Annotated in this window: 95 protein-coding genes, 6 tRNA genes and 1 pseudogene (1 of these 102 running past the window's edge); 63 read left to right on the top strand and 39 right to left on the bottom strand. The window is 37.7% G+C overall.

Annotation, left to right across the window (positions count from 1 at the left end; genetic code table 11):
• Nucleotides 1-1,641, top strand: partial view of a TonB-dependent receptor domain-containing protein gene (locus FN756_RS00500; protein ID WP_185955137.1) — the 3' portion only. It extends 837 nt beyond the left edge of the window; only the last 1,641 of its 2,478 coding nucleotides appear in the window; its start codon lies beyond the left edge, outside the window; it ends in the stop codon at nucleotides 1,639-1,641.
• A gap of 215 nt (nucleotides 1,642-1,856) precedes the next feature.
• Here the strand turns inward: FN756_RS00500 and FN756_RS00495 are convergent, their stop codons facing one another.
• Nucleotides 1,857-3,500, bottom strand: coding sequence for an ABC transporter substrate-binding protein (locus FN756_RS00495; RefSeq protein ID WP_142600556.1), 1,644 nt, complete (start codon nucleotides 3,498-3,500; stop codon nucleotides 1,857-1,859).
• 81 nt (nucleotides 3,501-3,581) lie between these two features.
• Here FN756_RS00495 and FN756_RS00490 point away from each other — a divergent pair, with 81 nt between their 5' ends.
• Nucleotides 3,582-4,088, top strand: a complete 507-nt coding sequence (locus tag FN756_RS00490; RefSeq protein WP_142600555.1) for a substrate-binding domain-containing protein — start codon at nucleotides 3,582-3,584, stop codon at nucleotides 4,086-4,088.
• Between the two features lie 71 nt (nucleotides 4,089-4,159).
• Here FN756_RS00490 and FN756_RS00485 read toward each other — a convergent pair whose 3' ends face one another.
• A complete protein-coding gene (locus FN756_RS00485; RefSeq protein WP_142600554.1) occupies nucleotides 4,160-4,681 on the bottom strand; it encodes an NADPH-dependent FMN reductase in 522 nt (173 codons plus the stop codon).
• 162 nt (nucleotides 4,682-4,843) lie between these two features.
• On the opposite strand from FN756_RS00485, the gene FN756_RS00480 reads away from it, so the two are divergent.
• The 5 genes from FN756_RS00480 to lepB all read left to right on the top strand — a co-directional run bounded on the left by FN756_RS00480 (nucleotide 4,844) and on the right by lepB (nucleotide 9,385).
• Complete coding sequence (locus FN756_RS00480; protein ID WP_142600553.1) at nucleotides 4,844-5,647, top strand: ParA family protein; 804 nt, start codon at nucleotides 4,844-4,846, stop codon at nucleotides 5,645-5,647.
• 129 nt (nucleotides 5,648-5,776) lie between these two features.
• Complete coding sequence (locus tag FN756_RS00475; protein ID WP_142600552.1) at nucleotides 5,777-6,682, top strand: ParB/RepB/Spo0J family partition protein; 906 nt, start codon at nucleotides 5,777-5,779, stop codon at nucleotides 6,680-6,682.
• Nucleotides 6,675-7,370, top strand: coding sequence for a DUF5683 domain-containing protein (locus FN756_RS00470; protein ID WP_142600550.1), 696 nt, complete (start codon nucleotides 6,675-6,677; stop codon nucleotides 7,368-7,370). The genes FN756_RS00475 and FN756_RS00470 overlap by 8 nt, the downstream gene beginning before the upstream one ends.
• 108 nt (nucleotides 7,371-7,478) lie before the next feature.
• Nucleotides 7,479-8,219: a 4-hydroxy-tetrahydrodipicolinate reductase gene (gene dapB / locus FN756_RS00465; protein WP_142600548.1), complete on the top strand. Its 741-nt coding sequence runs from the start codon at nucleotides 7,479-7,481 to the stop codon at nucleotides 8,217-8,219.
• 53 nt (nucleotides 8,220-8,272) lie between these two features.
• Nucleotides 8,273-9,385 carry a signal peptidase I gene (lepB, locus tag FN756_RS00460; RefSeq protein WP_142600546.1) on the top strand — a complete coding sequence of 371 codons (1,113 nt, stop codon included), beginning with the start codon at nucleotides 8,273-8,275 and terminating at the stop codon, nucleotides 9,383-9,385.
• 76 nt (nucleotides 9,386-9,461) lie between these two features.
• On the opposite strand, the gene FN756_RS00455 is transcribed toward lepB, so the two are convergent.
• From FN756_RS00455 to rpmB, 8 genes are all read right to left on the bottom strand, one after another.
• Nucleotides 9,462-10,334, bottom strand: a complete 873-nt coding sequence (locus FN756_RS00455) for a prephenate dehydrogenase (protein ID WP_142600544.1) — start codon at nucleotides 10,332-10,334, stop codon at nucleotides 9,462-9,464.
• A 54-nt stretch (nucleotides 10,335-10,388) separates the two neighbouring features.
• Nucleotides 10,389-11,492, bottom strand: a complete 1,104-nt coding sequence (locus FN756_RS00450) for an Ldh family oxidoreductase (protein ID WP_142600543.1) — start codon at nucleotides 11,490-11,492, stop codon at nucleotides 10,389-10,391.
• Between the two features lie 77 nt (nucleotides 11,493-11,569).
• On the bottom strand, nucleotides 11,570-13,153 hold the full coding sequence (gene bshC, locus FN756_RS00445) for a bacillithiol biosynthesis cysteine-adding enzyme BshC (protein ID WP_142600541.1): 1,584 nt from the start codon (nucleotides 13,151-13,153) through the stop codon (nucleotides 11,570-11,572).
• 158 nt (nucleotides 13,154-13,311) lie between these two features.
• Complete coding sequence (gene rimO / locus FN756_RS00440) at nucleotides 13,312-14,643, bottom strand: 30S ribosomal protein S12 methylthiotransferase RimO (RefSeq protein ID WP_142600539.1); 1,332 nt, start codon at nucleotides 14,641-14,643, stop codon at nucleotides 13,312-13,314.
• Between the two features lie 114 nt (nucleotides 14,644-14,757).
• Entirely contained in the window at nucleotides 14,758-15,732 is a 975-nt protein-coding gene (ftsY, locus tag FN756_RS00435) for a signal recognition particle-docking protein FtsY (RefSeq protein ID WP_142600538.1), read from the bottom strand.
• Nucleotides 15,733-15,878: 146 nt separating this feature from the next.
• Nucleotides 15,879-16,037: a DUF4295 domain-containing protein gene (locus tag FN756_RS00430; protein WP_142600536.1), complete on the bottom strand. Its 159-nt coding sequence runs from the start codon at nucleotides 16,035-16,037 to the stop codon at nucleotides 15,879-15,881.
• A gap of 78 nt (nucleotides 16,038-16,115) precedes the next feature.
• Entirely contained in the window at nucleotides 16,116-16,298 is a 183-nt protein-coding gene (gene rpmG, locus FN756_RS00425) for a 50S ribosomal protein L33 (protein WP_142600534.1), read from the bottom strand.
• A gap of 9 nt (nucleotides 16,299-16,307) precedes the next feature.
• Nucleotides 16,308-16,541 (bottom strand): 50S ribosomal protein L28, encoded by a 234-nt coding sequence (gene rpmB / locus FN756_RS00420; RefSeq protein ID WP_142600532.1) that lies wholly within the window; start codon nucleotides 16,539-16,541, stop codon nucleotides 16,308-16,310.
• 485 nt (nucleotides 16,542-17,026) lie between these two features.
• Here rpmB and acs point away from each other — a divergent pair, with 485 nt between their 5' ends.
• From acs to FN756_RS00390, 6 genes are all read left to right on the top strand, one after another.
• Complete coding sequence (acs, locus tag FN756_RS00415; RefSeq protein WP_142600530.1) at nucleotides 17,027-18,937, top strand: acetate--CoA ligase; 1,911 nt, start codon at nucleotides 17,027-17,029, stop codon at nucleotides 18,935-18,937.
• Nucleotides 18,938-19,144: 207 nt separating this feature from the next.
• Complete coding sequence (locus FN756_RS00410; protein WP_142600528.1) at nucleotides 19,145-19,297, top strand: lmo0937 family membrane protein; 153 nt, start codon at nucleotides 19,145-19,147, stop codon at nucleotides 19,295-19,297.
• A gap of 277 nt (nucleotides 19,298-19,574) precedes the next feature.
• Nucleotides 19,575-20,348 carry a 5'/3'-nucleotidase SurE gene (gene surE, locus FN756_RS00405; RefSeq protein ID WP_142600526.1) on the top strand — a complete coding sequence of 258 codons (774 nt, stop codon included), beginning with the start codon at nucleotides 19,575-19,577 and terminating at the stop codon, nucleotides 20,346-20,348.
• A gap of 8 nt (nucleotides 20,349-20,356) precedes the next feature.
• A complete protein-coding gene (locus tag FN756_RS00400) occupies nucleotides 20,357-20,647 on the top strand; it encodes a hypothetical protein (protein WP_142600524.1) in 291 nt (96 codons plus the stop codon).
• Nucleotides 20,648-20,697: 50 nt separating this feature from the next.
• Nucleotides 20,698-21,828 carry a lipid-A-disaccharide synthase gene (gene lpxB, locus FN756_RS00395; protein WP_142600523.1) on the top strand — a complete coding sequence of 377 codons (1,131 nt, stop codon included), beginning with the start codon at nucleotides 20,698-20,700 and terminating at the stop codon, nucleotides 21,826-21,828.
• A gap of 56 nt (nucleotides 21,829-21,884) precedes the next feature.
• Nucleotides 21,885-21,958, top strand: a tRNA-Ala gene (locus tag FN756_RS00390).
• 910 nt (nucleotides 21,959-22,868) lie between these two features.
• Here FN756_RS00390 and FN756_RS00385 read toward each other — a convergent pair.
• A complete protein-coding gene (locus FN756_RS00385; RefSeq protein WP_142600521.1) occupies nucleotides 22,869-23,279 on the bottom strand; it encodes a hypothetical protein in 411 nt (136 codons plus the stop codon).
• A 340-nt stretch (nucleotides 23,280-23,619) separates the two neighbouring features.
• Between FN756_RS00385 and FN756_RS00380 the strand changes: the two genes are divergently transcribed.
• The 10 genes from FN756_RS00380 to FN756_RS00335 all read left to right on the top strand — a co-directional run bounded on the left by FN756_RS00380 (nucleotide 23,620) and on the right by FN756_RS00335 (nucleotide 32,140).
• Entirely contained in the window at nucleotides 23,620-24,180 is a 561-nt protein-coding gene (locus FN756_RS00380; protein WP_142600519.1) for a helix-turn-helix domain-containing protein, read from the top strand.
• A 97-nt stretch (nucleotides 24,181-24,277) separates the two neighbouring features.
• Entirely contained in the window at nucleotides 24,278-24,475 is a 198-nt protein-coding gene (locus FN756_RS00375) for a CsbD family protein (RefSeq protein WP_142600518.1), read from the top strand.
• A gap of 442 nt (nucleotides 24,476-24,917) precedes the next feature.
• Nucleotides 24,918-26,171 carry a sensor histidine kinase gene (locus FN756_RS00370; protein WP_142600516.1) on the top strand — a complete coding sequence of 418 codons (1,254 nt, stop codon included), beginning with the start codon at nucleotides 24,918-24,920 and terminating at the stop codon, nucleotides 26,169-26,171.
• A gap of 86 nt (nucleotides 26,172-26,257) precedes the next feature.
• Complete coding sequence (locus FN756_RS00365; protein ID WP_142600515.1) at nucleotides 26,258-27,736, top strand: sensor histidine kinase; 1,479 nt, start codon at nucleotides 26,258-26,260, stop codon at nucleotides 27,734-27,736.
• Between the two features lie 8 nt (nucleotides 27,737-27,744).
• Nucleotides 27,745-28,149: a response regulator gene (locus FN756_RS00360; RefSeq protein ID WP_142600513.1), complete on the top strand. Its 405-nt coding sequence runs from the start codon at nucleotides 27,745-27,747 to the stop codon at nucleotides 28,147-28,149.
• Between the two features lie 16 nt (nucleotides 28,150-28,165).
• Nucleotides 28,166-28,738 (top strand): DUF4256 domain-containing protein, encoded by a 573-nt coding sequence (locus tag FN756_RS00355; protein ID WP_142600511.1) that lies wholly within the window; start codon nucleotides 28,166-28,168, stop codon nucleotides 28,736-28,738.
• Nucleotides 28,739-28,810: 72 nt separating this feature from the next.
• Nucleotides 28,811-29,545 carry a ThuA domain-containing protein gene (locus FN756_RS00350; RefSeq protein WP_142600509.1) on the top strand — a complete coding sequence of 245 codons (735 nt, stop codon included), beginning with the start codon at nucleotides 28,811-28,813 and terminating at the stop codon, nucleotides 29,543-29,545.
• 47 nt (nucleotides 29,546-29,592) lie between these two features.
• Complete coding sequence (locus tag FN756_RS00345; protein WP_142600507.1) at nucleotides 29,593-30,777, top strand: FAD-dependent monooxygenase; 1,185 nt, start codon at nucleotides 29,593-29,595, stop codon at nucleotides 30,775-30,777.
• Nucleotides 30,778-30,922: 145 nt separating this feature from the next.
• Nucleotides 30,923-31,510, top strand: a complete 588-nt coding sequence (locus FN756_RS00340; RefSeq protein ID WP_142600506.1) for a YdeI/OmpD-associated family protein — start codon at nucleotides 30,923-30,925, stop codon at nucleotides 31,508-31,510.
• Between the two features lie 81 nt (nucleotides 31,511-31,591).
• Nucleotides 31,592-32,140, top strand: a complete 549-nt coding sequence (locus FN756_RS00335) for a dihydrofolate reductase family protein (RefSeq protein ID WP_142600504.1) — start codon at nucleotides 31,592-31,594, stop codon at nucleotides 32,138-32,140.
• A gap of 251 nt (nucleotides 32,141-32,391) precedes the next feature.
• On the opposite strand, the gene FN756_RS00330 is transcribed toward FN756_RS00335, so the two are convergent.
• Nucleotides 32,392-32,667 (bottom strand): hypothetical protein, encoded by a 276-nt coding sequence (locus tag FN756_RS00330; protein ID WP_142600502.1) that lies wholly within the window; start codon nucleotides 32,665-32,667, stop codon nucleotides 32,392-32,394.
• Nucleotides 32,668-33,366: 699 nt separating this feature from the next.
• On the opposite strand from FN756_RS00330, the gene FN756_RS00325 reads away from it, so the two are divergent.
• From FN756_RS00325 to FN756_RS00315, 3 genes and pseudogenes are all read left to right on the top strand, one after another.
• On the top strand, nucleotides 33,367-34,560 hold the full coding sequence (locus tag FN756_RS00325) for an MFS transporter (protein ID WP_142600501.1): 1,194 nt from the start codon (nucleotides 33,367-33,369) through the stop codon (nucleotides 34,558-34,560).
• A gap of 356 nt (nucleotides 34,561-34,916) precedes the next feature.
• Nucleotides 34,917-35,150: pseudogene (locus FN756_RS14730) on the top strand (methyltransferase family protein); the annotation flags it as partial.
• Between the two features lie 254 nt (nucleotides 35,151-35,404).
• Complete coding sequence (locus FN756_RS00315) at nucleotides 35,405-36,463, top strand: hypothetical protein (protein ID WP_142600499.1); 1,059 nt, start codon at nucleotides 35,405-35,407, stop codon at nucleotides 36,461-36,463.
• 77 nt (nucleotides 36,464-36,540) lie between these two features.
• Here FN756_RS00315 and FN756_RS00310 read toward each other — a convergent pair whose 3' ends face one another.
• Complete coding sequence (locus FN756_RS00310; protein ID WP_142600498.1) at nucleotides 36,541-37,026, bottom strand: YybH family protein; 486 nt, start codon at nucleotides 37,024-37,026, stop codon at nucleotides 36,541-36,543.
• Between the two features lie 318 nt (nucleotides 37,027-37,344).
• Here FN756_RS00310 and FN756_RS00305 point away from each other — a divergent pair, with 318 nt between their 5' ends.
• From FN756_RS00305 to FN756_RS00290, 4 genes are all read left to right on the top strand, one after another.
• The gene (locus FN756_RS00305) at nucleotides 37,345-38,328 is read left to right on the top strand and encodes a CapA family protein (RefSeq protein WP_142600496.1); all 984 of its coding nucleotides are present in this window, start codon (nucleotides 37,345-37,347) and stop codon (nucleotides 38,326-38,328) included.
• Nucleotides 38,329-38,361: 33 nt separating this feature from the next.
• Nucleotides 38,362-38,847 (top strand): OsmC family protein, encoded by a 486-nt coding sequence (locus FN756_RS00300; protein WP_142600495.1) that lies wholly within the window; start codon nucleotides 38,362-38,364, stop codon nucleotides 38,845-38,847.
• A gap of 287 nt (nucleotides 38,848-39,134) precedes the next feature.
• Nucleotides 39,135-39,878 (top strand): Bax inhibitor-1/YccA family protein, encoded by a 744-nt coding sequence (locus tag FN756_RS00295; RefSeq protein ID WP_142600493.1) that lies wholly within the window; start codon nucleotides 39,135-39,137, stop codon nucleotides 39,876-39,878.
• An 80-nt stretch (nucleotides 39,879-39,958) separates the two neighbouring features.
• Nucleotides 39,959-41,740, top strand: a complete 1,782-nt coding sequence (locus FN756_RS00290) for a chloride channel protein (RefSeq protein WP_142600491.1) — start codon at nucleotides 39,959-39,961, stop codon at nucleotides 41,738-41,740.
• 73 nt (nucleotides 41,741-41,813) lie between these two features.
• Here FN756_RS00290 and FN756_RS00285 read toward each other — a convergent pair whose 3' ends face one another.
• The gene (locus FN756_RS00285; RefSeq protein WP_142600489.1) at nucleotides 41,814-42,299 is read right to left on the bottom strand and encodes a hypothetical protein; all 486 of its coding nucleotides are present in this window, start codon (nucleotides 42,297-42,299) and stop codon (nucleotides 41,814-41,816) included.
• A 299-nt stretch (nucleotides 42,300-42,598) separates the two neighbouring features.
• On the opposite strand from FN756_RS00285, the gene FN756_RS00280 reads away from it, so the two are divergent.
• The 4 genes from FN756_RS00280 to FN756_RS00265 all read left to right on the top strand — a co-directional run bounded on the left by FN756_RS00280 (nucleotide 42,599) and on the right by FN756_RS00265 (nucleotide 48,346).
• Nucleotides 42,599-44,467, top strand: a complete 1,869-nt coding sequence (locus FN756_RS00280; protein ID WP_142600487.1) for a DNA topoisomerase IV subunit B — start codon at nucleotides 42,599-42,601, stop codon at nucleotides 44,465-44,467.
• A 96-nt stretch (nucleotides 44,468-44,563) separates the two neighbouring features.
• Nucleotides 44,564-47,248, top strand: a complete 2,685-nt coding sequence (locus tag FN756_RS00275) for a DNA gyrase/topoisomerase IV subunit A (protein WP_142600486.1) — start codon at nucleotides 44,564-44,566, stop codon at nucleotides 47,246-47,248.
• 31 nt (nucleotides 47,249-47,279) lie between these two features.
• Nucleotides 47,280-48,002 carry a DUF4197 domain-containing protein gene (locus FN756_RS00270; protein ID WP_142600484.1) on the top strand — a complete coding sequence of 241 codons (723 nt, stop codon included), beginning with the start codon at nucleotides 47,280-47,282 and terminating at the stop codon, nucleotides 48,000-48,002.
• A gap of 86 nt (nucleotides 48,003-48,088) precedes the next feature.
• Nucleotides 48,089-48,346, top strand: coding sequence for a hypothetical protein (locus FN756_RS00265; protein WP_142600482.1), 258 nt, complete (start codon nucleotides 48,089-48,091; stop codon nucleotides 48,344-48,346).
• Between the two features lie 336 nt (nucleotides 48,347-48,682).
• On the opposite strand, the gene FN756_RS00260 is transcribed toward FN756_RS00265, so the two are convergent.
• The 4 genes from FN756_RS00260 to FN756_RS00245 form a co-directional block, all read right to left on the bottom strand.
• A complete protein-coding gene (locus FN756_RS00260) occupies nucleotides 48,683-49,726 on the bottom strand; it encodes a hypothetical protein (RefSeq protein ID WP_142600481.1) in 1,044 nt (347 codons plus the stop codon).
• Nucleotides 49,727-49,902: 176 nt separating this feature from the next.
• A complete protein-coding gene (locus FN756_RS00255; RefSeq protein WP_142600479.1) occupies nucleotides 49,903-50,784 on the bottom strand; it encodes a class I SAM-dependent methyltransferase in 882 nt (293 codons plus the stop codon).
• 2 nt (nucleotides 50,785-50,786) lie between these two features.
• Entirely contained in the window at nucleotides 50,787-51,545 is a 759-nt protein-coding gene (locus tag FN756_RS00250) for an ABC transporter ATP-binding protein (protein WP_142600477.1), read from the bottom strand.
• On the bottom strand, nucleotides 51,542-52,276 hold the full coding sequence (locus FN756_RS00245) for an MlaE family ABC transporter permease (RefSeq protein ID WP_142600475.1): 735 nt from the start codon (nucleotides 52,274-52,276) through the stop codon (nucleotides 51,542-51,544). Before FN756_RS00245 ends, FN756_RS00250 begins: the two co-directional genes overlap by 4 nt.
• 197 nt (nucleotides 52,277-52,473) lie before the next feature.
• Between FN756_RS00245 and FN756_RS00240 the strand changes: the two genes are divergently transcribed.
• From FN756_RS00240 to FN756_RS00185, 12 genes are all read left to right on the top strand, one after another.
• Nucleotides 52,474-53,175 carry an SDR family oxidoreductase gene (locus FN756_RS00240; protein ID WP_142600473.1) on the top strand — a complete coding sequence of 234 codons (702 nt, stop codon included), beginning with the start codon at nucleotides 52,474-52,476 and terminating at the stop codon, nucleotides 53,173-53,175.
• 62 nt (nucleotides 53,176-53,237) lie between these two features.
• A complete protein-coding gene (locus FN756_RS00235) occupies nucleotides 53,238-53,435 on the top strand; it encodes a PspC domain-containing protein (protein ID WP_142600471.1) in 198 nt (65 codons plus the stop codon).
• A gap of 88 nt (nucleotides 53,436-53,523) precedes the next feature.
• Nucleotides 53,524-55,533, top strand: coding sequence for a (E)-4-hydroxy-3-methylbut-2-enyl-diphosphate synthase (gene ispG, locus FN756_RS00230; RefSeq protein ID WP_142600469.1), 2,010 nt, complete (start codon nucleotides 53,524-53,526; stop codon nucleotides 55,531-55,533).
• Nucleotides 55,534-55,688: 155 nt separating this feature from the next.
• Nucleotides 55,689-56,915, top strand: a complete 1,227-nt coding sequence (hemA, locus tag FN756_RS00225) for a glutamyl-tRNA reductase (RefSeq protein ID WP_142600467.1) — start codon at nucleotides 55,689-55,691, stop codon at nucleotides 56,913-56,915.
• A gap of 25 nt (nucleotides 56,916-56,940) precedes the next feature.
• Nucleotides 56,941-58,524 carry a hydroxymethylbilane synthase gene (gene hemC / locus FN756_RS00220; RefSeq protein WP_142600466.1) on the top strand — a complete coding sequence of 528 codons (1,584 nt, stop codon included), beginning with the start codon at nucleotides 56,941-56,943 and terminating at the stop codon, nucleotides 58,522-58,524.
• A 74-nt stretch (nucleotides 58,525-58,598) separates the two neighbouring features.
• The gene (gene hemB / locus FN756_RS00215; protein ID WP_142600464.1) at nucleotides 58,599-59,567 is read left to right on the top strand and encodes a porphobilinogen synthase; all 969 of its coding nucleotides are present in this window, start codon (nucleotides 58,599-58,601) and stop codon (nucleotides 59,565-59,567) included.
• A 106-nt stretch (nucleotides 59,568-59,673) separates the two neighbouring features.
• Complete coding sequence (hemL, locus tag FN756_RS00210; protein ID WP_142600462.1) at nucleotides 59,674-61,035, top strand: glutamate-1-semialdehyde 2,1-aminomutase; 1,362 nt, start codon at nucleotides 59,674-59,676, stop codon at nucleotides 61,033-61,035.
• 60 nt (nucleotides 61,036-61,095) lie between these two features.
• Nucleotides 61,096-61,962: a sensor histidine kinase gene (locus FN756_RS00205; protein ID WP_142600460.1), complete on the top strand. Its 867-nt coding sequence runs from the start codon at nucleotides 61,096-61,098 to the stop codon at nucleotides 61,960-61,962.
• A 124-nt stretch (nucleotides 61,963-62,086) separates the two neighbouring features.
• Nucleotides 62,087-62,785, top strand: coding sequence for a response regulator transcription factor (locus FN756_RS00200; RefSeq protein ID WP_142600458.1), 699 nt, complete (start codon nucleotides 62,087-62,089; stop codon nucleotides 62,783-62,785).
• A 101-nt stretch (nucleotides 62,786-62,886) separates the two neighbouring features.
• Nucleotides 62,887-63,918, top strand: coding sequence for a uroporphyrinogen decarboxylase (gene hemE, locus FN756_RS00195; RefSeq protein ID WP_142600457.1), 1,032 nt, complete (start codon nucleotides 62,887-62,889; stop codon nucleotides 63,916-63,918).
• 86 nt (nucleotides 63,919-64,004) lie between these two features.
• On the top strand, nucleotides 64,005-65,366 hold the full coding sequence (gene hemG, locus FN756_RS00190) for a protoporphyrinogen oxidase (RefSeq protein WP_142600455.1): 1,362 nt from the start codon (nucleotides 64,005-64,007) through the stop codon (nucleotides 65,364-65,366).
• A 46-nt stretch (nucleotides 65,367-65,412) separates the two neighbouring features.
• The gene (locus FN756_RS00185) at nucleotides 65,413-66,543 is read left to right on the top strand and encodes a hypothetical protein (RefSeq protein WP_142600453.1); all 1,131 of its coding nucleotides are present in this window, start codon (nucleotides 65,413-65,415) and stop codon (nucleotides 66,541-66,543) included.
• A gap of 126 nt (nucleotides 66,544-66,669) precedes the next feature.
• On the opposite strand, the gene FN756_RS00180 is transcribed toward FN756_RS00185, so the two are convergent.
• On the bottom strand, nucleotides 66,670-68,967 hold the full coding sequence (locus FN756_RS00180) for a GH92 family glycosyl hydrolase (RefSeq protein ID WP_142600452.1): 2,298 nt from the start codon (nucleotides 68,965-68,967) through the stop codon (nucleotides 66,670-66,672).
• A 141-nt stretch (nucleotides 68,968-69,108) separates the two neighbouring features.
• Between FN756_RS00180 and FN756_RS00175 the strand changes: the two genes are divergently transcribed.
• The 4 genes from FN756_RS00175 (at nucleotide 69,109) to FN756_RS00160 (ending at nucleotide 72,425) form a co-directional block, all read left to right on the top strand.
• Entirely contained in the window at nucleotides 69,109-69,672 is a 564-nt protein-coding gene (locus FN756_RS00175; protein WP_142600450.1) for an RNA polymerase sigma factor, read from the top strand.
• Entirely contained in the window at nucleotides 69,653-70,405 is a 753-nt protein-coding gene (locus tag FN756_RS00170) for a hypothetical protein (RefSeq protein WP_142600448.1), read from the top strand. Before FN756_RS00175 ends, FN756_RS00170 begins: the two co-directional genes overlap by 20 nt.
• Nucleotides 70,406-70,427: 22 nt before the next feature.
• Nucleotides 70,428-71,255, top strand: coding sequence for an outer membrane beta-barrel protein (locus FN756_RS00165; protein ID WP_142600446.1), 828 nt, complete (start codon nucleotides 70,428-70,430; stop codon nucleotides 71,253-71,255).
• Between the two features lie 174 nt (nucleotides 71,256-71,429).
• Entirely contained in the window at nucleotides 71,430-72,425 is a 996-nt protein-coding gene (locus FN756_RS00160; RefSeq protein WP_142600445.1) for an ABC transporter ATP-binding protein, read from the top strand.
• 63 nt (nucleotides 72,426-72,488) lie between these two features.
• On the opposite strand, the gene atpC is transcribed toward FN756_RS00160, so the two are convergent.
• Both atpC and atpD read right to left on the bottom strand, forming a co-directional pair.
• Nucleotides 72,489-72,740 carry an ATP synthase F1 subunit epsilon gene (atpC, locus tag FN756_RS00155; protein WP_142600443.1) on the bottom strand — a complete coding sequence of 84 codons (252 nt, stop codon included), beginning with the start codon at nucleotides 72,738-72,740 and terminating at the stop codon, nucleotides 72,489-72,491.
• Nucleotides 72,741-72,830: 90 nt separating this feature from the next.
• Nucleotides 72,831-74,336, bottom strand: coding sequence for a F0F1 ATP synthase subunit beta (gene atpD, locus FN756_RS00150; protein WP_142600441.1), 1,506 nt, complete (start codon nucleotides 74,334-74,336; stop codon nucleotides 72,831-72,833).
• Nucleotides 74,337-74,578: 242 nt separating this feature from the next.
• Between atpD and FN756_RS00145 the strand changes: the two genes are divergently transcribed.
• The 4 genes from FN756_RS00145 to obgE all read left to right on the top strand — a co-directional run bounded on the left by FN756_RS00145 (nucleotide 74,579) and on the right by obgE (nucleotide 77,497).
• A complete protein-coding gene (locus FN756_RS00145) occupies nucleotides 74,579-75,505 on the top strand; it encodes an SDR family oxidoreductase (RefSeq protein ID WP_142600440.1) in 927 nt (308 codons plus the stop codon).
• Between the two features lie 168 nt (nucleotides 75,506-75,673).
• Nucleotides 75,674-75,747: transfer RNA gene (locus FN756_RS00140), tRNA-Arg, on the top strand.
• Nucleotides 75,748-75,811: 64 nt separating this feature from the next.
• Nucleotides 75,812-76,384: an adenylate kinase gene (locus FN756_RS00135; protein ID WP_142600438.1), complete on the top strand. Its 573-nt coding sequence runs from the start codon at nucleotides 75,812-75,814 to the stop codon at nucleotides 76,382-76,384.
• A 114-nt stretch (nucleotides 76,385-76,498) separates the two neighbouring features.
• Nucleotides 76,499-77,497, top strand: a complete 999-nt coding sequence (gene obgE / locus FN756_RS00130; protein WP_142600436.1) for a GTPase ObgE — start codon at nucleotides 76,499-76,501, stop codon at nucleotides 77,495-77,497.
• Between the two features lie 92 nt (nucleotides 77,498-77,589).
• On the opposite strand, the gene FN756_RS14725 is transcribed toward obgE, so the two are convergent.
• Entirely contained in the window at nucleotides 77,590-77,694 is a 105-nt protein-coding gene (locus FN756_RS14725) for a hypothetical protein (RefSeq protein WP_394344407.1), read from the bottom strand.
• A gap of 44 nt (nucleotides 77,695-77,738) precedes the next feature.
• Nucleotides 77,739-77,873 (bottom strand): hypothetical protein, encoded by a 135-nt coding sequence (locus FN756_RS14670; protein ID WP_262709381.1) that lies wholly within the window; start codon nucleotides 77,871-77,873, stop codon nucleotides 77,739-77,741.
• Between the two features lie 184 nt (nucleotides 77,874-78,057).
• Between FN756_RS14670 and FN756_RS00120 the strand changes: the two genes are divergently transcribed.
• Complete coding sequence (locus FN756_RS00120; RefSeq protein ID WP_142600435.1) at nucleotides 78,058-78,693, top strand: peroxiredoxin; 636 nt, start codon at nucleotides 78,058-78,060, stop codon at nucleotides 78,691-78,693.
• A gap of 54 nt (nucleotides 78,694-78,747) precedes the next feature.
• On the opposite strand, the gene FN756_RS00115 is transcribed toward FN756_RS00120, so the two are convergent.
• The 3 genes from FN756_RS00115 to FN756_RS00105 form a co-directional block, all read right to left on the bottom strand.
• Nucleotides 78,748-81,063 carry an alpha-amylase family protein gene (locus FN756_RS00115; protein WP_142600433.1) on the bottom strand — a complete coding sequence of 772 codons (2,316 nt, stop codon included), beginning with the start codon at nucleotides 81,061-81,063 and terminating at the stop codon, nucleotides 78,748-78,750.
• Between the two features lie 330 nt (nucleotides 81,064-81,393).
• Nucleotides 81,394-81,738 (bottom strand): hypothetical protein, encoded by a 345-nt coding sequence (locus FN756_RS00110; protein ID WP_142600431.1) that lies wholly within the window; start codon nucleotides 81,736-81,738, stop codon nucleotides 81,394-81,396.
• A gap of 207 nt (nucleotides 81,739-81,945) precedes the next feature.
• Nucleotides 81,946-83,817 carry a CocE/NonD family hydrolase gene (locus FN756_RS00105; protein ID WP_142600430.1) on the bottom strand — a complete coding sequence of 624 codons (1,872 nt, stop codon included), beginning with the start codon at nucleotides 83,815-83,817 and terminating at the stop codon, nucleotides 81,946-81,948.
• A 248-nt stretch (nucleotides 83,818-84,065) separates the two neighbouring features.
• Between FN756_RS00105 and FN756_RS00100 the strand changes: the two genes are divergently transcribed.
• On the top strand, nucleotides 84,066-86,708 hold the full coding sequence (locus FN756_RS00100; RefSeq protein ID WP_142600428.1) for an outer membrane beta-barrel family protein: 2,643 nt from the start codon (nucleotides 84,066-84,068) through the stop codon (nucleotides 86,706-86,708).
• A 73-nt stretch (nucleotides 86,709-86,781) separates the two neighbouring features.
• Here the strand turns inward: FN756_RS00100 and FN756_RS00095 are convergent, their stop codons facing one another.
• The 10 genes from FN756_RS00095 to FN756_RS00050 form a co-directional block, all read right to left on the bottom strand.
• Nucleotides 86,782-88,143 (bottom strand): TlpA family protein disulfide reductase, encoded by a 1,362-nt coding sequence (locus FN756_RS00095; protein ID WP_142600427.1) that lies wholly within the window; start codon nucleotides 88,141-88,143, stop codon nucleotides 86,782-86,784.
• Between the two features lie 331 nt (nucleotides 88,144-88,474).
• Nucleotides 88,475-90,631 (bottom strand): S46 family peptidase, encoded by a 2,157-nt coding sequence (locus FN756_RS00090; RefSeq protein ID WP_142600425.1) that lies wholly within the window; start codon nucleotides 90,629-90,631, stop codon nucleotides 88,475-88,477.
• A gap of 196 nt (nucleotides 90,632-90,827) precedes the next feature.
• On the bottom strand, nucleotides 90,828-91,952 hold the full coding sequence (locus tag FN756_RS00085; protein ID WP_142600424.1) for a TlpA disulfide reductase family protein: 1,125 nt from the start codon (nucleotides 91,950-91,952) through the stop codon (nucleotides 90,828-90,830).
• Nucleotides 91,953-92,042: 90 nt separating this feature from the next.
• Entirely contained in the window at nucleotides 92,043-93,641 is a 1,599-nt protein-coding gene (locus FN756_RS00080; protein WP_142600422.1) for a PKD-like family lipoprotein, read from the bottom strand.
• A gap of 32 nt (nucleotides 93,642-93,673) precedes the next feature.
• The gene (locus FN756_RS00075) at nucleotides 93,674-94,414 is read right to left on the bottom strand and encodes a DUF4843 domain-containing protein (RefSeq protein WP_185955136.1); all 741 of its coding nucleotides are present in this window, start codon (nucleotides 94,412-94,414) and stop codon (nucleotides 93,674-93,676) included.
• A 38-nt stretch (nucleotides 94,415-94,452) separates the two neighbouring features.
• Complete coding sequence (locus FN756_RS00070) at nucleotides 94,453-95,874, bottom strand: RagB/SusD family nutrient uptake outer membrane protein (protein WP_185955135.1); 1,422 nt, start codon at nucleotides 95,872-95,874, stop codon at nucleotides 94,453-94,455.
• A gap of 32 nt (nucleotides 95,875-95,906) precedes the next feature.
• Nucleotides 95,907-99,257: a SusC/RagA family TonB-linked outer membrane protein gene (locus FN756_RS00065; RefSeq protein WP_142600417.1), complete on the bottom strand. Its 3,351-nt coding sequence runs from the start codon at nucleotides 99,255-99,257 to the stop codon at nucleotides 95,907-95,909.
• A 109-nt stretch (nucleotides 99,258-99,366) separates the two neighbouring features.
• Nucleotides 99,367-100,488, bottom strand: coding sequence for a FecR family protein (locus FN756_RS00060; protein WP_142600416.1), 1,122 nt, complete (start codon nucleotides 100,486-100,488; stop codon nucleotides 99,367-99,369).
• Between the two features lie 91 nt (nucleotides 100,489-100,579).
• Entirely contained in the window at nucleotides 100,580-101,137 is a 558-nt protein-coding gene (locus FN756_RS00055; protein ID WP_142600415.1) for an RNA polymerase sigma factor, read from the bottom strand.
• A 461-nt stretch (nucleotides 101,138-101,598) separates the two neighbouring features.
• Nucleotides 101,599-101,670 (bottom strand) — tRNA-Glu (locus FN756_RS00050).
• A gap of 389 nt (nucleotides 101,671-102,059) precedes the next feature.
• Between FN756_RS00050 and FN756_RS00045 the strand changes: the two genes are divergently transcribed.
• The 5 genes from FN756_RS00045 (at nucleotide 102,060) to FN756_RS00030 (ending at nucleotide 112,185) form a co-directional block, all read left to right on the top strand.
• Entirely contained in the window at nucleotides 102,060-105,308 is a 3,249-nt protein-coding gene (locus tag FN756_RS00045) for a SusC/RagA family TonB-linked outer membrane protein (RefSeq protein ID WP_185955134.1), read from the top strand.
• Nucleotides 105,309-105,327: 19 nt separating this feature from the next.
• Nucleotides 105,328-107,043, top strand: coding sequence for a SusD/RagB family nutrient-binding outer membrane lipoprotein (locus tag FN756_RS00040; RefSeq protein ID WP_142600413.1), 1,716 nt, complete (start codon nucleotides 105,328-105,330; stop codon nucleotides 107,041-107,043).
• A gap of 178 nt (nucleotides 107,044-107,221) precedes the next feature.
• Nucleotides 107,222-107,344, top strand: coding sequence for a hypothetical protein (locus FN756_RS14665; protein ID WP_262709380.1), 123 nt, complete (start codon nucleotides 107,222-107,224; stop codon nucleotides 107,342-107,344).
• Nucleotides 107,332-110,565, top strand: coding sequence for a SusC/RagA family TonB-linked outer membrane protein (locus tag FN756_RS00035; RefSeq protein ID WP_142600412.1), 3,234 nt, complete (start codon nucleotides 107,332-107,334; stop codon nucleotides 110,563-110,565). The genes FN756_RS14665 and FN756_RS00035 overlap by 13 nt, the downstream gene beginning before the upstream one ends.
• Nucleotides 110,566-110,583: 18 nt before the next feature.
• Nucleotides 110,584-112,185, top strand: coding sequence for a SusD/RagB family nutrient-binding outer membrane lipoprotein (locus FN756_RS00030; RefSeq protein ID WP_142600411.1), 1,602 nt, complete (start codon nucleotides 110,584-110,586; stop codon nucleotides 112,183-112,185).
• Between the two features lie 162 nt (nucleotides 112,186-112,347).
• Here the strand turns inward: FN756_RS00030 and FN756_RS00025 are convergent.
• The 3 genes from FN756_RS00025 to FN756_RS00015 form a co-directional block, all read right to left on the bottom strand.
• Nucleotides 112,348-112,419: transfer RNA gene (locus tag FN756_RS00025), tRNA-Glu, on the bottom strand.
• 99 nt (nucleotides 112,420-112,518) lie between these two features.
• Nucleotides 112,519-112,590: transfer RNA gene (locus FN756_RS00020), tRNA-Glu, on the bottom strand.
• A gap of 60 nt (nucleotides 112,591-112,650) precedes the next feature.
• A tRNA-Glu gene (locus tag FN756_RS00015) sits at nucleotides 112,651-112,722 on the bottom strand.
• A 142-nt stretch (nucleotides 112,723-112,864) separates the two neighbouring features.
• Between FN756_RS00015 and gap the strand changes: the two genes are divergently transcribed.
• Nucleotides 112,865-113,860 (top strand): type I glyceraldehyde-3-phosphate dehydrogenase, encoded by a 996-nt coding sequence (gap, locus tag FN756_RS00010; RefSeq protein WP_185955165.1) that lies wholly within the window; start codon nucleotides 112,865-112,867, stop codon nucleotides 113,858-113,860.
• 110 nt (nucleotides 113,861-113,970) lie between these two features.
• On the top strand, nucleotides 113,971-115,158 hold the full coding sequence (locus tag FN756_RS00005) for a phosphoglycerate kinase (protein WP_142600409.1): 1,188 nt from the start codon (nucleotides 113,971-113,973) through the stop codon (nucleotides 115,156-115,158).
• Nucleotides 115,159-115,343 lie beyond the last annotated feature (185 nt).

Below are 115,343 nucleotides of genomic sequence, written 5' to 3'. Positions count from 1 at the left end.
TTTTATCCGCAAGATGGTTCGAAAACGTTTTTGAAAAATCAATTTTCAAACGATACAACGCGTATAACTAGTCAAAATGGCGTTAATTCGAGGGGAAGAAACGGAGGTAACATGAACTTTGGGGTGGATTATGACATCAATAAAACCAATTCACTGAGTAGTAGTGTTAAGGTTAACCGTAGGCTGTCAACTAACGATGCTTCATTACTTGCTTCTTATTCCACTAATTACGAAGGTTTGTTATCTCAGTCTTATAATAGTTCTACAAATAATAGTAACCGGGCGGGTTTGGATTGGTCTACTGATTATCGCAAAACGTTTAAAAAGCCTCAGCAGGAACTTAGTTTCAGTTTTCAATTAAGTAATGATGAAGACAATACAGACTTTAGTAATCATTTTTTAGGTATCTCCCAACCGCTCGATAGCACTATTCGTAGTTATAATGCAGGCAAAAGCCATGAAATTACTTTTCAGGGTGATTATGCTCAGCCCGTTTCTAACAAAATTCTGTTAGAAATAGGGGGTAAAACGATTTTACGTGATGCTACAAGTGATTACAGTTATGAATATAAACTTGCGGAGGGTGATTTTCTGCCGTTAAGTGGTTTTGCAAACGCATTTGATTATACTCAAAATGTATATGCCGGATACTCTGTTCTAGGATTTACATTTAATAAGGGTTATGCGCTGAAAATTGGAGGTCGTTTGGAACGTACTGAAATTAGAAGCAATTCGCAGTCAAGTATGATAAGCAACAATAGTAACAGCTACAATAACTTTATTCCAAGCTTAACTCTGGCTAAAAATTTCGCTGATTTTTCATCCTTGAAAGTTAGTTATACAAAACGTATTCAGCGCCCTAGTTTACGCTATTTGAATCCTTTTATTGACACAAGTGATCCTTTAAACAGTTCATTTGGTAATCCTAATCTTCTGCCGGAGAAAACCAATTCTTTCGAATTAGGGTATTCAAAGTTCTTTGGACGAACTTCACTAAATGCTTCAGTGTATTATCGTAATACCAGCGATGTAATTGAGAGTATTGTTGTGCCGTTGGATAGTATCAGATCTGCAATCTCTTATGCAAACATTTCAAAAAGTTCTTCAGTAGGAGTTAACCTTTTTGGTTCGGTTCAGGTAGGCCAAAAAGTTACCCTGCGCGGAAATGCGAATGTTTATACCTACAATGCGGCCGATTCAAGAGTGACCACTTTATATAGCAATACCAGTATATTATATAACATGAACTTGAATGCTTCCTGGAACTTACCTAAAGATTTTGTGGTTGAAATGTTCGGAATGTTTAACTCGCCTAAAAGAACTATTCAAGGTAAAAATCCTTCATTCTCAATGTTTAACGTAGGCTTTAAGAAAGATGTTTTGGGGAAACGCGGAAGTTTAGGTCTTAACTTATCCAATCCATTTAATAAGGATCGTGAATTTATAAGCAGCATTAGTGGAAACGGATTTAACCAATATAGTCAAACCTCGGTGCCATTTCGTTCATTGGGTGTGACCTTTAGTTACCAATTTGGTAAAATGGATTTCCGTCAGCAGCAGCAACGCAGTCGCTCTGTCGGTAAGAAAAAAGGTATTCAGAACGACGACCTTAAACAAGAAAGTGACGCACAAGGGCAATAATAAATGATTGCCCACAAGACTCTTCAGTGTAAGCTGTTAGATTAAAAAAGTCCCGGTTAAGTAATTCGCCGGGACTTTTTTCTGAAAATGTTTTGTTTTTAATAGGCCATCAAGAACCCGCTAATTTTACTTTAATGGCCGTTTGTGAGCTTACTGCTCATGCGGGTTTTGTATATAGGAAAATTCGGTGATGAGAATGTTATTAGTAATCCAAATTAATTCTTTTTTATTTTTTTTAGATTGAGAAGATTAAGAGGGTTGACCGTATAGCCGCTAATATTGTTCTGGTACATATTTACCAACTGATCATAAAATAAAATTATAACCGGCGATTCTTCCATTACCAGGTTATCCATTTGTTGGTATAATTTATAGCGCAATGAATCATTGGTTTCATAGTACGAGCGTTCAAACAGCTCGTCAAACTTTTTGCTTTTAAAACTGGTGTAATTTGGTCCTATTGGAACATAATTCTTTGAGTAAAATACGGAAAGATAATTCTCAGCATCCGGATAATCGGCAATCCATGAGCCTCTGAAAAAGTTCACCCCATTTTTAGATATCAGCTCACGCAGACTTGCGCCGGGTTGTAACTCTACCTTACAGCGAATGCCAACATTGTTGAGTTCTCCTTGAACAAACTCGATCAAATCACGATAGGAGTTAACGGTGTTTAGCGTAATTTCCGGTAGCCCTACCCCACCCGGATAACCCAGTTCAGCTAGTAGTTTTTTTGCCTTTTCAGGATTATAACTATACCCCTTGATTTTTTCTGCATCAAAACCAGGCATGCCTTTTGGTATAAAGCCCTGAGCAGAAGGTGTGCCTACTCCATTGCGCAGGTATTTTACCATTTTATTTCGATCAATAGCATAATTAATGGCCTGACGGAATTTTTTATACTTAAACGGACTGTTCTTTACAATGGCCATATTGCTATCCACCAACATTCCTAAGTATTCCGTATTTAAATAAGGCCCTTTGATTAACTGAAATTTGCCTTGATATTTTTCTTGTAACTTGCCGGTTTTTGTTAAAACATCATTTCTATAGCTTCCATCTAGGCTGTTAAAAAAGTCGATGTTGTGCTTTATAAATTCCATAAAAGCGGTTTGTTTGTCGGCTATGAATGATACTTTCACAGCATCGAGATAAGGCAGCCGGTCGTTCCCGTTTTTCTCCCAGTAATTTTCATTTTTCAGAAAGATCATGATTTCTCCTTCTTTCCAGTACTTGAACTTGAAAGGGCCGGTTCCGACCGGATGATTTCGGAACTCTTTGCCATAATGTTCTGTAACCTCATGCGGTACCACCGAACAGTACTGTGCTGTTAGCAGGCTGGGAAATGCAGGAAAAGGTTTTGTGAGCGTAATGCAAAATGTAGTGTCATTCAGTGCTTTGAATGCTGTGCTGTCTTTAATTTTATCATTAAAAATCCATGCACCTGATGAGGCTACTTTGCGGTCGATAAGGCGATTGAAGCTGTACACAAAATCATTGGCTACTACTTTTCGACCTTTTCCTCCCTGAAATAATTCATCGTCATGAAAATAAACATCATTTCGAAGTACAAATGTATATTGTAATCCGTCAGGTGAAATGGTATAGCTTTTCGCAATTGCTGGTACTGCAATAAGGCTGTCACTTAACTGCAATAAGCCATTAAATAATTGGTTGACACACCATATGTTCATCTGGTCGCGTGCGAAAGCCGGGTCAAGCGATTTTACGCCTTGGTCAAAATTTAGGTTAAAGACTTTTTTATTGGAGGTGTCTTCGGTGTGAGTACAAGCTGAGAGTAAAGCACAAAAAACTAAAAGTATGATGAAAGAATTTTTTTTTAATCTGAAAAGGATCATGCTGAAATAAATCTGTTAATTATATCTAAAATCTTCGCCCGCGTTTTACCTTTGCAAGATAATGTAAATATGACTTCAGTTATGCAAAATCTATCATATTTGTTGGGAGAAGATATTTCAGCCGATCAAAAAGAGGAGTTGGAAACCCGAATCGATATCATTCAACATAAATTAAAATACGTTACCGATAAACCTCTGGTTGCGATTGTTGAGCAATTGGAGCCATTGAAACTAGCCGGTTTAAATGCAGAAATGATTGACTTGGCAGGAGGCAAGCTGACTGAGGTTTCAGGGGAAACCACTTGGGAAGAACTGGCGCTTTCTGATCCTGAAATTGTGGTGATTGCATTGCCGGGTAAAACCATTGAACAGCACCTTGCTCTTATTGGAGATTTATTCTCCAATTCATATTTCATGAATTTGTATGCCACGAAAGGCGATAAAGTATACCTCGCTAATGGTACAACGTTTTACAACGCCAAAGGAGAAACTTTAGTTGATCACCTTGAATTGATGGCCGAAATTATAAATCCAAAACAATTTCATTTCGGATTCGAGGGTAGTGGTTGGGTGAAATTTAATATATAGAATTGATTCTACTGACTATTGTATGATTACACCGAATCAAATCGGTGTAATCATACTTATAATGGTGTAATCTAGAATTTTATAAACTTATCACACTGGTCATTCACAAATTTTATGGTGCTTTCGTCGGTAGGGTTGCCGTTTTCGTCTAAATCTTTTCCGATTGCCGGTATATGCAGTTTCGTTGACATTACCTGTAAACCAATGTAATGACAAATGCCGGTAAAGTGTTCAATGCCGCGAATGTTGCCATATTTTCCATCAGAAATCCCGACTAATGCAGCTTTTTTGTCTTTGAAACTCTCAGGGAATTTACAGCAATCAATAAAAAGTTTTAAGATTCCGGGAAAGCTTCCGTTGTATTCAGGGATGATAAATAAGAATTTTTGAGTAGCCGTAACCACATCTTGAATTTTTTGAAACTGTGGGCTACGTTTTCCGTATAAATCAGAAGAGATAAGCATCTCGGGAAGTTGTGTCAGGCAAAGAATATTGGCTTCCAATCCTTTTTCTGCCAGCAGTTTCTGGTAGTATTTGGCTAAAACGAGTGAATTGCTATCGTTACGATTAGTGCTTGATACGATGGTGGTCATATGATGATTTTTAGGGACTAACAGTTCGTTAATAATTTTGTTCAAAGAAGTTGTATCTTTAAGCGCTCTAAAAAGCTGGGCAAAGCTATGAAAAAATATAAATTGCCCCTCTGTTAGCCAACTCAATAGAATTAAACAGTTACAGACCAATATTTTAGATACATGAGTAAGATTATTGCGCTTGCCAATCAAAAGGGCGGAGTAGGAAAAACAACGTCGGCTATTAATTTAGCGGCTAGTTTAGCCGTTCTTGACTATAAAACCCTGCTTGTCGATGCTGATCCGCAGGCCAACAGTACTTCAGGTACCGGATTTGACCCTCGCAGCATCAAATCAAGCGTTTATGAATGTATCATCAATGATATTGACGCTAAGGATGCAATCATAAATACCTCCACCCCTAATTTGGATTTGCTGCCTGCTCATATTGACTTGGTTGGTGCCGAGATCGAGATGATTAACATGGACGAGCGCGAGTTCAGAATGAAAAAAGTATTGGAGGCCATTCGTGATCAATATGATTTCATTATTATCGATTGCTCACCTTCATTAGGTTTGATCACCATTAATGCGTTAACAGCAGCTGATTCTGTAATTGTTCCGGTTCAATGTGAGTATTTTGCATTGGAAGGTTTGGGTAAGTTATTGAATACAATCAAAATTGTTCAAACCCGTTTGAATACCAATCTTCAAATTGAAGGTATTTTGCTTACCATGTATGATGTACGTTTACGTTTGTCAAACCAGGTGGTAGAAGAGGTGAAAACCCATTTCCAGGATTTAGTATTTGACACTATCATTGCTCGTAATACCAAATTAAGTGAAGCGCCAAGTTTTGGAGTTTCGGCTATTATGCATGATGCAACCAGTAAAGGGGCGATTAACTACATTAATCTTGCTCGTGAGGTGCTCAAAAAAAATGGCTTAACCAAAGAAGTTGTAACGGAGCGCACTGCTGCCGTTTAAGAAGTACAGAAAATCGGGATCCTAATTCTTAAATCTGCAATGATATTTTTTCATTAAGGTTTAGGTGTTAGGATTTAGATATTTAAATAAGTTTAATAAAAACGGTATGGACCGTTAAATGTAAAGAGAATGAGTGTTATTAAAAAAAGTGCATTGGGGAAAGGGCTAGGAGCCTTATTGGCAGAGAATGATACCACTGTTTCAAAGCCTGAGTTGGTTGCCCCTCAACAAAAAGTTGAAACTGCAGCAATTGGCTCGGTGTCATTCATCCAGGTTGATCAAATAGAGGTAAACCCGTTTCAACCCCGTACTGATTTTGATGAATTGGCATTAGGTGAACTTGCTGAATCGATAAAATTACAAGGAATTATTCAGCCGCTTACTGTGCGTAAGATGGGAGATAAAAGTTTCCAGTTAATTTCAGGTGAACGTCGTTTACGTGCTTCTAAAATTGCCGGTCTAACTGAAGTTCCTGCATACATACGATTGGCCAATGACCAGGAAATGCTGGAAATGGGTCTTATCGAAAACATTCAACGCGAAGATCTGAATGCAATAGAAATTGCGATCAGTTTTCAGCGTATGGTTGATGAGGTTGGTTTGAAACAAGAAGAGTTGGGTGAACGTGTGAGTAAAAACCGATCAACTGTAACCAATTACTTGCGTTTGTTAAAACTGCCACCGGTAATTCAGGCAGGCATACGTGATAACCATATTTCAATGGGCCATGCCCGCGCTATCATTAACGTGGGAGACATTGATAAGCAACTCTGGATCTACCGTCAAATTCTTGAAAAAGATCTTTCTGTTCGTAAGGTGGAGGAGCTGGTTCGTGAATTAGGAAAGAAACCTGAGCCTGTTGAACCTAAGCAGGTGAATACGGCCAATCCTCATGTAAAAAGGGTGGAAGACGGCTTATCTTCAAAATTTGGAACAAGAGTAGCCTTACGTATTGACGAAAAGGGGAAAGGACGAATTGAAATTCCTGTGCTTTCTAATAATGATTTAAATCGCATCCTCGAAATCATTGGCTAAATTGTTCGTATTGAGTTCTGTTGGAAATAAGAAACTAGCTAATTGTTTAATAATACGCTGCTTAACGGTAGCGTTATTTTTATTTATTGCTTCTAATGAAGGCTTTGCACAAAAAGTAGATTCACTAAAGAAATCAAAACCCGATTCAATTGGTGCCAATGCTCCCCTGGTAAATGAAGTTAAGATGGATTCATTGGGGAAGAAAAAGGTAAAGGTTAAACGCGAATCGGATTTGGCGCTGTACCGAGCTGCAATATTCCCTGGTTTAGGACAGATCTATAATAAAAAGTATTGGAAACTTCCAATTGTGTACGGCGGATTCGTTGCCATCGGTTATGCAATTAATTTCAATCAAAATTATTATCAGGAGTTTTTAAGAGAATATAAATACAGAACGGCAGGAAATCCATATCTCTATCCTCAATATCAAAATGCTAGTACCGAGCAAATCATTTCCGCAAAAGATTATTACAAACGCTATCGTGATTTGAGTATCATTGGGATGATCGCATTTTATGGTGTTCAAATTATTGATGCCTATGTTGATGCTGAACTTTCTAATTTTGATGTGAGCGATGACCTTGCCATGAAAATTGCGCCAACGGTTCAGCCTACACAATTGGCTTATGGCTCCTCGGTACCTAATAACTACTACGTAGGAGTGAGTCTTAAATTTACTTTGAAATAAATACCTGGCCAATTGTAACAATTGCCTTGGCCTCGCTACTAATAATAAAATTAAAAAGGAGGGCGTTTGAAAAACGTTATCCTTTAACTAACCTTTAACTTGTTTAGTGTGAATATTGCATTACTTGGATACGGAAAGATGGGCAAAGAGATCGAACAAATCGCTTTGCAACGTGGGCATACTATTGTGCTCAAAATCGATGAGACAAATCTTGATCAGCTTACGGTTGAAAACTTGAAAAGGGCCGATGTTGCTATTGAATTCAGTACCCCCAAGACCGTATTGGGAAATATTGAACTTTGTTTTCAGGCCGGTACTCCAATTGTTGTTGGAACTACCGGTTGGTACGAGCATTTCGAGGATGTAAAAACGAAATGTAATACGGAGAATCATTCATTATTCCATGCAACCAATTTCAGTATTGGTGTAAATATTACATTTTACATTAATCAGTTACTGGCTAAAATAATGAACGGATTTGCCGAGTATGATGTTGTGATGGAAGAGATTCATCACCTTCAGAAATTGGATCATCCAAGCGGAACTGCTATAACGTTAGCGGAAGGAATAATTGATAATCTGCAACGTAAAACAAAATGGCAGGGTTGGTTAAACGACGGAACGGAAGAAAAGCCAATTAATACACCTGATGGTCTGTTGATTGAAGCGCTACGCGAAGAAGGTATACCCGGAACGCATACGGTAAGTTATATTTCCGATATCGATCGTATCGATCTAAAGCATACAGCATTTAATCGGAAAGGTTTTGCCACAGGTGCCGTAGTAGCAGCTGAATGGATTGTCAGCCGTAAAGGTGTGTTTACGATGAAAGATATGTTGTCATTTTAAACGGAATGCTACGAATTTACAATTAATCTATACTTGGTTTTAAGACATTCAATATGAACCTGAATTTTTCAACGAAAGAAAAAACAAAACCACAAGCGACGAAAGCCAAAAAATCAGCTTCTCGTGAATGGTTCGATGCAGTTTTATTCGCAGTAATTGCAGCCACCTTAATTCGTACTTTTTTTATTGAAGCGTACACGATTCCTACTCCTTCGATGGAGAAATCATTGATGGTCGGCGACTTTCTTTTTGTCAGCAAATTGAATTATGGTCCGCGTACGCCAATGACGCCTTTAGCTTTTCCTTTTGCACATCATTCGATCATGGGTATGAAAGCCTATTCTGATGCAGTGGAATTAGGATACCACCGTTTACCGGGCTTTCAGGATATTAAGCGTGGTGATGTTGTCGTGTTTAATTATCCATTGGATGTTGATCCTTCCACAGGATTGCCAAGACCGGTTGATAAACGGGAGAACTACATTAAACGTTGTATTGCCATTGCGGGTGATACCATTAAGCTCGTGAACAGTGAAGTGTTTGTGAACGGCAACGTTGTTCCTCCTCGTGATAAAGGACAAATGCAGTACAATGTAATTACCAATGGTACTGATTTTAATCGCAAAACTTTGCAGGAGATGGGTGTTGAAATGGAGAAATACCAGGATAACCAGTTTTTCCTTACTTTAACTACTGATAATTACGAGAAGATAAAAAACTTTGCGAATGTTAAGAGCATTCAAAAACTATCGGTTCCTGATAGTATAGCCGATCCGTCAATTTATCCTCAGGATCCACAATATAAATGGAATGTGGATAATTTTGGTCCATTATGGGTGCCGGCAAAAGGGGCTACGATTAAACTGACTGCTCAAAATTTACCATTGTACCGCCGTTGCATTGAGTTTTATGAAAAGAATGTACTGAAGGAAGATGCCACAGGTATTTACATTAATGGAAAGAAAACTGATTCATACACCTTCAAAATGAATTATTACTTCATGATGGGTGATAATCGTCATAACTCAGCCGATTCACGCTTTTGGGGTTTTGTGCCGGAAGATCACGTGGTGGGTAAAGCCATCTTTATCTGGATGAGCTGGAATAAAGACGGAGGACTCTTTAGTAAAATTCGCTGGAGCCGCTTGTTAAATGGAATTAATTAATTGAAGTAATTACTTCAAACTCATATCATAAAAAAAACGTCGAGTCAACTAATTTGGCTCGACGTTTTTTATGGATTTAATTTCCTTGTGCTCGTTTTAAGGCAAGGCCTTCCAATACTCTGCGAATATCATTGATACGACCAATTTCATTATACAAGGCTTTTTCGTCATCTCCGGCTATCAAATCACGGAATTCTTGTAAATTCTTTTGGTATTCATCTACTGCTTTTAATAACGATTTTTTATTCTGCATAAAGATCGGCGTCCACATATCGGGATTACTTTTGGCCAATCGTGCTGTTGAGGCAAAGCCGGATCCCGCCAATTCGAAAATATTGGTTTCATCTTTCTCGATCTCCAATACTGTTTTTCCTAATACGTAAGAAATAACATGCGATAGGTGAGAAACATAGGCAATGTGTCGATCATGCTCTTCAGCCTCCATATGAATTACGTGCATGCCAATGGCTTCGTGTAAAACCTTAATTAATAATACAGCCTTAGGGTCTGACTTATCCTGATCGCAAATAATGGTTGTTTTTTTATCGTATAAACCTTCGATAGCAGCAACCGGACCTGAATATTCGGTGCCTGCAATAGGATGATTGGCTACGTAATTCTTTCGGCGAGGATGATTTTCAACAACCTTACATATTTCCGATTTTGTTGAGCCCACATCCATCACAACGGTTTTGTCATCGATAAGATCTAAAACCATAGTCAATACCTTTAGAGTGGCATTTACCGGAACCGAAACAATCACTAGATCGGCATTTGCAACGGCTTTGTCTAAAGGTTGGAACTCATCAATAATCCCCAGCTCTTTGGCCTTATTACAATGATCCGGGTTTTTATCCACTCCAATAATATGTTTGGCGATTCCTTTTGAACGAAGATCTTTAGCTAATGAGCCTCCGATTAGGCCCAATCCGACAACGGTTAAATTCATTTGTTTAGATAATGTTGAAAACGCAAGATACAAGAAACCGGATAAGATTTCAGCTTATTTGGTTTCAGGAAATGTAATAGCCATTTTTGCAGCAAGGCATTTTAAGTCATCAACAACAACCGATATAAGAGGAATGCCCGATTTATTCCGCTCTAATTCTGCCGCTGTCTCAGGCTCTCCGGGAATGATTACAGCATCTTGTCCTTCAACAGTTTGAGCGGATTTAAATCGACTCACCCAATTATCCATATGTTGTTTAAACTCATCTGCCGGTCGGAAACCATCAACACGCAGTGCTCCTAAAAAATGGCCAATTCCTTCTCCCGGTTGATCAGGTAAAGGATCAAGGAAAGAAACAAACGGAGGTACCCAAGGTCCGTAACTTCCTCCCGAAAGCACGGAAGATAAAATGTCAACAATTGAGCTTAAACAGAAACCTTTATGACTGCCATGCTCTCGATCACTACCAAGAGGGAGGAGAGAACCTCCTTTTTTTAATCCGTTAGGATCAGTCGTACTGTTTCCATATTCATCTTGGATCCATCCTTCTGGTACTTCTATATCTTTACGTTGAGCGATTTCAAGTTTGCCATTTGCAGCTGAAGATGTGGCCATATCCATTACAACAGGAGGATATTTGCCTGCAGGGAATGCATAGCAAATTGGATTGGTGCCCAGCATGCGTTCAGTTGAAAAAGTAGGTGCCACCAAAGGAGACGCGTTAGTCATGGATAACCCAATCATGTCTTTCTGCAAAGCCATCATTGAATGATATCCGGCAATTCCAAAATGATTGGAGTTTTTAACAGCAACCCATCCTGATCCGTACTTTTCAGCCTTTTCCATAGCGCCTTGCATTGCAAAAGGTGCTACTACCAAACCTAAGCCTGCATCTCCGTCAATGGTAGCAGTGGTGGGTGTTTCATGAACAATACGAATGTTAGGCGTTGGGTTAATGCGACCTTTTTGCCATAAACGAACATAACCGCTTAAGCGTGCCACGCCGTGCGAATCTATGCCTCTTAAATCAGCTTTTATCAATACATCGGCAGCTAATGCAGCATCCTTAGCCGGTACGCCCATCTGCTCGAAAATAGCGATGGTAAATTGGGTTAATTTCTCAACGTCAAAAGTTAAATAGCTGATTTCGTTGGTCATTGTTAATTTAAGTTAAAAGTAAAAAGAGAATAAAGATGAACGAGTAAAGATTAATGCTTCTATTTTTCTTTGCGCTATTATAATATCGTGAACTTGAATTCGAACGGGTCAAAATGCTCTTTAAGCAAGCTGATAAAACCATTACCTTGTTTCAAGTAAAAAGGAATAAAGTTATCATGACGTTCCTGTAATGAACCGTTCGGAAATAACTTTTCTTTTAGCTTCGTAATTTGAGTAGTTTGTTGTTCAAATTTCTTTTTTTCTGCTTTCGAAAGTTTGTGTTCCAAGCCTTTTAAGGAGTTAAAAAACTTGGTTTTCTCCGCTTCAACACTTCCAATTAAGGTTGGGTCAATTGATTGTGTTTTTAATTCAATTTGCTCAAATACTTTTTCGAATTTCGCGATCTCTATATCCAGATTCAATTCATTCGTGCTCTGTTGTTTTACAAAACAGTCGATGAGTTTATTGGTTTCCGTAAATAAATCTTTAGCAGTAAGGTTCAGTTGTTCCAATCGTTTATGACTAATTTCATCCACGATCATTGCAGAATTGCGAAGTATTAATACCGGAAAATTTACCTTATAGTGATCAAAAACTGATTTTAGTTCCATCCAGTAATTGACCTCTGCGCCGCCGCCAACATAAGCCAGATTCGGAAGAATTACCTCCTCATATAATGGGCGCATGACCACGTTCGGACTGAACTTTTCCGGATAATTATCGATTTCCTGCTCTAATTCCTCTTTGGAAAAACGTAGATCAGTATTTAAAACCGTGTATTTACCCTTCTCAAAAGAGAGCCGTTCACGCAGGTTATTTTCTAAATAAAAGAAATTGATCTCTCTTGGGTTAACCTGAACATTTATTCCGGATTTTTCAAGTTCGGTATTGGTTTCAGTAATTAAGCGATTACTGTGCTGTTCTAGAATATCTTGTTTTACGATTGGGGCAAATTGCTTTTTTAGGGAAGGATCATCCCCATCCAAAATCACCAATCCATATTTCCCGAACAGCACATTAACTAAATAACGAGTGGCATCAGCAAGATTTGCATGTTTCAGATAGGCAGTATTGAAGAGATCCGCTAATTCTTTGGCGTGATCTGATTCTCCGAGTATTGGTGTTAACTCTTCGATAACTTGTTGCAGAGTGGTTGTGTTTAATCGGCCAGTAGCACCTTTAGCATCTTCTTCCTTCCATTCGATTTGCTTACCAAAGAGATTAATATGATTGATTTCTGCAAAGTCATGATCTTCTGTTGCCATCCAATAAATCGGAACGATTTTACAACCTGGATTTGCTTTCTGGATGCTTTCGGCAAGATTGATGGTAGTTACAATCTTATAAATGAAATACAGCGGTCCCGTGAAAAGACAAAGCTGATGCCCTGTAGTTACAGTAAAAGTGTTTTCGTACTGAAGACTTTCAATTACCATGGTCCATGGTCCATGGCCTATCGACTTGTATTGTCTTTTTAATACCTCAACAAGGGTTTTACGGTCGATGTTTTCTTTGGACTTATCAATAATGATCTGACTGAAAGAGTCGAGAGTAGGTTGGTATTTGTAGAAAGGGGAGTGATTGTTGGCGTTGGCCAGATAATCGGTTACGGTTTTTGAAAAGTAACCAGTGTGTTTGTAATCGATACAGGATGCTTGCATTAAACTTATTTTGATTTTGGTTCAATTTAATGGGGCAACAGATGTTTTTAAGAAATGTTTTTTAAAATTTGCTTGTCTTGCTGAGGAACGAAGCATCTCGCGCCTTTATAGCTTGGGATTCCTCGTTCCTCGGAATGACAATATGGAGGTAAATGGTTCTATTTCAATGGTGTTCCATAAAGGTCAAAATCTTCAGCTCTGTCGATTTTAACTTTACAAAAATCTCCTACGGTAACGTAATGTTCACGTGCATCAATCAACACTTCGTTATCAACTTCCGGTGAATCAAACTCCGTACGCCCAATAAAGTAATCACCTTCCTTCTTGTCAATCAATACTTTGTATGTATTTCCGACTTTCGTTTGATTTTTCTCATAAGAAATGCCTTGCTGCATGTCCATGATTTCTTCTAAGCGTTCTTGCTTAACTTCTTCCGGAACATCATCCTCTAATGAGTAAGCATGTGTTTTTTCTTCATGAGAATACGTGAACACGCCTAAACGATCAAATTTAGTTTGTTCGATAAATGATAAAAGTTCATCATGATCTTCCTGGGTTTCGCCCGGATAGCCAGAAATCATGGTTGTACGTAAAGCTAAATCAGGTAAGCGTTGGCGAATTTTATCAACCAGTTCAATGGTACGGCGTTTTGAAATACCTCTGCGCATTGATTTCAGCATGTTGTCACTAATGTGTTGCAACGGCATATCAAGGTAATTACAAATGTTTTCACGCTCGTTGATCACATCCAATACTTCCATCGGGAATTGTGAAGGGTAGGCATATTGTAAGCGAATCCAGCCGATACCGTTTACGTCGGATAGATTACGTAAAAGATCAGCTAGTTTGCGTTCGTTGTATAAATCAAGACCATAGTAAGTAAGATCCTGAGCAATTAAAATCAATTCTTTAGTGCCGTTTTTAGCTAATACTTTGGCCTCGGCAACCAACTCTTCAATTGGTTTCGATACATGCATGCCGCGCATCAATGGAATCGCACAGAACGAACAAGGGCGATTGCAGCCTTCGGCAATTTTGAAATATGCAAAATGAGCAGGAGTAGTAAGTAAACGTTCACCAATTAGCTCATGCTTGTAATCAGCACCAAGGTTAGTTAACAGGTTTTTAAGATCGTTGGTTCCGTAAAACGCATCAACATTGGTGATCTCCGCTTCCAGTTCAGGTTTGTAACGTTCCGATAAACAGCCGGTAACGATTACTTTGCCAACTTTGCCTTTATCTTTGAGTTCACTGTATTGCAGAATGGTATCGATTGATTCCTGCTTTGCATTATCAATGAACCCGCAAGTATTGATAATTACAATGTCGTCTTTACCAACTTTGCTTGATTCATGTTCTACATTGAAAGCATTACCTTTCAACTGACCCATCAACACTTCCGAGTCTACAATATTTTTTGAACAACCCAACGTGATTACATTCACTTTTGGTTGTTTCTTAACTTCCGATTTTACTGCCTTTGTTTTCATATAAAAATATGATTACACTGATTTTTTAATATGATTACATCGATTAAACTATACCGATATGCGTTTTGCTATTGTTTTAAACCAATCGGTGAAATCGAATAATAATTCGAGTAATCAGTTCTTAAACAGCGAATTCACAAACTCCACCTTGTTAAATAACTGAAGATCATTGATTCCTTCTCCTACACCAATATATTTTACCGGGATCTTAAACTGATCCGAAATGCCGATCACAACGCCTCCTTTTGCCGTTCCATCAAGTTTGGTTAAAGCCAGTGCATTCACATCCGTTGCCTGAGTAAATTGTTTACACTGTTCAATAGCATTCTGTCCGGTTGAAGCATCGAGTACCAAGAGAATTTCATGTGGCGCACCCGGAACAACCTTGTGCATTACATTTTTGATTTTGGTAAGCTCATTCATCAAGCCTATCTTGTTATGTAAACGTCCGGCGGTATCTATAATGGCAACATCCTCTCCGTTCGATATGGCTGATTGCAAGGTGTCAAAGGCTACTGAAGCGGGGTCGGAACCCATTTGCTGGGAAACCACCCGCACACCAACTCGCTCTCCCCAAATATGTAATTGCTCAACAGCCGCCGCACGGAACGTATCACCTGCTCCTAAAACCACTTTTTTTCCGGCTTCTCTGAATTTGTTTGCCAGTTTGCCAATGGTTGTAGTTTTACCCACTCCGTTAACTCCAACCACCATAATCACATAAGGTTTTATGGTATCGTCAACGTTTAGGTGTTCAAAATCACTCGAATTATTTTCTTCCAATAAAGCGGTAATCTCTTCACGAAGAATAGCGTTTAATTCACTTGCGTTCAAATACTTATCGCGAGCAACCCGATCTTCAATACGTTCAATGATTTTCAATGTAGTAGAAACTCCCACATCAGAAGTAACCAGAATCTCTTCCAATTCATCCAATACTTCATCATCCACCTTTGATTTGCCAGCTACTATTTTGCTGAGCTTTGAGAAAACAGTTTCCTTGGTTTTCTCCAAACCTTTGTCGAGTGCGGCTTTCTCGGCTAATACATCTTCCGGTTTTGAACGTTTAAAAAAATCAAAAAGTCCCATGGTTTTATATTGGTAGTTTGGTAACAGATAGTTCTGTAATCAAGTATAAAAGTACAAATAATCAATGCTGATCTGCCATTGATCGTTATCAAACAAAAAAAGCTTCTTTCCCAAGAAAGAAGCTCCATATCATACTTTAACAGCTATTACTTAGCGTTGTTGATAATATCTTTAACGTGATCGTTGTGAACAACAGCTTCTTTAAAGCTGTAAGCTCCCGTTTTTGGTGATTTCACCATCGTGATCACTTTTGAGTATTCTTTGCCGGTTCCTGTTTTCAGGGTTGCAACTACTTTCTTAGCCATTTCTTAAATTCTTAATTGGTTAGTAATCTGTCGTCAGGTAAATTGTTATCGCAACAACAACCTTAAAACCTTAATTAATTACTTAATCTCTTTGTGAACAGTAACTTTTCTCAATACGTTGTTGAATTTTTTCAATTCTAAACGCTCTGAAGTGTTTTTCTTGTTCTTGGTGGTAATATATCTAGACATTCCAGGCATACCACTTGCTTTGTGCTCTGTGCACTCCAGAATAACTTGTACTCTATTTCCTTTTTTAGCCATTACCTAATATTATATAGAACCTGTTTTCAGGAATTTTTCAATACACGCGGTGATACCGTTTTTGTTAATCGTTTTAATTGCTGAAGTTGATACCTTTAAAGTGATCCAACGATCTTCTTCAGGGATATAAAACTTTTTAGTTTGCAGGTTTGGGTAGAATTTACGCTTGGTTTTAACGTTTGAATTAGAAACGTTATGGCCATTCATTGCGCTCTTCCCAGTTAAATCACATACTCTCGACATTGCTTTAAAGTATTAATATGGTTATAATATGTCTTTTCTCAAATGGGTTGCAAATATGAGGATAATTCTGAAAAGAACAAAATCATTTTCAATTTATAAAGAAAATAAACTTTGGTAATCAGCGAATAACCTCTTGTTCGCTTTAGAGAAATGCAAAAGTAAGGATCTTATAACGGATAGTCAAGTTGTTGGATTAATAATGTCAGTTTGTAAATCTTTTATGCTCTTAAAATTGCTCATTCTCAACTTTTCTGTTAGTGTTAGCATTAGATAAGGAGAATAAATAAAAAGCACAATCTTTTATAACGCGCTTTTGTTGTTTAAGTCGTTAGAAATCAAAAGATCCAATTTAATAATTTTATTTTTTAAATAAAGTTTAGTTTATTTTTCGCTTTTAGTATTTGATAATATATTATTGCGTAGTTTTTTATTGTTGTAAAACAATATTGCAGCAATTGTGAAATTGTTAATTAAAATCAAAATCTATGAGTAGCTTTAAAATTAAAAGCTTTGAGGAGTATGAACAGGCTTATCAGAAAAGTGTAGAGGCGCCTGAAGAGTTTTGGGGAGAAATTGCAAGTACTTTTCGTTGGCAAAAGAAATGGGATAAAGTTTTAGAATGGAACTTTACTGATCCGGATGTAAAATGGTTTGTTGGAGGTAAAACTAACATTACTGAAAATTGTCTGGATCGTCATCTTGAAAAAAATGCTAATACCTTAGCTTACATTTGGGAACCCAATAACCCAAATGACGCTACGGTAAAATATACATATCGTGAATTACATGAAAAGGTGTGCCGGTTTGCGAATGTGCTAAAAAAACATGGAGCAAAAAAAGGCGACCGTATTTGTATTTACATGCCAATGATTCCTGAATTGGCTATTGCTGTTTTGGCATGTGCTCGCATCGGCGCTGTTCATTCGGTGGTTTTCGGAGGCTTTTCGGCGCATTCAATTGCTGATCGTATTCAAGATGCTCAATGTTCAATGGTTATCACCGCAGATGGTGGTGTTCGTGGGAATAAGGAGATTCCATTGAAATCAGTAATGGATGATGCTTTGGAGCTTTGTCCATCCGTGAAAAAAGTAATCGTTCTAACTAAAACCAAAACGCCGGTATACATGCTGCGTAATCGTGATTTTTGGTGGGATGAAGAATTACAAACGGTAGGAGCAGACTGCCCTGCTGAACCGATGGATGCAGAAGACATACTTTTTATATTGTATACTTCGGGTTCAACCGGAAAACCTAAAGGTGTGCTTCATACTGTTGGCGGCTACATGGTATTTGCACAGTATACTTTTGAAAACGTGTTTCAATACGAGCAACCTGAAATATTTTTCTGTACTGCCGATATAGGTTGGATTACCGGACATAGTTACATCGTATACGGGCCATTGTTATCAGGTGCGACCTCCGTCTTGTTCGAAGGTATTCCAACGTTTCCTGATGCTGGTCGTTTCTGGGATATTGTTCAAAAACATCGTGTAACAACATTATATACTGCACCAACAGCAATCCGTTCGTTAATGGCAGCCGGCTTGAAATATGTTAACGGCAAAGATCTATCCTCATTAAAAAAATTAGGATCAGTTGGAGAGCCTATTAATGAAGAAGCATGGCATTGGTATCATGATAACATTGGTAAAGGTAATTGTCCTATTGTTGATACCTGGTGGCAAACCGAAACAGGCGGAATCTTAATTTCCGCAATTGCAGGTATTACTCCATTAAAGCCTGGTTTTGCATCCCTTCCATTGCCAGGGATTCAACCTTGTTTGGTTGATGAAAAAGGAGATGTTATTGAGGGTAATGGGGTTTCAGGTAATTTATGTATTAAATTTCCTTGGCCGGGGATTATTCGCACCACTTATGGCGATCATGAACGTTGTCGCACTACTTATTTCTCAACTTACAAAAACATGTATTTTACGGGAGATGGTTGTATGCGCGACGAAGACGGTTACTACCGTATTACAGGCCGGGTGGATGATGTTATTAACGTTTCAGGTCATAGAATTGGAACTGCCGAAGTAGAAAACGCGATTAATATGCATACCGGTGTGGTTGAATCAGCTGTAGTTGGATTTCCTCATGATATTAAAGGTCAAGGTATTTATGCTTATGTAATTACTGAAAAAGCGCCATCTGATGAAAATTTAATGCGTCAGGATATTTTGATGACCGTTTCTCGTATCATAGGTCCGATTGCCAAGCCTGATAAGATTCAGTTTGTTTCCGGATTGCCTAAAACCCGTTCAGGTAAAATTATGCGACGTATTTTACGTAAAGTAGCTGAAGGTGATATTGCCAATTTAGGAGATACTTCTACACTGTTAGATCCGACAGTTGTTGATGCTATAAAGGCAGGAGCCATAAAAAGTTCAATTTAAAACGAATAAAGGAGATCTTAAAGGTCTCCTTTATTCGTTTTATGATATGCCAGATTCTCAGGAGGGTTATATTTCTACAATGGTGGGGAATTTGAATTCGAATTCCTGTCACTTTTCCACTCAATGCGTCCAGAAATGTGTTTTTAAGCGTTTATTTTACTTGGCACAATTATTACATTACAGTAAGCGTAACAAATAAAGAAGGCCATGAACAGTTTACTTTATCTTATTGCAGTTATTTTACTTATTGGTTGGTTACTTGGTTTTTTTGTTTATTCGGTAGGTTCAATAATTCATGTTCTGCTGGTATTGGCAATTGTTTCAGTTTTGCTGAGCATAATACGGCGATCAAATGTTTAAATACTGCTTTTAGATTTGGGGGTTCTACACAATCTTCCCTTTCTTCAATAGATTGTCTCAATATATTTTCTGGTTTTTTCGGGGCTGCTTGCAGCCCTTTTTCTTTAAAATAGAGATAGTGCAGAAAATGTACTTAGGATATCCATATAATGTTTGGGTTTTGTTATTCAATACGCATATCACAAATCTATTTAGTATTAATTCGTTATTTTCGCCTTGCTTTAACTTGTACACAATCTTGCTATAGCTCCTTATTCAATACGCATATCTTATTCAAATGAAAAAACAAAGACCGACAATTCTGGTAACCAATGATGATGGCATTACAGCTCCAGGTATAAAAGTGTTGATGGAAGTGATGGCAGAGCTTGGCGATGTGGTTGTGGTTGCTCCAGATGCACCTCAGTCGGCCATGGGGCATGCTGTTACCATTGCTAAGCCTTTACGTTTAGATAAAGTAAACATTTACGACGGCATAGACATGTATCAGTCATCGGGTACTCCGGTTGATTGTGTGAAATTAGCCGTAAATAAAGTGCTGCATAAAAAACCGGATTTGCTTGTTTCTGGAATCAATCATGGTTATAACTCTTCGATCAACGTGATTTATTCAGGTACGATGTCGGCAGCAATGGAAGGAGCCATTGAGGGTATACCTTCTATCGGTTTTTCATTGGGAGATTTTCGACAGGATGCTGATTTTGAGCCCGTACGCAACTATGTGAAACAGGTTGCTGAACAAGTGTTGGAGCATGGATTGCCTGTAGGTTCGCTTTTGAATGTGAATTTCCCTCCAATTGAAGAGATTAAGGGGATGAAAATTTGTCGGCAGGCTGTGGCAAAATGGAAAGAAGAATTTGATGAACGCATTGATCCTCACGGGCGAAAATATTTTTGGCTTACCGGTAAGTTTTTATTGAATGATAATGGTGAAGACACCGATGAATTTGCATTAAGTCAAGGTTATGCATCAATAGTTCCCGTTCATTTTGATTTTACGGCTTACAATGCTATTCCTTTTCTGAACAATTTGTCGTTCAATTCCAAGTAGCGATTAAAATGAACGAAAATCTACATTTCCGTAATTCAGATGAGCCTAAAGGTAAAGACAGTTTTTTGTTAGGAGTTGGTTTAGGTCTAATAACTCCTCTGATTAGTTATTTATTAGTGGAATACATTCATTTAGGAGATAAGCTGGGATTAAGAGATTCATCCATTTATATGCTAGGGATGATTGTTAATCTTTTGCTGGTTCGTTATTTTTTTAAAAGTGAGATTAGTAAAACAGGCAAAGGCATTTTTCTCGTTTCGTTTTTAGTGGTACTGACAGTGTTTTTCTTTAAAAAGTGAAAACTTATTCAGCTTCTCAATTCTCAGATCTCAATACGCATATCTAAAATATGAAATACTACATAATTGCTGGTGAGGCATCCGGCGATCTTCACGGATCGAACCTGATGCGGGCTTTAAAAATGATTGATGCGCAAGCTGAATTCCGGTTTTGGGGTGGTGACCTAATGTTGGCGGAAAGCGAAAATATCCGTAAGCATTATAAAGAAATGGCTTTTATGGGTTTTGTTGAGGTTGCTGTGAACCTTCGCCAAATTCTTCGAAATCTTGCTGATTGTAAAGACGATCTTCTTGCCAATCGTCCTGATGTACTTATTCTGGTTGATTTTCCGGGTTTTAATCTTAAAATCGCAGAGTTTGCCAAAAGAGAAGGCATTAAAGTATGCTATTATATTTCTCCTAAAGTTTGGGCATGGAATCAAAAACGGGTACTAAAGATCAAGAAGGTGGTCGACAAAATGTTTTGTATCCTGCCGTTTGAGGTCGATTTCTATAAAGCATGGGGAATGGAGGTAAACTATGTGGGCAATCCGTTATTGGATGCGATAGAAGTTTATCCATTCACCAGTAATTTTAGAGATGAAAATAATTTAGACGGCAAGCCCATAGTAGCCTTGCTGCCGGGTAGCAGAAAGCAAGAAATTGAGCGTTTGCTGCCTGAAATGCTCAAAGTAACAACTGATTTTCCTGACCACCAGTTTGTCATTGCCGGTGCGCCAACCTTCGATAAAGCGTATTATCAACAATTCATGGCCGGTAAAAACAATCCAATTGTATTTGGTCACACTTATGATTTAGTACGGAATGCCCAGGCAGCGCTGGTAGCATCGGGAACTGCCACCTTGGAAACGGCCTTATTAAACACGCCTCAAGTTGTATGCTACAAAGGAAATCCTTTGAGCATCGCAATTGCTAAGCTGTTGATAAAGATTAAGTTCATTTCATTGGTTAACCTCATTATGGATAAGTTAGTGGTGCAGGAACTGATTCAGGAGGATTGCAATCACAAAAAAATAAAAGCGGAGTTAAATAGCATTTTAAATGACCCTAAATACCGCCAGGCCATGTTGAATAACTATGCGCAATTGCAGGAAAGAATGGGCGATCCGGGAGCATCGGAACGTACGGCTAAGCTGATTGTAGCATATATTAAGTCGAAAGAATTGAAGAATAAAGAATAATTGTAAAAAGAATTTGTTAATTATAAATCAATCCTACATATTTGCGATCGATAAATGGGGGTTTAGCTCAGCTGGCTAGAGTACTTGCCTGGCAGGCAAGGGGTCACCGGTTCGAATCCGGTAATCTCCACAAGTATTTAAGAAAAAGCAGTATATTATATTTATATACTGCTTTTTTTGTGTCTATTAAGCATAGACTTGGCTATCAAAACAAAATTGTAGTGATGTATTCCAACACAAAAGAAAAAGCAAATTTATTAAGCTTTGATGGGGAAGTAATAAAGTAATTAAATTAAAAAAGACGGTTATGTATAAATTCACGTTTTTGGGAGTTGGTGCCACAGAAATAATAATGTTATCTACTATGTTGATTTTTATGGCCTTTGCTTTAAAAATCCTTTTTAGTAAAAAGCCTATTGATTTCGTATGGATTGTCCTTATTTTAGGATTTCCCTTATTAGGCTCTGTCGTGTATTTAATCAAACACTATATAAACAAATTAGATTCTGTCGTGTATTTAATCAAACACTATATAAACAAATTGGGGAGTGTAAAGTGAACTGTCGTACGTTTGTATAAATAAAAAACGCATGGAATAAAGCCTATGAGCTATTGGCAATAAATACTCGTTGATGTAACCCTCCTTTTTTCGAAACGATTTGGGAGGCGAGAATTCATTTATATATTATTTTTCAACCCTCAGCATGGAGTTGACTCCATGCTGAGGGTTCATTGTGCTCTATATCCCAGTTAAATATGCATAGAGGATGCTTTCCCTGAACTGAAGCTTCTGTTAAAATGTTCTATATATCCATTCTGCATCGGCCTTCCATAGCCTAACCCCCGTTAAATTAAGTCTTTCGAAGGTTGACTTAATTTTTCCAATGAAACCGAGGTCTTTGACTGTCTAAATAGCATTGTTTTAAGAATTCGAGCAAAGTTTCAAACTGGGGGGAGGAAAAAAGGAAGGTTTTGTGCTTTATCAACGGGTCAGAGACCCTCGTACTCATTAGAACTTTGAAGTCATCCTAGCGGAGACTTCAAAGAACGAGGGGGGAATAATTACAAACAATATGAACAGCAGAAATTTCTTTGTTTTTATTGACAGAGGCAGCAAGACTCTTAACAGAAAAATTAAAAAAATAAACTTTTGATCGACCGGAATAGATGTAATTGATTAAATAAGGTACAAATTGGGCTTCTAAAGAATCTCTTTCATTATGATTCAAAATTTGATTAAATTCAAGATAATTATTAATTCTATCTGGAATTTTAATGGTATAATTAAGATCGTTTATTTTTAAAACAGGACTATAATTTTGTGCAAAAGCTATGTTAAAACATTGATTAAGTCCACCCGCTCTTTTAAGTCTTCCGACAGGATGACTTAAAAGTTCAAATTGATACGGAAGACTCTGTCTGGCCGAAAATCCAGAACCTAAGCTATTCAAGTAGCTCTACTTCGAGCAATCCCATCTGCCCAGCATAGTTTCTGGCACTACTATACCGATAATGCTCGGGCTTAAAAATCTAATTTTAAATTTATTATTGATTCTATTTTCTCCTTTTTTTAAAGCAGTTGCCTGAAAAAAACATTCTTGAAGAGAGCGACAGGTACTCCGCATCATAGTGATAAAGTGTTAAATACATTAATTCTTTCGAAGGTTGACTTAATTTTTCCAATGAAACCGTGGTCGCCTACCGTCAAAATAGCATTTTAACTCACTTTCTGCAAGCATTATCAGATTCAAAACACTACATTGCTTAAAGCGTTGTATAAAAAACGATAAATTGAAACTCTACATCAAATACATGGTAAGCATTCGCTGCAAGATGATGGTGAAGGAAGAATTAAAGAAACTTGGAATACCTTATGCAACCGTTGATTTGGGAGAAGTAGAGATAAGGGAAGATATTACGGATCAACAGCGTGAACAAGTGAAAATCGCCTTACTCGAATCAGGGCTTGAGCTGATGGACGATAAGAAAGCCATGTTGATTGAAAAAATAAAGAATACAATCATTGAAATGGTTCATCATACCGATGAGTTACCTAAAATAAATTTCTCCGATTACCTAAGTGAAAAATTGGATTACGATTATACGTACTTGGCCAATCTTTTTTCAGAAACAGAAGGAACCACCATTGAACGATTTATTATTTTACATAAGATAGAGCGTGTAAAAGAGTTGATCATTTATGATGAACTCAATCTTACCGAAATTGCATTGAAACTCCACTATAGCAGTGTGGCTCATCTTTCTCATCAGTTTAAAAAAATGACTGGCTTAACACCATCCTTTTTTAAGTCACTGAAGCACAAAAAACGTACTATGCTTGAAAATGTGTGAATAATGCAACTTATATAAATAGTTGTGTAACAATATTCTATAAAGGAATCGCATCTTTACATCAGTAATAATTTAATTACGAAATAAATTCAAACAGATGATTAATTCAACAGCCAACACGGCTCCCATTAAAAATTGGAATGAACAAAAAAGTAAGTTAATAACGCGATTCCCAACCTTAACAGAAGCGGATTTGCATTACGAAAATGGTAAAAAAGATGAAATGCTAGCAAAAGTTCAGGTGAAACTTGGTAAAACCAAAGAAGAACTGGCTACAATTATTGCAGCACTTTAATATACTTTTCTAAACTTACAATCTCTAAACCGTTAAGCAATGCTTAACGGTTTTTTTTGTTACGTCCACCAGTGTTTGTTAAGTTACAATCAGCATTAAGCTACCCAATAAATCGAGCCACTCTAAATAGTAGAGATATCAATCTTAGGTGTTAACTTTAATTAGCCTTGGTTGTGCGTTTCCGGATTCAGGTAGCATGTGAAACTTGAAATCTATTTATGTATGGGGCTAATTGAGTGAAGATCACTAATTTTGGGACAATAAATAGAATTAAGCCTTAAAAAGTAAAAAATGAAAGCTTCTTGACTATATTATTAGCCAATAATAAACTAATAAAGGATATTCAGATATGTTTCATCTGATACGGATAACCTTTGCCAGAAAAGCGAATGTTTTTCGATAATTGAATAGAAGGAATGTAAACCCTCTACATTTTAACTTTATGACTAACGAACAATTAAGAATATTAACAGATACAATTCAGCAATTATCCTTAGCCCGTAATATTGATACAATCATGGAAATTGTAAGAAAATCGGCCAGAACGTTAACGGGGGCAGATGGGGCTACCTTTGTTTTAAGGGATAGAGATTTGTGTTACTATGCGGATGAAGATGCCATAGAGCCTTTATGGAAAGGGCATCGTTTCCCCATGAAGATTTGCATTAGTGGTTGGTCAATGTTAAACAGGCAACCTGCTGTCATAGAAGATATTTATGTAGATGAACGGATTCCAATTGAGGCCTATAAACCCACTTTTGTGAAAAGTTTAGCTATGGTGCCTATCCGTACTGTGAATCCAATTGGAGCAATTGGTAATTATTGGGGAACTAAGCATGCTCCGACCACAGAAGAAGTGCATCTGTTGCAAACCTTAGCCGATATTACATCGGTTTCCGTCGAAAATGTTTATGTGTACAGTGAATTGGAAGAGCGGGTTAAGCTGCGAACAAAAGAATTGGAATTTGCCTATAAAGAATTGGAAACCTTTTCTTATTCAGTTTCCCACGATTTGCGTTCTCCGCTTAATAACATACGCTATTTGATTCAATTGTTAAAAGATGAAGACGTTGATACTTCCAATATAGATGGGAAAGAGCTTTTAGAGGCTATTAATAGCAGCGCCGAAAGAATGAGCAATCTTATCGACGATTTGCTCTCACTTTCAAAGTTCAGCAAGAAAAAAATCATAAAAACTGCTGTTGATATGAATGAGTTAACAAGGAATGTTTTAAACGATATTGAGAAGTCTAAAGTTAACTCGGTGGATATTCAGCTGGAAAACCTTCATACCATTGAAGCGGATTACAATTTAATGTATCAAGTAATGTTTAATCTGATTTCTAATGCAATTAAATATTCATCGAAGAAAGAAAACCCTCAAGTAAAAATATCATCAGTGGAGCAAAATGGAGAAATAATTTTTTCTGTGAAGGACAATGGGGCTGGGTTTGATATGAAATATGTTGAAAAGCTATTTCAGCCATTTCAACGTTTTCATTCCCAAAGTGATTTTGAGGGTTCCGGCATAGGCTTGTCTCTTGCTCAACGAATAATTAATAGACATGGAGGAACTATTTGGGCTGAGGCAGAAGTTGGAGAGGGTGCTAACTTTCATTTTTCCTTGAAGAGTCAGTATTGCAATAACAATGAATTAATATTAAAAGAAATGACTAAGGTTTATTCTGTTGTGTGATTTCGGGGAGTAGGCTTGAATGACTAGAAGGTAAAAATTATTTTCTTATGTTTGGAAGAGTGTAATGTCAATACAGTCAATCTTAAATGATAGAAAAGGGTATTAAAGAAAGGATGGGACGACTTCATCAGATGTTTTTTATTCTTATTGCAGGAATGTTAGCATTGAGTGGTTGCTTGGCCTTTTCTATTTTTCGTGATGCCAGTAAATTACGGCAACTTGAAAGTACAAGGTATAAACTGTTTTCCATGGGAGAGGAGTTAAAAGCAAGCTCGGAAAATTTGACCAATTATTGTCGAAGTTTTGTCTTAACCAGAGAACGTGTTTGGGAACAGAAATATTTTGATCTTTTAGATGTGCGGAATGGGGTTAAGCCTTGGCCTAATGGACATGCCATTTCATTAAAGGATAGCTTATTGAAGCTGGGGATTAGCAAACAGGAATTTGTGAAATTAATGTTTGCAGAAGATAAATCCAATGAGTTGGTAGCGACAGAAAAAAGGGCATTTAATGCCATGCGAGGTCTTTTTACAGGTAGTAATAAGCAGTTCTCCATAAAAGGAGCTCCAGATACATTGATGGCCCGAAGAATCCTTTTTGATAAGTCGTATATGGCTGCTAAAAAGACCATTATGGATCCTATTGATGATTTTAGGGGCATGATGAATAATAGGATTTCAGCGGAGATTAAGCAACAAGAGGTCCAAAATGACATGTTGATGAAACTTATTCTTCTTACCTTGTTTAGTGGAGCCTTGTTGTCTTTTTATGTCATACTCGTACTTAGAAAAAAAATCATTGTACAGCTTTTTGATTTAGAAAAATCAAATCAAGAGTTGGAATTGACTCTGCAGGATTTAAAAAAAACACAATTAAAATTGGTGAAGTCTGCAAAGATGGCTTCTTTAGGTACTTTAACGGCCGGTGTGTCGCATGAAATAAATAATCCGTTAAATTATATTATGGGGGCTTATTTAGGCTTGTCTAATTATTTTGAAAATTATGGAAGTCAAGAAGAAAGCATTACCAATTTATTGTTGAATAGCATGAAGGCCGGTGTTGACAAGGCAGCTCAAATAGTAAAAGGGCTTAACCAATTTAGTCGGGATAATAGCCGTTTTGATGAAGATTGTGATATTCATTCCATTCTGGATAATTGTTTAATTATGCATGCCAGTCAATTAAAACATAAAACTGAAGTAAAAAAAGATTATTGTTTGGAGGATTTTGTGGTGAAAGGTAATGTGGGTAAATTACACCAAGTATTTGCTAATGTACTTTCCAATGCCATCTACGCACTTCCTGAGCAGGGAAAAATTTGCATTGCCACACGCAAAGAGACTCAGAATGTAAAAGTAATCATAACGGACAATGGATGTGGAATTCAAACGGAGCACCTCTCTCAAATCACAGATCCATTTTTTACGACCAAGCCTCCGGGAGAAGGTGCAGGCTTAGGATTATACATAACTTCTTCGATTATTGACAAGCACCTGGGGCAAATTGAATTTGAATCTACACTTCATGCTGGTACAAAGGTGATCATAACACTACCAATTGCATAAGAAATTACATGATAGACAGAGTGAAATTACTATATGTGGAAGATGAGCCGATCAATCGGAAACTTTTCCAGTTGATTTTCGATAAAGATTATGAAGTTCTTACCGCAGAGGAGGGAGTTCAAGGTTTATCCGTTTTGGAAAAAGAACAGGATATCACGGTGGTAATTAGTGATATGAATATGCCAATTATGAATGGTATAACGTTTATCAACAAGGCTAAAGAAAAATTCCCGGAAAAGAAATTTTACATTTTAACCGCTTATATGATTTCTGAGGAAATCCAAAGCGCATTGGCCACAGGATTAATACTAAAGTGTTTCGGGAAGCCTTTTAATCGAAATGAAATTGTAGCCGCTATTGAGCAGGATATTAATTCAAATAGTTTAGAAAAAAATAATTTAAGTAATAACTAAAACGCTCAATTTAATTATGAACATCCATAGTACTAAAAGCGAGCTGCCTGCCGAACAACGAGAAGAACTACTCAGTGTATTGAAAGTCCGATTTGAAAAAAATAGGAGCCGCCATAAAGAATTTGAATGGGCCGATGTACAAGCAAAGCTGGAGGCTAATGCTGGAAAATTGTGGTCGCTCAATGAGATGGAACGAACCGGCGGAGAACCGGATGTTGTTGGTTACGATAAAAATTCGGATGAATACATTTTTTATGATTGTTCAGCCGAAAGTCCCAAAGGGCGCAGAAGTCTTTGTTACGACCCTGAAGCGCTGGAGTCAAGGAAAGAATATAAACCAGCCGATAGTGCTGTTAAGATGGCAGAAGCGATGGGTGTAGAACTGTTAACGGAAGCGCAATACAAGGAGTTGCAGCAACTTGGTGAGTTCGATAAGAAAACATCGAGCTGGATAATAACACCAACTGACATTAGAAAACTCGGTGGCGCCATCTTTTGTGATCGCCGCTACAATACGGTCTTCACCTATCATAACGGTGCTGAATCGTATTATGCCGCCAGAGGTTTCCGTGGCTCGCTAAGGATTTGATAACCGCTTGTTAGAATAACGTAATTGATTTTTTTTCGCAAACGGCTCAGTTCTTATTATTTCATTCACATAATGGGCAATTTATCTAAACTAGCTTCTCTTTGTATTCTCCTTACTTTTTGGGCTTGCTCCTTTACAAAGAAAACGACACAGCTGCCAAAAATATTAGTGTTCAGTGCCACCAAAGGCTTTCGCCATAACTCCATAGCGGCAGGAAAGACAGCACTTTTAAAAATGGGTTACGAGAATAAATGGCATGTAGATACGACAGAAGATGCTTCTGTATTCACCGCAGCCAATCTTGCACAATTTGCTGCGGTTGTATTTCTAAATACTACAGGGGGTATTTTAAACGATGAACAGCAAATTGCTTTTCAGACATATATACAAGCAGGCGGTGGTTTTGTAGGTATTCATTCAGCCTCCGATACAGAATCTGACTGGCCATGGTATAATAATTTGGTAGGTGCCTGTTTTGAAAGTCATCCGGTTCCTCAAGTAGCCGCTTTTACGGTTAATGATAAAAATCATCCTACTGTTAGTTTTATGCCCGATACCGTTCGTCGCCAGGAAGAGATCTACAATTTTAAATCCTTTAAAAAAGAATTGGTTAATGTGGTACTGACCGTTGAAGAGAGCAGTTATACAGGTGGTAAAATGCCAGGTTTTCATCCCATTGCATGGTATCATAATTACGATGGCGGCAAAGCTTTTTATACAGCCTGGGGGCATGCTCCTCAAGCATTTTCTGAGCCGTTCTTTTTGCAACATATTGCTGAGGCCATTAAGTGGGCGACAATAAAATGATTAATTTCATTTAAGATTTTCGCGATCATTATAACCAAGGTTAAGATATGCTTAACAAAAACATTTTAATATCGGGAGCAGGAATAGCCGGGCTTACCCTTGCTTATTGGCTTAAAAATTTCGGATTCAACCCTACCATTATTGAACAAGCTCCTAAACTCAGGGAAGGTGGATATGCCATTGACTTTTTTGGTGCCGGTTTTGACGTTGCTGAAAAAATGAAAATACTGCCGGATCTTCAAAAGGTAGACCTTAAAATACAGGAACTGATTTTTGTTGATAAAAACAATAAACGAAGAGGCGGGCTCAGCGTCTTTAAAATCGGGAAACTGGTTAATAACCGGTATTTCAATTTGCTTCGAAGCGACTTGTCGAAGGTAATTTATAACCACCTCGATAAAGACATTGAATTTATTTTCGGTGACGCTATAACCCAAATTGTACAAACTGCTGACAATGCAACTGTAACTTTAAAAAGCGGTAATGTTCGCACTTTTGATTTAATAGTAGGAGCAGACGGATTGCACTCTGTGGTTCGTTCTTTAACGTTCGGTGATGAAAGCCAATTTGAAAAGTATTATGGGTATTACGCCTCTTCTTTCACCATTGAAAATTATTTGCAAAACGACAACGCATTTTATAGCTACAATCTTCCCGGAAAGCAGGTTAGTATTTATGCATTAAAAGGAAATAAATTAACCACCCTTTTTATTTTTACATCACCACAAAAAATATCATATAGCCATCACGAAATTGAAAAACAAAAGGAGATACTCCGCAATGAATACGGCGACATGGCTTGGGAGTGCCCCTCTTTGCTTGCAAAATTAGATTCCGCGCCTGACTTTTATTTTGATTCGGTAAGCCAGATACGGATGAGCCAATGGTCGAAAGGGAGGATAACTCTTGCGGGAGATGCTTGTGATTGCCCGTCCTTGTTATCCGGTCAGGGTTCTACGCTTGCCATGGTTGGAGCATATATCCTTGCCGGAGAATTAAAGAAAGCAGGAGGCGATTACAAAATAGCTTTTCGGCAGTATGAAAATAGCTTTAAGCCACTTATTGACGACAAACAAAAATTAGCACAAAGTTTCGCCGGTTCATTGGTTCCCAAAAGCAATTTTGGAATTTGGGTTCGGAATACCTTTAGCAATGCGATGTTCTCATCTTTGCTGTCTAAATGGTTTGTTAAAAAGTACATGACTGACAGAATAGAACTTAAAGAGTATTAATGTGGCCATGATTTCCGGGTTAATAGTGATATTTCCCTTTAATAGTGATTTGTGAAAATTGATGCCTAAAGATTCTTTACCTAGGTTGCAAAGAAAATTATTCAATGATCATAACTGGTATTAACCAACTTATATTTATATATAGATGAATCCTAAGGTTGATTTTTATTTTAGTAAAGCTGAACAGTGGCAGAAAGAACTGGAGCAATTGAGAAGGATTGTTCTTGACTGTGGGCTGACCGAGGAGTTGAAGTGGGGCTCTCCTTGTTACACGTTTCAGAAAGCTAACATAGTTTTAATACATGCATTTAAAGAATACTGTGCACTTTTATTTTTCAAGGGGGCCTTGCTAAAAGATACTCATTGTATGTTGATCCAACAAACGGAGAATGTGCAGGCGGCGCGTCAAATTCGGTTTACCAATGTTCGGGAAATAATTGATCCCGATGTAATATCGGGATTGAAAACCTATATTTATGAGGCTATTGAGGTGGAAAAGGCTGGTCTGAAAGTGGAACTTAAAAAAACTACAGAATTCACAATTGCCGAAGAGTTTCAAAATAAACTGGATGAAATACCAGCATTGAAAACTGCTTTTGAAGCATTGACGCCGGGACGGCAAAGAGCCTATCTCCTTTATTTTTCTCAACCCAAGCAAGCTAAAACCCGCGAGTCAAGGGTTGAAAAAAGCATGCTGCAAATTCTTAATGGGAAAGGATTGAATGATGGATAATGACAGCTGTGCTATGCTTTTGAAATAAATTGCAGGCACAGCAAGAAACAAACAGAGTAGAATGAGATTTAAGAACAGAATATGAGAAAAGTAATTGCGGCAATAAATATGACAATTGACGGAGTTTGCGACCACACTGCGGGGCTACCGGACGAAGAAATACATCAGCATTACGCTGACCTTTTAGACAGTGCAGAAATTATACTTTATGGAAGGACAACTTATCAACTAATGCAATACTGGCAGACACTGATAAAAAATCCTTCAGGCGAAAAAACAACAGACGACTTCGCTATAGCAATAGACAAAATTCAAAAAATTGTTTTCTCACACAGACTCAAAAACACAGACTGGGACAGTGCGAAACTTGCAACTAAACCTATTGAAGAATTAGTTAGAGAATTGAAGCAACAATCGGGCAAAGACATTTTGGTTGGTAGTCGTAGTTTAATTACACAACTAATGAAACTGAATTTAATTGACGAATATCAACTTTGTGTTCATCCTGTTATTGCTGGAAACGGATTGCCGTTATTTGAGAATGTAAATGACCGGACCATTTTTAAACTCACAAAGACTAAAAACTTTATTAACGGAGCAATAACACTTTATTATGAACCGACAAAATAATGACTGCAAATATTGACCGGCACATCTTCATGGACAGAAGGAGCGTTCTCCTTGTCATTGGGCGGCAAACTATTACAAGTGCACCCTTAAGTTAAGGCTACCGTAAATAATGCTTGCTGCTAACATGAACTGTGTTAAAAATCAAGAAAAAACAGATTGATTTTCCACATAGTTATTCCGATAACAATACTAGATTTAACAATCGCTCGCCAAAGCTTGCTTTAGCAGTTTATTGCAAACGGAAATCACGGCTACTTTTCTGCTAATTGAAATTTAGGTAGTCCCATTGACTTATTTACATCTATTTCATAACAGAAGTTTTTAGCGTATTGTCCGGCGTTTTTGTCAAGGAACTGTTGAACTTCTTGAACATTTCCGGCCTCCCAAAGGCACGTACCGGTTTTGCCATCCATAGCAGGAAAAACTCCATGTAATTTAAAATTGCTAGGCAAGTTTTTTGTAACTTCTTCTGCAGCTCCCCAGAAGCTTTCTGGATCACTGATGCTGTGATGAGCTATAACTAACATGGTTTTTGAATTTTTAAGATTAAAAATAAATTGGAGCATATTAATTATCTGCAAAAAAGAGATAAATCAATAGAAAACTACTTAAAAAAAGCACCCTTTCCAAATTATACTGTTAATCTTGTTTCCGATTTTCACATAAATCTCCCCATAACCTATGATCTGTTTCAGAATGCCTGCACACGGATGCACAACAAGGCATTTGCAAAATAACTTTGATGGTATTTATAACATTTTTGGAAGAAATTCTACTGGTTAGTACTTCTGGCAGCTTCGCGATCTTCATTAAGTAAGAATCTGCAATTTGCGTTGAAGCCTTATTTCTAGTAAATTCTATAAGTCATTTCGGAAGTACTACGGGATTGGCGGTAGTGTCTGAAACGGTCTGCTCAAAACGGTACAGCAGTTCGGAAAAGCCTGGCACTCTCGTTTAGCCTGCTGAATCAGTTTTTGTTCCCTTAATTCTTCAGGACACTTTTTTGTAATCATAATGTAAATGGTTTTACTATCTTGTAAAATACTAAAAAATCGGCCTTGCTACCGAAGGTTTAGTTCAACAGCAGCTACCCCAAAGCGGCGGTTCAGTGGTTGAATAAAGCGTTGTGCTTTTATCAAGCTCTGTGCGTGGTTGGCAGCGCTCTAAATCGCCACCTAGGCCAACTTGCAAACCGTTATAGAACAAAAGACTAACAAGTAGCAATTTTGAAATATATAACACGGACAGTTAGGATTTTATCGGTAGTCAGTTTGTTGACAGACACGGCAAGCGAAATGCTTTATCCAATAATGCCAATTTATTTAAAGACCATTGGTTTTTCAATTCTGTTAATCGGAATACTTGAAGGCATTGCGGAAGCGACAGCTGGTTTAAGTAAAGGCTACTTCGGTAAACTTTCCGACATTTCGGGCCGACGGGTTGTATTTGTGCAAATAGGTTATGCTTTCAGCTGCATTTCAAAACCAATGATGGCGGTTTTCGTTTACCCACTTTGGATTTTCCTTGCACGGACAATGGACCGTTTTGGTAAAGGCATTAGAACCGGTGCAAGAGATGCAATCCTTTCTGACGAAGCTATGCCGGAAACAAAAGGTAAAATCTTTGGCTTTCATCGTTCAATGGACACTTTAGGTGCGGTAATAGGACCTTCATTGGCTTTAATATATTTATTTTACCGTCCGCAAGACTACAAGACGCTTTTTTATATTGCATTTATTCCTGGGCTATTTGCGGTGTTTACCTCGCTTTACCTAAAGGACAAGAATACTGTAAGCGTTAATCCTAAGGTAGCAACACCCTTGTTTTCATTCCTGAAATATTGGAAGGAAAGCCCGACAGAATATAGAAAAGTTGTAATTGGCCTTCTCATTTTTACCTTATTCAATAGTTCCGATGTTTTTCTTTTGCTTAAAGCAAAGCAGGCCGGGCTGGGCGACTCAATGGTAATTGGCGTTTATATTTTTTACAATCTCATTTATGCTTTGTTTGCTTTCCCAATCGGTATCATTGCCGACAATGTTGGACTAAAAACAATTTTTATTATCGGACTCGCATTGTTTGCGACTGTCTATTTGGGAATGGCTGTAAATACAAATCTTTACATCTTCTTCGGATTGTTTTTCCTGTATGGCATTTATGCTTCTGCTACAGAAGGAATTTCAAAAGCGTGGATTTCAAATATTACAGATAAAAAAGACACAGCAACAGCCATCGGAACCTTTTCGGGTTTACAAAGTATTTGTTCAATACTGGCAAGTTCATTGACAGGACTAATTTGGTTTAAGCTCGGGGCTCCTACTGCTTTTATTGCCACAGGTATTATGACAGTATTGGTTGTTTTTTATTTCCTGACAGTTCCATATCCCATAACACCGAAGACAATTAAATTATTTGAATAAACACAGTTACAGTAGTTAAAAGTTAAACTTCAGGTGTGCTTTCAGGTTATAAATAAATAGAGGGCGGTCATGAATCCCCGGCCGCGAAAAATCAAAATGGAACTATACGGACAACAAAGCAAAAGCATACTTCAAAAAAGTATAATTCAATTGGTAGAAATTCTATTGTTATGGTTGTCTTTTTGGATTTTGTTCCAAAATGGAGGGAATTGGTTTGCTCATCACTGACACATTAACAACAAACAAGAGGGTTACGAGCTAAGAATGCTTATTTTCATTTTTAATAGTATTATTTTTCTCAGACTTGCTTATACGATGATTTTTCTACTTCCAGAGAACAAAGAAAAAATTTATACAATAGGATTCTTAAATACTCAAGGCATATAAATTACTTTGGTGATATTTTATGTGTAACAGCTTACGCGCTAGTCACTAGAAACTGGTACGCTGGTTCTATTCCTGTTTTCGTTTTTTGTTTTTTTGCATTTTATAACGCACCCAAACTGGATCAATACCTCAAAGGTAAATATGGGAAAGGCTACGATGAATATGCAGCCAAAACTAAAATGTTAATACCTTTTATATATTGAAAAAATCTACGCCTATCTCCTTAAACCTTCCTGTGGCTAAAGTCTTACTCACAGCGTCTCGAATTTTGTGATGTTTTTGTTTTTAGGCTTTGTTGTTTTAGTTTAAGTAACTGTTTTTCAAACAATTGAATTGAAATAATTATTAATATTATGTAAATTGGATTGGCTGGTATTACTTAATCGAGAAAGAGTGTGTTGTTAATGATAGTGCGGGCCAAAACACTGTGTTTTAAAAGCAGATAAATGCTTAAGTTATGAAGAAATTTATTTTGCCATATTTAGTAATAGTGATGAGTTTGTTAAGCTTGGAGGCTTTTGCTCAAACTAAATCTCAGGCGCAACAAGATACAACAGCCTTGTTAGGCTTGCCGGGAGACAACCTGGATCTTTATGCTGTGTTAGATTTGTTTCAAAAGTCAAAAACGATTGAAGATTTTGAAAAATCATTGAATGATGAAAAAACAAAAGTCAATAACCTGGATTTAAACCTGGATAAAAAAGTTGATTTTATCAAAGTGATAACAAATAAAAAGGATGATTCATATACATTTATACTTCAGGTTGATGTCAGCAAAACTGAAACACAGGATGTTGCGGTCATTTTATTAGATAGGGATAAAGATAAGAAGGTCAGCTTGCAGATTGTTGGTGATAAGGATTTGTACGGTAAAGATTATGTTATTGAACCTAAAGGGAATTCGTCAATTACCGCAAATCCCGGTTATGTTGGCCCTGACCCTGTAACAAAAGATGTTCCGGCAACATCTACTGTAGTTGTTCAATCCGCACCGATCGTTCAGTACGTGTATTCTCCGGCCTATGTGCCTTATGCTCCTCCTTATTATTATGGATATTATCCGCCTTGGTTTGGATTTGCAACAGTTATGGCTGTTGGCATTTATCGTAGTAATAATTGGTATCATCATGGGGGGTATTATGGCGGTCATTACCACGGTGGTAATAATAATGTGATCATTAATAACAGGAATAGCGTCAATCATTACAATAATACTAGACGAACATCCAATACAGTTCGCAATAACCAAGCTAGAGGTAGTTATGGTACAGGAACGGCAAATAGGGCAGGAACTCGGCCATCGGCTTCGACTCGTCCAGCCACCTCTCCATCAAATAGAGCCGGAGGAGGAGCGTCAGTATCCAACCGACAATCTCCGTCAGTATCGAGCCGGCCATCTCCATCTACATCAAATCGAAACTTTTCTTCTCCTTCAACAAGATCGAGTTCAATGGGGGCAGGAGGACGTTCGATGGGAGGAGGAAGAGCTTCAATGGGCGGTGGAAGAAGACGCTAATAAATAAAGGGATATATAAAAAGGCTGTCCGGAACATCGTTTCAGACAGCCTTTTGAAAATGGATGCAAGTTCACTTTTATTTAAGAGGCATATCAGAAGCACTCATATCTCTTAGCGCAACATATTTGCCATTTCTTTTTTCAAACAGACTCATGTAATTTCCCGTATTAATTGGGGTCCCGGTTGAATCCACAACTGTAAAGTATCCAATTTCTACAACCTGATTTCCATCATTGGATACAAAAACTTCGTTCGTTTTAAATGAAATCTTATCAGTAGTTGAAGCTATATCATTTTTTAAAAATGTTACTATTGCATCCTTGCCAACTAATGGGGCTCTATTCTGAAAAAAGCTAATCGCATCATCTGCATAATAGCCTATGTTTCTCACTTCCCCGCTGTTGTATAGCTCAGCAAATGAATCTTCTTTTGCTTGAATTTCTTTTTTGATTTGTTCTTTGTCAATTATAACCGCTACCGGTTTTTCTTTTTGGGGATTGCAGGCAAACATTAAACTTAGTATACAGCCTAATGATATTCCTTTTAAGATCATCTTTTTCATAATTAAATATTCTTATGTTATTAATTGATAATTAAATGAAACCGCTAATACTAAATATAAAAAAAAAGAACAGCAAAGAGGGAGATAGTTGTGATAAATCCGAGAGAATGAATGCCTGCAATAGGATGGCTTGACAAAATGAGAGATCTGCAGACAGAAGTAGCCCCGTTAACCCATTAAGAGGATCAAGTAATTGTTTATAAATTATTAAAAAACAGATACTTGTATTCTGTATAAAGAAATGAAAATGGTAAATTTATGTTGCATTTTTCCTTTTATCGTAATTATTTTCTGAATAGGTTTTTAAAGAATCTCTAAATGGCAAATTCCTTTGATACCACGAATTCGCTTGTAACCATTGGGTTTGGAGGCGATGTAATGATGGGTGGGCTGGTAAACGAAAAGATTGCTCAAGCCGGCCATTCATATCCTTGGGGTAATGCACTTCCTCTGTTCAAAAGCAATGATTTGAACATCGTTAATTTGGAAGCTCCGTTAACTACCTATAAAAAGGAGCAAACACGGAAAGCTATTAATTTCAAGGCTGATCCATCCAGAATTCAGACGCTAATGGATGCAGGAATCAATGTTGTTAATATAGCAAATGATCATATCCTTGATTTTCATGAAGAAGGATTGATGGATACCATTGAGCATCTGCGTAAATCAGGTATTGAACATGTTGGTGCCGGAGCCGATGCTGAAATGGCTGCAGCGCCGGTTATCCTGACAAGAAAAGACGTTACGATCGGAATTCTTGGTTTTACCGACAATGAACCTTATTGGGCCGCAATAAAACGCCCCGGTACAAATTATATAAATATCGGTGATATCAGGACGGTTCAATGGGCAATTAAGCCCATTCGCGATCAGGTAGATGTGCTCATCGTTACCATCCATTGGGGAGATAAAATGGTGGGAAAACCACTGGCTGAGTTCGTTGACTTTGCGCATCAGATCATTGATGCCGGTGCTGATATTATACACGGGCATGGCAATCATACTTTTCAAGGGATTGAAGTTTATAACGGCAAGGTGATTATGTATGATACCGGTGATTTAATTGATGATTACAATGTCGACCCTGAACTCAGAAATGACCATTCTTTATTCGTTACTTGCGAAATAGATAAAACGGGTGTAAAGAAATTAAAGTTGACCCCATTGTTAATTCAGGAAATGCAGGCGAATCTTGCCAAAAACGAGGATTATGATTGGGCCATTTCTCGAATACAGGAGCTCTCGGCCCCATTTAATACCTTTATTACCAAAGAAGGTGAAGTGCATCTGAACCATTCATGAGTTCATCACTGTCATTAAAATCTCAACATCAAAATGAATACTTCAATCATTGAATCTACCGTAAATACCTGGATAGCCGAACCAGAAAAGGCCAAAGTAAGTCCAAGGGTTACAGCACGTACTGAAGGTACTCACGCGATTATTGACACCGGAGTGTTTTCTTGGAAAATGGACCTTGCAGAAGCCATAGGTGGAGAAAATACTGCCCCAAGTCCTACTGCCTTATTGCTGGGAGCCCTGTCTGGCTGCGCGGCAATCTTCATAAAAGATACTTTAGCACCTCAATTGGGCATTGAAGTGGATGATGTGGAAGCTATAGTACAATGTAAAACAGATGCCCGTGGCTTACTTGGGATGGAAAATGCTCTTCCTGATTTGCTGGATATTGAATTAACTATTCAAATAATTTCTGATGCCCCAAAAGAAGATATAGAGCATTTATTTGAAACCTGGAAACAAAGATGTCCCGTTTACCTTGCTTTATTAAAGCCAATGAACATTAGTACTTCATTAGGTTAACAGAACGTATAAAGCTCTGTTTACCTTTATTTAACGCCCTTTGTATTCTAAAAACGTTAACTGAGAAGATTAAAGGGAGATTAGGGGGGAGTACGCTTATGGTGTAATTACCTTTTACTTTTTCCGTAAATATTTATTCACAAGATAATTTGCCCCATTCCAGGATTTCAATAATTAGCGGTTTAAAACGCAATAAAATCATAATCCATTAGAATTTTAGTCAGAAATTATTTTACTTAGCAAGTATTATAATTGAACAATCACGTTAATAAAAAATCATAAGCAAAATGGCATTCTTCGAATCAAGTAATCCCACTCTAAAACAAAATACATTCAATCTTCCTGTCGACTCTACCGAGTTAATGACGGTTTCCGGTACGGTGCGTAATACGTTTTTATTGCTCGTTATGACTGTAATTCCTGCCATGTATACCTGGTATACGTTGAGTATAGGGGCTAATCCTGCCACAATGATGCCGCTGGCATGGGGAGGAATGATCGGCGCTCTCGTACTTTCATTTGTTACCATGTTTAAAAAGGAGTGGTCGCCAATTACAGCTCCATTATATGCATTGGGTGAAGGTTTAGCGCTGGGATTGATTTCATTCTATTTTGATGCAAGATTTCCTGGTATTGCTATTCAAGCCATCATGTTAACCTTCGGCGTGTTGTTTTCAATGTTGATGGCTTATCGTTTTGGATGGTTACGAGCGACAGAACGCTTCAGACAAGTAGTAATGTTAGCCACCATGGGTATCATGATCTGTTATCTTATTAACTTTGTAATGTCGTTTTTCGGCGCAAGCATGCCGATGATTCACGAAGGAGGGCTCATTGGAATTGGTTTTAGTATGGTCGTAGTGATTGTAGCTTCCCTGAATCTTATCCTGGATTTTGATTTTATTGAGCGGGGGGCAGCAGCAGGAGCTCCTAAATACATGGAATGGTACGGTGCCTTTAGCTTATTGGTTACCATCATTTGGTTGTATCTTGAAATTTTACGACTGCTATCAAAACTGAATCGTAAATAATTTATAATACAAAATAAAAAATTGGGCTGCTACTTAGAAGTTGCAGCCTATTTTAATTTATAAACACGTAGCTTTCGTATATGAGTTGGATTAGGAAAATAACCCTGTTTTTTCGGTTTCTAAAAAAGAAGTTAAGTCATAATCAGTTCATGGTACTTTCGGGTATTTTGGTAGGTTTAACTGCCGGAATGGCTTCTGTAATTTTAAAAACGATTGTTCATTATATTCATCGTATTTATCTTTATGACTTCCCCTTTAATGCTGGTAAAATTGGTATTTATTTTCTTCCCTTAATCGGTATCCTTATCACGGTTTTTATTGTACAATATTTTTTTAAAGGCAATGATGGGCGAGGAATAGCGAATATATTATATGATATAGCCAGAAGATCGAGTTTGGTGGATAAGATCAAAATGTATTCGCAGGTAATTACGAGTGGGATTACTGTTGGCTTTGGTGGTTCATCAGGGTTAGAGGGGCCAATCGCTGTAACCGGATCGGCAATAGGTTCAAATTTTGCCAGATCTTATGGGTTAAACTATAAAGACCGAACTTTATTAGTAGCAGCAGGTGGAGCAGCAGGTATTGCCGGGGCATTTAATGCACCCATTACGGGAGTTATGTTTGCAATGGAAGTATTGTTGGTAGGTGTGGCCATTTCTGAATTTATTCCACTCATCATCGCCGCAGTTTGCGGTGCTTTATGTACCAAGGTTATTTTTAACGAAGAGATCCTCTTTCATTTTAAATCACTCAAAGAATTTAGTTACTACAATGTGTTTTTTTACGTGCTTTTAGGGGTTTTCTGCGGTTTTTTATCCGTGTACTTTGCACGCGCAACTCATTTTGTAGAGCACTTTTTTGAGCAAATGGGAACTCGGTATTATAAGAAAGCTCTTATTGGAGGTCTACTGCTTGCCGTATTATGCTTTCTATTTCCTCCTTTACAAGGAGATGGTTACGAAAGTGTGAAGTTATTGGCTTCCAATAATGCAACAGCGCTCTTAAATGGAAGTGTTTGGTCGTTAAACGGTGTTTCTACCAATTTTCTGTTACTGTTTGTTCTGCTAGTGGGTCTGGTAAAAGTTTTTGCTACTTCACTTACCTTAGCTTCGGGAGGGAACGGAGGAACTTTTGCACCTGCTTTGTTTACTGGGGCATTTGCCGGTAATTTTTTTGCTTCACTCTTTAATTTGGTGGGTTTAGATAAACAGCTGCCTATTGCCAATTTTACCTTGGTGGGCATGGCCGGTATGTTAAGTGGTGTTATGTATGCCCCGCTTACCGGAATTTTTCTTATTGCCGAAATTACAGGAGGATATGATCTGATCTTACCCTTAATGATAGTATCCGTAAGTTCATACGTGATTGCTCACTCTATTGAACCATTTTCAATGGATACTAAAATTATGGCTACTAGTGGAGATATTTTTTCAAGTGATTACGATGCCAACATTCTAAATACCATACGTCAGGCTGAATTTGTTGAAACCGAATTCCTGCAAATTGAACCCGTTGCAAGCATTGCCGCATTATTGGCATTGTTTGGAAAAAGCAATGCGAGCATGATTGCCGTAATTGATGATGGAGATTTTAAAGGATGGATAACATTTGATGATGTTAGAAGCTACATGTTTGACCAGGAAAAGCAAACTAACAAAACAGTAGCTGATATCATGCGCCCCCCCCGGTTTTTTGTTAATGCGACGGATTCCTTGCATTCGATTATGGAAAAATTTGATAGCTCAGGCCTTTGGTATCTTCCGGTTTTGGATCAGACCAATCTGATTGGATTTATTTCAAAATCAGATATTTTGCATAATTATCGTAAAGAGTTAGCTCGTCATTCGGGGAAATACTGATGCATAAAAAAACCGTGAAGATTGATTTTACACGGTTTTCAAGTGATCGACAAGGGGAGAATTTTCGGCTATCTTATTTTGCCTTCTTACTTATTTTGGTAAAATAATAGGTAAGCTTCGATTTTTTATAGTCAAGATCAACGGTTTCGTTCCAAACCATACTTTTATCATCAATGGATTCAATGCTCATTTGAAAACCCTTGGTAATTGATTTCCCTTTTTGGCCTTCTAATAATGGCTTAATCCCGAAATAATTACCCTCAGGTTTAGTAATCGTTGACCAAACAATTTTCTGAGCATTGGTCGGACAACCTTCGGCCATGGGAGTGGTGATGGTGCCGTCATAATTACCATAAAAAACCCATTGGCTGTTCACCATGCAACCTGCGTCAACATCTCCAAAAACCTTAACCGTTGCATACGCCTTTATATTGTCATACAATATACTGTCGAGTTTCCAGGTGCCTTGAACAGTTTTGCGTTTTATGCTTTGCGAATAGCTCTGCATTCCAATAAACAGACAACCCAATGCGAATAAATAGGTGGTTAAGCGTTGCATAAACAATGAATTTAGATTGTAGATGATTTATATTAAATATAACAATTAGCAGTTATAAAATAAAAAACCATATGAAGTAATATCTTTATGAGTGCTTGAAGCAGAATGAAGATGCTCGAATACTAAGTTTCAGTAGTTGAGCTAATTGCACAAATGTTGAAATTTTCATCCGCATATGCTATAACAAAGACATAGATTTGTAGGTTGAGATAGCTTTCTTGTTAAAAGAAACAAAGAGAACTATTCTCAATCTATCCTACGCAGATAGTTTATCGCATTAAAACATCTCAACTAACGACATGGCTGAAAACATTAAAGTAGAATATAGCGAAGACGATATTAAATCCCTTGATTGGAAAGAGCATATACGCTTACGTCCGGGGATGTACATCGGAAAGCTGGGAGATGGTTCCGCTTTCGATGACGGTATCTATATTTTGGTGAAGGAGATCATCGATAACTCGATTGATGAGTTTGTGATGGGTTCTGGGAAAACGATTGACATCAACATATCTGACCATAAAGTAGCGGTTCGTGATTATGGTCGTGGTATCCCATTAGGTAAAGTGATCGATTGCGTTTCTAAAATCAATACCGGTGGTAAATATGATTCAAAAGCGTTCCAAAAGTCAGTGGGGTTAAACGGGGTAGGTACAAAAGCTGTAAACGCCTTGTCGGCCCAGTTTACCGTACAATCTTATCGCGAAGGACGTACCAAGTTCGCAGAATTCAGCAAAGGCGTTATTATTAAAGATGACGCTGAAAAAGATACCACACAGCGTAACGGTACCGCTATTTCTTTTGTACCCGATGAATATATTTTCCGCAACTTCAAATTTATTCCTGAATTCATCGAGAACATGATTTGGAATTACGTGTACTTGAATGCGGGATTAACCATTAATTTCAACGGCAAAAAGTTTTTCTCAGAAAGAGGATTATATGACTTGTTAGCGAAAAATACGGATTCGGAAACGATTCGTTACCCTATTATTCACCTGAAAGGTTCGGATATAGAAGTGGCGATGACACACGATAATCATTATGGTGAAGAGTATTATTCATTTGTAAACGGTCAGAATACCACACAAGGCGGTACACACCAGGCTGCTTTTCGTGAAGCGGTGGTGAAAACGGTTCGTGAGTTTTTTAAGAAAGAATACGACGCTACTGACATTCGTGCATCCATTGTGGCTGCCATCAGCATCAAAGTTCAGGAGCCGGTTTTTGAATCGCAGACTAAAACTAAATTAGGATCTCAAAATATTGGTCCAGAGGGGCCTTCTGTTCGTACGTTTATCAATGATTTTCTGAAGAAGGAGCTTGATGATTACCTGCATAAACATCCCGATGTAGCCGATGGAATGTTGAAGCGTATTTTGCAGAGTGAGCGTGAACGTAAAGACATTGCCGGCATTAAAAAGCTAGCCAATGAGCGTGCTAAAAAAGCCCAACTGCATAACCGTAAACTACGTGATTGCAAGCTTCATCTTGATGATGAAAATAAAAAAGATGATTCAAGACGCTTTGATACCACATTGTTTATTACCGAGGGTGATTCGGCTTCGGGTTCTATCACAAAATCACGTGATGTACAAACGCAGGCCGTATTTAGTTTAAAAGGTAAGCCGTTAAACTGTTATGGTCTAACCAAAAAAATAGTTTACGAAAACGAGGAGTTCAACCTCTTACAACATGCTTTAAATATTGAAGATGGTTTGGATGGCTTACGTTACAATCATATTGTAATTGCCACCGATGCCGACGTTGACGGTATGCACATCCGCATGTTGTTAATGACGTTCTTCTTGCAGTTTTTTCCTGATCTTGTCAAAAACGGGCATTTGTATATATTGCAAACACCTTTGTTCCGTGTTCGAAATAAGAAGGAAACGATTTATTGCTACAGCGATGAGGAACGAAAAGCGGCAATTGAAAAGCTGGGAACCAAACCGGAAATTACCCGATTTAAAGGTCTGGGTGAGATTTCTCCTGAAGAGTTTTCGTTGTTTATCGGCGAAGACATGCGCTTGGATCCGGTTATTCTAAAAGATTCTCATATCAAAAATATACTGGAATATTACATGGGTAAAAATACTCCTGAACGTCAGGAATTTATTATTGATAATTTGAGAGTTGAAATTGATTTAGCCGAAGAGCTGATGTAGGATGTATTAAAATATATTGCTGCGAAGTAACAGACTTAGCAGAACGGTGGAAAACGCAGATTACTTAAGTTTTAAAGTTGATTTTAGAGGCTGAAAATGTCAGAACAAGATAATATAAACGAACAAAACAATACGAATGATGAAACCCTCCACGATGTAACCAAAGTGGATGGTTTGTACGAAAGTTGGTTTTTGGACTATGCATCCTATGTAATCCTTGATCGTGCCGTGCCTAATATGTACGATGGTTTTAAGCCGGTACAGCGACGTATTTTGCACTCGTTGAAAGAAATGGATGATGGCCGCTTTAATAAAGCAGCCAACGTAATTGGTAATACCATGAAATATCATCCGCATGGTGATGCTTCTATCGGTGATGCCATGGTGCAAATCGGGCAAAAAAACTTATTGATCGATACGCAGGGGAACTGGGGTGACCCTATAACCGGAGACTCAGCGGCGGCTCCTCGTTATATTGAAGCGCGTTTGTCAAAGTTTGCCTTGGATGTTGTGTTCAATCCGCAGACTACAGAATGGCAACTTTCATATGATGGACGTAATGATGAACCCGTAATTTTACCCGTAAAGTTTCCAATGGTATTAACCTCCGGAACTGAAGGTATTGCCGTGGGTTTGGCAACAAAAATTCTTCCTCACAATTTTATTGAGTTGATTGATGCTTCTATTGAAGTGCTAAGAGGAAAGCGTCCTGACTTGCTACCTGATTTCCCAACCGGAGGTTCTGCTGATTTTTCAAAATACAATGAAGGTCAGCGGGGAGGACGTGTACGTGTTCGTGCGAAGATTCAAGATCGTGATAAAAAAACCTTAGTCATTACCGAAATTCCTTTTGGAACTACAACCACCGGTTTAATTGATAGCGTAATTGCGGCAAATGATAAGGGCAAGATTAAGATCAAAAAGATAGAGGATAATACTGCCAAAAATGTTGAAATTGTCATTCATCTTGCACCGGGAATATCACCTGATATAACGATTGACGCTTTGTATGCATTCACGAATTGTGAAATGTCGCTGTCGCCTAATACTTGTGTAATAAAGGATAATAAGCCGCATTTCATGAGTGTGAATGATATTCTTGTTGAATGTACTCACCGTACAAAGGACTTACTGAAACAAGAATTAGAGATAAAGCTGGCTGAATTAAAAGAAAAGATTTTCTTTAGTTCATTGCTTAAGATCTTCATTCAAGAAGGTATGTATAAAAATCCTGCGTATGAAAATTCAGGTAATTTTGAAAGCGTGGTTGAAGTATTGAATAAACTCTTTGAACCGTTCTTTCCACAGTTTTATCGTGAAATTCTTCCGGAGGATTATAAAAAACTGATCGATAAGCCGATGAGTAGTATTACTCGTTTCGATGTGAAAAAAGCGGACGAGCAAATGAAAGCGTTGCAAGATGATATTAATGAAGTAGAAGGACATCTGGCTAACTTAATCCAGTTCACGATTGATTATTTTACTCGGTTAAAGGATAAATATGGTAGGGGGCGAGAACGTAAAACAGAGATTAGGGCATTCGATACCGTACAGGCTGCCCAAGTTGCATTAGCCAATGTGAAGCTTTATGTGAATAGGGAGGAGGGTTTTGTTGGAACTGGTTTACGTAAAGATGAATTTGTTTGTGATTGTTCTGATATTGATGATATAATCGCATTCCGTGCCGATGGTAAATTCCTTGTGTCAAAAGTTTCCGAAAAGGCATTTATGGGTAAACATATTATTCATGTGGGAGTGTTTAAAAAGAATGACGACCGGACGGCATATAATATGATTTATCGTGACGGCGCAAGTGGCGGATCGTTTATGAAACGTTTCCAGGTGGGTGGAGTAACACGTGATAAAGAATACGATCTTACCAAAGGCAGCAAGGGCTCTTCTGTTTTATGGTTCACCGCCAATCCGAACGGTGAGGCTGAAACGATAAACATCCAGCTCAAGCCGCATTCAAAATTACGTAAACTTCAGTTTGATGTAGATTTCACCGATTTGGCTATTAAGGGGAGAGGTTCACAAGGGAACGTTGTTACTAAATATCCTATTAAAAAAATTGTCTTAAAATCTGCAGGTGTTTCAACCTTGGCTGGTCGCAAGATTTGGTTTGATGAAGTGTTACAACGTTTAAATGCTGATGGACGAGGTCATTTCCTGGGCTTTTTCAGTGGTGATGATCGCATCATTACTGTTTATAAGAACGGAGAATATGAGTTAACAACTTTTGATCTCTCCAATCACTTTGATGAAGGATTGCAGATTATCCGTAAGTTCAATCCTGAAATGGTGATTTCAGCGATTCACTATGAAGGCAAAGCCAAAAACTTTTTTGTAAAACGGTTTGTGCCTGAAAATACGGCCGTTAACAAAAAAAATACTTTTATCAGTGATGAATCCGGATCAAAATTAGTGCTCGTTAGTATTGCCGAAAATCCAATTGTTAATTTAACGGTTCTTAAAGGTAAAGCTAAAGATAAAGAGACAAGCGAAATCAACCTTGCTGAATTTATCGATGTAAAAGGCTTAAAGGCAAATGGTAACCGGTTAAGTCAGTTCGAAATACATTCAGTTGAACTGATTGAACAGGAAGAAGAGGAAACCGAGAATTCAAACCATGATTCAGAAGAATCAACCAACGATTCTGATAACACAAACGAATCATCAAATGAATCAACAGAAAAAACGATAACTAAAAATGTTGATTTTGAAATAACGAATCCAGACGATGTGGATTTGGAAGATGATGGACAGATTACAATGTTTTAATTAATATTTTAAACACTCAAATTAATACGATATGATCAAGAAATTACCTTTGGCTCTTTTAGTAGTTCTTTCTTTTTCGGTTTCATCTTGTGATGCACAAAAAGTTTTTAAAGATGTTTTAACTCAAGTAGCAACGCAACAATCAGGGGAGCTTGACATTTCGGCCGGGTTGAAGCAAGCATTAAATCAAGGTGTTGATAAAGCGATTGCTCAAGTGTCTGTAACGGATGGATTTTTGAAAAATCAGGCTATTAAAGTGCTACTTCCGCCAGAATTGCAGCAGGTTGAATCAAAGATGAGAGCAGTTGGAATGGGCAGTTTAGTTGACGATGGACTGAAATTATTGAACAGAGCAGCAGAAGATGCTTCTAGTAAGGCTAAGCCCATTTTTGTTGGAGCGGTTAAGCAAATGACCTTTCAGGATGCTACATCTATTTTAATGGGTGAGAAAAACGCTGCAACTCAATATCTTAAAAAAACTACTTCTACTCCATTATATCAGGCGTTTAGTCCGGTGATAAAAGGTTCGCTGGACAGTGTTGGAGCCACCAAAATGTGGACCCAAATCATTACTAAATACAATAAGATTCCATTTGTTGCTAAAGTGAATCCGAATTTAACGGATTATGTAACTAACAAAGCAATGGATGGCGTATTTCTCATGGTTGAAAAAGAAGAGTTGGCAATTCGAAAAGACCCGATTAATCGAACCACTGATTTGCTTAAGAAAGTATTTGCCCGTCAGGATATGTAATTGGAGATTAATGAAAGAGTACATACATTGCTACTGTTCTCAGGCCATTAATCTTTTTTCTTGAGTCTTTACATTATTTCATTTTAATGATCAAAAAGTTATTCATTGCGTTAGCCGTGTTGATAGGCATTGGCCTGTTATTGCTGGTTATAGGCTTTCCCGGAAATATGATTTTAGGTATTTGGGGGCTAACAGGAGTTTTTGGGATAATCTTTATTATAATTTGGTTGCCATTGAAAGTTATTAGAGGACCAAGAAAATCTAATCTTTCAAAGTCTTCTTCAAAGTCTTCTTCAAAGTCAATAAAAAATACTTCTATTAAGCGTAAGGTAAATAAAATTTAGAATTTGGTTATTTGGTTTTATTTTTTTTATTTAGAATAAACCAAACCCCAAATTCAATATGAAACACAAGTTGCTCTTTCCGGCAGTGACCTGCATGCTCTTTTTTTTAGCAGGTTTAATTTTTAATTTTCTTGAATTACCTGGTTCACGTACAATTATGCTTATTAGTATGATTATATTAAGTGGATTATGTTTGATTCTTTTTTATTCGATGGTGAAAATTGCAGCTTCCGGGAAGAAGTTCTCGCAAAATGCATGAGAAGAAGCTTGCCTTAATAAAAAAGTCCGTCTCGAATAATTTCAAGACGGACTTTTTAATATTATCAACTGCAGGTTTTACTGGTATTGAATATACAAAGGTTGTGGGTAAAGCGCCAATACATCTTTGGGTTCCATCATTGGCTTTCCACATTTAATATCATTTTTGAAAAATAATTTAAAGCCGGTGTATTGAACGGGTTCCTTATAGATATACTGTTTGTAGGTATCTTTTTTAAGATCAGAAGGCCCCCAGCCATCCATGTGCATTACTACCTGAACTTCTCTTTTCAGCTTGATATCTTTTGAATTGGTAACCATTTTACGGGTAAATCGGTGAACGATTAATAGTTTAGGAGGAATGCTATCACTTTTTACTAAATTTTGTAAATAATTGATTGCATAATTTACATCCGCAGCATCAAATGTTCCAATGCGCTTACCCGGTACATCGCCTGATTTCATAGAGAATTCCGGATCAATGCCCAAATGTACATTAGGTAATTTTAAGTATTTTTCAAGCAATGGAATTTCTTGTTGCAAAGTGCTGTGTCCAACCTGAATATCTAAAAAAACAATAGCATTTCGCTTTTTGGCTAACGATAAGGTGCTGTCAATTAACTTGTACGGCATGCGCAAATTGTAAGTATTGTTTTTGCCAGGTTGCCCCTGAGCCGTAACAACAATTAAATGCAAGGCTGGTTTAACCGGAGTTTTCGGATCAGCAAGTTGCCATTTCTTTATTTCGGTATCTAAACGATTTAACATTTCAGCTCCTGGATATTCGCCTAGAACACCCATTTTTTTGGAATATAGATTTCCGTAAAAGGCAACGATCCTGTTAGTTGGTAATATCGAATTAGCTAAAGGTTTAGGGCCTTTTACCACCCATTTTCCCAGCGTATCAAAGGTTATAGGCGAATAAGGGATGTCATTTTCCGGATCAATAATAGGAATGGAGGCCTTTTTTTTAATATTAGCACTAATGGTAGTGGTTTTTTTATTCTCGCCGGACTTAATAATTTCTTTTCCAGAACTATTAAAACCATAGAAAATAGCAAATGACGAAAAAGCAAGGATTGTTAAGGTTCCGAAAATTAAAATATTTTTATTTAATTTCATTGAGTTTGATTTTTAATTCCATTCGCAGAATCTCGTCTATTGCTTATACAACAAGAAATGATGTAGAATGGTTAGTAATGGTTAGTGGATGTTTACGATGAAAGCAGGTAAGAGTTACAGGTTTTTGTAGGTTTTTAAAATAATCCATGGATTGGTTCATGGACTATTTTCTTTAGTTAGAATGATCTAAATTTCCCCCAAACGCCAAGTGGTAATTTTCCGCCTTTAGTAATTTCTAAACAAAGTTCTCCGATTTCAAGGTTTTTCACTTGTGGAAATGAACTTTTAATTAAATTTTCTACAATAATTGATGAAAAGCCCAATGAGTAGGTATTGAGAATAAGAAAGTGTTCTTCTTCATCGAGAAGCTTTACCACATCTTTCATCATCGCATTGATGTTATCTTCCAGCTTCCATTTTTCTCCATTGGGGCCGTTTCCATAAGCAGGAGGATCCAGAATGATTCCATTGTATTTTTTACCTCGTTTTACCTCTCGTTGCACAAACTTTAATGCATCTTCTACTACCCATCTTATGTTGTTAAGATGGGATTGTTCCATGTTTTCTTTGGCCCAGGTTACAACCTGTTTAATCGAATCAACATGAGTAACATCAGCTCCAGCACATTTGGCCGCAATAGATGCTCCTCCGGTGTAAGCAAAAAGGTTGAGGAATTTAGGCTGCGGAGTTTTCATCATTTTAATCGACTCAGCAATATAATCCCAGTTTGCTGCCTGTTCAGGGAAGATACCCACATGTTTAAAAGAAGTAAGTCCTAACCTGAACTTCAGGTCAAGGTCTTTGGTTTTATACTCAATATGCCAGCGATCAGGCTGTGAACGGTCTTTTTGAATCCATTCGCCGGAAGTGGCTGAACGGCCTTTAAAACGAATGTGGTGTAATTTAGTCCATTCTGCTTCGCTAAGATTTTTGTCCCAAACAGCCTGTGGCTCGGGGCGTATCAGGATGTATTTTCCGAAACGCTCCAGTTTTTCAAAATTGCCACAGTCGATTAACTCGTAATCTTTCCAGTTTGTGGGCGTTAAAAGATTGATCATTGTTATAAGTTATTACTCTCCATTGCTTCTTTAAAGAATTTAGAAGCAAATACAAAGTCGTTAAGTTCTTTATTGTGTGTGTGACGAATATCTTTACTTGAGCCTTCCCACCATTTTTCACCCTTATGTAAAAAGAGAATATTATCACCAATTTCCATCACAGAGTTCATGTCGTGTGTGTTTACAATGGTGGTGATGTTATATTCTTCTGTGATTTCCTTAATCAAATTATCAATTACAATTGAGGTTTTAGGGTCAAGGCCGGAGTTGGGTTCATCACAATATAAATACTTGGGTTGCATGGCTATTGCTCTGGCAATACCCACACGTTTTTTCATGCCTCCTGAAAGCTCAGCTGGGAATTTTTTATTTACGTTTTCCAGATTGACACGGCTCAAACAAAAATTTACCCGATCAAGCTTTTCACTGTTTGGCATCTCTGTAAACATGTTCAGTGAAAACATTACATTTTCTTGAACAGTCAAAGAGTCGAAAAGAGCGGATCCTTGAAATAACATACCAATTTCTTTACGGATGGGAATGCGTTCATGGAAATCAAGATTTGCAAAATCCCGATCATTATATAAAATTTCGCCAGAATCTACTTCATGCAAACCTACCATACACTTAATCAGCGTGGTTTTTCCCGAACCACTCGCTCCGATAATCAAGTTACAACTACCTTCTTTAAAAGTGGAGGTAATGCCTTTTAAAACTTGTTTATCATCAAACGATTTATAGATGTCTTTAATTTCGATCATAATAACAGTTGGGCAATAATATAGTCGGCAAATAAAATCAGGATACAGCTTACAACAACAGCACGGGTGCTTGATTCGCCAACTTCTAATGCACCGCCTTCGGTATAAAATCCCTGGTAAGAGGAAACGGAGGTGATGATGAACGCATAAACAATTGCTTTAACCATACCTGCGGTTAACAGAATAGTTTTGAAGTCGGCTTGTAAACCAGTAATGTATTCCGATTGGGTAACTGCGCCAGAAAGGTTTCCGGCGATCATTCCACCTAAAATACTCAGAAATACAGAAACAATTACCAGCATTGGGATCATGGTGATGCCAGCAATTATTTTTGGTAAGATTAAATACCCTGGCGAGTTTACTCCCATAACTTCCAATGCGTCAATTTGTTCTGTAACGCGCATGGTGCCAATTTGAGAGGCGATATTTGATCCTGTTTTTCCGGCTAACACCAAGGCTCCAATCGTTGGGCTCAATTCCAGAATAGAGTTATCACGTGTAATTTGTCCGATAACGGATAATGGAATTAAGTTACTTACCAATTGAAAGGCTGTTTGAACGGTAGTTACCGCCCCCATAAAGATCGAGATGATGCTAATAATACCCACTGAACCCACTCCAATTGATACCATTTCACGAATAATCTCTTTCCAGTAAAAACTCCATTTTTCAGGCCTCTTCAATGAAGCCTTCATTAGTAAAACGTATTTTCCTAAATGATAAAATAGCATTCGATATATTTTTCTGAAGTAATTTGCAGAGTTAAACTCCTGCGGATATTTTGCGAAAATAAGCAATATTAGTCATTAGTTTATTAAGGCTTGACTCAATAGTTCATTGAACCATAGTTCAGGATGGATTTAGCGGCATTATCTCCCATCTGCTCTTCAAAAAACTTATAACTTTGAACTTATAACTTTTAACTAATATGATAGCAGTTATTACCGGTGCTTCTCGCGGAATTGGAAAATCAGTCGCAGAAGTTTTTGCAGAGCAAGGGTTTGATCTTGCCATTTGCGCACGCAATGAAGATGATTTGGAACTTCTGGGAAATGAATTGAAAGACAAATATCCTAATCAAACAATTGTTCATAAAAGTTTAGATTGTGCCAATAAGGATGAGCTTTTGGCGTTTGTTGATTTTATAGCTGAAGAATTGGGAACAGTTGACGTGTTGGTGAACAATGTTGGTCAATATATTCCGTCAACTATTATGGATGAAGAAGATGGTTCATTAGAAGCAATGATCGAAACGAATGTTTACCCGGCTTATTATCTTTCAAAATACCTGGCCGGGCCGATGCTGGAAGAAGGGAAGGGGCATATTTTTAATATTTGTTCAATAGCCAGCATTAAACCTGTTATTGCTGCCGGGTCATATAGTGTGTCAAAAATTGCCTTGCTCGGTCTTACTAAAGTTTTAAGAGAAGAATTGATGTACCGGGGGATAAAAGTTACCGCCGTTTTGCCGGGTTCAACACTTACCGCTTCTTGGGAAGGAACTACTATTCCTGCAAGTAGATTTATTCAGCCGGAAGATGTAGCTTCAGCGATTTTGAACGCTTGGAAAATGAGTGAAGGAGCTGTGGTAGATGAAATTATAATTCGACCTACTTTTGGAGAAGTTTAACATTCGCTTTTATTGTACATCAATAGGAATTGTTTATTTTTAGTTAAACTCAACATAAACTCATGACAAAAAAGCTTTATAAAAACAAAGAAGACAGAGTAATAGGTGGTGTATGTGCTGGTTTGGGTGAATATTTCGATGTCGATAAAACCATTGTTCGAATTATTTTCTTGATACTTTTTTTTGGTTTTGGCTCCGGCTTACTGCTATATCTTATCCTTTGGATTATAATGCCTGACAAAACAGAAATTAGTCAGTAACCCCATTTTATACTAAGCCTTTTTTAATTTAATGATCTTTAGAAGAGTTATGAGCATAGTTTTTAACTTTGCGCCGTAACTCTTTTTTATGAACCAGGCTGAGATCAACCAACTCAAAACGCTTAAAGGCAAATACTGTAATTCTTTGAGTGAATATTCGCGCTTTATTACCCGTGAGGTAAAGATTGGTGATATTCCTATGGGAGGAAATAATCCAATTCGTATACAGTCGATGACTACAACCGATACCATGGATACCATTGGTACTGTTGAGCAAACCATCCGTATGGTTGAAGCAGGCTGTGAATATGTTCGTATTACAGCGCCGAGCATTAAAGAAGCTCAAAATCTTGCTGAAATAAAGAAAGAATTGCGTCGCCGAGGCTGCAAGGTTCCACTGGTTGCAGATATTCATTTTACGCCCAATGCAGCAGAGGCCGCAGCGAGGATTGTCGAAAAGGTGCGCGTAAATCCTGGCAATTACATCGATAAAAAGAAATTTCAACAATTAGAATATACTGAAGCTGAGTATCAGCAAGAACTGGAGAAGATCCGTCAACGCTTTACTCCGCTAGTTAATATTTGTAAAGAATACGGTACAGCTATGCGTATTGGTACCAATCATGGTTCTCTCTCCGATCGGATTATGAGTCAGTATGGAGATACACCGCTAGGCATGGTCGAGTCGGCTTTAGAGTTTGTACGGATTTGTGAAGATTTGCGGTATTTCGATTTGGTAATCTCCATGAAATCGAGTAACCCAAAAGTAATGGTTCAGGCTTATCGTTTACTGGTTGAAAAAATGGTGGCCGAAGGCATGAACTATCCATTACACTTAGGTGTTACCGAGGCGGGTGATGGGGAAGATGGGCGAATTAAATCAGCTGTAGGAATCGGAACATTGTTAGAAGACGGTTTAGGCGACACGATTCGTGTTTCTTTAACTGAGGAGCCAGAATTTGAAGCACCGGTTGCGATAGCCTTAGCAAATCGTTACAAGTTTCGGGTTGCTGGAGTTGAGAATAATAAGGATTCATTAATATCCGAAACTCGAAACCCCAAATCTGAAATCCCTTACAGCCCGTACGGATATAAAAAACACAAAACTCATGAAGTTGTAAATGTTGGAGGGCACAATGTTCCGCGTGTAATGATTGATATTTCAGGCGAAAATCTGAAAGATCCATCCATCTTAGCCGATCTTGGTTATAATTATTCAGCTATGCTGGATAAATTTAATATGAGTGAGCAAACAGCTGATTTTGCATTTTTAGGAAATAATTTACCGTCTTTTAATTTCCCCGGAAACCTTAAACTGGTTTATAATTATACTACCTGGAGAAATCTGGATGATCAAAGTAATGCTCATCCCTTATTTAGGGTTGAGGAGTTTTTGACTGCAGAGGTAAAAGATGAAACCTTGAATTTTGTTGAAGGTAATATTCATTCATTTACTGATTCATTCATTCACTCATTAAAAAATAACGTTGTTTTAGTTCTTACGACAGAAAGCGGACATGGAATGGCTGAGCAACGTAGGGTTTATTTCAATTTGCTTGAACAAAAAATAGATATTCCTGTAATTCTCAAAAGAACGTATTCAGAAAAAGCACCTCTTACTGTTGATCAGTTTCAGCTTTATGCTTCAACTGATATCGGAGCGTTATTGGTAGATGGTTTTGGAGATGGATTATGGTTAGGTGCTGATGGCATTTCAAATAAAGTAATCAATTCTACTGCATTTGGAATTTTACAGGCTACCCGAACCCGAATTTCAAAAACTGAATACATCTCTTGTCCATCTTGCGGACGTACTTTGTTTGATTTGCAGGAAACAACACAACTGATTCGCAATAGAACTGATCATTTGAAAGGAATTAAGATTGGGATTATGGGTTGTATCGTAAACGGCCCGGGTGAAATGGCTGATGCTGATTATGGTTACGTGGGTACCGGCCCTGGAGTAATAACTCTTTATAAAGAAAAGGAAGTGGTTAAACGCAACGTTCCTTCTGAAAAAGCCGTAGATGAATTGATCCATCTCATTAAAGAAAACGGCGATTGGGTTGAACCAATTATTATTGAACATCTGGGATAAATCTCCTTTAAAATAAGATACTTAAGTTTATTTTGGTTGTATTGTTGTGCTAAATGTAAGTCGGTTATATTAATTCTAAATAAATAGACTTTACACTTTGATGACAAAAGAGAAAGTCAGTTTAAAGATATTTGCAGCGTATAAATTTGTTTTCCTTGAAAGCCCTTAAAGTAATTTCATTTACATACAAGAATTGTGAGCTACAAGCTGTTGGCCGGCTAGTCATTGATCCGGCTGAGCGGTTTGAAAAGCTAAAGGCTCTGAAAGATAAATTTCATTTCGGTGAATTGTTCTACATTGCAACATGCAATCGTGTCGAATTTGTTTTTAGTTATTCACATGATGTTGATTCTACATTTGTAAAAAAAATACTTAAGTTCACTTATCCACATCTAACCGCCGAAGATCAATCGTATTATTCCGTTAATTCAGCTATTTATACTAATATGTCGGCAATGGAACACCTATTGCGGGTTTCTTGCTCATTGGAATCATTAGTAGTTGGAGAGAAAGAAATTCTTGCACAGGTTCGTCAAATGTATGATGAGTGCCGTAAATGGGGCTTCACCGGAGATTTCTTCAGGTTGATTATGAATCGTGTAGTGAAAACAGCAAAAGAGATTTATACAGATACTAAAATTGCTGAAAAACCTGTTTCGGTTGCATCACTGGCTTGCCGCAAATTAAGAGATGAAGGATTGGGCTATGATTCAAAATTCATCATCATTGGCGCTGGCGAAACCATTCAATTAATCACTAAATATCTTCATAAACATAATCTGAAAAACTGTGTGATTTTTAATCGTACAGTTTCAAAGGCTCAGGAATTAGCAGAAGAGCTAGGTGGGGCAAAGGCTTTACCACTGTCGGAATTGAAAAACTATCGCGAAGGTTTCGATGTGATTGTAACTTGTACCGGCGCCACAGATCCAATTATTACTACTGAAATCTATGAAGGCTTATTGAACGGAAGCACTGATAAAAAAGTGATTCTGGATTTAGCCATACCTAATGATACGGCGGAAGAAGTAATAACTAATTATAACCTAAGCTTTATTTCTGTACAACAGATTCAGGAAATAGCGAACCAAAATGTTAAAGAACGCCAAAGTGAATTGGTTTTTGCTGAACAGATTATCGATCTAAATATTAAAGAGTTTTTGCCGATTCTTCGTCAGCGCCGGGTTGAACTCGCAATGCGAGAAGTGCCTGTTAAAATCAAGGAAATAAAACAAAAAGCAGTAGAAACAGTTTTTGTGGAAGAAATTAATTCACTTGACCCCGCCTCTCGCGAGATTCTTGAAAAAGTATTAAATTACGTCGAGAAAAAGTACATTAGCGTGCCAATGGTGATGGCAAAGGAGATCATGATTCAACAATAATCTCGTACGTAATTCAAACCAAACCATGAAAAGGAAAATTGTTATAGGTTCCAGAGGGAGTGATCTCGCTCTTTGGCAAGCCAACCATGTAAAATCAAGGTTGGAGGCGATCGGTCTGAAATCAGAGATTAAAATTATTAAAACCCAAGGCGACAGCTTTTTTAATCTTTCATTCTCCAAATTGGAGGGCAAAGGTTTTTTTACCAAAGAGTTGGAGGAAGAATTATTAGGAGGCACTATTGATTTAGCAGTGCATTCGCATAAAGACTTACCTACCGAATCACCGGAAGGTTTAAGGATTGCCGCCGTTTCAGAGCGTGAAGATCCTACCGAATTATTATTGATTCATAAAGATTTTGTAGATGTTGTTCGTCCGTTATCGGTACGTTACAATGGAATTGTTGGAACATCTTCAGCCCGCAGAAGGGTTCAGTTTAAGAGTCTTCGCCCGGATGTTGATTTCGAAGAATTACGTGGAAATGTTCCTACTCGGATTCAAAAACTGCGTGACGGAGAATACCATGCCATTATTTTAGCCAAAGCGGGTGTTGCGCGTTTAGGTCTTGATCTCAGCGATTTTCACGTGGAGGAAATAGATCCGGTGGAAATGATTCCTGCTCCAGCACAAGGTGTTTTGGCACTGCAAATTCGTGAAAAAGACACAGAACTGTTCGATGTTTTGCAGCAAATCAATGATAAAAATGTTGCAGAAACAATCGGTATTGAGCGTAAGGTATTAAACCTATTTGATGGGGGCTGCCATATGCCCTTAGGTGTTTTCTGTAAAAAAGAAGGTCCTCACTTCCAGGTATGGACTTCAATGGCTGAGGATGAGGATGATTTTCCTAGTCGTTTATTCATTGAAACCGATAGTATCGAAGGTTTACCTGAACGGATACTTGAACATTATAAAAAGAAAAAGAATACAATAAAATCTTTATTCATATCACGTGAACTATCGGAAGATAGCTATTTCGCTCGTGCATTGAAAAAGTTCAATTTGGATATTGAAGACCGTTCATTGATCCGCACCTTTCCAATCATTAATGCTTTCGACTCTTATATTCTTAAAAAGGTTGACTGGATATTTTTCAACAGTAAAAATGGAGTTGAAAATTTCTTTCGCATGGAGCCTGTTATCCCTAAAAAAATAAAATTTGGGGTAATGGGGAGAGGGTCGGAACAAGAACTTCGTCAGCATGGACGAATTCCTGATTTTGTAGGCGATTCGGGAGATATTAGAGAAGTTGCCGAGCATTTACTTCCGTTTGTAAAAGGTAAATCCGTTCTTTTTCCTCAAGCTAAAGAATCATTACGCACCATCCAAAATCAGTTGGGTGAGCAAATTGTAAGTACAGATTTGCCGGTATATGAAACCATTCATACCAGTGATATTGGACAATCTTCAGCTGACATCATGATATTTACGAGTCCATCCAATGTGGAGGCATACCTGCAAAATAACAATGTTATTTTCATGAACCAAAAGGTGATAGCCATCGGTAAATCAACCGGAAATAAATTGGAGGAATTCGGCTATACCAATTATGTAATTCCGTATTCTCCTGACGAAATTGGCCTTGCTGAGGCTGTTTTCGGACTTTTGTAATTTTAATTGCGGGTTTTGGGGTTGGAGTTATGAATTCTAATCTTAAAACTCGTAACTCATATTAATCGTTAAAAATGATTCATCGTCCCCGCAGATTAAGAAAAAATCCAATTGTTAGAGAAATGGTTGCAGAAACACGTCTTTCAAAAGATATGTTTATGTATCCTTATTTCGTGGTTCCGGGTAATAATGTAGTTCATAAAATAGATGCAATGCCTGGTATCAATCATTTTTCAGTTGATGAATTATTGAAAGATGTAGAGAAGGGCCTCAAATTAGGCATCAATAAGTTACTACTTTTTGGAGTTGGGGAGCATAAAAGTGAAGATGCAAGTTCAGCTCATGATCATAATTCAATAGTTGCAACTGCGGTACGCGCGTTAAAGAAAACATTTAATGACGACGTATATGTGGTTACCGATGTTTGTACCTGTGCTTATACAACTCATGGTCATTGTGGTATTTTGGTGAATGATTATGTTCAGAATGATCCAACGGTAGAAGTTCTTTCCCAAATGGCCTTAACACATGCTGAAGCAGGAGCTGATATGGTTGCTCCTTCAGATATGATGGACGGCCGTATCGGTGCCATGCGTAGCAAGCTGGATGAGAACGGATTTGTGAACACGGCAATTATGTCGTACTCGATCAAATTTGCTTCAGCTTATTATGGGCCATTTCGCGAAGCTGCTGACTCTGCTCCCAATAAAGGTGATCGCAAAGCCTATCAGATGGATTTCCGCAATCCTGCTGAAACCATGCGCGAAGCTTGGTTAGATGAGCAAGAAGGAGCAGATGTGTTAATGGTAAAACCAGCTCTGGCATATCTGGATGTTATTAACAACTTAAAAGCCTCTACTAATTTGCCTGTTGCTTGTTACAATGTTTCCGGTGAATATTCAATGGTGAAAGCTGCAGCTGAACGCGGTTGGGTAGATGAACAAAAAGTGGTGATGGAAAACATGTATGCTTTTGCCCGCGCCGGTTCAAATATTATTATCACCTACCATGCTCATGATATTTTGGAGCGCGGTTGGATGTAATTAATAGATTAATAGTAGTTTAATATATATACGCGCAGGCGGTACAAATTTTGTTTGTTTGCTTGCGTTTAATATTTTATGTTCTCTCAAAAAGTAAGTTTCAAGTATGTTTGGTTTATTTAAGAAAAGTTCAGTAGAAGATCAGCCGGTTACAACAGTAGGAAAACCTGACATTTCAAGGGAAAAATCGGCAGAACTGTACAGAAAATCCAAAACGTTTTTTCCTGGCGGCGTTAATTCACCAGTACGTGCATTTAAGTCTGTTTATGGAACACCATTGTTTATAGAAAAGGGCGATGGGCCATATTTATGGGATGCAGATGGAAATAAGTTTATTGATTTTTGCTGTTCATGGGGACCGCTTATTTTAGGGCATAACAATGCTAAAATCAGGGAAAAAGTAACCGAAACCGCACTAAAGGGAATGACTTTTGGCGCTCCTACTGCTATTGAAAATGAACTGGCTGAACTTATTTTAAAAAATAATAAGTTCATTCAAAAGTTACGTTTTGTAAGTTCTGGTACGGAAGCCGTAATGAGTGCTATTCGCTTGGCCAGAGGTTATACCAAACGTGATAAAATAGTGAAGTTTGAAGGTTGTTATCATGGCCATATCGATAGTTTACTTGTTAAAGCAGGTTCTGGTTTGGTAACTTTTGGAGAAACCAGCTCTGCGGGTGTTCCTGAGTCTTTTGCGAAAGAAACAATAGTAGTTCCTTTAAATAATATAGAGGCTGTAAAACAAGCATTCACTGAATATAAAGATCAAATCGCGGCAGTAATAATTGAACCTATTCCGGCTAATAACGGCCTCTTACTGCAAGATGTAGAATTCCTAATGGAGCTACGTGAGATCACTTCAAAAAATAAATCCTTACTTATTTTCGATGAGGTAATTTCCGGTTTTCGGGTAGGCTTTGAAGGTGCTGCTGGTTTCTATCAAATTCAACCTGATATTATTACTTATGGTAAAATTATTGGGGGAGGTATGCCGGTTGGCGCGTATGGTGCAAGTGAGGAGATCATGTCGAATATTTCACCTGAAGGTGCCGTATATCAGGCCGGAACATTGTCGGGTAATCCTATTGCAATGGCGGCCGGGATTGCCCAGCTTACTGAATTGAATCGTTTAGGTTTTTATCGGGACCTGAATAATAAAACCAAGGAATTTGCTGATGCCATTCAACGGTTTGCCTCAGCGCGTAGCTATAGAGTTTGCGTACAGCAAGTAGGGTCCATCTTTTGGATCGCATTTTCTGATAAAACTAAAATCCAAAGTGCTGCAGATATTGATCCAACAAGCATGGAAAAATTCAAAATCTTCCATCGTGAATGCCTGAATCGGGGTGTTTATTTCGGTCCTTCCGGTTATGAAGTTGGATTTGTTTCGGCCGCACATACAAAGATCGATCTGGAAATGGCCAAACGCACTATTTTTGATGCATTAGATATAACATTTAAACATTAGATGGAATTGAGATGGGATATATAAAACTTTCACATCTCTCAATTCTCATATCTCATAGAAATGAATCGTAAAATTCGCCCGCTTACCTTATTTTATGTGCTCATCGCTTACGTTTTGATGCAACTAATGTGGTGGGGATTACTGCTTGTTAAGGCAGAACCTACCAAAATGGGTATGGTTGCAGGTGAATTTTCTGTTTTTTTGATATTGGTTCTTTGGGGTGCATATGCCATCAAAAAGTCAATTCAGGAAGAAATGGCCTTGAATAAGCAACAAAGGAATTTCCTGTTATCTGTGACGCATGAATTAAAATCGCCACTGGCCTCCATTAAACTCTACTTGCAAACCATTCTTAAACGTGATCTGGATAAGGAAAAACAACAAAGTTTTATCCGGAATTCATTAATGGATATAGAACGTTTGGATGATTTGGTAGAAAACATGTTGATGGCTACCAAAATCGAGAACAATTCGTATAGCTACCCAAAAGAATCGTTTAATTTTTCAGAAACGGTTAAGCTGGTGGTCGATAGGCACCAGAATATTTTACAAAAAAGGATAGTAAAGGCTGATATTGCAGAAAATGTAAATTTAGTAGGTGATAAGTTTACGCTTGAGTTGGTAATCACCAACCTTATTGAAAATGCTGTAAAATATTCAGCAGATAATTCTGAGATCAAATTGGAATTGTTTAAAAAGGATAACCGCATCGTATTGAATGTAAATGATCAGGGCGTTGGGATTCCTGATAATGAAAAACCGAAGATATTTGATAAGTTTTATAGAATAGGGCAAGAAGATACACGTAAAACTAAAGGCACAGGTCTTGGTTTATTTATTGTAAAGCAAGTGCTGGATAATCATGGTGCCAGTATTCATGTAAAAGATAATCAGCCTAAGGGTAGCGTGTTCGAAGTCGTTTTTTAAATCTAGTCGTTCAAACAGACTTCATGTTTTCTTCCCTTCGACTTCTTTCTAAAAATGACATTGCAATTACAAGAAAGCATTAATCAAATTCATAAACTTGCATTTCTAAAATAACATCCATCAAATGAGCCTGCAACGTATTTTATTAGTAGAAGACGAAGAGCATTTGCTTGAAGCCATTAAACTAAATCTGGAACTGGAAGGTTACCATGTTACCGTTGCCACAGATGGGAAAAAAGCGCTTAAAATTGTAAAAGAAGAACGCTTTAATTTGGCCATTTTGGATGTTATGCTTCCCGAAATTGATGGTTTTCAGGTATGCGAAACCATACGACTGGAAAACACCGAGCTTCCTATTCTTTTTCTTACCGCTAAAAATACCAGTGAAGATCGTGTAATGGGCCTGAAGAAAGGCGCAGACGATTATCTTACCAAGCCATTTAATTTGGAAGAATTAATTCTTCGTGTAGGAATTTTAGTAAAGCGCAGCATTCGTAATAAGGAAGAAGGTAAGTCATTGAATACCTACAAGATTGGTGATAAGGAAATTAATTTCACCAGTTTCGAGTTAACAGAAGCCAATGGAAGCAAAACTATGCTTACCAAAAAAGAGGCGATGTTGTTGAAACTGCTTATTGAACGCCATAATGAAGTAGTTTCACGCGAGCAAATTTTGGAAACGGTATGGAACTATGATGTTTATCCTTCTACGCGAACCATTGATAACTTCATTCTGAGTTTCCGCAAGTACTTTGAACCCAATCCTAAAGAACCACGCTATTTTCATTCAGTAAGAGGTGTGGGTTATAAATTTACAGATTAATACAGGTTTTAAGGTTAAAGGATAAAGGTTAAAATGTTAAACTCGACAGAGTTTTTTCAAACCTTCAAACTTTCAGCTTTTCAACTTTCTAACTATTAAATATGCAAGATTCACTTTTTATCAAAGCCGCATTTTCAAAAAAAACAGAACGTCCTCCCGTGTGGATGATGCGTCAGGCAGGTCGTTTTATGAAAGAATATTGGGATATTAAAAACAAATATTCTTTTTTGGAGATGTGTAAAACTCCAGAGATTGCAGCCGACGTAACAATGTTACCTGTTGATCTGTTGGGTATCGATGCGGCCATTTTATTTTCAGATATTTTAGTAACTGCCGAAGCGATGGGCGGTCAGCTATCGTTTGAGCAAGGTGTTGGTCCTCGTTTTGCCAATCCTGTTCGTACCATGAAAGATGTGGAGAACCTGCAAGTTCCGGCTGCAAAAGAATCTTTAAAATATGTGGCAGATGCGATCAAGATCATTAAAGAACGATTGGCTCCCCATAAAACGCCTTTGATTGGTTTTGCCGGTGCTCCTTTTACAGTGATGAGTTATTTGGTTGAAGGTCAATCATCCAAAGATTTCAAGCTAACTAAATTGATGCTTCATAATGAGCCGGAAACAGCTAAAGCATTACTTTCAAAATTAGCAACAATCACCGCCGATTATTTGAATATGCAGATTGAAGCAGGAGTGGATGCTGTACAAATTTTTGATAGCTGGGCCCAAGCATTAGCTTGGGATGATTATAAAGAGTTTTCTCATTTCTACATTTCAGAAATCATATCAAAACTCAACCGCAAGGATATTCCGGTGATTTCATTTTGTAAAGGAAGTTCCGTTTTTGCACCATTAATGGCTGAAGCCAAACCTGATGTTATTTCAATTGATTGGAACGTTGACCTTTTGGACATTAAGAAACACCTTCCAGCCGGCACTGCAGTTCAAGGTAATTTGGATCCACATATTTTGTACGCTGATAAAAAGGTGATCAAAGAACGCATCCTTCGTTTGTTTGAGCGTATGCGTGGTGAAGATGGGTTTATATTTAACTTGGGTCATGGCATCATGCCCGATTTGCCTTTCGATAACGTGAAATACGCTGTTGAATTGATTAAAGAATTTCGTTACTAATTGAGTATTGCGATGCGCGTATTGAGTAGAGAGATAATAACTTAAATCGTTCTCTTCTCAATACGCAAATTTCACATCTAGAATCCATGAAAAAAGTCGCTGTTTTAGGTGCCGGCATCTCAGGCTTGGCTACAGCCCATTATCTTTCCAAGAAATTTCCTGATGTCGAAATAAAGGTTTTCGAAAAAAACGATGTAGCCGGTGGGGTTATGCAAACCTATAACACTGCTGATTTCGTTTTTGAGTTAGGTCCTCGTGGAATAAGGCCATCCGGTAAAGGGCGCTACTTTTTGCAATTGATTGACGAATTGGGCTTAATGAATGAGGTGCTGAAGTCAAACGATGCAGCTAAAATTCGATATTTATATCGCGAAGGCAAACTTGAACAAGTTCCGGGAGGATTAATTAGTGCAATAACCTCCAAGCTTTCCAATGGTGTCTTTAGGGCAGTTTTTAAAGATATTTTAACTAAACCCAAACCGCAGAAAGATCAGGATGAATCGGTGTATGAGTTTATTTCCCGTCGTTTTGGGAAATCTATAGCTGATGATTTAATAGATCCGGTTTTATCCGGCATTTATGCTGGTAACATTAAAAAAATGTCGGCTTCTGCTGTGCTTAGTTTTCTTACTGATCTGGAAGACCAGCATGGAGGAGTTATTAAAGGTTTATTCAAGCGTCCGAAGCAAAAGCCTGAAGTTGATCATGATTTTGGTGCAATTGAGAAATCCGCCCTGATTAGCTTCAAAGGAGGTATGTCTGTTCTCATTAAGAAATTAGTAGAAGAATTAGCAGGCAAGATTTGCTATCAAACTGAAATTGTCAATATTGATGATGCCGGGAAATGCCTTACGTTTAATCATCAGGGTCAACGTCACACAGAATCATTTGATCTTATTGTAAGTACTATCCCTTCTTATCAACTTTCAAAAGCAACCAATCCTCAATTATCGGCTTTGCTTAATCAGATTGCTTATTCGCCAATGGCTGTTTGTAATTTGGGTTATCATAAAAAAGCAAATCCACATACTGGTTTTGGATATTTAGTAGCTACCAATCAACAGCAACCTATTTTGGGCTGTTTATTTAATGATCAAATTTTCGAATCTTTTTGTAAAGCTGGTTATTCAAGTTATACAGTAATGATTGGTGGAGGAAATTTTGTCGATTTTGAAAAATATACCGATCAGGATTTTAGTTTGATGGCAAGGCAAACCTTAGCAAAACACCTTAATAATCCCTCTTTATTAAGAGCTGATGAAGAGTTGATTACAGTGTGGAATGAAGCAATTCCGGCTTATAATATCGGTCATAAAACAATTCTAAAACAACTTGAAGCACTCACTTCCAACACTTCGCTTATCGTGTCGGGTAATTTTACGAAAGGTGTTGCGGTTAATGATTGTATAAAAGAGGCTTATAAATTAGTACAGCATATTAGTTGGTAATTTATTACCAGGCTTTACATTATTAATATTTATCTACTTTCGCTCTGTGAAAAAACTTTACCTGTTTCTATTCTTTGTTTGCTTTTCAGCAAGATTATCGGCCCAAATTGACCATCGCAATTTTGAGGATCGAATGTCTCCAGACTCCAACAAGGCTCAAAGCCTCTATCTTAATATTAATAGTTTTAATTATTTCCGAAACTACGAGTATTATAACCAATTTGCCGACGGTAAAACGTTGTTTGGGACACGTTTTGTGCCCTCACTTATTTTTTATCCAAATGAAAATTTAGCCTTAAAAGCCGGCATTTTAGTGCAAGGTGATTTTGGTGCGGATCGCTTCAGGGCAATTGAACCTGTTTTTACGCTTAAATATCAGAAGAAAAACATCGGCTTTACTTTTGGGGCTATTGAAGGCAATATTAACCATCGCTACATTGAACCTTTATACGATTACGAACGCCTAATTTATCCATCACAAGAATATGGCGCACAGTTTTTAATTAACAGTAATCGCACATTTCTTGATGCATGGGTTCATTGGGAACATTTTATTTATCCTGGTGAAGAAGATTCCGAGAGAATTACAGGAGGACTTTCCTCAGATTTTAACGTGATTAAAAAGGATCGGTTTGATTTAAGTATTCCGGCGCAAGTGATTCTTTTTCATCTTGGAGGTCAGTTGGATACAACGGGAAATGTAGTACAAACGATTACAAATGGTACTTTAGGCTTTAAAGCGGTTTATAAATTCAATAATTTTTTAAAGAGCATCTACAGTGAAAACTATTTTGTTTTCTCTAAAGAGCTAACCGGCGGGTTATTGCCATATCAAAATGGAAAAGCTGCTTACCTGAATCTTGGGGCTGATTTTAAATATTTTAAAGTAATGACAAGCTACTTCTATGGAAATAAATTTATTAATGTAGAAGGAGCTCCATTATACAGTTCGCTTTCTCGTTCCACATTGGATAAAGGCCATGCCGAAAGTGAAAGGAATCTATTGTTTTTTCGAGTTATGGGCGATTTTAAACTTGCCGGCAGTTTATATTTAACAGCACGAATTGAACCTTATATTGACTTAAATCATCCGCAGTTTGATTATTCACAAACGCTCTACCTTAACTATCGCAGTAATTTCTTGTTGAAAAAGAAGATTAAAATAACTGAAGAATAGCAAAGAGCTGCGCAAGCAGAACTAACCTGTTTTTGTTAGGTTGAGCGGAGTCGAAATATCTGGGACAGGCCCGAAGGCACTTTTTTTGACAGTCTTAGTTTTAACCTAATGACTTATCGCCAAATTTTACTGTTGTTTTTCATCTTTGCTGAACGAATAGGGTTCGTCTTCAGGTTTTAGTCCTTTTTGTTTGTTAGGTGTTGGGCTCATCTCCACTAAGAAGCTACCTCCTTTGGTTACATCAAAATGGCTGATCCAATTTTTGGTATAAGGCTTTCCATTAAATAATACACTTTTTACATACACATTTTGCGTACTGTTTAAAGGTGCCTGAATGGTAAATGTTTTTCCATTCTCGAGTTGAAGCGTAACCTTTGGGAATAATGGAGCCCCTAGGACGTATTGGTCTGTTCCCGGACAAACGGGATAAAAACCCATGGATGAAAATACGTACCACGCAGAAGTCTGTCCATTATCTTCATCTCCACAATAACCATCAGGAGTGGCTTTGTAAAATTGATCTAACACGCGGCGAACCCAGTATTGTGTTTTCCATGGTTGGCCGGCGTAATTGTACAAATAGATCATGTGCTGAATCGGTTGATTACCATGTGCATACTGACCCATATTCATGATTTTCATTTCCCTGATTTCATGTATCACTCCACCATAATAGCTTTCATCAAAAACAGGAGGCATTGCAAATATAGAATCGAGCATTTTAGCAAACTGTGTTTTTCCTCCCATTAATGTTGAAAGAGTATTAATATCATGAAATACGCTCCATGAGTAATGCCAGCTGTTCCCTTCCGTAAATGCATCTCCCCATTTAAAAGGGTTAAATGGCGATTGGAATGTTCCATCCTTATTTTTACCACGCATCAATTTTGTTTTAGAGTCAAATAAATTGCGAAAGTTTTGCGACCGTTTAGCATAGAGAGCCTGTTCTTCTTTTGGCCGATTTAATGCTTTCGCAAGCTTATAAATTGTGAAATCATCATATGCATACTCCAAGGTTCTTGCTGCATTTTCGTTAATGCCTACGTTGTATGGCACATAACCTAAGCTGTTGTAATATTCAACTCCTTTTCGGGCCACAGCTTCCATCGGACCTTCGGTATTCGCATCTTTTTTCAATGCCTCATATAAAGTATTGATGTCGTAACCTCTTAAGCCTTTCAGATAAGCATCTGCAACAACGGATGCGGAATTATTGCCAATCATCACATTTCGATAACCAGGGCTCGACCATTCAGGAAGGAATCCTCCTTCTTTGTACGCATTTATCAAACCTTCTTGCATTTCTTTGTTAACAGAAGGATACATCAGGTTTAAAAAAGGATATAAAGCCCGAAATGTATCCCAAAAACCAGTTCCAGCAAAAAGATAACCTGGTAAAACTTCTCCATTGTAAGGGCTGTAATGAATAATTTTACCTGATGCATCTATTTCATAATGTTTTTGCGGAAATTGCAAGGTGCGATACATGCACGAGTAAAAAGTGCGTGTTTGCTCTACACTTCCTCCTTCGACTGTGATGCGGCTGAGTTCTTTATTCCATGCAGCTTTTGCTGCTGTTTTGGTATCATCGAATGTTTTTGTACCAATTTCTTGCTGAAGATTTAATTCTGCCTGCTCATAACTGATAAAGGAAGAAGCTACTTTTAGATGAATTTTTTCTCCTTTTAAGGTCTTAAAGCCAATAATTGCTCCTACGTGATTAGCCTGGTATTCGAGTGTGTCTTTTGCGAGTTGTTTGCCATGCCACGTTGTCGCCATTGTAAAGGGCTTATCAACATAGATAACAAAGTAGTTTTTGAAATTAGTTGGAACGCCGCCACTGTTTTTAGTGGTATAGCCTATAATTTTTTTTGCTGTGGGAATGACCTTAATGTATGATCCTTTATCAAAAGCATCGATAACAATATATGAACTATCACTTTTAGGAAATGTAAACCGGAATTGTGCAGCTCTTTCAGTTGGGGTGATTTCTGTCGTTACATCTGCATCAGCCAGGTAAACGCAGTAATAATACGGTTTAGCAATTTCGGTCTTGTGCGAAAACCAACTTGCTCTTTCGTCTTGTTCAAACTTTAGCTTTCCTGTTACGGGCATTATGGAAAATTGTCCGTAATCGTTCATCCAGGGTGAAGGCTGATGCGTTTGTTTAAATCCCCTGATTTTATCGGCATTGTATTGGTATGCCCAACCATCACCCATAACATTCGTTTGTGGGATCCAGAAATTCATACCCCATGGAACGGCAATTGCCGGATATGTATTTCCATTTGACAAACTGACTTTTGAATCGGTGCCCATTAATGGATTAACCCATTCCACCGGATCGAATAGTTGATTTACTTTTTGAGCAAAAATGTTTGCGCAAGAAGTTAAGGCAATGAATAGCAATGCTGCTTTTTTCATAGGAATTTGATAAACTATATACATTAAAAATATTATTATTTATTCACTCCAGTATCAGTTTTTTTCTTTGTTAAAAAAGACAAAAAAATCAGATCGCATGCAACTAAATTTTGATATTGATCATCTTGAATCTAGAAACCAATGAAATTGATGCGAACAACCAGTCTTGAAGAACTGATTGCCGGCTGCAGATCGGGAAACCGTAAAGCTCAGGAAGCAATTTATCGTTTGTATGCATCAAAGATGTTAGGTGTTTGTTCCAGATACGCTAAGGATCATCAGGAGGCAGAGGATATGCTTCAGGTTGGTTTTGTTAGAATGTTTGATAAGATGCATTCTTTTAAGAACGAGGGTTCTTTTGAAGGATGGTTGCGAAGAATTATGGTGAACACCGCCATAGAGTTTTATCGTCGTAGTTCAAAAATGTATATAGTGGATGTAGAGGAGGCTTATCAGCAACATTCAGATGAATTTCCGATGCATGCAATTAATGTCAATGATCTGATGAGAATTATTCAGGCTTTACCTCCGGGTTACCGTATGGTATTTAATATGTACGCTATTGAAGGCTATTCGCACAGGGAAATTGCCGAAATTTTGAGTATTAGTGAAGGTACCTCAAAATCACAGCTGGCTAGAGCCAGAAATATCCTGAAAAATAGTATTAAAATGGAAGGAAATCAACATGGAACAACAGCACGATAAACGATTGGATGATTCATTCAAAAATAGCTTTGAGGGTTTTGAAATTGAACCTTCAGAAAAAGTTTGGATCGGTATTTCTGATCAGCTGGATCGTTCACATGCCATCAAGCATAAAATAATATTGGCGCGTTGGGCGGTGGCAGCTTCAGTAGTGTTGTGCCTGTTTTCAACTGTTATTTATTTTATGAAAAAGCCAGCATTTAATGACCAGGAACTGGCTTTGACAGGCAATCCCGGCTTGAAAGATAATTGGAATAAAAGCACACCGATAATTCTTGAATTGCCTAAATATCAACGCGCTTATAAACAGTCGACTGCCATTTCAGATACAAAAACGACAAAAGCTCCTCAAACATTTGAAAAGTCAGGAAAGAGAATAAACACACTTGTTCAAAAGAATGAATCTGTCGAGCCTCATGAAGAAAAGCTCGCCATTGTAAATCCTTTGCCTTCCAATAGGGTGGTGCAATTTGAAGGGTTAAGTTTAGACTCATCGCCTAAAATAGAGCATTCCATATTAAAAACAGCCATGCTGCATTCGGCCAATGAACATTTGATTGATGATGAAGCTGCTCCTATACTTGACATTTCTGCTGCTTTAAATTACGTGGCGAGTAAGGTCGATAAACGTGATAAAAGGTTTTTAGCAATAAGTAAAAAGAAAGGTTTTTCGTTAAATCTGGGAATTTTGAAAGTAGAGAAGAAAGTTAATTATATAGAGGAAGAAGAATAAAAAATATACATCGATAACAAATATGAAACGCACAATTTTACTATTAGCAAGCATTTGTGTTTGTTTTAGTGCACAAGCTCAAGTAAAAACAGATTCCGTAAAAGCCAAGGTAGACAGTGTTAAAGCCGATTCAACGGTAATTCGTATGGGTAATAATGATCAGGTAACTGTGATTATTAGAAAAGGCAATGAAGAAAATGTAAAAAATAAAAGTGGTAAATATGCTGTAAAACCATTTCGGTTTACAGCTTTGGGAAATTTTGATATTGGATTTACCACTTTTGTTGATGATGGAAGTCTATCCCTTTCTACTGCCAATAGTGATTTAGAACTGGAATTTAATAAATCATCAAATATAACTTTGAATTTAGTGACAGCTACCGTGGCTATTTATAAAAACTATTTTCGCTTGCGTACCGGTGTTGCATTCGATTGGCAAAACTATCGTTTCAAAAACAACATTACTCCAATAGCGAATCAACCTAATTTTACCTATATAACAGATGTAGTGAGTTTTAACAAGAATAAATTAATGGCGAAATATATAACCATACCTGTAACATTTCAATACAATGCCAAAGGGCGTAGAAACGTGAAGGGATTTTTGGTGGAAGGAGGGATGGACTTCGGCTACTTATTATATGCTAGAACCAAGCAAATTAGTACTGAACGTGGTAAAGTTAAGGTGAATGATGATTTTAATTTTACGCCATTTAAGTATGGTACAATATTTAAAATTGGTTATGGATGTGCTGCGCTTTATGTAAAATATTATTTCAACAATATTTTCGAGCATGATCAGCCAAAGCTTAACAACTTATCCTTTGGATTATCGTTAAGCGGATTTTAATACATCAATTATACATATAAACTTTTTAAAATGTATTTTTAAAGGCCTTTACAGATGTAAGGGCTTTTTTGTTAAACTAAACCGAAAAAATAATCATATAGCATTGCTATTAATTGTCAGATTTGCAATGGATTGATCTTTATTTTTGGCTCTTTTATCTTCGTTTAATATCATATGCTTCAAATCAATAATCTCTGTAAACAATATCCCGGAAACGAACACTTTGCACTTAAAAACATTGAGCTTACCATCAATGCAGGAGAAATCATTAGTCTGGTTGGTTCGAGTGGAAGTGGAAAAAGTACCCTCATGAAACTGGTATATGGGATTTTGGATGCTGATACCGGAACAATTACATTCAATGAAAAACCGGTTTATGGCCCGTCGGTTAAGTTATTGCCCGGCGAGCGTGAGATGAAATTTGTTCAACAAGATTTTAATCTAAACCCTTATGCTAGAGTAGTTGATAATATTGCTCCTATGCTACCGAATACAGATCTGGATTATAAACAAGCTCGGATACATGAAGTGCTTGAATTGCTAAATATTCTTGATTTAAAAGATAAACCCGCAGTCAATTTAAGCGGAGGGCAACAACAGCGTGTGGCAATAGCCAGAGCTTTGGCATCTAATCCGAAACTTTTATTGCTAGATGAGCCTTTTAGCAACTTAGATGTGATGTTGAAGAGCCATCTGAAACGCGACCTGCAACGGCTTGCTGAAAAAACGGGAATTTCAATTTTATTGGTTACACATGAACCATTGGATGCTCTTTCCCTATCGAGTAGGATCGTCATAATGCAAGAGGGAGCAATCATTCAGCATGGTACACCGAAAGAGGTTTATAATCATCCTTCATCGGCTTATGTAGCCCGGTTATTTGGGGGCGTTAATATTTTAGATGCAGCTGATTTTAATGCAGCTTTTGGTTATGCGATCAATCCAACGAAAAAAGTCGTGATTCATACCCACGATCTGCACTTATCGGATCAAACTGGAGCACCAGCCAAAGTAGTTAAAGTAGAATACAACGGCTCTTATGAAGCATTGGTGTTGGAAGTAAATGGATCCATGCGCAAGCTGCAAACGTTGAATTACTTGCTGGGAGCTTATAAAAAAGATGAATATTGCCGATTGGTAGTAAAACAGTTTACTGAGGTTGATGGCTGATTCATAAAAAAGCCTGTTTACTTTTGGAAAACAGGCTTTAACTATTATTTTGTCTCGGTGTTATTAAACTTCTGTAACGCCTTTGGTAAGTACAGTTACTTTATTTTTCAGCACTTCTACAGCACCACCTTGGATTTCGAATACCTGAATTGATTTATCAGCGAAGCCTACTTTTACAGGTCCATCATCTAGTGTTGAAATAATAGCTGCGTGGTTTTCCAAAATCTGAAAAGAACCAGCTATTCCTGGAACAGTTACCGAAACAACTTCGCCAGAAAAAACTTTTTTATCAGGAGTTAAAATTTCTAAGTTCATAGTATTGCGAATTGCGATTTGCGTATAGTGATAAAATAATGCGTATTGAATAGAATTGCTCCATATTCAATACGCATATCACATACGAGTTTAAGCGTTTGCTTCAGCTAATAATTTTTTACCTTTTTCAACAGCGTCTTCAATAGTACCAACTAAGTTGAATGCTGCTTCAGGATATTCATCCACTTCGCCATCCATAATCATGTTGAAACCTTTGATGGTGTCTTTAATATCAACCAACACACCTTTTAAGCCGGTAAATTGCTCAGCAACGTGGAAAGGCTGTGATAAGAAACGTTGAACACGACGAGCACGAGATACGACTAATTTATCTTCCTCAGATAATTCATCCATACCAAGGATCGCAATAATATCTTGTAATTCTTTGTAACGTTGCAGGATGTTTTTCACGCGTTGAGCAGTATCGTAATGAGCATCGCCTAATACAGCTGCAGAAAGAATACGTGAAGTTGAATCCAATGGGTCAACCGCTGGATAAATACCCAACTCAGAAATTTTACGGTTCAATACCGTTGTAGCATCCAAGTGAGCAAATGTAGTAGCAGGAGCAGGGTCAGTTAAGTCATCGGCAGGTACGTAAACGGCCTGTACTGAAGTAATTGAACCACGTTTAGTTGAAGTGATACGCTCTTGCATTAACCCCATCTCTGTAGCAAGCGTTGGTTGGTACCCTACCGCTGAAGGCATACGACCTAAAAGTGCCGATACTTCAGAACCTGCTTGAGTGAAACGGAAAATGTTGTCGATGAAGAAAAGGATATCACGACCACCGCTTTGCTCATCACCATCACGGAAATATTCAGCTACAGTCAAACCTGATAAGGCAACACGTGCACGTGCACCAGGAGGCTCGTTCATTTGACCGAACACCAATGTAGCTTTTGAATCTTTAAGAACTTCTTTGTCTACTTTTGAAAGGTCCCAACCGCCGGCTTCCATCGAGTGACGGAATTCATCACCGTAGTTAATTACACCTGACTCAATAAACTCGCGCAATAAGTCGTTACCTTCACGGGTACGCTCACCTACACCAGCAAATACTGAAAGACCAGAGTATGCTTTGGCAATGTTGTTTACCAATTCCATGATCAATACGGTTTTACCTACACCGGCACCACCGAACAAACCAATTTTACCACCTTTTGGATATGGTTCCAACAGGTCAATAACTTTGATACCTGTGTAAAGAACTTCTGTTTCAGTACTTAATTCGTCGAAACGAGGAGGTTTGTTGTGAATAGCATAACCACCGTCGTTAGAAACTTGATCAATACCATCAATCGCTTCACCTACTACATTGAATAAACGACCTTTGATAGCATCACCAACTGGCATTTTGATAGGAGAAGCCGTATCTACCGCATCCATACCACGAACTAAACCATCGGTTGAATCCATCGCCACTGTACGTACACGATCTTCACCTAAATGCTGTTGTACTTCTAATACAATTTTTTGTCCGTTGTCTTTTGTTACGATCAAAGCGTCGTAAATCTTAGGCAAAGTAGCATCGTTAGCAAAGCTCACGTCAACTACAGGACCGATGATTTGAGCAATTTTCCCAATATTTGGCATAATTTTGAACTTTTTTCTTTGTTATTATCCCTTTTAAGGCAGGATTTTAAGTGTCGCAAAGATAACGCATTTGAAATTATTTCAAACCTAATTTTTAATCATTTTTTTAACTTTCTTATTAGAGTCTTATATTTAGTTTATTTACTTCGATAAATCATGTAGTTATGCTCGTCTTTTTTTACTGAATTTTACAGCTTTCAGTATGGCACTCCTATTTAATAAATCTCTTTATTACAGCATTGATGAAAACAGTATTAATAACAGGAAGTAATGGATTGTTAGGCCAAAAATTGCTTGATAAATTAAAGCATTCTGCTGAATATAAAGTTATCGCTACTTCCAAAGGTAACGATCGTTATTGCGAATCAGGATATATCTATGAGCGTTTAGATGTCACCAATGCTGAAGAAGTACGGGCTGTAATTAATAAATATCAACCGAAGCATGTTATTCATACTGCGGCTTTGACTAATGTTGACGCTTGTGAAATCGATAAAGAGCAATGTTATCAGCTAAATGTTAAATCAGTAGAATATTTAATCGAAGCTTGTAATCCATTTAATACACATTTTATTCATTTATCAACTGATTTTGTTTTTGACGGTTTGAATGGCCCTTATAAAGAAGCTGGTATTCCCAATCCTTTAAGTTATTACGGACAAACAAAATTAGAATCTGAAAAATTGCTACAGAGCAGCATGCTGGATGCTGCAATTCTTCGTACTATTTTAGTTTATGGGGTAATTAAAGATAAAGCCCGCGTTAATATAGTAACCTGGGCAAAAAACGCCTTGGAAAGAGGAGGTGAAATCAATGTTGTTAATGACCAGTTTCGTAATCCTACTTTGGCGGAGGATTTAGCAGATGCCTGTTTGTTGGTTTTAGAAAAGCGTGCTCGGGGAGTTTTTCATATTTCAGGGAAAGATTACATGAGTATTGAAGAAATTGTACGAGCCGTAGCTGATTATTGGAAGCTTGATGCATCATTAATTAATCCGATTTCATCGGAAGCATTAAATCAAGCAGCCAAGCGTCCGGCAAAAACTGGCTTTGTTTTAGATAAGGCTAGGAAAGAGTTAGGGTATCAGCCGCATTCTTTTCATGAAGGTTTGCTGATTGTGGACGATCAATTGAAGAAATTCAAGCCCGATAATTCAGACGGGCAGTAAAGCAGGAAAAAGGTTTATATTAGGTATTGATTTTTTTTTCTGCCTGAAAATCAGGCTTAAATAAAATATGAGGCATTTTTTTATGAAAAAGTTTTGGAGGGTTTAAAAACGTCCTTATATTTGCAGCCTGTTAGAACGATAACGGTCTTCTAAACAAAGAAGAATAAAGGACCCATAGCTTAATTGGATAGAGCACCTGACTACGGATCAGGAGGTTAGGGGTTCGACTCCCTTTGGGTCCACAAACAAATCATCAAAAGCCTGTCAGTTCAATGGCAGGCTTTTTTAGTTTTAACTAACGTTAACATGTTAAACCTGGTATTATTTGGCCCTCCGGGCGCCGGAAAAGGCACACAGTCTCAAAAGTTAATCGAAAAGTACCAGTTGGTACACTTGTCTACAGGCGATATTCTTCGCGGCGAAATTGCAGGAGGTACAGCGTTGGGGTTAGAAGCGAAGAAGTTAATGGATCAGGGGCTTTTGGTACCTGACGAAGTTGTAATCGGTATGATTAGTAATAAACTTGATGCAAATCCAGCTGTAAACGGGTTTATTTTTGATGGTTTTCCGCGTACGGTTGCACAAGCTGAAGCATTGGATAATCTTTTGCAATCAAAAAATACGGCCATTTCTGGTATGATTGCTTTAGAAGTAGAAAATGACGAATTGAAAAAACGTTTGTTGCTTCGCGGTAAAGATTCCGGTCGTCCTGATGATCAAAATCCTGAGATTATTCAAAAACGTATCGATGAGTACAATAATAAAACAGCTCCGGTAGCTAATCACTACAAAGGACAACAAAAATACCAAGGTGTTTACGGTATAGGCGCGATAGAAGATATCTTCAACAATATCACTGCTGTTATCGATCAATACTAAATTTATTACACTCGTATAAAATCAAGAGCCAAGAATCAGGTTGTTTCCTATGAAATAGCTTGGCTCTTGGCTCTTGATTATTGTATATTTAAATAAAAGCTAAATTTCCACCACATGAGTCAGACCTCCAACTTCGTAGATTTTGTACACGTTTGCTGCCGTTCAGGCGCAGGCGGTAAAGGCTCACACCATTTGCATCGTGATAAAAAAACAGCTAAAGGTGGTCCTGACGGGGGAGATGGCGGTCGTGGCGGCCATATCATTGTACGTGGAAATTCACAGTTATGGACCTTGCTCCATCTGAAATACCGTAAGCATATTATTGCTGAAAATGGTATGGCAGGAAGCAGTGCGAATAAAACAGGGGCAGAAGGTAAAGATGAGATTTTAGAAGTGCCATTGGGAACGGTGGCCAAGAGCGCTGAGACTGGTGAAGTATTGTTTGAAATTACACAAGATGGAGAAACTAAAATTTTAACTCCTGGAGGAAGAGGCGGTTTAGGTAACTGGCATTTCAAATCTCCTACTAATCAAACGCCACGTTTTGCTCAACCTGGTGAACCTGGTTTGGAAGAATGGAACATTCTTGAATTAAAATTATTGGCTGATGTTGGTTTGGTTGGCTTCCCTAATGCAGGAAAATCAACTTTGCTTTCGGTTATGTCGGCAGCAAAACCTGAAATCGCTGATTATGCATTTACCACCATGGTACCTAACCTTGGGGTTGTTGCTTATCGTGGTAATAAATCGTTCGTGATGGCCGATATTCCCGGCATTATAGAAGGCGCCTCTGAAGGCAAAGGATTAGGATTACGTTTCCTTCGTCATATTGAGCGTAACTCTGTACTGTTGTTCATGGTTCCGGCTGATAGTAAAGACATTCACGGTGAGTACAAAATTCTTTTCAACGAGCTTAGTAAATACAACCCTGAATTGTTGGACAAACCTCGTTTGTTGGCGATTACTAAAAGTGATATGCTGGATGAAGAGTTAATGGCAGAAATTAAAAAGGATCTTCCTCAAATTCCTTATACTTTCATTTCTTCAGTTGCGCAAAAGGGGTTAGTTGAATTGAAGGATATGATTTGGGAAGCTATTAACGCTGATCAATAATTTTCAACATCTAATTCCCAGTTGGCAGATACGACATCTTCTTCAGCATTTATTTTTGCATGTAAGATTCGATAAGTTCATTTTGCACTCGGTTACTCATTATTTTGCATAGCAATAATGCTTTCTCCTTTGGCTTTATTTTCTTCAATGCTAATGTTAAGCAGGTGGATGGAGTTTTGAGCTAAAATAGTAAGCATCAGGTTTCTTATGTTGTCTTCAGAACGGTTTTTGCATCTTACTTTTATAATGTATTTTGCCCTTCTGTTTTCAAAACATGATACCGTTTTCCCATATCACATAATGATCCAACTGCACCAGCACACCAAATAATTGTAGCTGCCGTATTCAGGCCTAAAACAATAAATCGTTCCTTCATAATTACTCAATACCGGAAGCAATTAATACATGTGTTTTTCTATGTAGGTTAATATAATGATAAAATCGTCTGAATATTAAAAGAAGTATACTCTAATTCGACTAAAAACATAGGCTAATCATAGGCTATCTCTGATTATATTTTATTAAATTTAAATAGCTAACAATTTTAAAAATAAAATACTATGGAAATCAGATTAGGCGATGTTGCGCCAAATTTTAAAGCTACCACTACAGAAGGAGAGATCGATTTTTACGATTGGTTAGGAGATAGTTGGGGAGTGTTCTATTCTCACCCTGCCGACTTTACCCCTGTTTGTACAACAGAGTTAGGGCGAACAGCAAAACTTAAAGACGAATTTGATAAGCGTAACACTAAAGTTATTGCCATTAGTGTTGATCCGCTTGAAAAACATAAAGAATGGATTAAAGATATTAATGAAACCCAAAATACCACTGTTAATTTTCCGATTATCGCTGATCCGTCGAAAGAAATTGCAAACCTGTATGGAATGATTCACCCGAATGCAAGTGATACGCTTACCGTTCGTTCTGTGTTTGTGATTGGTCCGGATAAAAAAGTAAAGCTAACACTTACCTATCCAGCCTCGACAGGTCGCAATTTTCAAGAGATTTTGCGTGTTCTTGATTCTTTGCAACTTACTGCAAATTATAGTGTAGCTACGCCAGTTGACTGGAAAGATGGTGATGATTGCATCATTGTAAACTCAATTCCAACTGAAGATGTGCCTGCTAAATTCCCTAAAGGACATAAAATTATTAAACCGTATTTGAGAACAACGCCACAGCCGAATAAATAATAAAAAAGGGAGATGTTTTTAAAAATCTCCCTTTTTTATGAACACAACCAATTTTTATGATTTTGAAAATTTCAGTTTCCACTGTACGGTACGATCCGTATTACTTTTTATAAGAATACGTGCCCATCCTTTTTCGGTAGTAGGTAACTGTGTTATGGTTACACCCTCTTTTTCATTCGTTTCAACTCCGGTTATTTTCCAATTATCCTCAAGACCTGCAATGCGCATTTCGTACGCGTCGCCAGCTACCAGTTGGCTGCTGCCCAATAATGTATTATTGTTCCATTTTTCTTTCAATACATCTATCATACCTTGTGTAATATGCCTTGAGGTAGACACCAACACTGGATGAGTAGTTTTAGCTTGCAATGCAATAATTTTACACGACTCTGCAGGAAGTTCAAATGAAACATTACTTGTTATGTTTGGCAGCACCTTATTATCCCAAAAATCAAAGGCATAGTATTCGTTATTTGCTGGCAAGCCAGCCCAAGCACTTTTGCATCCAATTTTTTGAGAAGCCGTATCCCAGTTGAATAAGCCAAGTACATTGCGCTGCACACCTGTATGTTCATCAGTTGCCAGCCAAATTGAAGGTAATGTTTTATCGAAAGCATCTATCGGTCGCGCTATGCCCTGGTGTGAAGCCATACAGCGCTTCATAATATCCAACCTGTCTTCGGATAAATCAGGCAACCAGTCGCTGCTTAAAAAAAACTGTTTGCTCAATGCCACCCATGACGGCAGTAGTCTAGCCCTGGTTAGCGAACCAATGCCTTTGCACGCACCATCGGCAGTGGCTGCGCCCGACTCACGGATGATGGAAGGATCCGGGTCGTTCCACCATACTCTTCCATTTAAAAAATATAATCGTGAAGCCCGGATGGCGCCGGTACGGATACCCTGGCCATCGTGATTAAAATCGGGACCCACCCGCATCGCATCCACTAATCCAATAGAGGCACCGAACGAACGCATATTCTGACTTACACAACACCCTGAAAAAAAGACTTCCGACCCAACTGTTTCACGCAATAAGTTCAACCCCATCCGAAATGCTTCAATTTGAGTTTTACTGCTGTCGTACAAAGGTTTACAATTCCCCATTTGGTCGTCTTTATAGCCATCGTTGATGTAGACTTGTTCGGTGACCGTACCGGTCCACAATCCATCCATTTTAAAATAATTAAAACCCCAGTTGTGCAGGGTGCCGGCCACATGTTTTAGGTGTTGTTGTACTTGCGGATTAGTAATGTCTAAAGAAGTGCCACCCCATTTGGTTTCGTAAGGAGAACCATCCATTCGGCGGGCAAACCAGTCTTGACGATCTTTATATTCAGGGTCCTGATGATTACGAGCAAAAGGCATCCACCAAATGCCGGCTGTGAATCCACTTTGTTTAATGGCGTTAGCAGTAGAAGCCATACCATTAGGATAAGCTCCTTTTGGATTTACCCGATCAAAACCACGCAAGGGCCCGTTGAACGAACCACCGTCCTGCCATTGGTCATCAATTTGAATAACGCCCAAATCATAAGGCTTCAACTTTGTAGCCGCAAAACTCGCTAACTCTTTAGTGGATGCTTCACTGCCCGCTCCTCCATTTTTTTCGCTATACCAGCTGCAGTAAACAGCTTTACGGTTAGGCAAATGAATTCGTTGCTTCCGAGCCATCATCTCTGCATATTGTTCCTCGCCAATGCGGGCATCTTTAAAATGTCCAATCAGAAGGGTTTCCAGTTTTTCAGTAGCTCTTGCCGGAATCACCAGCCGGCCATAGTCTATTTGGGTAGAAATGCTTACCTGATTATTACTGGTGTCAGAAAAAACAACGCCGCTTCCCCGCTCGTTGGTAAGCCACCCGGTTACTACTCCTTCCCGGGTACTAGGATCTACCGTTGTCAAAAAAAGATAACTACCAGGATTGTTGGCAGGTGCCAGCAGACCTCCGGTACCTAAGGTTTTCAATTGTCCGGCAGTTTTTTGCATATCTATCCTAAATGAAAACGGACGAACTTTTTGAAAGATCATTTTATCATCAGCATTGTTTTGTACGGTTTCAGTGAAAAACAGAAAAGCAGTTTTAGGATACAGCGCAATGGTATAAAAACCACCGCCAGATTTTACCAATTTCAGCGCTTTACCCTTGCCAAAAACAGCGTCTGTTATATCCATTGTTTGCACTCTATCACTGGCATTGCTTGCCAATCCATGAGTAAGAAACACTTTGCCGGTAGTTCTGTCTTTTACTTCAATCGTTTTCGTTTGGGGGCTAAACGTAGCCGACATAAATTCATTGCTGATTGACTGAGCGTTAACGGTATATCCGCAGATGGTTAGCAAAAGCAACATTTTTATTCTTTGCTTCATTGTAATGATTTTCAATAATGTAAGTGTAGGTAATACGGCAAGTTAAATACAATTATCAAAGTTTAAATTTTTTTCGAAAAAAAATACTTGTTATGTAAAACTTAGGGGGGCCGGAGTTTGAGAGATTGCGGCAGGCTCAAAAGCGTTTTTCCTTATCTCCCTGAGCGTAGTCGAAGGGTCTGTAGTATCATCAACAGGATGTTTCGACTTCGCTCAGCATGGCAAAAACAGGTTAGTTCGACTTTTGGAGACAGCCTCAATATTGAAAGAGACGATAACGAGATGGTTTATTTTGACTGTGACAATAGCAATTACAAGAGCAGAGCTTTTTTATTTAAACAATTGTTGCTCATCGTGGTCCTTCATGGGAACTTTCTTGATAAAATCGTCGAATGAAGAATCTTCATAATTCGATTGCGGTCCATAAGAGTCCAGCGTATAACCAATTAATTCGTTCGAAGTTTTTATCAGATATAATATGCTGCTATCGGAGGGGTCATTATCACCTTCGAAACGATACGTGCGTATGATGATAAGGTCTTCAGGTTTGTATATTTCATTGTTGGCTAAACATTTAAAACCATCTGCAGTCATCATGAATTCATTGTCATATTTTTTCATCCGAAGTTTCTCCATTACAGAAACTAACGAGCTCATGTCATTGGGTTGTAGCATAATTTTAGATATTTAGTAGGAGGGAAGCTATCGCTTAAATCTACCTTAAAAAAAGCAGATTTGGAAGTGCAAGTTGTTGATTTAGAAATCTTTGGGTTGTTTTAAAAGCCTCGTCGTATTGGTCGATGAGGCTTTTGTATTCATAATGATATTCAAAAGAAAGAAGATCGTATTTGGTATTTAGAGACTAGTAACAACTATCTCCAACTATTCTTTTTCCAATACCGATACTTTTATACTTGAAGGATGCTCGACATCGAAATACACTCTGTGAGTTGCTTTCTGAAAATCTCCTTCCTGTGATTTATAAATGTTTTCTATATATTTCTGCGGATTGCGATCGACCAAAGGGAACCAGCTGCTTTGCACTTGCACCATAATTTTGTGTCCTTTTCGGAAGGTATGCATAACATCGGGCATAGAGAATTTCACTTCTTCCACTTTTCCGGGAGTAAATGCTTCCGGCTTTTCAAAACTCTTCCGATAGCGGCCACGCATTACCTCTCCTCGCAACAGCATCTGATAACCGCCAATCTTCACATCTTTTCCGTTTAAAGTGTAGCTTTTTAATGAATCCGGGTAAACGTCGATCACTTTAACCACAAAGTCGGCATCAGTACCTGTAGTTGAAACAAAGAGATCTGCCCAAATCGGACCGGCAAGGGTAATATCCTCGGTTAGTGCACCTGTTTGGTAAACCAATACATCCGGACGGCGACTGGCGAATCGTTGATCGTCGATCATATATTCACGGGTTCGCTCCATGCTAATCTCATCCTGATACGGAACAGGGTGCTTAGGGTCGCTGATGTATTCATCAAAACCAGCAGCCAGCAAAGGTTTGTCGAACAATAATTTTTGATTCGCCTGAAAATAGATATTTTTTTCCTTTACCTCTTTGGGTGGCCATGAAGCAAACTCCTTCCATTTATCAGCACCCACATCAAACATCAATGCTTCAGGACGAGGGTCTTTCCCCACGCCTTTCAAATAATACATAAAGAAAGGGAATTCGATATTTTTTTGATACCAGGTTCCTGTTTCTGAGCCAAACTTAATATCGCCAAAGTAATTCCCTTTGCTGCGGGCCCAGCCTCCATGAAACCATGGGCCTTCTACCAGCGTATTTTTAGCATTTGGATTTTGTTTTTCAATAGATTTATAAGTTTCAAAGGCTCCCCAGCAATCTTCCGCATCAAATAAACCTCCCACAACCAGGGTTGCCGGCTTAATTCCTTTCATAAACTGACGAATGTCGCGTGCCTTCCAATAATCATCGTAATTGGGATGTTGTAAAAAATCGTTCCAATAAGCCACATTTCCTTTAAACATCTTTTTTTCAATATCGGGCAAGGCTCCCAGGTTAAGGTAGAAACTATAATTGTCTGAACTTTTATAATCGAAAGATGCCGGCCATTCTGTTGTTAAGTTAGGCCGTGGAACTCCCATTACAGTATAAAAGTTGAAGTAATCCATCATCATAAAGGCTCCATTGTGATGAAAATCGTCACCTAAAAACCAGTTGGTTACAGGCGCTTGGGGCGAAACGGCTTTGATTGCGGGATGACCGGAGATTGCCGCTGTTACTGAATAAAAGCCCGGATAAGAAATTCCCCATACTCCTACTTTTCCATTGTTATTTGGTACATTTTTTAGTAACCAATCAACCGTATCATAAGTATCACTTGATTCATCTATTTCTTTACCTTTCTTTTGGGGATGGTGAGGTCGAACATTTACAAAATCGCCCGTCGACATAAAACGGCCACGCACATCCTGATAAACAAAAATGAATCCTTCATGTATAAAATCAGAAGAAGGGCCTAAAACTTTTCTGTACTGATGCTCACCATAAGGACCTACATTATAAGGGGTCCGGATCATCATAAAGGGATATTTTTTGCTTTGATCTTTGGGCGCATACACCGCCGTGAAAAGTTTAGCCCCATCGCGCATTTGAATTTGATATTCGTGCTTTACATAGTTATCTCGTATGTAAGCAGAATCTTGCTGCGCAAATAATTGCTTAGGAATTGTAAATAGAAAAAGAAAAAGGAGTGCTAATAACGGATGCTTCATAATTCATGTGAAAGAAGATAGCTAAAGATAAAAGGTTAAACGGAAACTGAGAAATTCAGTTTGTTGAATCTGTAAAATCGAAATTTCGAAACATAACTATTTAAAGGTCTGTATTTTCTTTTTTGTGTGGGTAGAATTTCTATTTTTGCCCCCTGAATATTTAAAGGTTTTCAAAGAAAAATATTTCTTTGTTTCATCAACTCGCTCTTCCCTTTTCTGGTTCAAACCAATCAATTTAACTTAATTAAATGAAATTTTTGCCTTCTATTTCCCTGCTGGTAAGCGTGTGGGTATTTTTTTCGCCGGGTGCAAATGCACAAAGTCTTACCCGTGGATCAGTTACAGGAAAAATAAAAGAGGCAAAAAAACATGAAGTCCTTGAAGGAGCCGTAATTTCAGTAATGAGCAAGCAAGACTCCTCGCTGCGCGGTGTTCTCTCTGACAAATACGGGATGTTTTCCATCAAAAACCTTCCCGTTGGGAATTATAAACTGTTCTGTAGTTATTTCGGCTATAAAGATGTAATTCGTCATTTTTTTATTTCCAAGGAAAAACCGGAATGCCAACTGGATGATATTTTACTTGATTCGGCACTGATTACGCTTAACGAGATTACGGTAATAGCAGAAGTTCCTCCCGTTGTTATCAAAAAAGACACGACCGAATTTAATGCCAACTCCTATAAAACGAAAACACAAGCTGTGGTCGAAGACTTGCTTAAACAACTGCCGGGAGTAGAAGTTGAGAAAGATGGAAGTATTTCTGCGCAAGGGCAAAAAATCACTGCCGTTTTGGTGGATGGCAAACCTTTTTTTGGTAATGATCCTAAATTGGCCACTCAAAATTTACCGGCCAATATCATTAATAAGGTTCAGGTAATCACTGTTGATCCTGAAAAAGCTGAACATGGGGAGTCAGGAATAATCATCAACCTTTCCGTAAGAAAGGATAAAAAGAAAGGGGGATTTGGCAATGTATCGCTTGGCGCCGGTAGTAACAACCGCTATAAGGGTAATTTAAGCCTGAACCGATTTAACAATGAACAACAGTTTTCCATCATATCCAATGCAAATAATGTTAGCTCTGATGTAGGTATTTCTAATTCCTTTTCAGGGGGTATCAACTTCAATAATCCATTGAACAATAAGTTAGTACTTTCATTGAGCTATTTAAACAATTTAAATAATACTAACCAATCGAGCTTTCTAAAAAGAAATACCTTGTTGCAAAACGAATCACTACTGTATTCAGATCGTTCGACCAATAGCAACAATAGTCAAAGGCATGCATTTGACTTAACCCTTGATTATAAGATTAATTCCTCAACTAATCTGAATTTTAATTCTAAAATTAGTTACAGGCAATTCAGCTCTTCTTCATCCAGTTTGTTTGAATCATCAAGTCCTGAAGGGAACGTAAACGATGGAAACCGATCGACTAAATCATCTACAAAGTCACCTGATTTCAACAACAACATTAAATACGCTAAACGTTTTATAAAAAAGGGGAGGCAATTAAGTTTATCAATTAAAAACAGTTACGAATCCAATGATCAAATAGGATTTAATTATTCGCTCAGCAATTATTACCAGAGTCAGTCGGTAAATCAATCGTTAATCAACCAGCAAAACTCAAGTGATAGAAGCAAATTTAGTAACGATATTAATCTGATGTATAGTGAACCGCTTTTTACAAACCACTTACTGAAATTTAATTATGCTTTTAATAACGGCATTGAAAACAGTACCCGCAATGCCAATGATTTTGATGAATTAAGCAAGGAGTATGATTTGCCGAATGCTTTTATGAGTAATGTGTATAGGAATAGAACAAATGCAAACCGTATAGGAACAAGCTTCAACGAAAATGGTGATACATACGATTACTCTGTGGGTATTTCCATTCAAGAAACTGATTTGAAAGGACATTCAATAGCCAAAGACAGTATTTACACGCAAAATAATTTTAGTGTTTTACCTCAGGCTTCGTTTAATTACAAGATTTCGAAGAATAGCCGTATCAGCACAAATTACCGGGGTGATATCCGCCAACCTTCCATCTTGGATTTACAACCTACGCCAGATAATACAAACCCTTTATACATCAAAATCGGTAATCCGGATTTGCAGTCTGAATTCAATAACAATCTTTCTGTCAATTACTCGAAATTTGATCCTATATCTAATTGGAGTATGTTTGCCAATTTGTCTGTTGGAACCACCTTCAATAAAATAACCTATAACAGTTTCATAGATGCTGCTGTAGGAAAGCAAACCAGCAAACCCGAGAATGTTTCAGGTAACTATAACCTTAATTTGAACGTTAGTTGGGGAATTCCAATTAAAAGCGTAAGAACCAAACCGGGTTTGAATACTTCTATAATAAAAAATACCACCTATATAAATGGTATTAAATCTACAAGTTACAATTCGCGATGTGGATTAACATATGCTGTTAATTACAAGTATGCTAATAAATTAGATTTTAATATGAATTATACGGGTAATTTCAACAATGTGCAGTATGAAAATCCGGGATTAAAAGACGCGAGTTATTTAAATTTGACTTCAACGATTGGTGTCACTTATTATCTGCCAAAAAACTTTGCCGTGAATAGCGATCTAACTTATTTTAGAAACGAAAATCAGATTCAAGTAGCTAAAAAAAGCATAGCACTTCTGAATGCAAGTATTTACAAAGAGTTTTTGAACAATAAGGCCAGATTAACTTTGGATGCTTATGATTTGTTAAAACAAAACACCAGCATCAATCGCACCATAACTGACAATCAGATCGAGGACCGACAATCCAACAACATTACACAGTATTTCATGTTAACGTTTACTTACCGTTTTAACAAGTTTAATTCATCAGCAAGTAATGACTTGTAGATAAGCTTTCTTTAGAAACAAAAAAGCAATCACTTTTTACGATGATTGCTTCAACTATCAGTTTAAACCTTAATTAAGATTTATTTAATAGATTAATTAAAGTTTGTTTCAGTTTCGGATCGCTAGGGCGGGGTGCATCCACATTGATGATGTTCCCGTTTCTGTCGAACAACAAGAATCTTGGGATTGCATTGATGTTATACCCTTTGGCAATGGTTGATTGATGCCATCCGCCGGCGAATAATTGAACACCCTCCAATTCATGATCGACAATAAACTTCTTCCATTTTTCTTTGTCTTTCTCTTCATCCACTGAAACGCCCATGAAAACAACATCTTTGCCATGAAACTCTTGTTCTACTGCTTTCAAATAAGGGATTTCTTTATTACACGGACCACACCAGGTTGCCCAAACATCAACCAAAACAATTTTACCCTTGAAATCTGATAGTGAAATTTCTTTGCCAGAAGCATCCCAGCCATTAAAATTGATAGCCGCTGTGCCAGGTTTAAATTTCTGCAATGATGCTTCAATGTTCTTCAATCGTTCTTTTTGGTCATTAGAAAGAAAGTACTTGTTATAAGTAGTGTATAACTCCTGATAATTGGTATATGATTTTACAGCAGCCATTTTGCTCAACACAAATTCTCCTTTCAAAACATCATTAGGAATTTCAGGTACTCGCTTTTCCCAATCGCTATTGTAATAATCTTGACTCTTAAATGCTATCAAACTTCTCAACAAAGTGGTTCCGTAAGGAAATTTTAACAGCTCTTCATTCTGCAAATACTTGTCTGCATTAAAGTTCTTCGCATAAGCATTATAGTCGTTCGGATTTGGCTTTGATGCACGTGGGGTAATTAAGAAGGCCATCGTAAAATAAGCCAGGTCATAATCTATGGTGCTTTTCATTAATTGATCAAAATCGGCATTTCCGCTTTCTTTCCCATCCATCCAATTTTGTGATTTATCAACCAGATTTTGTAATTCAGGGAAGAAACCTTGCATTCTTCTTCCACTACGACTAAAATAAACTGATCTGCGTTCAACCATGCAAGCCAGCTTATACCAATCAGCCAACACTTGATTTTCTTTGGTATTGGAACCTGTAAGTACATAGGTCGTGTCATTCAGCTCAAGATTGATCTTATCATTACCTTTTGCATAGATCTTGTATTTATCAAGAATTTCATATTTATCTCCATAACCAATGGCATAATAACCTTTATATTCAGGTTGAAACTTAAAGGTAAATGCCCCGTTTGCAGTTGGAAGTTCCTTAGCGATTTCTTCAATTCGACCGTAAACAACTTTAAACAGCCTTACAGGCTCCGGATTTGATTTTTTGGATACTCCGTTAATTTCCGTGTATTGCGCTTTTGCAGAAAAAACCGCACTCAAAATGAAGGCAAAAAATGCATAGTATTTTTTCATGTTTATAGATTTAATAATTCAGTGAGATAAACTTTTAATAAAGGGTTAGACGGACGCTTGCTACAGTTGTTATTCACCATTTTGCCATTTTTATCAAAAATCACAAAACGCGGGATTCCAGATCTGCCGATTTTTCGAAGAATGGATCTTTATTGGCCATGATGAGTTGATGCTAAGGGCCTGGGTAGTAAACATCCATCCATAAGTGATTAAAAGCACTTGTTTAAGTGTTTTTTTTCATTGTTAGATTTTAATTTCTGACATAAATAATGGCAGCAAGGTTAAAGCCGCCATTATTTATGTTGATTTAGGAAATTAAGGTTCGCACTTGCTACATACTCCAGCCAGGATTGGCCTTTGCAATTTCAGCAGTTATTCTACCTGTGCTCGAAAACTTATCTGTGAGGAAGAGTAAATAGCGGATATCAACACAGATTACCTTGTGAAGATCCTTTTCAAAATTAAATTCTCTGGTCATCGATTCCCAATTGCAGTCGAACACTAATCCAATTATTTTGCCATCGGCATTCAACATCGGGCTACCAGAGTTTCCACCCGTAACATCTCCGTTTGTTACAAAACAAACCGGCATATCTCCCTTAGTTCCGTAGCGGCCAAAGTCTTTGTTTTGCCAGATGGTCTGCAATTTTTTGTTTAAATAATAGTCCTTGTTAGCAGTATCGGCTGCTTTGGCGATTAACCCACTAAATGTGCTTTGATAGGGAATGGTTTTTCCATCCACCTGAAGGTCAGAAATGGTTCCGTATGAAAGACGGATCGTTTTATCGGCATCAGGATAATAACTCCCACCTTTATACTCAGCAAGACTGTTGTAATAAGATTCACCGATTCTATAAATCTTGCGTGCATTGGATTCAGCTATTCGGAATATTTCTTTGTCTTTTTTATCAATTGACTCTGCCAATTGAACCAATGGATCATTTTCAAGTGAAACCGATGGATTCCTTAGCCAATTCTGCAGTTTTGCCGAATCGGCAAAAACAGAGGTTTTGAATACCTCATCTATATACTGATCGACTTGCTCAGTGGTATTAAGATTTTTTAAAGCAACTATTTCTGGCTGAAGATCTGCGGGCAAGCTGTCTTTAATAAGTTTCAGCATTGCTTTCGCAACCCTCTTGTCCAGATTCATATTAATTTTAGTGTAATAAAAACGGGTGTTCGTAGAGAGATTCTTATAAATCTCGGGATTGTTTTTTACGTTTTGAGGATAAGTATAAAACGCCTTCCCGAATGCCTTAAGGAATTGCGTTAATTCACAAGCCTGCCCAAAGCTTTCAAAGTAATAGGTTTGAGCCCTTTTGAACTTGGCATTGCCTTCAATAGCTGTTTTCAGATCTTGCAAGATAGTTGAGTAGCGCGCCTTTTTAGCTTCATCCTGCATTACCCAATTCATCCAGCCTTTCTCGAAAGCTTCTTTTTTAGCAAGGATGTTGAGTTTATTCACCCAAAAATTCATCCCTACCGCATTTTTATAATAGTTGGCAGAGGTAGCGTACTTTTCGGCATATAGCTGTTTAATTGCACCACTCTTCGCCATTTCATCTTCTAAAATAGATTGTCTGAGTTTGCGTACGGCAATCAATGGGGGGTTCAATACCTGGGTTTTCTGCCAAATCTGCGAGGAGGTTGCGTTCCGATCCGACATGCCCGAATAGCCCATAGACATTGCAAAATCATCTTTTTTATACCCCTCTTTTGATATATGCAGGTAGTTTTTTACAACCAGGGGCACATTCGTTTTTGAATAAGCTGCCGGTGCTCCATTTTTATCTGCATATATCCTAAAAAATGCAAAATCAGCGCTGTGTCTTGGCCACATCCAGTTATCGGTTTCACCGCCAAACTTTGTCACGTTTTTAGGAGCTACTCCCACAAAGCGTACGTCGCTGTATTGTAGTTGGATAAAAAGTACAAACAAGCTGTTATTCTTATAAGGCTTGATTAAAATCTTGTATTTTGGATACTGTTGCTGATACTTTTGGGAAACCGCTTCCATTGCCTTTCGCACGTTACCAGCTTCTGAAGTGCTATTTTGAAGTTGTGCTTTTACTTCATCAGAAATATCCAGTATCTTCTTATTGACGGTAATAATTAAATCGTTAACGCGAAGCTCTTGTTCTTCCGTTTTGGCCCAATAACCATTTTGAAAAATATCATTAGTAGGGGAGACGTACTGCTGAATGGCGCTGTAAGCACAATGGTAATTGGTGAGAATTAATCCTGAACCTGAAATAATAGATCCGGTGCATCCTGAGCCAAATCCAACCACTGATTCGCTCAATGCTCCATCTTCGCCTGTTATTTTTTCAATTGGGATATTTAATCCCATTGCCTTCATTTCTTTGGCATTGTTCTTTTTCAATAAGGCCAATAGCCACATTCCTTCGTCGGCGCGTGCCTGACCAATGAAAGACAATAACAGAACGGTGAGCAATGACCATTTTATAATGGTTTTTTTATACATATTTATTGTTTTATTGTGTGGTTTTTAATGGAGAATGAAAACCTTCTATTCATCAATTATAACGGAAATGAATGTCTCTTAACTTGACACCCTGAGCGAAGTCGAAAAGGCTGTAACTTCAACAGACGGATATTTCAACTCCGCTCAACATGATAAAATGGTTGATTTAGATCGAATTGCGGATAATCCTTGACGATTATCCTTTAGCTTTTTGAATAAAAATTGATTCCAGCACTTTGTCAAGCGCTTCACCTCTTACACCTTTGGTAATAATTTTTCCGTTAGGATCAATGATCCAAATAGCAGGGATGCCATCAATACCGTATGCCTTTGCAACCGGCGATTTTAAACCTCCTATCAAATCAGATGCATTATTCCATACCAAACCATCTTTCTCCAATGCATTTTTCCAGGCATCTAATTGATGATCCAATGAGAACGAAATAACCTCTAATCCTAAAGGATGATATTTTTCATACATTTCTTTCGTGTGCACATTTTCTGCGCGACAAGGCACACACCATGATGCCCAGAAATCAAGCATTACGTATTTTCCACGGAAAGAAGAAAGGGTGATTTTTGACTTCCCGTCCGGCTGAAAAACAGTAAAGTCGGGAGCTATTACACCCGGAGCTGATTTGCGCAATACTTCAGCACGATGTTTCATTGCGATGTAATACGGATGTTTAGAAAAGTAGGGAGTAAAGTTTTTTAGAATAGCATCGATTTCATCATGCTTCATCATCATCATTGGAATTTTAGCTAAATACAATGAAACGATCGAATTTGAGCACTTCTTAATCAATGAATCAGTGTAAGCCTTTTTTTCAATGTCCATTTTTTTAAAGAAAGCAACCCTCTCTTCTTGAGTGTACTTTTGACGGTTCATCATCACTTCATTGCTCTTTTTAGTTTGGCTTTGCGTGAACCTTTGATAGGCCATCCAACGATCATTTTCAGGAGTTCCATTTATTTCACAAGCGTAAAGTTTAGTTTTATCGCCAATGAGGCCAACTCGACCCTTTTCAGCAATAAAGGATACTCCCGCCCGAACCCCTTCAATACGCAATTCAAATAGCTCTTCACTTATTTTAGCAGGCAACGAAATTGAAAATTCACCAGAGGCTTTAATAGTTCCTTGTTGTAAGGTGTCACTTGGTCCGTGATCGCCATTGTTGCGCACCACAAATATTTTTGATTCTTTATCTAAGCCAGTGATTTTGCCGCTAACAATACAATCTTTTTTTTGAGCGAAGCCTTGCAAACTCAAAAGCGAGAGACCAAGAGCTGTAAGAACCCACTTAGTTTTATTGATTTTCATTTATACGTTGAAATTTTAAGGTTTAAAAAGAGGGGAGAAGCAAAATGGAATTCACCGGAATTGAGACCGATGAATTCCATTAGGTTTAAATTAGTTAAGTGATTTGTAATCCATGGATACAATTTTGCCAAAGCCTGGATATGCTTTAACTGTTGTACCAAAGGTGCCAGTAGCAGGGTCTACATCAATTTGTAAAATAGTTCCTGCCTGTGTGGTCGCATTGTAAAGTGCTATATATAATAGCTTACCATCGCTTGCATGAGCTGCTGTTTGGTTTGGTATCTTGAATAACTTTATACCTGTAATCACATTTCCTGGATAATTGGCTAAAATATCATACTTAAGCGTTGATACTTTAGTGCCAGTAGTTGCATATGGATACTGGTATATTTTGGAATCGGTAGCATAGAACATTAATGTACTCTTGTTTCCGAATGCAAAATATTTTGCATTATTCATTTCTGTCGCTGTAGAGAGGTCAATACGAGTAACTGCTCTGGCTCCATCATCACTTCTATCTAGTTTAAGACCAAACAATTCCCTTGTATTTGGGTTGCCTGGGGTTTGCATAATAGAATACCACGTTCTGTATCCAACACCAGTAGCTATCTCATAGCCATTTTCTGCATATACCATTTCCTTACCAACATTTCTAGCATCGAATACAGCAGGTGTTACAGGAGCCAGGAACTCTTTAATTTCTCTAGACGTATTGACATAAAGGAATCGCTTATTCTTTGTGTCATAGAATGCACCCAAATAAGAGTTTGTATTTGTAGCAACGTATGGGGCTGCCACAAAATCCAATTCTTTATCATCGCTACCTTTTCCAAAGCACTTTATTCCAAATTGATTCCAAACGCCCGGCACAGGTTGAGGAATGGTATAAACATCTCCTTTGTTAATTAACAGCTCATTAACTCCGTTACGATCATATGTTTGGAATTGAACATCGCTGGTAGGAATCCTATTCATAAACATATCAGAATAATTAACCTTGATGCGCAAATCAGCTGAACTCAGGCGATAGCCTCCAATATTGGTTTTGGTAAAAATACCAACACAGTTTTGTGGAGCAGAGAATATTCCGGCAGCATCTTGCAATTTTGATCCATTGGTTTTAGAATAAACGTTGTTTTCTATGGAGTCAGTACCTGTTGTCACCACATATTTCTCTGGCTTGCTGATATCAGCATTAGAAATCTTTTCATTAACGATAATGCTTACATCGCTACTATTGCCATTACTATGTAAAACCATCCATCCCGGCATAGCAAACGGAAGTATCTTAATGTTTTTGTTAATCATTTGGGTAATGCCGCCATTGGTTTTGTCTTTTACATATAAAACCAGCGCATAGTCTCCAGATGGCTCCACAAACTTATAAGAAAGATTTTTGGTGGTTGCCAATTGTTTGTCAATATAAGTTCCAGTAGTTGGATCAGGAGTATACATCGATTTAACCAAGCGCCATTCATATTCTAAATTGGCATTGTTTACACCTGTAACATTTGAAGGAGTAATATTGACCACTTCATTTTGTTTAAAAGAATACCTTGGCAGGAAAGCTGCAGTATCAACAAAATTAGTATTCAACTTATTATAATTATAATTACCCTCGTCTTTTGCGCATCCTACAGCAAAAAGTCCCAAGGCAATTAAAGCTGAGAAGTATATATTTTTTTTCATCTAATTTTTGAGATTAAGTAATAATTATCCAATCAACCATTTCCACTTACACCTAAGAAAATACTGAATGAAACTTCACCATTCTCATCCGTTAATTTAGGGTTATTTGAATTATATCGAACTAATGCTTCTCTGGCAACTGCATTATAATAAGCTATTGCGACTAAATTTGAAGGGTCAGGAAGCTCTGTAAGGTTGCAGGATTTCAGAATAAAAGCATACTTGGTTTCTGAGAATACACCAAATGCCGCTTTATAATTCGAATTTGGAAGATCCCATGCATCAGGTTTTAAAAATTTATCGCCCCAAATAAAAACAGCTTTATTATAGCGGGTATATCCAATTTTGAAATCTTTACTTTCCTGCACTTCTAATTGAAGACGAACAGATTTGTTTTGCAAACCTGATTTATAAATCACAATAGGGATGCGTGCTTTAAATGCATTCGCTGGTAATACCTTGCTTTGAATCTTAAAGTTTACTCCTTCAACTGCAGTTGATAGGGCGGTATTTACTTTAATGCCAATTTCACGGTCGTAAGGAGCTGCATTGCCCATGATGCAGGCATTGAACCAAAGTGTATCGGTCTCAATCGCATTCGGGTGAGCCGGAAAGGAATAAATAAGAGAATCACGCAAAGCAACACTTCCGCTTCCCGGGATTTGAAAAAACATTCGAGGATCATTCTCATAGTCTGCTATATCTTTATTGCAGGCACTTAGAAAAAAGCCCAATGAAAGAACTAAAGAACATACTTTAACTAATGCTTTCATTTTATAATTTTTAAGTTTAACAATGTGTAGTCGTCTCATTATTTGTTGAATTCTACTTCAGAATCAGGCAAAGGAAGAATCGTTTTCGTGTCGGTTAAAGAATTTCCATTTGGAAAATTTGTCTTAGTTCTTTTGCAATACGCGAACAGTTGTCCTTCTCCTTGAAATTCTTTTCTATACTCTTTTAAGATTTCTGCCTGAATTTGAGTAGCGGTTAATGTACCAGCAAGCTGCGTTGTAATACCTCTCTTACCTCTTACCTCATTTAAGAAGTTAATAGCAGCTTGATTATCAACTCCTATGTTGCATTCAGCTGCAATGTAGTTCATCTCAGATCGACGAAGCAATGGGAGCATATTTCTGTACGCATTATTATAGTTATCAGGCTGATAGAATTTAGTAGTTATATAATTAGTAGTACCTGTTACCTGCTTTGAAACATATTGAAAGCGATAATCCGAGGCTCCAACTGTACTTATTTCAAACATTGATTCATAACCAGATTTTGATTTGTAAAGCTGATTGATAGCAAATGCCGAATAGTACCAAGTATTACCAATTGTTTTTAAATCAAATACGTTCAGTGCAAAGAGGTTTTCAGTTGAGAATGTGTAATCTTTATCCTTTTCTGTACTGATACTTATATTGTCTGATTTAATCCACGGAAAAATCAGGTTACCAGCATTCATTACTTCCATAGCATTAGCTAAAGCATTTGCTTTATCGTTTTTCCATAGGCATGCTCTTGCGGCAATCGCTTTTACTGCAAAATAATTTAAGCGCTGATGACGATTGTTTAAGAAAGCATCCTCAGATAGTTTTAGGCCTTTTTTAATTGGGTCAACGCTCAAATTGGTGGCTGCATTTTGCAAATCGTTCAGAATGAAATCAATAACCTGATTTCCAGTAGAGCGAGGCACAACGTGATCACCAAGTGTTGTTACATAAGGAATTGCCGTTTTTGTTAAATCAGTTGATGCAAAAAGGCGTAACAGATCCAAATGAATGAAGGCACGCATAGCTAAGGCTTCACCTTTGATAATTTGATAGTTGTTTCCTGTGAAAATAGCTTTGTCATTATCGATATGATCTAAGATATTATTCACATTGGCTATCACACCGTACATCCCTATCCAGATGTTATCTACAATTGGACGAACAGTTGTTCCGGTATAGGTATAATTAAAGGAACTGAAATTATTGTAAGGAGTGTTACTGAAAAGATCATATTGGCCTGCTGCAGCATCCATCATTCCGAAAGTAAGCTCACGGCCATAAAGCGATTGTGATTTCATTAAAGCATAACATCCGATCAATGCATCTTTATATCCCTGTTCGGTTTTCAATAATTCATCTGATTTGATTTTTGTACGCGGTTGTACATCCATCCATTTTTCACAAGAAGTGGCAAAAAGCAATATGAAAAGTGCCAATATGCCTGCTGATATTCTATTTCTCATTTCAAATTCTTTTTGGTTTATATAAGTGTCCATTAAAAATTAGCATTAACTGTAAATGAACAGTAACGTGCAAATGGATAAGCAGTTCCCCTTTCAGTTTGTACTGTGCTGAATGTTTGTACATCGTTGAGGTTAAGCATTAACGACAGGCTTTCCAGTTTTAACTTTTTCACGAACTCAAATTTGTAAAAGTCATATCCAAGATTAATTGACGAAAGGTTCAATTCACTTAAATTTTGTACAAAGCGAGAAGTAGGCTGGGTAATTGTATTTGCAACACCTATGTTTCTAAACAAAACATCATCACCCGGATTTTTCCAGCTATTGTAGTAAGCTCGTTTGTCAACGTTATTGTTTAGCGATGCATTTTCTACTTTATCAACGAGGGTTTGGTTGTATAGCTGCCCCCCCATTCTGTACCGGCCAATAATACCTGCGCTAAACCCTTTGTATTGAAAATTGGCGCCTATATTACCTTGAAGTTTAGGTTGGCTATTACCTACCACAACTTTGTCATTAACATCCCATACATCAGTAAGAGTACCATCTTTTTTCACGAAGATTTCCTTTCCGGTAGCAGGATCAATCCCATTTGAAGGAACCGCCCAGATTGCATCTAGAGATTGACCTTCCTGGAATCTTGTAAAGAGTTTATTACTGGTTGCGGATAGTTTATCTTGTGAACTTGTAAGGCTCTGCAACGAATTAGAAATTTTTTCAATCTTGTTGGTGTTAGATGCACCTGCTACAAAGACATTAAGCATCTGTCTATTGGTTGGATTAACCAACATTTTGTAATTCAGCTTAAATTCTAAACCGGTATTTACAATTTGACCAAGGTTGGCCTTATAGGTATTAAAACCAAGAGACGGAGGAGTTGTGATATCTGTAATAAGATTATTGGTAATGCCTTTATATACATCTAAACGCATACTTAAACGCTTCAAAATTTCCGCATCAAGACCAACGTTATAGTCTAAACGCTGTTGCCATTTTAAATCGTTATTAGGCAGACCGAGAAGATTTGTACCAAACAATCCTTGATAAGGGTTATCAACATTGTAAGTATATAATAACATTGCTTGGTATGCACTGAAATTTTGTGATCCTGTATAACCCATTGAACCTCTTAGTTTCAAAAGATTGATGTATTTATTGTCTGCAAGAAAACTCTCTTTGTGAATGTTCCATCCTGCGCCGGCTGACCAGAATGCCCCCCAACGATTATTAGAGCCATATAGAGAAGAAGTGCTATAACGAATAGATGCGTCAGCAAAATATTTATTATCAAAAGAGTAATTAGCTGTAGCTAAAGTACCTAATTCTCTGGCGATTGATTCACTACCTGTTGGTTTACTGTTTACAGCATATTGTTTGGCAAAAATGATATTATCCAATTTGTCATTAGGAAGACCCACTGCAGAATATAGATAATTTTCAGATTTGTCCTCGCGGATTGTTGTACCAATATTGGTAAAGAGAGAATGACGGCCCCATTCCTTTGAATAGTTCATATTTAAGTCACTGCTAACAGAAGACGCCTTTCCATTACCCTTGTCATACGATCCCCTTAAAGTTATATCGTCAGTAGTAGAGCCCATGTACTTGGTATGACTAGCAGGATAAAATACTTCTGAACCATTTACAGTATTAGTGAACCCAAAACGACCTGTTACCTTTATATTATCATTCGCTTTCCACTCCAGATAAGTGTTGTTAGTAATATCAGTATAGTCTGAAGTATTTGTTGTATTTATAGTAGCGTTATACATAGGATTGTAAACACTTCCAGATAAAATCGGACCAATACCTAAGAATCTACGAACGGTGCCGTCCTCATTGTATGGTCTCCAGTAAGGGTTCAATTTAGCATATTCATCGAAATTGCCGTATGGAGAATTAGCTGAATTTACTTTGCTAAGCTGAAACTGGTTTCTGAACATTACACCATTGTAACGATAAGAAAGTGAGAAAGCTCCTCCCAAATTCTTTCTGTCACTTCCCTTCATCACACCTTGGGTGTTGCTTGTAAAGAAAGAAAATCCAGTACTTAAGCGTTCATCGCCGGCTTCTAAAGAAAACGCATGCTTGTTGGTTACACCCATCTGTGTAGGTTGCGCTAACCAGTCGGTATTAACACCGCTTTGAACTTCTTTTAGGTTCGCATAGTACAAACTGTCGTATGGTAAACTTGTAATAGGCTGAGCTCTGTTGTAAGCTCCTAATTGTTTTTCCAGGTTTAATTTTTCAGAGGCATTCGCCATGTTATAACTGCTGAAATCAGGAGCTTCAATTCCTAAACTTCCGTTGTAGTTAAGTCTTAATTGGCCGGGCTTAACTTTTACCGTTTCAATAACGATAACACCGTTTGCAGCTCTTGAACCATATATAGCCTTGGCTGAAGCGTCTTTTAAAATGGTTACAGATTCAATTCTTGTCAGTGGAAGATCTGATACTTTTTCTATAGTCATTTCAAAACCATCCACAATAAATAGTGGTTGATTAGGTTTGGTAGCATATTCTCCTTTCAAATCAGGGAATGAAGATGAACCTCTGACCTGCATATCTGGCAACTTGTTAGGGTCCGAACCATTCACAAAGTTGTCTGAAATATTTAAGGAAGGTTCAAGATTTTTCAAGCTTTGAAAAATATTCTGCGTTCCTGCTCTTTGTAATTCCTGTTTGGTGATTTTTGTAGCGGCACCGGTAAAGCTTTCAGCTCTACGAGTATAAGGAATACCAGTTACTACAACTTCTTTAATGCTAGCAGTGTTCGACTTTAATGTAATTTTAAAAGAGGTCTTACCTTCACCAACCGATATTCTTTGAGGGGTCATACCCAAATAGCTGATGATAATGGTAGAATTTTCCGCAACATTCAATTGAAACTGACCTTTTTCATTGGTAGTGGTTCCGTTGTTAGTAGTGCCGTATTCAGAAACACTAGCCTTAAATAAAGGAAGATTATCCTCATCGGAAACTACACCAGTTACTAATATTTTTTTACGGGCAACCGAAGTTTTAGCATCAGATTTAGGTCCGATAATTATTGAGTTATTTTGAACTGTATAATTTAAGTTAGAACCTGCAAGAATTTGATCTAACACCTTTTCAAAGGGCTGATCTTTAACATTCAGGGTAACTTTTGGTAAAGCATTTACTTCTTCGTGGTTATAAACCACAAAGCCCTTCACTTGCTTTTTGAGCGCATCAATTGCAGCTGAAGCCGGTACATTTTTAACCTTTAGGCTTACTTTCTGCGCTGACTGCGCCATCACATTCATAGAAAATGCTAAAAACAGAAAAGCGGTGATTCCTTTTTTTCTGAAAATGCCTTTCAAATTGTTTTTTATGGGTATAATTCTTTTGTAATTATTTTTCATTTAGATTGGAATTGGGTTGAGATAATACAATAAATCATAAGCCTCTCAGTTATGATTTATGAAAACTTACCATGGGGTGATGTCTGAAGCATCGCCCTTTTGTTTACTTTTAGTCTGCTTTTTCTACAATAATGCTCCTTTCTTTTATGGTGAACTTAAGTTGTGAAGTTTTTTGAATGATAGTTAAAACATCCTTTATGGATTCTTTTTTGTCGGCACTACCCGAGAAATGCCACTTTTTAATGTCTTCGTCTTTTATTTGAATGTCATAATCGTACAAACGACCGATCGTTTCCATTAAATCGTCCATTGTTTCGTTTTCAAAAGTGATTACGCCATCTTTCCAGGAAACAAAAGGATAAACATCCACCTCTTGCTTCTCCAGGCTTCCGTTTAAACGGTTAAAATTTGATTGCTGTCCGGGAGTTAATTCCAGGTGTTTACTTGTTTCTGTGCTCACTTTAACTTTTCCTTCCACAAGCGTAGTTTGAATATTGTCAGCATACGTATTCATATTAAAGGATGTACCCAGTACCTGAACATTCATTTTTCCATTGTGCACAACAAATGGTTTTTTCGGATTTTTGCTAACCTTAAAATAAGCTTCTCCGCTTTCCAGATAAACTTCGCGAGTAGCTGTCTTATTAATGTTTACCTGGTATTTAATTCTGGTATCGGCGTTTATCCATATCTGCGTACTGTCTTCAAGAACTAGTTTATAATCCGACCCTCTTGGAACAACCAGTGTGTTAAATACTGGCTCATCGGCAGTAGCTGTTTTGGCATTGGTATAATCAAGCGTACTGTTTTGATTGAAGATCTGTAAACCGTTAAGTCCTTTCGCTTGTTTGGCGGCCTGAAGATCTACGGTTGAACCATCCTGAAGAATTAGCATTACTTTATTCTTCTGTTGTTTTTTTTCAGTTAGTTGAACAACAGATGTTTCTTTGTTGAAAATGTAAAATCTTGCACCAATCATTAATGGTATGCCTAAAATTGCTGCATACTTTAATAGTGACTTCAATGAGATTAACCGACCCGTTTTAAGTCTTTTTTGCAATTGTTTCCAGTCGGCTTGGGAATTAATTTTGTTTGAATATTTAGCATATAATGCTGCATTTTCAATCAATGCTTTTTCTTTTTTCAGGATTTCCTGATCACTGTTTTGGAACAACTGATCTTGGAATGATTCCTCCTCAAGAAAATTATGTATCCATTTTTTGCTGTTCATTTGGTAGTGCTACTTGTTTTTGTATTTATTAAGTAGCACTTGGTAGGAAAAGGGGTGATTGTTTTTTTAATAAAAATGAAAATAAATTTTCCTAATTGCCCTTTTTGAGAAATAATATTAGGGCAATGAGTGTTTTTGCGAAGAGTTCAGTGCGAAGAGTTGCGTATGCTTTTTTTATTTGGGTTTTTACCGTGTTTACCGAAATGCCATTGATTTCGGCAATTTCAGCATAAGTAAGCCCTTCAACATTGCTCATTAAAAAAATCTTACGTCGTTCAGTCGGTAAATTTTTTAATGCAGTATTAAGCTTGGTATAGGTTTCAGTTTTCAGGTTTTCATCCTCAATCAATCCAAAGGGGTCAAATGCTGTCTCGGGCAAATTATCTGATTGGTAAATAATTTTCCCCTTTTGCCTTTTTAGATAGGTGATACAGGTAAATTTAATGGAGCGAACCGCATAAGCTTCGAAAGAAGTTCTAAGTTGAATTTGTTCCTGTTTGTTCAATAGGTACACAAAGAATTCTTGGACAAGATCTTTTGCAAGATCTAAGTCATCAACATAGCGAACTGCTACCATGCACAAATTCTTATAATTTGCATGGAACAGATCCTCTATTTGATCCTTTGTAATGATTTGAATTTCAGACATAATCACAGCTTACCTTTCTAGGTGCCTAATTTGATTTTTATAAGTTTTAAAAACAATGGATTATGCAATGATTATTCTGTATTAATCAACTGTGTCTTTTTGAATGAAAGTAGGGAGTAATTACTCTTGAGGAAATAAATAAGATGTTAGTTTAAAAGTAAAGACATGTTTTTTTAGTTAATAAATTAATAATAATATGTTAGTTAAATAAAATTTTGTTATTTTATTTAACTAAAAAAGTTGGGTCTTGCATTTTTCACAAACAAAAAGAGGCTGCCTTAAGGTCGAGATAGCCTCTTTTTTAATGTTAATATGATTTTTTTTAGTGCCAAAGTTGGAAAGTTTTAAAGGAGTAGGGATTTGTTTAGCGATTTAAAGAGGGTTGAATTTGTGAGGTAGTAGTAGGACGGTAGGGTAGGTAATAAAAAAGGCTTTCAGAATATTCTAAAAGCCTTTTTTTGTAGCCCGTACGGGAATCGAACCCGTGTTTCCAGAATGAAAATCTGGCGTCCTAACCCCTAGACGAACGGGCCATTGTTTTTTACAGTGGCGCAAAAGTATGCTAATTGGACTGAACATCCAAGTGATTTAACTTAAATCAAAAAAAATTTTATTTAACGTGTTGATTATTAGGTTAGTATTTTTTTTGAGATTAAAGGAGTTTCTTGGTTGTTTCCTCTTAAGTGTTCAAAAAATAATTAAATTCTCAAAGCTTCGTAAAGGTATTTGGAACTTCTCGTATGGTGATCTTTCGCCTGTTTTTTTGTGTTAAAATTCTTTAATGATTCGGTACTTTTATAAAGTAATTAATAGTTAATTTTAGTTAACTATGTGTAATTTAAACTTTATTAAAATTATGAAACAAAAATTACTCTTATTTCTCACGCTGTTTTTTTGGAGTGCACTAACATTTGCACAAACAATGAAAACAGTAACAGGTGTCGTAAAAGACAAAAACAATGAGCCTCTTCCGGCCGTAAACATTCAGGTTGTCGGATCACAACAGGGAACCATTAGCGATGCGGATGGAAAATTCAGTATTTCAGTTGCTGAAAATGCCAAATTGAGTTTTAGCTACATAGGTTATAAAACAATAGTTATGGCAGTTGGCAATAAAGCCATGCTTCAGGTAACGCTTGAAGATGAGGGGAAGAATCTTGAAGAGGTAGTGGTTACGGCTTTGGGGATTAAAAGGGAGCAAAAGACATTGGGTTATGCAATATCTTCAATCAAATCACAGGAATTAGTGAAAACCGGTAATACTGTAAATCCATTAATGTCTTTGTATGGTAAAGCAGCCGGTTTGAGAATTGCCAGCACCACTACGGGCCCTACCGGAGGTACAGTCATTAATATTAGAAATGCAGTTTCATTAACTGAAGGAGCCAGAACAAGGCCATTATTTGTGGTAGATGGTATTCCAATTTTTGACCAAAATACAGCTACCAGTACAAATGACAGAGATGGGCGTGACAGAGGTACTGGTATTAATGATATCAATGCTGAAGATATTGAATCTATTGAAGTTTTAAAAGGAGCAAAAGCCGCCGTATTGTATGGGTATATGGGGGCAAACGGAGTTGTTTTAATCAATACAAAAAATGGTGCACTTAAGAAAGGTCTTGGTGTTGACTTCAGCACCAATTATACTTATGATAATGTAGCTTTCCAACCAGATTTTCAGAATGAATATGGATCAGGAGGCAATTTGGCTTATTCTAACGTAGATCCTTCTTTGGCTGATGCTAAAGGGTTTAGATATGAAATGATTAATGATCAAAAAACACCGGTATTTTTTAATTCTTCAGGTTCTTTCGGGCCCAAAATGGATGGTACCCAGGTTTATTGGTACGATAAAACAATGCGACCATATAGTGCGCAACCCAATAATTATCAAGAACTTTTTAATCAAGGGCATCTTCAAACTACTAACATCTCTGTTTCAAATGGAGGAGCCTTCGGTAGCATTCGTTTCGGCTATTCAAACAAAAACTATAATAGTATAATGGTTGGAGCCGGTCAAAAAAATCATGTCTTGAGTTTTTCCGGCAATTTTAATCCAAGTAAATACCTGAAAGTAGGGTTTAATTCGAATTATTATTATACAGATAATCATAATGCTCCTTTCAGAATGCAATCTTTTGCCACTTATGGTATAGCACGAGATCTGAAAACAGATCTTTTAAGAGATAATATTACAGATGAAACTGGGCAATATTCTTATTTCGCTATGAATAAAGATATTGCTAATAGATCTACCGGTACCATTTCAGGTACTTTTGGAAACGATTATCTGTGGAATCAAACCCAAAATACATATGATGAATTGAGACATCATTTTATTCAGTCCATTAACGCAACAGCTAATTTTACACCTTGGTTGAATTTGTCTTTATTGGGCGGTTTTGATATGACCCGAATCAATGACGTTGTAAAACAGAAATTTACAAGACCATTGTATTTGGATAGTAAACAAGGTTATTACTCTGAGTTAAACAATCAGCACAGTTCAATTTATGGACAAGCATTGTTAAACTTCAATAGGAATTTGAATAAAGACTTTACATTGACCGGAACTGTAGGTTCGGTTTACCGTTACAATATGGACAAGTCATTATATGGTTTGAGTAAAAACTTTGCAATCGAAAACCTATTTAAATTTAATAACTCCACAGATGTTGCAACTTATACCGGTTGGGGTGACGAGGGAGATGATGTAACCTATAGCGTTTTAGCATCTGCCAACCTTTCATTCCGTAATTATTTATACCTGGAACTGCAGGGAAGAAACGACTGGACCTCTATTTTACCACCGTCTAATAATCGATATTTCTATCCAGGGGCAAGTCTTTCATACATTGCATCCGATCATTTGGAATTACCACAAGTTATAAAGTTTGCTAAGTTCCGTGCATCTATAGCCGATGTAGGTCGACCTGGCGAAAGATATTTTGGCAATAATAGTTATGATAATGGCCTTTATGGCTCAGTTCCATTTGCTAATGCTTCAACCACGTTACCTCCCGCTGAAACGGTAGATGGGAAACTGGTTTTGAATTTAAAACCTGAAAAGAAAAGAGAAATGGAGTTGGGTTTTGAAACTAAGTTTTTCAACAATAACCGTTTAGGTATTGATTTCTCGTACTACCAAAGTAATATGTACAATCAAATTATGGCATTGTCAGTTCCTCAATCATCCGGTACTGCAGCAGTTAGAACCAATGCCGGATCTATCCGCAATAGGGGGGTAGAGTTACAACTTACAGGAACTCCTGTTCTCACTAAAAAATGGAATTGGAATACCACACTTAATCTTTCTTACAACAAAAATAAAATCATGGAGCTTGCGCAAGGTATTACTGTTCATCCATTGTGGGGTGTTAATGGTGCATTTGCTCGTGCTGTTGTGGGTGGTGAATATGGTGAAATTTATATTGCCCCTTGGAAAAGAAATAGTGAAGGGAAATTTATTATTAATAGTGATGGAGTTAATGTGTTTGATAAAGACAATCTTAAAAAAGTGGGTGTTACCTTACCTAAAACCTTAGGAGGCTTCAATTCTAACCTGAAGTTTAAAGGGGTTTCTTTTGATATGGATTTAGATTGGCAATTTGGTGGTACCTTAATTTCTCAGTCTAATATGTTTGGCCGTGGTAATGGCACTTTTGCGAGCTCTTTACAATACAGAGATGAAGCTCACGGTGGTTTGCCCTACTATGTAACAACTTCCGGAGAGTACAAGCAATTGGCCTCTCATTCTTCAACAGTACCGGCTGATTCTAAATATAACTTTATATTTCATGACGGGGTTGTGTTAGACGGAGTAAAAGAGGATGGGGTCACTCCTAATGACAAATTAATTTGTGCTCAGGCCTATTATGAAAAAACATATTGGCAGGGATATATGGATGTTACAGAGGATGTAGTATATAAGAGTGATTACATTTCATTGCGCCGCCTTACACTTTCTTACGATTTGCCAAGTAGCCTAACTAGCAAAATGAAGGTTCAAAAAGTAAATGTGGGTGTGTTTGCTTCTAATGTGGCGTATTTATATAAAGCGATACCTAATGTAACTCCAGAATCAACAGGCGGAACCAATGAATTTATGGAAGTAACAAACTTACCGGGAGTAAGAGTGGTTGGCGCACAATTAAAATTTAGTTTCTAAACAATTAAGTTGAAATACAATGAAAAATAAATATATCATACTTTCTATCATGTCTGTTGCACTTACGTTCGTTTCTTGCAAGGACCAGTTGGAAGAAAAATTTGAAAAGCCAAATGCCCTTACGGATGCCTCAATTGAAGAATTGTTTACGGGTACTTTACAAACCTGGGGCTTGTATCAACCCGTTTATGGTGATGAATATCACAATTTGCGAAATATGAATCGCTTACTGGGTTTAGGTTATTTTGTAGGTGCTTATAGTGGCGGATTAAATACTGCTCCTGAAGGAGAATACGCAATGTATACCGGTTGGTCTGGAGGTACATTAAGAAATACCTTATACAACCGTGTATACGTAGATTCTTATAAAAACATACCGGTAATCAATCTTAAGTTGGGTGCCTTGAACGGTGATGATAAAGCCAATTACTCGTTATATGTAAATTGCATTAACATTACAAGGGCGTTCATGTTTCAACGAGTGACAGATGTTTATAACTCCATTCCTTATTTTGAAGCAGGTGGTGCATACAATGGTAAGTTTTGGCCTAAATATGATTCTCAAAAAGACATCTATTACGATATGCTGGATCAGCTAAAAACCATTTCAACTCAATTGCATGGTTATACGTTGAACGGCTCTTTGGCGCATAGAAATTTTCCTGTTTATGATATTCTTAATGAAGGAAATGTGCTTAAATGGGAAAAGTTTTGTAATTCATTGCGTTTAAGAATGGCTATCCGCCTTTCGGTAGTTGATCCGGCAAAAGCTAAAGAGGTAATCAAGGATTTAATTACCAGCAATGCCCCTATGGTTACAGAAGCGGCTGATTTTGTTGGAATGGCTACTAAAGACAAAGCAAGGATATTTGAAGTATTCTGGTTCCGTTCTTTCAATGAAGTATTCTATAACCAATATGCTCCGTATTTTTTAGTTAATAAGGTTTTTGGTTACGCTAATGGTACTGCTACCCCAACAGATCAGGTAGACCCACGCTTATACGTATTATTCCAGCCTAATAAATATGGTAAATACATTGGATTGAAGCCATGGGGACCTGATCAAACTGCACAAATTGCAGCTGAGTTTCCTACAGAACCCGACAAATCGACTGTTGTAAATTGGGACTATGATGAAAATACAGATCCGTATTTCTCGATGTATAATAAAATGACCTTTTATAACTTTGATAATAAATTTCCTGTGTTTACACCTTCCGAAACTCATTTATTGCTCGCTGAAGCAGCAATTCGTTTTCCGGATGCAACAGGAGGTATAGATCCGTCACAAGAGTATAAAAAAGCTATTTCTCAATCCATTGATTGGATGTACAGTGTAAATAACAGTAATCCCTACAGCGCTTCTTCTACACCGGCAATTCCAGGTAATTTGATGGCTGGTTCACAATATGCGAAGCCATCGCAATCGGTTATTGATGCTTTTTTAACCAAAAAGACAGCTTACTTTAACGGCTTATCTAATTCAGATAAAATCAAAGAAGTTTTCTATCAAAAGTTTGCTCATTTAAATATTCTGGGGCAATATGAAATTTGGGCAGAAGCAAGAAGGCTTTATAAAGACAACGGCCAATTATTGCCTATTTCTTCAAAAATTAAATGGATTGAAAGATTTATGTATCCTGAAGCAGAGCCTTCAGTAAATCAAAAAGCTTTTGATGCAGTAAAAGGTCAGAACGATTACTTAACACCTGTATGGTGGACTGGCCGACAGTAATGTGATTGAATTTTTTAAATCAAAAACCTCGTTTCTAAATCAGGAACGAGGTTTTTTGTTGTGCGATTTCCAGTAGAGCTATCTTTCATTCCGAGAATTCTTTTCGTAGTAATATTGTTTAATAATTTGACGGTTTAAGAAAGTTATTTAATTTGTGTGAATTAAACTCTAATTAATTATGAAACAAAAATTACTTTTATTTCTCACGTTGTTTTTGTGGAGTGCAATAGCATTTGCACAAACAAAGAAAACGGTAACAGGTGTCGTAAAAGACAAAAACAATAGCCCATTCCGGCCGTAAGTGTCCAGGTTGTTGGCTCAACGCTAGGAACCATTAGTGATCCGGATGGAAAATTCAGTATTTCAGTTGCCGAAAATGCCAAATTGAGTTTTAGTTCTATTGGATTTAAATCTTTAGTTGTGCCGGTCGGTAATAAAACTAACTTGCAGGTAGTGCTAGAGGACGATGGGAAACAGCTTGGCGAAGTAGTAGTAACGGCTTTGGGGATTAAACGTGATAAAAAATCACTCGGTTATGCCCAACAAACAGTAAAATCAGAAGATATTACAAAAGCAGCTCCTGTAGATTTAGCCCAAGGATTAATGGGTAAAGTGGCTGGTTTGAATATTTCTACTGCCAATGGTTTAAATGATGCTTCGTCGCGCATCGTAATTCGTGGTAATAATACGTTGACACGTAACAACCAGCCAATTATTGTAGTGGATGGAGCCATTATGGATAACAATCCATTGGATCAATCTAATACTAACAGTTCAGACCTCTCTACGCAAAAGGATTGGGGTAACTACCTGAGCTACTTAAATATGGATAATATTGAAAACGTATCTGTATTAAAAGGACCTAATGCTGCTGCTTTATATGGAGCAAGAGGTGCGAATGGCGTGATTTTGATCACCACCAAAAAAGGCGCCCCTAAAAAAGGCTTGGGTATTGATTATAGTTACACCACTAATTATACAAATGTATACCGTTTTCAGGATGTACAAAATCAATACGGTGGAGGCTTTGCTGCAGGTTTAGCTACAGCAAATCCATCTTTGCCTAAGAGCAGTGCAGGAGAATACTTTTTACCTACTTTGTATGGCGGTAGCAGTTATGCAACTGGTGGAACCGGAATCCCATACTACCATGGAACTTTGTCTACCGGTGGAAACACTTGGGATACTTTCAGTTGGTTCGGTGCCGGCGCTTCATGGGGGCCAAAGCTTGAAGGTCAAATGGTTAGGTGGTGGGATGGCTCAATGCGTTCTTATTCACCTCAGGCAGATAACCGCAGCTCATATTACAACACTGGTTCTGAGCAAATACATAACGTAGCTTTCTCTACTGCTAATGATTTTGGAACACTACGTTTATCGGCATCTACTACCAAAGGCGATGCTGTTATTGATAATGTAAACAATAAAAAGAGCTTTTTTTCATTGGGCTCTACAGTGAAAATTTCAAAAATGCTTAGTGCGGAAGTTTCTGCCTCTTATAACCAAGCAAATAGACTTAATACTGCTGATGTTGGAAGCAACAACTCATGGACGAAGTTTTCAACTTATGGAATGTCAAGAGAATATCAACCGATCGAACAAAGTATTTACCTCAATCCTGACGGTTCGAAAAAGGTTTTCCAAAATTATCCTTACGCGGAATATGGCGAGAATATGTTCTGGAACAAATATGAGCAAAATTCTCGTTTGTGGAGAGATGAGCTTGTTTCAAGCATTAAAGTAAATGCAGAAATAACTCCTTGGTTAAATGCATTTGTTCGCACTTCAGCTAACTCCATCGGTTCCCGTTTTGAAACTCAAAACAATACAACCAGCGCTGATCATTTATCAGGCGGATCGTTTAGCAAAACAGTAAGCAGGTCTAAAGTATTCAATACTGATGTGATGGCTACCTTCCACAAAGAAAACTTGTTTACTAACGGATTTAATGCAAGTTTCTCCGGAATGTATAATAAATATTCGAATAATTCGGAAGGTGTATCGGGCTCTAATAACAGTATTTTTAAGGTTCCTTTCATTTATGCACTTTCAAACTATGTCAATGTAGCTAACACAAGCTTTAGCGAAAGTAGATATGATGTTCAATCGAACTCATTATTAGGTATTTTAAACTTAAGCTATAAGGATTACTTGTTCTTAGACCTTACCGGTAGAAATGATGTAAACTCTACTTTACCTAAAAACAACAATTCTTATTTTTATCCTTCTGCCAACGCAGCCTTTGTATTTACTGAAGCATTTGACTTAGGTAAAGCAAAAGACGTGCTTTCATATGGTAAATTAAGACTTGCATACGGAAAAAGTGCTAATGCTCATGATCCATATCTGAATGATGCAAACTATGATGTAGGCGCATTCGGTGGTCAGCCTACCAACACATTACCTAATACCATTAAGGATCCAAATCTTCGTTTCCAAACTTCCGAGTCAATTGAGGTCGGAACGAACTTAGGATTCTTAAAAGACCGAATTACCCTTGATTTTACCTATTATAACATTCGTTCTGCTCACCAGCTTCTTACTTCTCCATTGCCAGCTTCTTCAGGAGCAAGCTTTATTACCACTAACGATGGTGTCTTAAGAAATAAGGGTGTTGAGTTTATTGTGAATGCGACCCCTGTATTGAACAAAGACTTTTCATGGAGTATTTCCTTAAATGGAGCTAAAAATGATAATATCGTTGAACAATTACCTGCTGGTATTAAAGAACTGCGTATTGCTGACATCTTTGGAAACTTAGGTGCATTTATGAAAGTTACTCCAGGTGAAAAATACGGAACTATTTACGGTACCGATTTTAAACGTGATGCGCAAGGAAATAAGTTGATCAAAAACGTAAAAGCCCCTAATGGAACTGTAGTAGGTACTGTTTATGATGCTACAAGTGAACCAGTAGCAATTGGTAATGCCGCGCCTAAATTAACCGGTGGTATTGGTAATACTTTTAAATACAAAAGATTTAGCGCATATGGTTTAGTTGACTTTAAATATGGTGGCGATATTTATTCGTTTGATCATGCAACTGCAATGGGTAACGGTGTTGCTCCTGAAACCGTAGTTGAAAGAAATGGAGGAGGTTTACCTTACACATTCCCTGACGGAACTACAGCTAATGTAGGTGTAATTATGGATGGTTTTAACGTTGATGATAATAAGATGAATGACCGCGTAGTAAACCCGATGTATAAATATGCAGGTACTTATGCTGGATGGACTGATAAAAACCGTCCAAGAAGTTTATCTGTTTTTGAAAACTCGTGGGTTAAACTTCGTGAGGTTGCTTTAACTTATGATGTTCCACAAAACCTATTAGGTAGAACCAAGCTTGTCCAAGATTTATCTTTATCAGTAGTTGGACGCAATTTGTGTTATTTGTACACCACCTTGCCTGATCATCTTAATCCTGAAGGTATCATGGGAACAGGTAATGGCCAAGGCTTACAGTGGTCAGCGTTCCCAAGCATGAGAACTTTTGGAGTAAGTTTAAAAGCCAAGTTTTAATTTTTAATTGTTACCAGTATGAAATTTAATTATAAGAAGAATATAGCAGCTCCATTGATGATCGGCTTATCAATGGCAATCGGATTGTCTTCGTGTCAAAAAGATTTTGGAGATATTAATAAACCATGGGATAGTAAGGCATATAGTGCAACAATCCCTGCTATGTATAATAACTTAGCAGTAGGTATGTTGGAAGCGGGCACTTCTCGTACTATCTTTTCCTCTTTCTTGTATCAAAATACCCAATTGGCGGCTAATTATGCTGCATCAGGCTACCGCTTGAACGATCAAGTAGGAGGGGCTTGGACTAATTATTATACCGCTTTAGCAAATTACCGAGAGGTGGAAACAATGATTGCTAAAGATCTTAAGGCGGATAAAATGACCAATGTAAAGGCCATGCTTAAAACATTAATGGCCTATAAAACACTAAAAGCTACTACGCTTTTTGGAGATATGCCTTACTCTCAAGCTGGTAAAGGATTTAGTGGCCCTGAGTTTTACAGGCCGGCTTATGACCAGCAGTCAGATATTATGCTGGCTGCTCTTAATGATTTAAAGTGGGCAGTAGATAATTTCAATACGAACACCGATCAATATTCATTAGGTTCCAGCGAAACAATTTTCAAAAATGATATTCCAACTTGGATTAAATTTGCGAACTCTTTGCGTTTAAGATACGCAATGGTGATGCGTAATAAGAATGCTTCTTTGGCAGATCCAATTATTGTTGAGACATTGACTAAGCCTTTATTAGCACCGGGTGATAATTTGGGTATATATCCAAGCCAAGTCACTGGTTTAACTTTAAATCGTGCTCCATCTTTTAGAGGTAATTCGTATGTGCGTATGGGAAGCACCATGTGGAACGCTATGTCGAGCACGAATGCAACTGATGGTTCAGGCATCTATGACTTAAGATGTAAGATTTTATTTGAACCAAACAAAGCTGGGCAGTGGGTGCCTTATCCGCAAAGTCCAACTGAAGCCACTACTGCTGAAATAGTTGGGGATGCTCCTTATCTGGATGCAAGGAAAACGAACTTTGTGTCAACGGGTAACTATTTATACTCACCTCTGAGTATTTTTTATGTTGCTGATGATAAAATTCCTGAATTGTTTATTACAGCAGCTGAAGTTAGTTTATTAAAGGCAGAGATTTATAATAGAGGGATTGCCGGCGTGGTTGCAAACCCTGTAACTGCAAAAGCATTCTATGAAGAGGGGATTGCCGAATCGGTTAAATTTTGGTACAAAACAGCCAACAGTACTTCAATAGGGTCGGTAACTAAACCGAATGCAGCTCCCACGGCCCTTGAGCTGTCAACGATGTTAATGCATCCTGCGGTTGCCTACAATGTTGCAAATCCAGCAGCCGCACTTGCACAAATTTATAAGCAAAGCTGGATCGCTCTTTTCCACCAGCCTTATGACGCATGGGTGTTGAAGCGTAGAACAGGAAACGGAACGCCAAATGTTGCGCTTTCTCCTTCAAGCCCTGTAATTAATTTAAATAAATTGGTATATCCTAACTCTGAGATGGAAACCAACTATGAGAACTGGAAAGTGGTTACCGGAGGAGCAGATGATATGGCTAGTAAACCTTGGTTTATGAACTAATGTTATCAATGAAAAAAAACAAAAAGAGCTTGCAAATTACTTGCAAGCTCTTTTTTGCTTTAAATCATGAATAAAGCACTTGTTTATGATTATTAAAACACGGGAATAGTTTCAGTCAAAGAAAAAGGCTGCAAATGTCATTTGCAGCCTTTTTAGCTTTTGTAGCCCGTACGGGAATCGAACCCGTGTTTCCAGAATGAAAATCTGGCGTCCTAACCCCTAGACGAACGGGCCATTTTAATTTAATGTTATTCAGTTAAAGGATAAAAGTGAATATTTACACCCTTCGATGCCCTTTTTGTTTTTTATTTTCCTTTTGCCAGAAAGGAGTAGTAGCCCGTACGGGAATCGAACCCGTGTTTCCAGAATGAAAATCTGGCGTCCTAACCCCTAGACGAACGGGCCAAAAATTAAGTTACTTTCGGCTAACTTAGCTTGCCTTGCTACTTTCCTGGTGAAAGGAAGTAGCCCGTACGGGAATCGAACCCGTGTTTCCAGAATGAAAATCTGGCGTCCTAACCCCTAGACGAACGGGCCATGCCGTTTTTTAACGGACTGCAAAAATAAGAGAAAAGTCAGTTAAAGGAAACATTTTTTTATTTTTTTTATTCGAACAAAAATTCCTGCCCCTAATTGAATGTTTTAACTTTGGAAACCTTTAAAAAATCGCATGAACAAAATTAAAATTGCCATCAATGGATTTGGTCGGATTGGCCGCATTTTCTTACGTAGAGCACTGTTGAAACCCAATATTGAAATTGTTGCCATTAATGATTTAGCTGATACGGCCACGCTCGCTCATCTATTGAAGTACGATTCTATTCATCGTCGGTTTGATGGAGAAATTTGTCATGACTCTAATAATTTATACGTAAATGGGAATGCAATTCGGGTATTTAATGAACGTGATCCGGAGAATTTACCCTGGGAAATGCTTGGAATTGATATCGTAATCGAGTCAACAGGCAAGTTTACTTCAGTTGAAAAGGCTCGGAAACACGTACAGGCAGGCGCAAAAAAAGTAATTATTTCTGCACCTTCATCAGATAAAGAAGTGCCAACAGTTGTGCTTGGGGTAAACGATAACGTTCTTGCAACTAATCATACAATTATTTCCAATGCTTCATGTACTACCAATAATTTGGCGCCCATGATTAAAGTGTTGGATGATAACTGGGGGGTTGAAAGCGGTTACATTACAACCGTACATTCTTACACAGGAGACCAATCATTGCATGATGCTCCTCATAAGGACCTTCGGCGGGCTAGGGCGGCAGCTCAATCCATCATTCCTACTACTACCGGTGCAGCAAAGGCTATTACTGCAATTTTTCCTCACCTGGAAGGAAAACTGGGAGGCGCAGGAATTCGCGTTCCGGTTCCAAACGGCTCATTAACAGATTTTACCTGTATTTTGAAAAAGCAGGCTACTGTGGAAGAAATTAATGCTGCATTTAAAAAAGCTGCTGATTCAACATTAAAAAATATACTTGAATATACTTCTGATCCTATTGTTTCGGTTGATATTTTGGATAACCCGCATTCTTGCATTTTTGACGCTGAACTTACTTCAATTGTAGGCGGAATGGTAAAAGTAGTGGGTTGGTATGATAATGAATTTGGTTATTCAAGCCGGTTGGCTGATTTGGTAGAGAAAATAAGTACTGAATTTTAACACGATTTACCATCTGATATCTCCTGTCTTTTTTACTATTTTAGCGCCGCTCTAGCGGTTATAGGGCTCATTTCTTATAAAAAAACTTCAATCGAATAAAATATTAATCCATGAAAACTATCGACGACTTTAATTTTGCAGGCAAAAAAGGGCTAATCCGTGTTGATTTTAATGTGCCTTTAAACGAAAATTTCGAAATTACCGATGATACACGTATCCAGGAATCAGCTGCTACCATCACCAAGGTGTTGAGTGACGGTGGAAATCCTGTGCTGATGTCTCATTTAGGCCGTCCAAAAGCTAAAGAAGACAAGTTTTCATTAAAGCATCTTAAAGATCACGTAGCAAAAGTGATGAATGCTGAAGTTGTTTTTGCGGATGATTGTGTTGGAGAAGTTGCTGAAAATGCAGCGGCATCATTAAAACCTGGTCAAATTTTATTGCTTGAAAATCTTCGTTTTCATAAAGAAGAGGAAGCAGGAGATGAAGCTTTTGCTGAAAAACTTTCAAAATTGGGCGATATTTATGTGAACGATGCTTTTGGTACTGCTCATCGTGCTCACGCTTCTACCGCGATCATTGCTAAATTCTTCCCTGATAATAAATGCTTCGGCTATTTAATGGCAAAAGAAATTATTGCCATTGAAAAAGTTCTTAAAAACGGTGAAAAACCGGTAACTGCCATTCTGGGAGGATCGAAGGTTTCTTCTAAAATTACCATAATCAATACGATGCTTGATACGGTTAATAACCTTATCATTGGCGGCGGTATGACTTATACTTTTGTGAAAGCACAAGGTGGTAAAGTAGGTTCTTCTATCTGTGAAGATGATAAAATGGAGTTGGCTCTTGATATTTTGAAGCAAGCAAAAGCTAAAGGTGTGAATGTGTATTTACCTGTTGATGTGTTAGCTGCTGATGCCTTTGATAATAATGCTAATACTAAAGTTGTTGCAGTTGATGCAATTCCTGATGGATGGCAAGGTTTGGATGCGGGGCCGGAAACTCAAAAGAAATTCGCTGAAGTGATAAAAGCATCTAAAACAATTTTGTGGAATGGTCCTTTAGGCGTTTTTGAGTTTGAAAACTTTTCTGCTGGAACAAAAGCCCTAGGTGATGCAATTGGAGATGCAACTGCTGCCGGAGCTTTTTCATTAGTGGGAGGAGGCGACTCAGTTGCTGCTGTTAAGCAGTTTGGTTACGAAAATAAAGTTAGCTATGTTTCAACTGGAGGAGGTGCAATGCTTGAATCCTTAGAGGGTAAAGAATTACCTGGAATTAAAGCAGTTCTTTTATAATCAAGCTGTTAAAATGTTTTTTTTGGGATAGAGGTAACCGTTTGTGTTGCCTCTTTCTGTTTTAAGGCGGGTGGTTTTTGTAAAATTAACCATTGCTGTCCGATAAAAAAACCTTACCCAATATTTCGTACCGTCAGAACGTTAACAGAGGGCCTTCCTTTGTTTTTTTGAAAAGAACCGCCTCT

The organism is Solitalea koreensis (assembly GCF_900182575.1).
GTDB classification, from domain to species: Bacteria; Bacteroidota; Bacteroidia; order Sphingobacteriales; family Sphingobacteriaceae; genus Solitalea; species Solitalea koreensis.
Note: the sequence above shows the minus strand (reverse complement) of the source record. Positions and strands in the feature narration are given on the sequence as shown.

What these genes read in the sequence shown, in the direction of transcription:
- FN756_RS00495 (WP_142600556.1), bottom strand. Translation starts at nt 3,500, where the DNA reads ATGATCCTTTTCAGATTAAAAAAAAATTCTTTCATCATACTTTTAGTT.
- FN756_RS00490 (WP_142600555.1), top strand. Translation starts at nt 3,582, where the DNA reads ATGCAAAATCTATCATATTTGTTGGGAGAAGATATTTCAGCCGATCAA.
- FN756_RS00485 (WP_142600554.1), bottom strand. Translation starts at nt 4,681, where the DNA reads ATGACCACCATCGTATCAAGCACTAATCGTAACGATAGCAATTCACTC.
- FN756_RS00480 (WP_142600553.1), top strand. Translation starts at nt 4,844, where the DNA reads ATGAGTAAGATTATTGCGCTTGCCAATCAAAAGGGCGGAGTAGGAAAA.
- FN756_RS00475 (WP_142600552.1), top strand. Translation starts at nt 5,777, where the DNA reads ATGAGTGTTATTAAAAAAAGTGCATTGGGGAAAGGGCTAGGAGCCTTA.
- lepB (WP_142600546.1), top strand. Translation starts at nt 8,273, where the DNA reads ATGAACCTGAATTTTTCAACGAAAGAAAAAACAAAACCACAAGCGACG.
- FN756_RS00455 (WP_142600544.1), bottom strand. Translation starts at nt 10,334, where the DNA reads ATGAATTTAACCGTTGTCGGATTGGGCCTAATCGGAGGCTCATTAGCT.
- FN756_RS00450 (WP_142600543.1), bottom strand. Translation starts at nt 11,492, where the DNA reads ATGACCAACGAAATCAGCTATTTAACTTTTGACGTTGAGAAATTAACC.
- bshC (WP_142600541.1), bottom strand. Translation starts at nt 13,153, where the DNA reads ATGCAAGCATCCTGTATCGATTACAAACACACTGGTTACTTTTCAAAA.
- rimO (WP_142600539.1), bottom strand. Translation starts at nt 14,643, where the DNA reads ATGAAAACAAAGGCAGTAAAATCGGAAGTTAAGAAACAACCAAAAGTG.
- ftsY (WP_142600538.1), bottom strand. Translation starts at nt 15,732, where the DNA reads ATGGGACTTTTTGATTTTTTTAAACGTTCAAAACCGGAAGATGTATTA.
- FN756_RS00430 (WP_142600536.1), bottom strand. Translation starts at nt 16,037, where the DNA reads ATGGCTAAGAAAGTAGTTGCAACCCTGAAAACAGGAACCGGCAAAGAA.
- rpmG (WP_142600534.1), bottom strand. Translation starts at nt 16,298, where the DNA reads ATGGCTAAAAAAGGAAATAGAGTACAAGTTATTCTGGAGTGCACAGAG.
- rpmB (WP_142600532.1), bottom strand. Translation starts at nt 16,541, where the DNA reads ATGTCGAGAGTATGTGATTTAACTGGGAAGAGCGCAATGAATGGCCAT.
- acs (WP_142600530.1), top strand. Translation starts at nt 17,027, where the DNA reads ATGAGTAGCTTTAAAATTAAAAGCTTTGAGGAGTATGAACAGGCTTAT.
- FN756_RS00410 (WP_142600528.1), top strand. Translation starts at nt 19,145, where the DNA reads ATGAACAGTTTACTTTATCTTATTGCAGTTATTTTACTTATTGGTTGG.
- surE (WP_142600526.1), top strand. Translation starts at nt 19,575, where the DNA reads ATGAAAAAACAAAGACCGACAATTCTGGTAACCAATGATGATGGCATT.
- FN756_RS00400 (WP_142600524.1), top strand. Translation starts at nt 20,357, where the DNA reads ATGAACGAAAATCTACATTTCCGTAATTCAGATGAGCCTAAAGGTAAA.
- lpxB (WP_142600523.1), top strand. Translation starts at nt 20,698, where the DNA reads ATGAAATACTACATAATTGCTGGTGAGGCATCCGGCGATCTTCACGGA.
- FN756_RS00375 (WP_142600518.1), top strand. Translation starts at nt 24,278, where the DNA reads ATGATTAATTCAACAGCCAACACGGCTCCCATTAAAAATTGGAATGAA.
- FN756_RS00370 (WP_142600516.1), top strand. Translation starts at nt 24,918, where the DNA reads ATGACTAACGAACAATTAAGAATATTAACAGATACAATTCAGCAATTA.
- FN756_RS00365 (WP_142600515.1), top strand. Translation starts at nt 26,258, where the DNA reads ATGATAGAAAAGGGTATTAAAGAAAGGATGGGACGACTTCATCAGATG.
- FN756_RS00360 (WP_142600513.1), top strand. Translation starts at nt 27,745, where the DNA reads ATGATAGACAGAGTGAAATTACTATATGTGGAAGATGAGCCGATCAAT.
- FN756_RS00355 (WP_142600511.1), top strand. Translation starts at nt 28,166, where the DNA reads ATGAACATCCATAGTACTAAAAGCGAGCTGCCTGCCGAACAACGAGAA.
- FN756_RS00350 (WP_142600509.1), top strand. Translation starts at nt 28,811, where the DNA reads ATGGGCAATTTATCTAAACTAGCTTCTCTTTGTATTCTCCTTACTTTT.
- FN756_RS00345 (WP_142600507.1), top strand. Translation starts at nt 29,593, where the DNA reads ATGCTTAACAAAAACATTTTAATATCGGGAGCAGGAATAGCCGGGCTT.
- FN756_RS00340 (WP_142600506.1), top strand. Translation starts at nt 30,923, where the DNA reads ATGAATCCTAAGGTTGATTTTTATTTTAGTAAAGCTGAACAGTGGCAG.
- FN756_RS00335 (WP_142600504.1), top strand. Translation starts at nt 31,592, where the DNA reads ATGAGAAAAGTAATTGCGGCAATAAATATGACAATTGACGGAGTTTGC.
- FN756_RS00330 (WP_142600502.1), bottom strand. Translation starts at nt 32,667, where the DNA reads ATGTTAGTTATAGCTCATCACAGCATCAGTGATCCAGAAAGCTTCTGG.
- FN756_RS00315 (WP_142600499.1), top strand. Translation starts at nt 35,405, where the DNA reads ATGAAGAAATTTATTTTGCCATATTTAGTAATAGTGATGAGTTTGTTA.
- FN756_RS00310 (WP_142600498.1), bottom strand. Translation starts at nt 37,026, where the DNA reads ATGAAAAAGATGATCTTAAAAGGAATATCATTAGGCTGTATACTAAGT.
- FN756_RS00305 (WP_142600496.1), top strand. Translation starts at nt 37,345, where the DNA reads ATGGCAAATTCCTTTGATACCACGAATTCGCTTGTAACCATTGGGTTT.
- FN756_RS00300 (WP_142600495.1), top strand. Translation starts at nt 38,362, where the DNA reads ATGAATACTTCAATCATTGAATCTACCGTAAATACCTGGATAGCCGAA.
- FN756_RS00295 (WP_142600493.1), top strand. Translation starts at nt 39,135, where the DNA reads ATGGCATTCTTCGAATCAAGTAATCCCACTCTAAAACAAAATACATTC.
- FN756_RS00290 (WP_142600491.1), top strand. Translation starts at nt 39,959, where the DNA reads ATGAGTTGGATTAGGAAAATAACCCTGTTTTTTCGGTTTCTAAAAAAG.
- FN756_RS00285 (WP_142600489.1), bottom strand. Translation starts at nt 42,299, where the DNA reads ATGCAACGCTTAACCACCTATTTATTCGCATTGGGTTGTCTGTTTATT.
- FN756_RS00280 (WP_142600487.1), top strand. Translation starts at nt 42,599, where the DNA reads ATGGCTGAAAACATTAAAGTAGAATATAGCGAAGACGATATTAAATCC.
- FN756_RS00275 (WP_142600486.1), top strand. Translation starts at nt 44,564, where the DNA reads ATGTCAGAACAAGATAATATAAACGAACAAAACAATACGAATGATGAA.
- FN756_RS00270 (WP_142600484.1), top strand. Translation starts at nt 47,280, where the DNA reads ATGATCAAGAAATTACCTTTGGCTCTTTTAGTAGTTCTTTCTTTTTCG.
- FN756_RS00265 (WP_142600482.1), top strand. Translation starts at nt 48,089, where the DNA reads ATGATCAAAAAGTTATTCATTGCGTTAGCCGTGTTGATAGGCATTGGC.
- FN756_RS00260 (WP_142600481.1), bottom strand. Translation starts at nt 49,726, where the DNA reads ATGAAATTAAATAAAAATATTTTAATTTTCGGAACCTTAACAATCCTT.
- FN756_RS00255 (WP_142600479.1), bottom strand. Translation starts at nt 50,784, where the DNA reads ATGATCAATCTTTTAACGCCCACAAACTGGAAAGATTACGAGTTAATC.
- FN756_RS00250 (WP_142600477.1), bottom strand. Translation starts at nt 51,545, where the DNA reads ATGATCGAAATTAAAGACATCTATAAATCGTTTGATGATAAACAAGTT.
- FN756_RS00245 (WP_142600475.1), bottom strand. Translation starts at nt 52,276, where the DNA reads ATGCTATTTTATCATTTAGGAAAATACGTTTTACTAATGAAGGCTTCA.
- FN756_RS00240 (WP_142600473.1), top strand. Translation starts at nt 52,474, where the DNA reads ATGATAGCAGTTATTACCGGTGCTTCTCGCGGAATTGGAAAATCAGTC.
- FN756_RS00235 (WP_142600471.1), top strand. Translation starts at nt 53,238, where the DNA reads ATGACAAAAAAGCTTTATAAAAACAAAGAAGACAGAGTAATAGGTGGT.
- ispG (WP_142600469.1), top strand. Translation starts at nt 53,524, where the DNA reads ATGAACCAGGCTGAGATCAACCAACTCAAAACGCTTAAAGGCAAATAC.
- hemC (WP_142600466.1), top strand. Translation starts at nt 56,941, where the DNA reads ATGAAAAGGAAAATTGTTATAGGTTCCAGAGGGAGTGATCTCGCTCTT.
- hemB (WP_142600464.1), top strand. Translation starts at nt 58,599, where the DNA reads ATGATTCATCGTCCCCGCAGATTAAGAAAAAATCCAATTGTTAGAGAA.
- hemL (WP_142600462.1), top strand. Translation starts at nt 59,674, where the DNA reads ATGTTTGGTTTATTTAAGAAAAGTTCAGTAGAAGATCAGCCGGTTACA.
- FN756_RS00205 (WP_142600460.1), top strand. Translation starts at nt 61,096, where the DNA reads ATGAATCGTAAAATTCGCCCGCTTACCTTATTTTATGTGCTCATCGCT.
- FN756_RS00200 (WP_142600458.1), top strand. Translation starts at nt 62,087, where the DNA reads ATGAGCCTGCAACGTATTTTATTAGTAGAAGACGAAGAGCATTTGCTT.
- hemE (WP_142600457.1), top strand. Translation starts at nt 62,887, where the DNA reads ATGCAAGATTCACTTTTTATCAAAGCCGCATTTTCAAAAAAAACAGAA.
- hemG (WP_142600455.1), top strand. Translation starts at nt 64,005, where the DNA reads ATGAAAAAAGTCGCTGTTTTAGGTGCCGGCATCTCAGGCTTGGCTACA.
- FN756_RS00180 (WP_142600452.1), bottom strand. Translation starts at nt 68,967, where the DNA reads ATGAAAAAAGCAGCATTGCTATTCATTGCCTTAACTTCTTGCGCAAAC.
- FN756_RS00175 (WP_142600450.1), top strand. Translation starts at nt 69,109, where the DNA reads ATGAAATTGATGCGAACAACCAGTCTTGAAGAACTGATTGCCGGCTGC.
- FN756_RS00170 (WP_142600448.1), top strand. Translation starts at nt 69,653, where the DNA reads ATGGAACAACAGCACGATAAACGATTGGATGATTCATTCAAAAATAGC.
- FN756_RS00165 (WP_142600446.1), top strand. Translation starts at nt 70,428, where the DNA reads ATGAAACGCACAATTTTACTATTAGCAAGCATTTGTGTTTGTTTTAGT.
- FN756_RS00160 (WP_142600445.1), top strand. Translation starts at nt 71,430, where the DNA reads ATGCTTCAAATCAATAATCTCTGTAAACAATATCCCGGAAACGAACAC.
- atpC (WP_142600443.1), bottom strand. Translation starts at nt 72,740, where the DNA reads ATGAACTTAGAAATTTTAACTCCTGATAAAAAAGTTTTTTCTGGCGAA.
- atpD (WP_142600441.1), bottom strand. Translation starts at nt 74,336, where the DNA reads ATGCCAAATATTGGGAAAATTGCTCAAATCATCGGTCCTGTAGTTGAC.
- FN756_RS00145 (WP_142600440.1), top strand. Translation starts at nt 74,579, where the DNA reads ATGAAAACAGTATTAATAACAGGAAGTAATGGATTGTTAGGCCAAAAA.
- FN756_RS00135 (WP_142600438.1), top strand. Translation starts at nt 75,812, where the DNA reads ATGTTAAACCTGGTATTATTTGGCCCTCCGGGCGCCGGAAAAGGCACA.
- obgE (WP_142600436.1), top strand. Translation starts at nt 76,499, where the DNA reads ATGAGTCAGACCTCCAACTTCGTAGATTTTGTACACGTTTGCTGCCGT.
- FN756_RS14725 (WP_394344407.1), bottom strand. Translation starts at nt 77,694, where the DNA reads ATGCTTACTATTTTAGCTCAAAACTCCATCCACCTGCTTAACATTAGC.
- FN756_RS14670 (WP_262709381.1), bottom strand. Translation starts at nt 77,873, where the DNA reads ATGAAGGAACGATTTATTGTTTTAGGCCTGAATACGGCAGCTACAATT.
- FN756_RS00120 (WP_142600435.1), top strand. Translation starts at nt 78,058, where the DNA reads ATGGAAATCAGATTAGGCGATGTTGCGCCAAATTTTAAAGCTACCACT.
- FN756_RS00115 (WP_142600433.1), bottom strand. Translation starts at nt 81,063, where the DNA reads ATGAAGCAAAGAATAAAAATGTTGCTTTTGCTAACCATCTGCGGATAT.
- FN756_RS00110 (WP_142600431.1), bottom strand. Translation starts at nt 81,738, where the DNA reads ATGCTACAACCCAATGACATGAGCTCGTTAGTTTCTGTAATGGAGAAA.
- FN756_RS00105 (WP_142600430.1), bottom strand. Translation starts at nt 83,817, where the DNA reads ATGAAGCATCCGTTATTAGCACTCCTTTTTCTTTTTCTATTTACAATT.
- FN756_RS00100 (WP_142600428.1), top strand. Translation starts at nt 84,066, where the DNA reads ATGAAATTTTTGCCTTCTATTTCCCTGCTGGTAAGCGTGTGGGTATTT.
- FN756_RS00095 (WP_142600427.1), bottom strand. Translation starts at nt 88,143, where the DNA reads ATGAAAAAATACTATGCATTTTTTGCCTTCATTTTGAGTGCGGTTTTT.
- FN756_RS00090 (WP_142600425.1), bottom strand. Translation starts at nt 90,631, where the DNA reads ATGTATAAAAAAACCATTATAAAATGGTCATTGCTCACCGTTCTGTTA.
- FN756_RS00085 (WP_142600424.1), bottom strand. Translation starts at nt 91,952, where the DNA reads ATGAAAATCAATAAAACTAAGTGGGTTCTTACAGCTCTTGGTCTCTCG.
- FN756_RS00080 (WP_142600422.1), bottom strand. Translation starts at nt 93,641, where the DNA reads ATGAAAAAAAATATATACTTCTCAGCTTTAATTGCCTTGGGACTTTTT.
- FN756_RS00075 (WP_185955136.1), bottom strand. Translation starts at nt 94,414, where the DNA reads ATGAAAGCATTAGTTAAAGTATGTTCTTTAGTTCTTTCATTGGGCTTT.
- FN756_RS00070 (WP_185955135.1), bottom strand. Translation starts at nt 95,874, where the DNA reads ATGAGAAATAGAATATCAGCAGGCATATTGGCACTTTTCATATTGCTT.
- FN756_RS00065 (WP_142600417.1), bottom strand. Translation starts at nt 99,257, where the DNA reads ATGAAAAATAATTACAAAAGAATTATACCCATAAAAAACAATTTGAAA.
- FN756_RS00060 (WP_142600416.1), bottom strand. Translation starts at nt 100,488, where the DNA reads ATGAACAGCAAAAAATGGATACATAATTTTCTTGAGGAGGAATCATTC.
- FN756_RS00055 (WP_142600415.1), bottom strand. Translation starts at nt 101,137, where the DNA reads ATGTCTGAAATTCAAATCATTACAAAGGATCAAATAGAGGATCTGTTC.
- FN756_RS00045 (WP_185955134.1), top strand. Translation starts at nt 102,060, where the DNA reads ATGAAAACAGTAACAGGTGTCGTAAAAGACAAAAACAATGAGCCTCTT.
- FN756_RS00040 (WP_142600413.1), top strand. Translation starts at nt 105,328, where the DNA reads ATGAAAAATAAATATATCATACTTTCTATCATGTCTGTTGCACTTACG.
- FN756_RS14665 (WP_262709380.1), top strand. Translation starts at nt 107,222, where the DNA reads ATGAAACAAAAATTACTTTTATTTCTCACGTTGTTTTTGTGGAGTGCA.
- FN756_RS00030 (WP_142600411.1), top strand. Translation starts at nt 110,584, where the DNA reads ATGAAATTTAATTATAAGAAGAATATAGCAGCTCCATTGATGATCGGC.
- FN756_RS00005 (WP_142600409.1), top strand. Translation starts at nt 113,971, where the DNA reads ATGAAAACTATCGACGACTTTAATTTTGCAGGCAAAAAAGGGCTAATC.